The following is a 115343-nucleotide window of genomic DNA, read 5'->3' as shown; positions in this document are numbered from 1 at the left end:
GCGCGGCGAGGTCGTCCGGGTCGGGACGGTAGCCCGAGCCGAGTGCCTCCTCCAGGAGGACGAGATAGCCCGCGGCGGTGCCGGGCAGGGCGGCCCGGTAGCGGGCGAGGTCGGCCAGCAGGAAGGCCCTGAGCCTGGCTCCCTCGCGGGCCGCCTCGTCGACGGACTCGGCGAGACGGAGGCAGTCCTGGACGTCTTCGGCCGAGGCGGGGGTGGGGTGGAGGGCGAGGGCGAGAGCGCGACGGAGCACACGCAGCTCCTGTGCTCCGAACGCCATGCCGCCGCGGGATCCGTAGGGCGTGGGCATGCGGCGACGATACGCGCTAATCAGACAAAATCCGCATAGCGTCTGCGCGTGTCCCTCCGGGGGTCGGCGGGTGGTTGGGCCGCAGGTGAGTGTCCTCCCTCCCCGACGACGCCCCCACCGGGGCTCCGCCCCGAACCCCCGTCCGCCCGATCCCTTCTCCTGCGGCACGGTGGGGGTTGCTCGCGCAGTTCCCCGCGCCCCCAGGGCCGAGGCTCCGCCCCGGATACCCCGTCCGCGCGAGTTCGTTCGACTGCGGGACGGTGGGGGTTGCCCGCGCAGTTCCTCGCGCCCCCAGGGCGGGGGCTTCGCCCCGCGTACCCCGCCCGCGCGAGTTCGTTCGACTGACGGCCGGTGGGGGTTGCTCGCGCAGTTCCTCGCGCCCCTGACGGGGCGCCGTCTACGCGGGCTTTGCGGCTGTGGGACGGTGGGCGCGCAGTTTCTCGCGCTCGTGGGAGCCTCGACTCGGCCGGTGTTTGAGGATCAGGCCGGAGGCCGATGCCCCACCGACCCCCTCAACCCACCCACCCCGGCCCGCACCATCCAGCCCGTCCGGCGATTGAGGACGAGGCCGTTCAGGCCGATGCGGGGGTCCAGGGGGTGCAGCGCCCCTGGCGGGGGCTGGGGCGGAGCCCCAGAGGGATGGGACGGGTAGGGGCGGCGGGGGCGAGGGACTCAGGTGCGGGACACGTTGCGTTCGTAGACCAGGCGCAGACCGATCAGCGTGAGCCACGGCTCGTGCTCGTCGATGACGGAGGACTCGCCGAGAACCATCGGCGCCAGCCCACCCGTGGCGATGACGGTGACGTCGTCAGGATCCTCCGCCAGCTCGCGCACCATCCGGTTGACGACCCCGTCGACCTGCCCCGCGAACCCGTAGATGATCCCTGACTGCATCGCCTCGACGGTGTTCTTGCCGATGACCGCCCGCGGCCGAGCCACCTCGATCTTGCGCAGCTGAGCCCCCTTGACCCCGAGCGCGTCCACGGAGATCTCGATACCGGGCGCGATGACACCGCCGACGTACTCGCCCCGCGCACTCACCGCGTCGAAAGTGGTCGCCGTACCGAAGTCGACGACGATCGCCGGCCCCCCGTAGAGCTCGACGGCGGCCACCGAGTTGATGATGCGGTCCGCGCCGACCTCCTTGGGGTTGTCCGTGAGGATCGGCACGCCGGTCTTGACGCCGGGCTCGACCAGCACGGCGGGCACGTCGCCGTAGTAGCGGCGGGTCACCTCGCGCAGTTCGTGCAGCACGGACGGGACGGTGGCGCAGATCGCGATGCCGTCGATGCCGTCGCCCAGTTCCTCGCCGAGCAGCGGATGCATGCCCATCAGGCCCTGGAGGAGCACGGCGAGCTCGTCGGCGGTGCGGCGGGCGTCCGTGGAGATGCGCCAGTGCTCGACGATCTCCTCGCCGTCGAAGAGACCGAGGACGGTGTGCGTGTTGCCGACATCGATGGTGAGCAGCATGGGTCCTACTCCGCCTCGTCCGTCGAGGCCTGGTCCGTCGAGGCCTGGTCCGTCGACGCCTCGCGCAGGTCGAGGCCGATGTCCAGGATCGGCGAGGAGTGGGTCAGCGCGCCCACGGCCAGGAAGTCGACGCCGGTCTTCGCGTACACCCCGGCGTTGGCGAGGGTGAGCCGCCCCGAGGCTTCGAGGAGCGCCCGGCCCTCCACGATGGCCACCGCCTCCTCGCACTCGACGGGCGTGAAGTTGTCGAGAAGGATCAGGTCGGCGCCCGCGTCCACGACCTCGCGCAGCTGGTGCAGCGTGTCGACCTCGACCTCGATCGGCACCTCCGGGAAGGCCTCGCGGACGGCCTCGAAGGCCTGGGCGACGCCGCCGGCGGCGACCACGTGGTTGTCCTTGACCAGCGCCGCGTCCGACAACGACATGCGGTGGTTGACGCCGCCGCCCATGCGCACCGCGAACTTCTCCAGGGCGCGCAGGCCCGGCGTCGTCTTGCGGGTGTCGCGCACACGGGTGCTGGTGCCCTCCAGGGCGTCCGCCCACGCGCGTGTGGCGGTCGCGATGCCGGACAGCCGGCACAGCAGGTTCAGCGCGCTGCGCTCGGCGGTGAGGAGGTCGCGGGTGCGGGTGGTGACGCTGAGGAGCTTTTGGCCCTCCTCGACCCGGTCGCCGTCCTCGACGTGCCGCTCCACCTCGAACTCGTCGGTGCAGACCACGGAGATGACCGCCTCGGCCACCCGCAGGCCCGCGACGACGCCCGCGTCACGGGCGACGAAGTCGGCGGTGGAGACGGCGTCCTCGGGGATGGTGGCGACGGTCGTCACGTCCACGCCGTGGTCGAGGTCCTCCTGGATGGCGACGTTCGCGATGTCCTCGACCTCCAGGGGGTCGAGCCCGGCGTCGGCGAGGAGCTGGGCGAGCGCGGGGTCGAGGCCGCACTCCATGTACGTGTCGTCGTCCGCTTCGGCGCCGCAGCCGCAGCCGTCGCCGCAGCCGCCGCTCTGGGCGAGGGGAAGGTCGGGGGTGCTCACTGCTGTCACTGCTCCTGAAGGCGCTGGGGCACGGGGGTCCCCCCTGGTCGGGGGGAGCCGGAGGTTTGCGGGAGGGTCGGGGGGAAGTCTGCGGTGTCCGTGGTGTGTACGGCCAGCGAGCGGTCGGGATTCAGCCGTACGACGATGTGGCGGCGCCAGTCTGCGTCGTCGCGGTCGGCGTGGTCCTCGCGCCAGTGGCAGCCACGAGTCTCCTCGCGCAGGCGCGCGGCCGCGACCAGGACCCTGGCCACGCACAGGAGGTTGGTGGCCTCCCAGGTGTCGACGCCGGGCTCGGAGGTCTTGCCGTTCTCGTCGAGGGCGTCGCGGGCGTCGGTGTGGAGCTGCTGGAGCCGTCCGGTGGCGGTCGCGAGGGACTCGGCGGAGCGCAGCACACCGGCGCCCTCCGTCATGATCCGCTGGATCGTGAACCGGGCCTCGGGGGCGAGCAGGGGGTGGGCGGGCTTCTCGGGGTGCGGGACCGGTACGGGCACGCGCGCGTGGAGGCCGTCTTCCGAGCGGCTCCGCACGATGTCCGCGGCGATGCGCTCGGCGTAGACGAGGCCTTCCAGGAGGGAGTTGGAGGCGAGCCGGTTGGCGCCGTGGACGCCGGTGCAGGCGACCTCGCCGCACGCGTAGAGGCCGGGCACCGTGGTGCGGCCGCGAGCGTCCGTGCGGACGCCTCCGGAGGCGTAGTGGGCGGCCGGGGCGACCGGGACGGGCTCGGTGACCGGGTCGATGCCATGGGCGCGGCAGGCGGCCAGGATGGTCGGGAAGCGGTGCTCCCACATGTCGGTGCCGAAGTGCCGGGCGTCGAGGTACATGTGCTCGGCGTCCTGCTCCTGCATGCGCCGCATGATGCCCTTGGCGACGATGTCCCGGGGCGCCAGTTCGGCCAGCTCGTGCTGGCCGACCATGAAGCGCACGCCGTCCGCGTCGACCAGGTGGGCGCCCTCGCCGCGTACCGCCTCCGACACCAGCGGCTGCTGGCCCTCGGCGTCCGGGCCGAGGAAGAGCACGGTCGGGTGGAACTGGACGAATTCGAGGTCGGAGACCTCGGCGCCCGCGCGCAGGGCGAGCGCTACGCCGTCGCCCGTGGAGACCGACGGGTTCGTCGTCGCGGAGAAGACCTGGCCCATGCCGCCGGTGGCGAGGACCACGGTGGGGGCGTGGACGGCTCCCACGCCGTCGTGCTGGCCCTCTCCCATGACGTGGAGGGTCACACCCGCGGTGCGGCCGCCGAAGTCCGTGAGGAGGTCCAGGACGAGCGCGTTCTCGACCGTGCGCAGACCACGCGCGCGTACCGCCTCGACGAGTGCCCGGGAGATCTCGGCGCCCGTCGCGTCGCCGCCCGCGTGCGCGATGCGGCGGCGGTGGTGGCCGCCCTCACGGGTGAGTGCCAGCTCGCCTTCGGTGGACTCGTCGAAGTGGGCGCCGGTCTCGATCAGGCGGCGTACGGCGTCGGGGCCCTCGGTGACGAGGATGCGCACGGCGTCCTCGTCGCACAGGCCCGCGCCCGCGACGAGGGTGTCGTCGAGGTGCTGTTCGGGGGTGTCGCCATCGCCTAGGGCCGCGGCGATGCCGCCCTGCGCCCAGCGCGTGGAGCCGTCGTCGAGGCGGGCCTTGGTGACGACGACGGTCCTCAGGCCCGCGGCCTCGCAGCGCAGTGCCGCGGTGAGGCCCGCGACGCCGGAGCCGACGACCACCACGTCCGCGGTGAGGGCCCAGCCGGGGGCGGGTGCGTGCAGTCGTATGCCAGTACCCGTAGGTGTACCTGTGCCTGTGGCGGTCACGAGGCGGCTCCGAAGGTGAGGGGGAGGTTGTCGATCAGGCGGGTCGTGCCGACCCGGGCGGCGACGGCGAGGACCGCCTCGCCGGTGAAGTCGTCCTTGATGTCGGTGAAGTCGGACGGGTCGACCAGCGCCAGGTAGTCCAGGACCAGCGGCGGCTGGAGGCGGGCGGCCTCGTCCAGGACGAGGCGGGCGGCGGCGCGGACGGCGGCGGGGCCGCCGGGTACGGCCTTGGCGACCGCGTGCGCGTCGGCGGCGGCGCGGGATTCGCCGATCGCGCTGAGCGCCTCGGCACGCGCGCGTGTGGCGGGCACTTCGCGGGCCCGGGCGCGCAGGGCCTCCTGGGCGGCGTGCCGGTCACGGCCCGCGAAGAGTGCCTGGGAGAGGGCGAGCGCCGTGCGCCGCTCCTCGGGCGAGAGGTACCGGTTACGGCTGGAGAGGGCGAGCCCGTCCTCCTCGCGCACGGTGGGCACGCCGACGATCTCCACGCCGAAGTTCAGGTCGCGCACCATGCGGCGGACCAGGGCGAGCTGCTGGGCGTCCTTCTGCCCGAACAGCGCCGTGTCGGGCCGGGTGAGGTGCAGCAGCTTGGCGACGACGGTGAGCATGCCGTCGAAGTGACCGGGGCGCACGGCACCCTCCAGGCGCTCGCCCATGGGGCCCGCGGAGAGGCGGACCTGGGGATCGCCGCCGGGGTAGACCTCGTCCACGAAGGGGGCGAACACGGCGTCCGCGCCCGCCTCCTCGGCGATCTTGAGGTCGGCGTCGAGGGTGCGCGGGTAGCGGTCGAGGTCCTCGCCCGCGCCGAACTGGAGCGGGTTCACGAAGACCGTGACGACGACTTCGCCCTCGGGCCCGGCGATCTCGCGGGCGGCGCGGATCAGCGTGGCGTGGCCCTCGTGCAGGGCGCCCATGGTCATCACGACGGCCCGGCTGCCGCGGCGTACGCGCGCGTGCAGCTCGTCGGCGGTGCGCAGCAGGGTGGTGGTCATCGGTCGCTCCCGTCGTCGGGCAGGGTCGCGCCGTCGGCGAGTACCCCGAGGAGGTCCTCGGCGAGTTCCGGCTTCAGCAGTCCGTGGGCCAGCGCCCGGTCGGCGGTCGCGCGGGCCATCGCGAGATAGCCGGCGACGGTCCCCGGGGCGTGCTTGCGCAGTTCGGCGACGTGCGCGGCGACCGTGCCGGCGTCCCCGCGCGCGACGGGCCCGGTGAGGGCGGCGTCGCCCGACCTGAGGGCGTTGTCGAGGGCGGCGCCGAGCAGCGGGCCGAGCATCCGGTCCGGGGCCTCCACGCCGGCGGTGCGCAGCAGTTCCATGGACTCGGCGACCAGGGTCACCAGGTGGTTGGCGCCGAGCGCGAGGGCCGCGTGGTAGAGCGGGCGGGACTCCTCGGCGATCCACTCGGGCTCGCCGCCCATCTCGATCACCAGGGCCTCGGCGGCCAGGCGCAGCTGTTCGGGCGCGGTGACTCCGAAGGAGCATCCGGCAAGCCGCTGCACGTCCACGGGGGTGCCGGTGAACGTCATGGCGGGGTGCAGCGCGAGCGGCAGGGCGCCCGCCCTGAGCGCCGGGTCGAGCACCCGCGCGCCGTACCGCCCGGAGGTGTGCACGAGCAGCTGTCCGGGCCGGATGGCGCCCGTCTCGGCGAGCCCCTCGACGAGCCCGGGCAGAGCGTCGTCCGGAACCGTCAGCAGGACCAGGTCGGAGCGCTCCAGGACCTGCGCCGGGGAGAGCAGCGGCACGTCGGGCAGGAGCAGCGCGGCGCGCCGCCTGGAGGCGTCGGAGACCCCGGAGACGGCCACCGGGCGGTGCCCGGCGAGCTGGAGCGCCGCGGCGAGGGCGGGGCCGACCCGGCCCGCGCCGACAACGCCGACGGTGAGCCGCGCGGGGCGGTCCTTGGGGTCTGGCTGGGGGAATGTACTCACTCGACGGCGGCCTTCCGTTCCAGTCCGCTCGGGGTACCGGACGATTTCTCGTCATGTTAACGCGATTGGTTCGAGCGTCGTTTTCGTTGTCCACAGGCTGTGGGTTTCCGCAGGTCGCGGGGGTGCGGAAAACGAGGATGCCGAGGCGGGGCCGCGCGCGACATCATCCGGGGATGAGCGATACGGCGGAAGCGACGGCGGGACAGGACCCGATGACGGTGGGACAGGACCCGGAGAGTGCGGGCCAGGATCCGGAAGAGGCGGCCGAGCGGCTGCGGGAGCGGCGGGGTGCCGCGCTGCGGGCGGCCCGGCGCGTGCTGTGGCGGCCCAGCCACCAGCACACGGTCCGGGAGCGGTTGGCCTGGCTGAACGAGGGCGCCGAGGGCGTGTACGACCTCGACCGGCCCGTCGACGTGTACGGCGGCCAGATCGTCGAGACCCTGGAGGAGCGGGTCGCGGGCCTGCTCGGCAAGGAGGCGGCCGCCTTCTTCCCCACCGGCACCATGGCCCAGCAGGTCGCCCTGCGCTGCTGGGCGGGCCGCACCGGGAACCCGACCGTCGCCCTCCATGCGCTCGGCCACCCCGAGGTCCATGAACGGCACGCGTTCAGCCAGGTCAGCGGCTTGCGCCCGGTGCGGGTGACCGACGAGCCCCGGCTGCCCACGGCCCAGGAGATACGGGACTTCGAGGAGCCCTTCGGGGCGCTGCTGCTCGAACTGCCGCTCAGGGACGCCGGTTTTGTGCTGCCCTCCTGGGAGGAACTCTCCGAGGTCGTGGAAGCCGCCCGGGATCGTGACGCGGTGGTCCACTTCGACGGAGCCCGCCTGTGGGAGTGCACCTCGCACTTCGGCCGCCCGCTGGACGAGATCGCGGGCCTCGCGGACAGCGTCTACGTGTCGTTCTACAAGTCGCTCGAAGGCTTCGGCGGGGCGGCGATCGCGGGCCCGAAGACGCTGATCGACGAGGCGAAGACCTGGCGGCACCGGTACGGCGGCATGATCCTCCAGCAGTTCCCCACGGTGCTCGCCGCGCTCATCGGCCTGGACCGGGAACTGCCCCGGCTGCCGGAGTACGTGGCCCACGCGCGCGTGGTCGCCTCCGCCCTGCGCGAGGGTTTCACGGAGGCCAAGGTCCCCTGGGCGCGCGTCCACCCGGAAGAGCCGCACACCCACCAGTTCCAGGTCTGGCTGCCGTACGACCCCGACGTCCTCACGGACGCGGCGCTGCGGCAGACCGAGGAGACGAAGACCTCGCTCTTCTCTCAGAGCTGGATGCGGGGCGGTCCGGGGCTCGCGCTCACCGAGGTCACGGTGGCGGCGCCCGGTCTGGAGTGGACGGCGCAGGACGTACGGGCGGCCGTCCGGGAGTTCGTCGAGCGACTGCCCGGCTGACCGCACACTGAGTCCGGCGCCCGGCCGACCCCGCACGGACGCCGGCGGTCGGCCACCCCGCACGGAGGTCAGCGGCCCGGGTGCGGCCGCCGTCCGCGCAGCCACCGGCCCCGAGCCTGGCGTATCCGCCCGTGGGCCGGGCGGCCCGCCACGACCGCCCGGAACCGCCGGAGGTCGCGCAGCTCGCGGGCGACCTGCCAGTCGTGCGCGCCGGGCGCCGGAGGGGCCGGCTCGCCGTGCCGGCGGGCCCGGTAGCTGTCGAGCAGGTACTGCTGGGTGATGCTCATGGCTCATCGCCTCTCGGGAACGCAAACGCACGACGGGAGGGGGATCCGAAGGCCCGCGGTTGCCCCGGTCGTCCCAGACTGCGCCCGTCCTCGGTGGCTGTCGCCTCGATTGACGGTCGCCGTCAATCGAGGACGGCGTTGTCAGTGGCGGGGTGCACCATGAGGTCATGAGCGTGCACATCGACGTCACCGGGCTGCGGCAGGAGCGGATCTCCGTCGTGCCGTCACCCCTGGCCGAGCTCTGCATGGCGCTGCACGCGCTGTCCGAGCCGGGTCACCACCCCGGGCTGCAGGGCTGGGCGACCGGTGTGACCGCCCGGCTCGACTCGCATCTCGCGGACCGGATGTGCGAGGCCGACTTCCTGTGGCGGACGACGTTCTCGGACCTGTTCCTGCCGTACGCGGGGATTCCCGGCAGGACCGCGCTCCCGGGCGCCACGCTCGCCGAGGAGCTGGACCTGCTGGACAAGCTGACCGACGAGCAGTTCGTGGACGCCGCCCTGGAGTTCACCTGCGCGCTTCCGTACGCGGCGCCGGGCCGGGACACGCTCGCCGACCCGGAGTTGCAGCAGCGCGCGCTGGAGCTGGCCGCCGCGCGCGGACCCCAGCAGGTGCGGTTCAGCAAGCGGCTGCTGGACGATCCGCCGCAGATCCGGGCATGGCTGCGGCAGTTCCTGGAGGACTGCGACGAGGCCTTCTTCGCCGAGACCTGGTCCCGGCTGCGCCACCAGCTCGCGGCGGACGCCCGCCACAAGACGGACCTCCTGCGGCACAAGGGCCTGGCCGAGGCCATGGCCTCGGTGTCCCCGGCGGTGACGCTCGACGAGACCGGCCGGACGATCACGGTCGACAAGCTGGGCCAGGGCCAGACGGCCACCGGGGAGGGCGGACTCCTCCTCGTGCCGACCAGTCTCGGCTGGCCGCACCTGATGGTGCTGCACCGCTACGGCTGGCAACCGGTGCTGCACTACCCGGTCGGTTCCCCGGAGCTCGCGGCACCGTTCTCGCTGGAGCAGTTGACCCTGCGGATGACCGCCCTGTCCCATCCGGTCCGGATGCGGATCTGCCGCAGCCTGGCCCGCAGCGCGTTCACCACGGGCGAGCTGGCGCAGGTGAACGGGATGACGGCCCCGGAGATATCCCGGCACCTGGGCGTGCTGAAGAAGGCGGGCCTGATCACCACGAGGCGCCGCGGGCGGTACGTGCTGCACCAGCTCGACGTCAGCGTCGTGGCCCGGCTGGGCAGCGACTTCCTTGAGGGCATCCTGCGCTGAGCCCTGCGGCCCCACGTCGAGCCCGCTGGCCCACGTCGAGCCCGGTGGCCCCACGTCGAGCCCGGTGGCCCGCGTCGAGGCCCGCGTCGAGGTCGGCAGGCCCGTGTCCGACGCTCCGAAGGCTCAGTCGAACCGGATGTGCTTGGCGCCGGCCCACGCCCGCCGCAGCCGCCCCCGCACCACCCCGTCCTTGTTCGGCGTCAGCGTCAGTCCCGCGAGCACGGCGATCCGGTCGGCCGTCTTGGCGACCGTCGTGTGATCGGTCCACAGGTGCTCCGCGAACTCAGGCTCGCGCAGCCGCTCCAGGCAGTCGTCGAGCTGCCGCACGGCCCAGCTCTCGTGCCGCAGCGGGGCGTCCTTCCCGGCGACGTACTGCAGGAGGTGTCCGAAGCCGCGTTCCCGTAGCCGCTTCAGTACGGTCTCGCGCTCGGCGAGGAGCGCGAAGTGCCGTACGTCGTGGCCCAGTTCGGTAAGCCGCCCGACCGTCTCCTCGAAATAGCGGGCGTTGGTGACCGTCATGGGGGCGATGACCACGCCGTCGTGTTTGCCGAGGGCGAGGTCGAGCACCTCGACCACACCCTGTCGCCAGGACGCCAAGTCCTGGAAGTCCCCACGCAGTTCGGGCGGCAGCATGCGGCGCAGACCGAAGCCGGCGTGTTCCGGGTCGCAGACGACGCTGCCGGGCAGCCGCCGCTGGATCTCGTGTGCGGTCTGTGTCTTGCCGCCCCCGAAGGGGCCGTTGATCCACAGGAGCATGCGCAGACCCTAGTGGGCCCCGGTTACGCCCCGGTCACGCACCCACCATCACCCCGCCGGCCCGTCGCCCCGGATCAGCGGTGCCCGTCCCGGATCAACGCTGCCCGCCCGCCCGTACGAGCCCCGTCTCGTAGGCGAGGACCACCACCTGCACCCGGTCCCGCAGCCCCAGCTTGGTCAGGATGCGCCCCACATGCGTCTTCACGGTGGCCTCGGACAGCACGAGACGGGCCGCGATCTCGCCGTTCGACAGACCCTGCGCGACCAGCACCATCACCTCGCGCTCACGGTCGGTGAGCCGCTCCAGCTCCTTGTGCTGGGGCTCCTTGCCGACGTGGGGCAGCATCGGCGCGAACCGGTCGAGCAGGCGCCGGGTGGTGGAGGGCGCGACCACGGCGTCACCGCTGTGCACGGAGCGGATGGCGGTGAGCAGTTCGCCGGGCGGCACGTCCTTGAGCATGAAGCCGGAGGCGCCCGCCTTCAGCCCGGAGAAGGCGTACTCGTCGAGGTCGAAGGTGGTGAGGATCAGCACCTTCGGCGGGTTGGGATCCGAGCAGATGCGGCGGGTGGTCTCCACACCGTCCAGCTTCGGCATGCGTACGTCCATCAGCACCACGTCGACCGCGGTCGACCGCAGGACCTGGAGGGCCTCGACGCCGTCGCCCGCCTCGGCCACGACCTCCATGTCCGGCTGGGCATCGAGCACCATCCGGAAGCCGGTGCGCAGCAGCACCTGGTCGTCGACGAGCATCACGCGGATCGCCATCGGGGTCTCTTCCCTCTCCATCAACGGTCAAAAAGCTTTGGAACCGGCCAAAAGGTGTCGTTACAGGTGTCAGTGAGCCGACTTGAGCGGCAGCAGGGCGCTGATGCGGAAGCCTCCACCGGGGCGCGGCCCCGCGTCCAGAGTGCCGCCGACCATACCGACACGCTCGCGCATCCCGATCAGGCCGTGCCCCTGGCCGTCGGCGCCGCCCTCCTCGTACAGCTCGTGGGGCGCGCCCTTGCCGTCGTCCTCGACGAGCAGTCCGAGCCCGTCGTCGAAGTAGACCAGGCGCACGCTCGCACCCGCGTTCGGGCCACCGTGCTTGCGCGTGTTGGTGAGCGCCTCCTGGACGATCCGGTACGCCGTGAGCTCCACCCCGCTGGGCAGCGGGCGCGGGGTGCCCTCGACCTTGAAGTCGACGGGCAGGCCCGAGGTGCGGCACTGCTCGATGAGGTCGTCGAGCTGCTCGACGTCGGGCTGCGGCACGTACTCACCGCTCTCCTGGTGCTCGCCGGTGCGCAGCACGCCGAGCAGGCGGCGCATCTCGGCGAGGGCCTGGCGGCCGGTCCCGGAGATGGTCTCGAGGGCCTTCCTGGCCTGCTCGGGGGCGGCGTCCATGACATACGCGGCACCGTCCGCCTGGACCACCATCACCGAGACGTTGTGCGCGACCACGTCGTGCAGTTCTCGGGCGATCCGGGCGCGCTCGGCGGCGACGGCCACCTTGGCCTGCGCCTCGCGCTCCTTCTCCAGGCGGGCGGCGCGCTCCTCCAGCTGGGCGAGGTAGGCGCGGCGGGTGCGGATGGAGTCACCGAGGACCCAGGCGAGCGCGAACGGAACCGTCTGGAAGATCACTATCAGGACGGCGCCCAGCGGCCCCTGATCCCTCAGGGGCCAGCGGAGCTGCCCGACGGTCGCCGCGCACAGGCCGCCGATCAGCCCGAGGCGCGAAGCCCAGCGGGCACCGTCCGCGGCGACGGTATAGATGATCACCAGCATCGCGAAGTCCCCGGGCGCCGGCGGGACGTCCAGGACCACCTGTGCGACACCTACCACTGCGGCCAGGACCAGCATCTTCTCGGGCATGAGGCGGCGCAGCGCGACGACCGCACTCAGTACGACGGCGATCGGGAGCGCCGCGGCGAGCGACCCGCGCTGGTCGGCGGCGCCGTTGACGTTGGTCAGGCTCACGCCGGAGATCCCGAGCAGGACGACGGCCCAGAAGCTGTCGACCCACGTCGGGTGCCTGCGGAGGAAGTCATAGAGGCGCTGCACGTAACCCAGCGTAGGGAAGCATGCAGTGTGCAGGGGTCAACCGGAGGGTCGATCCGCAAGAGGCGCTCGTACTCCCCAAGGTGGATGCTCCCCCGCCCGAGACGGCTAGGGCCTGTCTTTCGGTAGGGCCTAGCCTGGCTCGGTGAGGCGTGTGGGGACAGGTGAGTGGCGAGGTTGGCGCGAGGCGACGGAGGAGGCCCTGTACGGGCCCTCCGGCTTCTATCGCGGGCCCGAGGGGCCGGCCGGGCACTTCCGTACGTCGGTGCACGCGTCCCCGCTGTTCGCCGGGGCCGTCGCCCGGCTGCTGTGCCGGGTCGACGAGGCCCTCGGCCGCCCTGCCGAGCTCGCCTTCGTGGACATGGCGGCGGGCCGCGGTGAGCTGGTGACCGGTGTCCTGGCCGCGCTCCCCGCCGAAGTGGCCTCCCGCGCGCGGGGCTACGCCGTCGAACGTGCCGACCGCCCCGCCGGTCTCGATCACCGGATCGAGTGGCTCACCCAGCCCCCGAAGGGGATCACCGGGCTGCTGTTCGCCAACGAGTGGCTGGACAACGTGCCGGTGGACGTGGCGGAGGTGGACGCGACGGGCGTAACCCGGCTGGTTCTCGTACGGGATGACGACGGGGCCGAGCGCCTGGGTGAGCCCGTGGATGGGGCGGCGGCGGAGTGGCTGCGGAGGTGGTGGCCACTGGCCCCTGAAGAGGCGCCTTTCCCGGGGACGCCCTCCGAAGAGGTGCCTTTCCCGGGGACGCCCTCCGAAGAGGTGCCCTTCGAGGGGGCCCGCGCCGAGATCGGCCTCCCTAGAGATACCGCTTGGGCCAGTGCGGTCGCCTCCCTGGACCGGGGGCTCGCCGTCGCCGTCGACTACGCGCACTTCGCCGCCGCGCGACCGCCTTTCGGGACACTCACCGGCTTCCGCGAGGGCCGGGAGACGGTGCCCGTGCCGGACGGCTCGTGCGACATCACGGCACATGTGGCGCTGGACGCGTGCGCGCTGCCCGGAGGACGCGTGGTGACCCAGCGGGCGGCCCTGCGCGCGCTCGGCGTGAGCGGCGCCCGGCCCGCGCTCTCGCTCGCCGCCACGGACCCCACCGCCTACGTACGCGCTCTGGCGGGCGCAGGGGAAGCCGCCGAACTCACCGCGACCGGCGGCCTGGGTGACTTCGGCTGGCTGCTCCAGCCGGTTGGAATTCCAAACCCGATGATCCCCGGCCTGCTTGCCGACGATCCACTGGCCGACGGCCCGCTTGTCGACGCCCTACTTGTCGATGTCCCCGACCACGAAGAACAGTGACCCCAGGATCGCCACCATGTCCGCGACCAGCGTCCCGGGCAGCAGCTCCACCAGCGCCTGGATGTTGTTGAACGAGGCCGAGCGCAGCTTCAGCCGGTACGGGGTCTTCTCGCCCTTGCTGACCAGGTAGTAGCCGTTGATCCCGAGGGGGTTCTCGGTCCAGGCGTAGGTGTGTCCCTCGGGCGCCTTCAGGACCTTCGGGAGGCGCTGGTTGATCGGCCCGGGCGGAAGGTCCGCGAGCCGGTCGAGGCAGGCGTCCGCGAGGTCGAGCGCGTTGTGCGTCTGCCCGAGGAGGCACTCGAAGCGGGCCAGGCAGTCGCCCTCCTGTCGGGTGACGACCTTCAGGGTGTCCTGGAGCTCCCCGTAGGCGAGGTACGGCTCGTCCCGGCGCAGATCGAAGTCGACGCCCGAGGCGCGCGCGATCGGCCCGCTCACTCCGTAGGCGTGCACGGTCTCCGGCGCGAGGGCGCCCACGCCCCGCGTACGTCCCCGGAAGATCTCGTTGCCGAGCACCAGGTCGTCGTACACGCCCATCCGCGAGCGCAGAGCCGTGACGGCGCCGCGCGCGCGGGTGGTCCAGCCGGCCGGAAGGTCCTCCTTGAGACCGCCGACGCGGTTGAACATGTAGTGCATGCGCCCGCCGGAGATCTCCTCCATGACGTGCTGGAGTTCCTCGCGCTCCGTGAAGGCGTAGAAGATCGGGGTGATCCCGCCCAGCTCCAAGGGGTACGAGCCCAGGAACATCAGGTGGTTCAGGACCCGGTTGAGCTCCGCCAGGAGTGTGCGCATCCACACAGCGCGCTCGGGGACCTCCATGCCGAGCATCCGCTCCACGGCGAGGACCACGCCCAGCTCGTTCGAGAAGGCCGAAAGCCAGTCGTGGCGGTTGGCGAGCATGACGATCTGGCGGTAGTCGCGCGCCTCGAAGAGCTTCTCCGCGCCGCGGTGCATATAGCCGATCACCGGCTCCGCGTGCTGGATCCGCTCACCGTCCAGGACCAGCTTCAGCCGCAGCACACCGTGCGTGGACGGGTGCTGGGGTCCGATGTTGAGCACCATGTCGGTGCTCTCCGCGGCGCCGCCGATACCGACCATGGTCTCCGTCGTAGGAGTCATGGGGACAGTCTGTCGTACGTACCCTTGCGGCATGGATACGGGGAGCGCGGAGACCGCGGGAAACACCGCGGGAAGCACGGCGACGGAGCCGGTCTGGACCGGGCTGCCGCCTGGGCTGCTGCGGATGCGCCGGCTGCTGCTGGTGGTGTGGCTGGGACTGCTGACGATCGTCCTTGGGCTGCTTCTCGCGGTGTTCGCGGGCGACGTCTGGGCGGCCTTCGCACTGCTGCCGTTGGCCCTGCTGGTGTGGGGCTGGGGAATGCTGGGGCGCAACTGGCGCTCCTGGCGGTACGCCGAGCGCGCGGACGACCTGCTGATCAGCCGGGGTGTGCTGTTCCGCGAGGAGACCGTGGTGCCGTACGGGCGGATGCAGCTGGTCGAGGTGACCTCCGGGCCCGTGGAGCGGCACTTCGGACTGGCGAGCGTGCAGCTGCACACGGCGGCCGCCGCGACCGACGCCTGCATCCCGGGCCTGGACCCGGCCGAGGCCGAGCGGCTGCGTGACCGGCTGACCGAGCTGGGCGAGGCCCGATCGGCGGGGCTGTGAGCACGCCGGCGCCCGGCGCGGAGGACGCCATACCGGAGGAGAAGCCGCTGATGGAGCGGCGGCTGCACCCCGTGACACCGTTCCGGCGCGCCTGGGCGCCGGTCGCCGTGGTCGCCGGATGGGCCGTGCACGACCCCAACCAGGCGCAGGAGCAGCTGACCAGGCTGACGACGACCGCGCTGCTCATCGGGCTCGCCGTCGTCGTCCCGGCGGCGGCCCTCTACGGCTTTCTGAGCTGGTGGTTCACGCACTTCGCGGTGACCGAGACCGAACTGCGCATCCGTACCGGTCTGTTGTTCCGGCGCACCGCGCACATCCGGCTCGACCGGCTGCAGGCCGTCGACGTCACCCAGCCGCTGCTGGCCCGCGTGGCGGGCGTCACCAAGCTCAAACTCGACGTCATAGGAACGGACAAGAAGGACGAACTCGCCTTCCTCGGCGAGGACGAGGCCCGCGCCCTGCGCGCCGAGCTCCTGGCCCGCGCCGCCGGTTTCGCCCCCGAGACGGCTCACGAGGTCGGCGAGGCGCCGGTGCGGCAGCTGCTGCACGTGCCTGCGGGCTTCCTCGCCGTCTCCCTCGTCCTCACCGGCGCCACCTGGGGTTCCCTGGCCGCCGCGCTCGTCGTACCCCCGTTCCTGTGGTTCACCACCCACAGCGTGTGGACGGTCCTCGCCACCGGGGTGCCACTGCTCGGCGCCGCGGGCGCGAGCAGCGTGGGGCGGTTCGTCGGCGAGTACGACTGGACGGTGGGCGAGTCGCCGGACGGGCTGCGCATCGACCACGGCCTCCTCGACCGTACGCACGAGACGGTGCCGCCCGGACGTGTGCAGACCGTACGGATCGTCGAGCCGCTGCTGTGGCGGCGACGCGGCTGGGTACGGGTGGAACTCGACGTGGCGGGGTCCTCGAACTCCGTCCTCGTACCCGTCGCTCCGCGCGAGGTCGCCGAGTCGGTGATCGCGGGGGTGCTGCCAGGGGTGACGGTGCCGTCCGGCCTGTCCCGGCCGCCGCGCCGGGCCTGGTGGTGCGCGCCGCTGTGGTGGCGGGGGTACGGGCTCGCCGTCACCGACACCGTCTTCGCGGCGCGTCACGGGCTGCTGCGCCGCCGCCTCTCGCTCGTACCGCACGCGAAGGTGCAGAGCGTACGGCTGACACAGGGGCCCTGGGAGCGCTTCAGGGGCGTCGCCGACGTCCATGTGGACACGGGGGCCAACCACACGGTGACGGCGCGGCTGCGGGACGCCTCGGAGGCCGCGGAGCTTCTTCAGGCGCAGGCCGACCGGTCACGGACGGGTCGGCGCGAGGCCCGGCCGGACCGGTGGATGGCGTGAGGCGGCGGGAGACCGCGTGACATGACGTAAGCCGATGTGAATCGGCGTGACTCGGCGTGACCCGGCGTGACCCGGCGTGACTCGGCGTGCGGCCTGAGACGACGCGAGGGCAGTGGCCCGAGCCACTGCCCTCATGTGCGTGAGTCACGTACGGGCGGCCTCAGGAAGCCGCGGTCCGCAGCTCCGTCAGGTCGATGTGCTCGGTCTCGTCGTGCGCGGTCAGGTCGATGACCTGGCCGACACCGCGGGCCCCCTCGTCGACGGGCTTGAAACCGGACTCGGCCTCGGCCTTGTGCAGGGCGAGCGCCTCCTGTCCGACCACGTCCGCGAGGTCCTCGTTCTGCATGGCCTCCATGGCGGCCGAGGACGTCCCCTTCTGCGTACCGAAGAAGTCGAACCCTCCCTCGACCGAGGGGCGCCGCACGGGCGCGGCCGGGGCGACGGCCACCGCGGTCGGAACGGTGAAGTGCCCGGAGGCACGGGCGGGCTTCGTAGGCTTCACCGGGTGGGCCGCCGGGGCGGCGGGCTCCGCCTCGATGGACGCCGCGCGCGCGGCGGGGACGGGCAGCGCCGCCGTCTTGGCGTCGGTCAGGGGGCGGTTGCCCTTCGGAGGACCGTCCGTCGGGGGTTCTCCGTCTTCGGACCCTCCTTCGGCGGACTCTCCCTTGGCGAACTCTCCTTTGGCGGACTCACGCTCGTCTGAGGCGGGGGCATCGGCATCAGCCTCGGAATCCGAGGCGGCTGCGGTTTCGACCTCGGCTTCGGAGTCGGCCTCAGTGTCGCCTTCGGCTTCGGCGCCGGGCTTCGCATCGTCATCCGGATCGGTGTCCGGGTCGGTGTCCGGTCCAGTGTCCGCGTCGGAGACGTCGGTCGCCGCGTCGCCCGTCGTGATCCGGCTCAGCGCGGCGTCGGCACGCAGGAAGAGCGACGACCCGGCCGGGGAGAAGACCTGGGGAGAGGGAGACGCGGGCGCGTCCGTCGACTCCTCGTCGGCGTCCTGCGCCTCCACGGTGGTCACGTCTTCGCCGGTGACACCGTCGTCGGTGTCCTCGCCCGTGCCTTCGCCCGCGCCCTCGTTCATGTCCTCGTCCGTGGCAGCCACGCCTTCGGGAGCCTCCGGCCCCGCCGAGTCCACGGCGTCCACGGATTCCGCGGACTCGACGGTCTCCGTCGCGGCGGGCAGCGCGCGAGCGGGGGCCACCGTCTCTATCGCGAGCAGCCGGCGACCCTCCAGGGCGCTCGCCCGCTCCGTCTCCGCCGTGGCGTACCGCCGCAGCAGCGCCGCGTGTTCGTTGCGCAGGCCCGCCAGCTCCGCCCGCTTCGCGCGCAGCTTGTGCTCGAGCTTGGTGCGCAGCTCGCGCGACTCGTCGAGGTCGGTCTCGAGCTCGGCGACGCGCTCCTCGTGACGCCACTCGTCACTCGCACGCGCGCGCGTGAGGTCCGCGACGCGCTTGCCCGCCGCCGTGTCCCAGCGGCGCATGACGACGCCGCCCACGACGGCGGTCACCGCGGCGGCCGCGGCCAAGGCACGGAGCACCGTTGGTTCCGTGAACAGCCAGGGCCCCACGGCGCAGACGAGCGAGACGCCTGCGATCGCCGAAGGAGGCAGCAGCCGGTGCAGAGGTGGGGAATGGCGGTGACGTCCACGTGGCATGGCCAGAAACTTACCGCGCGTAGGCGAATCGTGGAGCCCCGCCCGGTAAAAACACGGCTACCCCAGGGGCTTCACACCGTCTCAGCCGCCTATAGGGGCAACTCCTTGTCCCACAAGGGCTCCCGCTTGCCCCGCAATGCGGCTACTTGTTGATCAATTCCCTTGAGTTCGCGTGATGCGAGAGATTCGAGGGACTCCAGGAATTCCAGGAGGCTCGGGCGTATCACGAGGGCCCCCACGTATTCGGGGACGCCGGTCATCGGTCGCTCAGCCGCCCGCTGAGCCACTCGAGCGTCGCCGGGATCTCCCGCCGCCACGTGTTGAAGTTGTGGCCGCCGCTGTCGAGGATTATCGACGCGATCCGGGTGCGCTGCTTGGACTGCACGAGGCTGATGAACTTGAGGGTCTCCTTGTAGTTGTGCTCGCCCACCTTGCTGCTGGTGACCAGCAGCGATGTGTCGGGGGCGGGCTTGTGCTGCATGAACCAGCGCAGGTCCGCGCTGTTGCGCAGCTCCTTGTTCCCATGGAAGAGGTCGCCCGTCGTGGGGTCGATCGGTGCCTTGTAGTACGGCGACAGACCCGCCGCGGCGGCGTACGCCTCGGGGTGGTGCAGCGCCAGCTTCAGCGCGCAGTAGCCGCCCGTGGAGTCACCGACGATGCCCCAGCTTCCGGGCTTTTTGCCCACCCTGTAGTGAGCCGACACGGCATCGGGGAGGTCCTTGGCGAAGAACTTCTCGGTCTGCGGACCGCCCGGGATGTCCACGCACTCCGTGTCCCGCGGGGGCGCGACCGTCGGCCTCATCATGACGAGGATCATCGGCTGCATCTGCCCGTTCTTGGACAACTCGTGGGCCGTCTGTGGATAGTGCAGGCCCTTGATGAGCGCCGCGGCGGTACCCGGGTAGCCGGTGAGGATCGTGACCGCCGGGAAAGTACGGGTGCGGTAACGCGACTGGAAGTACTCGGGGGGAAGGTAGACGAAGGCGGGCGTGGCGATGTGCGTCGTACGGCCGACGATGTCGACCTTCTGGATCTGGCCGCCGATCTGTGGCCGGGTCCCGCCCGACACATTCACCGGCTGGGTGTCGACCACTTGGAGAGGCCCGCCATCGGAACCGCCCCGGCCGCCGTGGTAGACGACCACGCCCTGGCCGCTCTCCTGACCGAAGAGGTCCGCCCAGCTCGCGTAGAACCCGAACGTCTGGTTGGCGAACAGGCCGATCGAAGCGAAGATCGCCACCTGGGTGACCAGAAGCAGTCCGATCCGTCCACTGACGGCCCGCCAGCTGCGTCGCGCCAGCCGCGGCCACCACCACACCGTGCCGACGAACAGCAGTACGGCGAACAGAACCGCCAGCACCAGCACCTTGTTGCTCGTGAGACCCATGAGCTGTCCTGCCTGCGCTTTCCGCCCCGGGCCGCCCCGCTCCTTCGCGGGGGCTTGCCCAGGACTTTCCTTGCCTTTTGAACCGGCTTTCCGCTGGGGAGTGAACCTGACCCCCCAAGACACCGTCCTAGAGGGCGCAATGTCGCCGGATGCCGGAATGGCGCCGGATTCAAGGTCTCTCGCAGAACTACGGGATGCGATGTCTGTCAGGATAGATGGGGAAATGTCGAGCGAGGTTCCAGACCGCACGGGCAGGGCGCGACGCATACTCCGTGGTCCGCGCCCAGAGGCCGTTCCCGCCCTCGTCGCCAGGGCCTGCACACTCGTAGGGCTCCTGGACATCGCCGCGGGGGTCTTCCCGCGCTTCCGGCGCAGCCGTATGCACACCATGGCCGAGGTGCTGCCCGGATCGTTCGGCCCCTTCGCCGCGGCGCTGTCGCTCAGCGCGGGCGTACTCCTGCTGCTGCTCGCACACGGGCTGCGGCGCCGCAAGCGCCGGGCGTGGCGGGCCGCCGTGGTCCTGCTGCCGGCGGGTGCCGTCGCCCAGTTCGCGTACCGCCATTCGATCATCGGCGTCGTCATCTCCCTCGCGCTGCTCGCGCCGCTGCTGCGCCACCGGAGCGAGTTCGCCGCCCTGCCCGATCCGCGCAGCCGCTGGCGCGCGCTCGCCAACTTCGTCCTCATGGGTGCCGGTTCCCTCGTCCTCGGACTGGTCATCGTCAGTGCCCACCAGAACCGGATGGTCGGCGACCCGAGCCTGGCCGACCGCATCACGCACGTCCTGTACGGCCTGGTCGGCTTCGAAGGCCCCGTCGACTACGCCGGGTCCACGTCCTGGACGGTCGCCTTCTCGCTCGGCGCGCTCGGCTGGCTGACCGCCGTCACGACGATCTACCTGGCCTTCCGGCCCGAGCACCCCGCCGCCCGCCTCACGGAGGACGACGAGACCCGGCTGCGGGCCCTGCTGGACAAGCACGGCGGCCGCGACTCGCTCGGCCACTTCGCGCTCCGCCGCGACAAGGCCGTCGTCTTCTCCCCCAGCGGCAAGGCGGCCGTCACCTACCGCGTCGTCTCCGGCGTGATGCTCGCCAGCGGCGACCCCATCGGTGACGTCGAGGCCTGGCCCGGCGCCATCGAACGCTTCATGGACGAGGCCAAGGCCCACTCCTGGACCCCCGCCGTCGTGGGCTGTTCGGAGACGGGCGGCGAGGTGTGGACCCGCGAGACCGGCCTCGACGCCCTCGAACTCGGCGACGAGGCGGTGGTGGACGTCGCGGATTTCTCCCTGTCCGGACGCGCGATGCGCAACGTGCGTCAAATGGTGAAGCGCATCGAACGGGCTGGCTACGAGACCCGGGTGCGGCGCATCCGTGACCTCAGCGAGGGCGAGCTGGAGCGGATACGACGTGCGGCCGAGGCCTGGCGCGGCACGGACACCGAGCGCGGCTTCTCCATGGCGCTCGGCCGCATCGGCGACCCGTCCGACGGCGACTGCCTGATCGCCACCGCCCACAAGGCGGACGACGCGCTCGGCCCGTACGGCGACCTGAAGGCCGTCCTGCACTTCGTCCCCTGGGGCACGGACGGGGCCTCCCTCGACCTCATGCGCCGCGACCGCTCGGCCGACCCCGGCATGAACGAGCTCCTCATCGTGGCGGCGCTCGAGGCGTCCCCGCGTCTGGACATCAAGCGGATCTCGCTCAACTTCGCGATGTTCCGCTCGGCGCTGGCACGCGGCGAGAAGATCGGCGCGGGGCCGGTACTGCGAGCCTGGCGGGGCCTGCTCGTCTTCCTCTCGCGCTGGTTCCAGATCGAGTCCCTGTACAAGTTCAACGCGAAGTTCCGCCCCCGCTGGGAGCCCCGCTTCGTCGTCTACCGCTCCTCCCGCGACCTTCCGCGCATCGGCATCGCCGCCATGCAGGCCGAGGGCTTCGTGAACCTGGCTCTCCCGAGCCTGCTGCGCCGCCGCACACCGGCTCCGCGCCCGTGCGCCCACGGCGTGGCGGAACGCGGGGTCAGGGCGGCGTAGCCCCCTTGAACAGGCCCGAGCGAGGGCCCCTACCCCAGCCCTGGGGCCCCTCGCTCGGGCCGTGGTCTCCCCTGGGGCCCGACATCAACACGTCCGCCCTTTTCGAGGCGACTGCTCACCCGACTTTCAAGGCGACTGCTCACCCGACCGAGACCGCACCCCGAGGGCGCTCCTCACCCTCCCGAGACCACACCCGGACGGGACTGCCTGGCCGACCGAGTCGGGTGGGTGTGCGGGAAACAGGACGCGACGCGGCCAAAAGACCCCCGCCGGAGCGAACCCGCAGACGATTCGGCCCCCCGCCGGAGGCCTAGGCTGGACGTATGAACTCCGAGCGCCGCCGCGGCCATGTCGCGGGACTGCCGACCTGGGACCGCTGCGCGGTCATGGGGGTCGTCAACGTGACCCCCGATTCCTTCTCCGACGGCGGCCGCTGGTTCGACACGACGGCCGCCGTCAAACACGGCCTCGACCTGGTCACCGAGGGCGCCGACCTGGTGGACGTCGGCGGTGAGTCCACCCGCCCCGGCGCGACCCGCGTCGACGAGGCGGAGGAGCTCAAGCGCGTCATCCCGGTCGTCCGCGGCCTCGCCTCCGAGGGCGTCACCGTCTCCGTCGACACCATGCGCGCATCCGTCGCCGAGCAGTCGCTCGCCGCGGGCGCCGCCCTGGTCAACGACGTGAGCGGCGGTCTCGCCGACCCCGCGATGATCCCCGCCGTCGCCGCGGCCGGCGCACCCTTCGTGGTCATGCACTGGCGCGGCTTCCTCGAGGGCGGCAACGTGAGGGGGACGTACGCGGACGTCGTCTCCGAAGTCGCCGACGAGCTGCACGCACGTGTGGAGGCCGTTCTGGCGGGCGGCATCGCCCCCGACCGCATCGTCGTCGACCCGGGCCTCGGCTTCTCCAAGGACTCCGAGCACGACCTGTCGCTGCTCGCCCACCTCGACCGGCTGAGCGAACTCGGCCACCCCCTGCTCGTCGCCGCCTCCCGCAAGCGGTTCCTGGGCCGCGTACTGGCGGGCCCTGAGGGCGCCCCGCCGCCGGCCCGCGAACGGGACGCCGCCACCGCCGCCGTCTCCGCGCTCGCCGCCCACCAGGGTGCCTGGGCGGTCCGCGTCCACGAGGTACGGGCCACCGCCGACGCCGTACGAGTCGCCCGGGCCGTCGAGGGAGCCCAGTGAGCGCACCCCGCACCGACATCGAGCAGGTCGAACTCGCCAACACCGCCTTCTACGAGGCACTCGAGCGGGGTGACTTCGAAGGACTGTCGTCGCTGTGGCTGGCCCCGCTGGACACCGCCGACGACGACATCGAGGGCGACGGCGCGGTGATCTCCTGCGTCCACCCGGGCTGGCCGGTCCTCAACGGCCGTGGCGAGGTCCTGCGCTCGTACGCGTTGATCATGGCGAACACGGAGTACATCCAGTTCTTCCTGACGGACGTGCACGTCTCCGTCACGGACGACACCGCGCTGGTGACCTGCACCGAGAACATCCTCAGCGGCGGCCCCGCCCCCGAGGACAGCGACGAGCTCGGCCCGCTCGTCGGCCAGCTGGTCGTCGCCACGAACGTGTTCCGCCGCACGGCCGACGGCTGGAAGCTCTGGTCTCACCACGCCTCACCCGTACTCGCCGAATCGGGCGAGGAGGAGGACGAGGACACCCCCGGCTGAGGACGAGAACACCCCCGCTGAGCCCCCGGACACCCCCGGTCGGGTGGGCGGGCGGCCCACGGGCACCAAGGAGTGGTTGGAATCACGAACCGCTGGGTAGGGGCGGCTACCAACCCGTGAGCCGCCGTGTTCCCCAGGGGAAACGCCCGATGAAGCCTCATGACCATCATGTGGGCGCGTGTCCCCGCGGGCGAGCTCTGTCAGTGCCCGCAGGTAGATTCGTTTGAGGCCGGTGCGCCGACCGCACTCGGTGGACATCGGCCGCTACCGACGATTGCAGGAGTGATTCGCGTGGATCGTGTCGCGCTGCGCGGCCTCAAGGCCCGCGGGCACCACGGTGTCTTCCAGAAGGAACGCGAGGAAGGCCAGACCTTCATCGTGGACCTGGCGCTGGGCCTGGACACCCGACCGGCCGCGGCCGAGGACGACCTGTCGAAGACCGTGCACTACGGCATCGTGGCGGAGGAGGTCGTGGCCGTCGTCGAGGGCGAGCCCGTCGACCTCATCGAGACCCTCGCCGAGCGCATCGCCCAGACCTGTCTGAAGCACGACGGGGTCCAGGAGGTCGAGGTCTGCGTGCACAAACCGGACGCGCCGATCACGGTCCCCTTCGACGACGTGACCGTCACGATCACCCGGAGCCGAGTATGACCGCCTACTTCACCGAGGGTCAGAGCGACCCGACCGTACAGCCGGTGCCCGCCTCCGTGGTCGAGCGGGTGGACGCCGCCGACACGACCCTGCAGAACCCGAAACGGGCGGTGCTCTCCCTCGGCTCGAACCTGGGCAACCGCCTGGAGACCCTTCAGGGCGCCATCGACGCCCTGGAGGACACCCCCGGCCTCCGCGTCAAGGCGGTCTCGCCCGTCTACGAAACGGAGCCCTGGGGCGTCGAACCGGGCAGCCAGCCGACGTACTTCAACGCGGTAGTGGTCCTCAAGACCACCCTCCCGCCGTCCTCGCTCCTGGAGCGGGCACACGCGATCGAGGAGGCCTTCCACCGCGTACGGGACGAGCGCTGGGGCCCGCGCACGATCGACGTGGACATCGTGGCGTACGCCGATGTCGTCTCCGGTGACCCGGTCCTGACCCTCCCTCACCCGCACGCCCACGAACGGGCCTTCGTACTGGCCCCCTGGCACGACGTGGAGCCCGAGGCCCAGCTGCCCGACCGCGGCCCCGTGGCCCACCTGCTCACCGCCGTCACCCGGGAAGGTGTCCTGCCCCGGCCCGACCTGGAACTCCGGCTGCCCGAGTAGTCGTTAAGGTCAGGACGACCAAGACGGGCTTACAAGAGGGGCAAAGGGACAACAACGTGAAACAGCTGCGCATCAGGACGCTGGCAGCCGTGTTCGTCGTGGCCGGTGTGCTGTCCTGGGCGGGCGCACGCCTGTGGAGCGCGGTGGGGACCCTCCCGCGGGTCCCGCTGGCCGCCCCCGTCGTCCTGGCCCTGATCGCCGTCGTCCTGCTGTCCACGGCGCTCTCGCTGCGCGCCCGCCTCAAGGCCCAGCGTGAACGCCGCCCCGGCGCCAAGGGCATCGACCCCCTGATGGCGGCCCGCGCGGTCGTCTTCGGCCAGGCGAGCGCCCTGGTCGCGGCCCTGGTGTCGGGCATGTACGGCGGTACGGGCGCGTTCCTGCTCGAGTCCCTGGACATCCCCGCCCGTCGCGACCAGGCCATCTACGCCGGTTTCTCGGTCCTCGCCGGCATCGCCGTGATAGCGGCCGCCTTCTTCCTGGAGCGCGTCTGCAAGCTCCCGGAGGACGACGACAACGAACACGGGGGCGCGGCCCCCGTCGCCTGACGGACGGGGCACGCGGCGGGCGTACGGGCCGGGGCGCTAACGCGCCATGATCAGGCTCATCGCCTCGTTGCGGGTGGCGGAATCGCGCAGCTGGCCACGCACGGCCGAGGTGATGGTCTTCGCGCCGGGCTTGCGCACCCCGCGCATCGACATGCACATGTGCTCGCACTCCACGACGACGATCACACCACGCGGCTCCAGGATCTTCATCAGGGAGTCGGCGATCTGCGTGGTGAGCCGTTCCTGCACCTGTGGCCGCCGGGCGTAGACGTCCACGAGCCGGGCCAGCTTCGACAGACCCGTGATCTTGCCGTCCGTGGACGGGATGTAGCCGACATGGGCCACGCCGACGAACGGCACCAGGTGGTGCTCACAGCTGCTGAGGACCTCGATGTCCTTCACGAGCACCATCTCGTCGTGCCCGAGGTCGAAGGTGGTCGTCAGCACGTCCTCGGGCTTCTGCCACAGCCCCGCGAATATCTCCCTGTACGCCCTGGCGACCCGCCCGGGCGTCTCGCGCAGTCCCTCGCGGTCCGGGTCCTCGCCGACCGCGATGAGAAGCTCCCGTACGGCGTTCTCAGCGCGCTTCTCGTCGAACTCGCCGATCACACCTTCGCCGTCCAGCGTCACGGGGTCGGTCATGTGGTCCTCGTTCCTGTGGATCTTGCGCGTGCTGGTCGACGCGTCCAAAACATGCGGTCGTGCGAAAATGCCGCGCCCCCCAGGCTAGAACCTGGGGGGCGCGGCATCCATTCCGGGCCTGGTGGGGCCGCCGGGAGCCGGGTCAGCCCTCGGAGCGGTCCTCCGGAGCCACTTCCTTCGCCGGGACGGACTCCGTCACATTGGCGATGGCCGACGTCGATCCGTTCGCCCCGTTCGTCAGTGACAGCTCCTTGGGGGAGAGCACCGGCGGGCGGGTGGACGGGGTGCGCCGGGAGGAGCCGGTCCACGCGGGGCGGGCCGGGCGCTTGTGGATCGGAGCGAAGATCTCGGCGATCTGCTCCTTGCTCAGCGTCTCCTTCTCCAGCAGCTGGAGCACCAGCGCGTCGAGGACGTCGCGGTTCTCGACCAGGATTTCCCAGGCCTCGTTGTGCGCGTTCTCGATGAGCTTCTTGACCTCTTCGTCGACGAGCGCGGCGACCTCTTCCGAGTAGTCACGCGGGTGCGACATCTCCCGGCCCAGGAAGGGCTCGGTGTTGTCGCCGCCGAACTTGATCGCGCCCAGACGCTCGGTCATGCCGTACTGCGTGACCATCGCGCGGGCCGTTGCGGTGGCCTTCTCGATGTCGTTCGCAGCGCCCGTGGTGGGGTCGTGGAAGACGAGCTCCTCGGCCGCGCGGCCGCCCAGCATGTAAGCCAGCTGGTCCAGCATCTCGTTGCGCGTCGTGGAGTACTTGTCCTCGTCCGGCAGGACCATCGTGTAGCCGAGGGCACGGCCACGCGACAGGATCGTGATCTTGTGGACCGGGTCGGAGTTCGGAGACGCCGCCGCGACCAGGGCGTGGCCGCCCTCGTGGTACGCGGTGATCTTCTTCTCCTTGTCCGACATGATCCGGGTCCGCTTCTGCGGGCCCGCGACCACGCGGTCGATCGCCTCGTCCAGCATGGAGTTGTCGATCAGCTTCATGTCGCTGCGGGCCGTCAGAAGCGCGGCCTCGTTCAACACGTTGGCGAGATCGGCACCCGTGAAGCCGGGGGTGCGGCGGGCGACGGCCGAGAGGTCGACGTCCTGCGCGACCGGCTTGCCCTTCTGGTGAACCTTGAGGATCTCCAGACGGCCCTGCATGTCCGGGCGGTCGACCGCGATCTGCCGGTCGAAGCGGCCGGGCCGCAGCAGCGCCGGGTCGAGGATGTCGGGCCGGTTCGTGGCGGCGATGAGGATCACACCGCCCTTCACGTCGAAGCCGTCCATCTCGACGAGCAGCTGGTTCAGCGTCTGCTCGCGCTCGTCGTGACCACCGCCGAGGCCGGCGCCGCGATGGCGGCCGACCGCGTCGATCTCGTCGACGAAGACGATCGCCGGAGCGTTCGCCTTGGCCTGCTCGAACAGGTCACGGACTCGGGAGGCACCGACACCGACGAACATCTCGACGAAGTCGGAACCCGAGATCGAGTAGAAGGGGACGCCTGCCTCGCCCGCGACAGCGCGTGCGAGCAGCGTCTTACCGGTTCCAGGAGGCCCGTACAGGAGCACGCCCTTGGGGATCTTCGCCCCGACGGCCTGGAACTTCGCCGGCTCCTGGAGGAACTCCTTGATCTCCTGGAGCTCCTCGACCGCCTCGTCCGAACCCGCGACGTCCGAGAACGTCGTCTTCGGGGTGTCCTTGGTGATGAGCTTCGCCTTGGACTTCCCGAAGTTCATGACCCGGGAGCCGCCGCCCTGCATCTGGTTCATCAGGAACAGGAAGACGACGACGATGAGGACGAAGGGAAGCAGAGACAGCAGGATGCCGAGGAACGGGTTCTGCTTGGACGGCGAGACCGTGTAGCCGTCCGGCATCTGCTTGTTCTGGAACTTGTCCTGGAGTGTGTTGGCGAGGTTGACGCCCTGGTCACCGATGTAGCTCGCCTGGATCTTGGAGCTGCCGGAGACCTTCTGGCCATCCTTGAGCTGCACCTTGATGACTTGCTCGTCACCGGTGGTCAGCTTGGCCTCTTGGACCTTGTTGTCATTGATCGCCTGGACGACCTGGCCGGTGTCCACTGTCTTGTAGCCGCCGGACGAGCCGACGACCTGCATCAACACGACCACGGCAAGGACGGCCAGCACGATCCACATGACCGGCCCACGGAAGTATCGCTTCACGTCCATCCATACGGAGCGGTGCCGCCCCGTCCCTCCTGCCATAGTGAGTTTGATAAAGACTTATAAAGACTGTTCTTCGGACGGTACCCCAGCATTGTCACCCGAAGCTGCAGGGGACGACTGGCAATCCCGCCCACGCATGCTCCAACGGCGCGAAACCCGCTGGGGTTCCCGATCGTCTTACGAGGACTGGGACCCGGAGGTTCAGCCGCCGTAGACGTGAGGCGCGAGCGTACCGACGAACGGGAGGTTGCGGTACTTCTCCGCGTAGTCGAGGCCGTAGCCGATCACGAACTCGTTGGGGATGTCGAAGCCGACCCACTCCACGTCGATCGCGACCTTGGCCGCCTCCGGCTTGCGCAGCAGCGTGCACACCTTGAGGGAGGCCGGCTCGCGGGAACCGAGGTTGGAGATGAGCCAGGACAGGGTCAGCCCCGAGTCGATGATGTCCTCGACGATCACGACGTGCTTGCCCTTGATGTCGGTGTCGAGGTCCTTGAGGATCCGCACCACACCCGAGGACTGGGTGCCCGCGCCGTACGACGACACCGCCATCCAGTCCATGGTGACGGGGGTGGACAGCGCACGCGCGAGGTCCGCCATGACCATGACGGCGCCCTTGAGGACACCGACGATCAGCAGGTCCTTGCCCGCGTACTCCGCGTCGATCTTCGCGGCCAGCTCAGCCAGCTTGGCGTCGATCTCTTCCTTGGTGATGAGCACCGACTTGAGGTCGGTGCTCATGTCTTTCGCGTCCACCCGCATCACTTTCGGTCGTCCGGTCCCACTTTTCCTGGGCGGCCACCCGGACCGCCCGTGACCCGAGTGAGGGGTCCCGGAGAGCCGCGCGAGCGGTCCCGATGGAGGGTCCGGTTTCAGCCTTGCCGAATCACCAGTCTGCCACCCTGCCGCTGAGCGACGACTTTGCCCGGGAGATTGATGGCTCCCTGACCGCGCCAGCCGGTGATCAGCCGGTCGACTTCTTCGATGTGGCGGGCGAACAGCGAACCGGCCGGGGCGCCCGCCTCGATGGCGGCGCGGCGCAGGATGCGGCGGCGTACGGCGGGCGGCAGGGCGTAGAGCTTCGCGCACTCCAGGAGGCCCGCCGTGTCGCGTACGGAGGCCTCGGCCTGGCGGGCCCAGGCGTCGAGGGCGTCGGCGTCGTCACGGGACAGCTGTGCCGTCCTGGCGAGGGCCTCGACGACTCCCTTGCCGAGCGCCTTCTCCAGGGCGGGCAGGCCCTCGTGGCGCAGCCGGGAGCGGGTGTAGGCCGGGTCGGCGTTGTGCGGGTCGTCCCAGACGGGCAGCGACTGGACCATGCAGGCCTTGCGGGCGGTCTGCCGGTCCAGGTGCAGGAACGGTCGGCGGTAACGGCCGCCGGCCCCCGAGACCGCGGCCATGCCGGACAGGGAGCGGATGCCGGAGCCGCGGGCGAGGCCCAGCAGCACCGTCTCGGCCTGGTCGTCACGGGTGTGGCCCAGCAGGACGGCGGAGGCGCCGTGGCGCACGGCGGCGGCATCCAGGGCGGCGTACCGGGCGTCGCGGGCGGCGGCCTCGGGGCCGCCGTCGCGGCCCACGGTGACGGCGAGGGACTCGACGGGGGTCATGCCGAGCTCGACGAGGCGGGAGACGACGTCGTCGGCGCGCAGATCGGAGCCGGGCTGCAGACCGTGGTCCACGGTGATGCCACCGGCGCGGATGCCGAGTTTGGGGGCTTCGAAGGCGAGCGCGGAGGCGAGCGCCATGGAGTCGGCGCCGCCGGAGCAGGCGACGAGGACGAGCGGGGAGGACTCGCCTGGGGGACGGGTGTGGTCGGTGAGGATGTCGTGGAGTACGCGGCGGACCGCCAGGCGTATCGCCGCGACCGCAGGATGGGGACCCATGTCCGGTTCCCTTCATGAAGTTTTCGGGGGGTGAGCCCGAGTCTGGTCACACAGAGTGTGTAGATGGTGACAGAAACGGGCCGTTCCCCGAGCATTGCACGCCTACCGTTGGCTCACGGTCCCTCGGACGGGTGATTGGAGGGGCGTTCACCTGCCGTCGGCCGAATTCGTTTCACGACCTTGCCGTAGGGTTCACGACTCCGCCTTGCGGTGCACCCGCGCGACCCAGTCCGCCGGTTTGGCGATCTCCGTCTTGGTCGGGAGGGTGTTCGGGGAAGTCCACACACGGTTGAAGCCGTCCATGCCCACCTGGTCGACGACCGCGCGCACGAACCGCTCACCGTCCCTGTACTGCTTCAGTTTGGCGTCCAAACCGAGCAGCTTGCGCAGGGCGAGGTCCAGTCGCGAGGCCCCCTTGGCCCGGCGCTGCTGGAACTTCTCGCGGATCTCGCCCACGGACGGGACCACGTCCGGGCCCACACCGTCCATCACGAAGTCCGCGTGGCCCTCCAGGAGGGACATCACGGCGGTGAGGCGGCCGAGGATCTCCCGCTGGGCAGGCGTCTGCACGATCTCGACCAAAGACCGGCCCCCGTCGTCCTCCTCACCCTCGGGACGGCCGCCCGCGAGCGACTGGGCGGCCTCCCTGATGCGCTCCAGGACCGTCATGGGGTCGACCTCGGTCTCGCCCAAGAAAGACTGGATTTCGCCCTCCAGGTGGTCGCGCAGCCAGGGCACGGCCGTGAACTGCGTACGGTGCGTCTCCTCGTGCAGACACACCCACAGGCGGAAGTCGTGGGGCTCCACGTCGAGTTCGCGCTCCACGTGGACGATGTTCGGCGCGACGAGGAGGAGCCTGCCGCCGCCGTTCTCACCCGCCGGGAGTTCCCTGGTCGCCGGGGCGAAGGTCTCGTACTGCCCGAGGACGCGCGACGACAGGAACGACAGCAGCATGCCCAGCTCCACGCCGGTGACCTTGCCGCCGACGGCGCCGAGGACTGCTCCGCCCGGGGTGGTCCCCCGCCGCTCCTGCATCTTGTCCAGCAGGGGTTTCAGGAGCTCCCGGAACCCCGCGACGTTCGCCCGGACCCAGCCCGGGCGGTCCACCACGAGGATGGGGGTGTCGTGGATGTCCTCCGTGCCCATACGAGTGAAGCCCCGGACGTGCTCCTCCGAGGCTTTCGCATGCCGGCGCAGCTCCGCGACGACCTCTCGGGCCTCGTCGCGGCTCACCTCGGGGCCAGGCCGCACAAGCCGTGTCGCGGTCGCCACCGCGAGATTCCAGTCGACCATCTCGGCACCACCGATGCTCGTCATGCGTCAACCGTACGTGAGCGGGCCCAAGTGCGGTGAGGGGTACGGCGCCGGATACGCCCGTGCTCCGGGGCGTACGGGGCTCGTGGTACGGGCGTTGCCCGGGATCCGGCCGGGCCGGTCCTAACGGCAGCCGCAGCCCGCCAGTGCCGAGGCCGTGCGGTCCAGGGCCGACTGCGCCGCCGACGGATCGGTCGTGTCGGAGGCCAGGAAGGCGAAGGCCAGCAGGCGGCCGTCGGCGTCGACGACCGTGCCCGCCAGGGTGTTCACCCCGGTCAGCGTGCCGGTCTTGGCGCGTACGAGGCCGGTGCCGGACGCGTCGTCGGCGTAGCGGTCGCTGAGGGTGCCCGTGAAGCCCGCGACCGGCAGACCGGTCAGGATGGGCCGGAGTTCGGGGCGGGCGGGGTCACCGGCCTTGACCAGGAGGGCCGTGAGCAGGTCCGCCGTCAGCCTGTCGTCCCGGTTCAGACCGCTGCCGTCCGTGAAGTGCGCGCCGGACAGCGGGAGTCCGAGCTTCTTCAGCTCGGCGTCGATCGCCGCCGCGCCGCCATCGAAGTCGGCCGGTCGGCCGGTGGCGAGGGCGACTTGGCGGGCCATGGCCTCCGCGATGTCGTTGTCGCTGTTCGTCAGCATCCGCTCGATGAGGGCGGACAGGGGCGGCGAGGAGACCGAGGCGAGGGACTGCGAGCGGTTCGTCGCCTTGGAGGGGCCGGGAGTCGCCGTCTTGATGCCCTTGGCCTCCAGCAGCTGCGCGAACTTCCCGGCCGCGTCCGCCGCCGGGTCCGCGGCGCGGGTGACCGGGCCGCTGGCCGAGTCGTCGGTGCGGGCCTCGTCGACCATCAGGGCGCTGACCGGCGCGAGGTTGGGGTTGGTGCCGATGGGGTGCAGGGCGGGACCGGTGTAGAGCGAGGTGTCGTACGAGAGCGTCACCTCGGTCAGATGACGGGCCTTCAGGGCGGTCGCCGTCTCGTCGGCCAGGGTGCGCAGGCTCGCCCAGCCCGCCGCCTCCTTGCGGGCGGTCAGCGTGGGGTCGCCACCGCCGACGAGCACGACCTCCTTGGTGCCGGGCTCCAGGACCGCGCGGGTCTCGATACGGTGGTCGGCGCCCGCCGCGGAGAGCGCGGCGACCGCGGTGGCGATCTTCGTGGTGGAGGCCGGGGTCTGCGCGTCGTCGGCGCCCTTGCCGTACAGCCTCTTGCCGGTCGCCACGTCGACGACCACGGCCGTACGTCGCCCGCCGAGCGCGGGGTCGCCCAGAAGCCGGTCGAGGGTGTTCGTGAGGGCCTTCTGAGCGGGTGCGGGCACCGAGACGGTGGAGCCGCCGAGACCGATCAGTACGGAGGCGGCGCTGGGCGCGGGCTTCGGCGCCGCGGGGGACGTATCGGAACTACGTCCGTGATCTGTGCCACCCTCCCCTTCTCGCGATGCGGCCCAGTCACGCTCGGCCGTACGCTGACCGGAGGAGTCCCAGGGGCCGACCAAGGCCACCGCCCCGGCCGCGAGTGCCAGGCCCGCGGTGGCGGCGACGGCTGTGAGCTGCGGGGTCGTGAACTTCACGGAACGCGGCCGCACGGCTTGAGCGGCCCGCGCCACATGCGGTCGCACGGACTGCGCAGCCCTCGTCACACGCGGCTGCACGGCCTGCGCGACCCGCGTCACGTGCGGCTGCACGGTCCGCTTGATCCGCACCACATGCGGTCTCGCGGCCCGCCAAGCCTTCAGCTCTGGCACGACCACCAGCCCCTTTCGCGATCACACACCTGCGTGAGGGACACTTAATCACCAGAACTATGTGTTGATCATGGAGGAGCCACCGGTGGAGTTCGACGTCACGATCGAGATTCCGAAGGGTTCGCGGAACAAGTACGAGGTGGACCACGAGACCGGTCGGATCCGCTTGGACCGTCGACTCTTCACCTCGACCAGCTACCCGGCCGACTACGGCTTCGTCGAGAACACCCTCGGCGAGGACGGCGACCCGCTGGACGCGCTGGTCATCCTGGACGAGCCGACCTTCCCGGGCTGCCTCATCCAGTGCCGCGCGATCGGCATGTTCCGTATGACGGACGAGGCCGGCGGCGACGACAAGCTGCTGTGCGTCCCGGCGCACGACCCGCGCGTGGAGCACCTGCGGGACATCCACCACGTGTCGGAGTTCGACCGCCTGGAGATCCAGCACTTCTTCGAGGTCTACAAGGACCTCGAGCCCGGCAAGTCCGTCGAGGGCGCCAACTGGGTCGGCCGCGCGGAGGCCGAGGCCGAGATCGAGCGTTCCTACAAGCGCTTGAAGGAGCAGGGCGGTCACTGATCCCCCCTGAGCCCCGCGGGCCGCGTGACCCCTCCTGGGGTGGCGCGGCCCGTTCGCGTATCCGTGCGCATACTGGGGCGTACGGGAGGTGCACGGTCGGCAACAGCGGGAGTGGTGGGTGACGGAGGCGGAGGACCGCAAACCGCAGTCGGACGAGGCGAGGAGTGCCTTCGCACAGCCGGACGGCGTGGCACCGGCGGTCGAGGACGAATCGGGGACCACGTCGGAGTTCGCGGTCCCCAAGGGGCTCGTGCCGCCCGAGACGGCCGGCGCCGAGTCCGAGGGGTCGGCGTTCAGCACCCCGCGCACCTACAGCGCGAAGCACGCCCCGCCCGCCTTCACACCGGCGACCGGCGTCCCCGTGGTCAGCCTGACCAAGGACGTGCCCTGGCAGGACCGGATGCGCACGATGCTGCGCATGCCGGTGGCCGAGCGTCCGGCACCCGAACTGCTGCACAAGGAGGACGAGGCCGGCCCGGCCGTCCCCCGCGTGCTCGACCTGACGCTGCGCATCGGCGAGTTGCTGCTCGCGGGCGGTGAGGGCGCCGAGGACGTGGAGACGGCGATGTTCGCCGTCTGCCGCTCGTTCGGCCTGGACCGCTGCGAACCGAACGTCACCTTCACGCTGCTGTCGATCTCGCACCAGCCGTCCCTGGTGGACGATCCCGTGACGGCCTCCCGGACCGTACGCCGCCGGGGCACCGACTACACGCGGCTCGCGGCCGTCTACCGGCTCGTCGACGACCTCAGCGACCCGGAGACCACGTTCTCCCTGGAGGAGGCCTACCGGCGCCTCGCGGAGATGCGGCGCAACCGGCACCCGTATCCCGGCTGGGTGCTGACCGGCTGCACCGGGCTGCTGGCGGGTGCGGCCTCGGTGCTCGTGGGCGGTGACGCGATCGTGTTCGTCGCCGCGGCGCTCGGCGCGATGCTGGGCGACCGGCTGGCCTGGCTCTGCGCGGGCCGCGGGCTGCCGGAGTTCTACCAGTTCACGGTGGCCGCGATGCCGCCGGCCGCGATAGGGGTCGCACTCCAGCTCGCGCACGTCGACACGAACTCCTCCGCGGTGATCACCGGTGGACTGTTCGCGCTGCTGCCCGGGCGGGCGCTCGTCGCGGGCGTCCAGGACGGACTGACCGGCTTCTACATCACCGCGTCCGCGCGCCTCCTGGAGGTCATGTACCTCTTCGTGGGCATCATCGTCGGCGTCCTCATCGTGCTCTATTTCGGCGTGAAGTTCGGCGCCGCGCTCAATCCGGACCAGGCTCTCAGCATCTCCGAGCGGCCCCTGGTGCAGATCGCCGCCGCCATGCTGCTGTCGCTGACCTTCGCGGTCCTGCTCCAGCAGGAACGATCCACGGTGCTCGCGGTGACCCTCAACGGAGGCGTCGCCTGGTCGGTGTACGGGGCGATGCACTACCCGGGCGGTATCTCACCGGTCGCCTCCACCGCCGTCGCGGCGGGCCTGGTGGGCCTCTTCGGGCAGCTGCTGTCCCGCTACCGGTTCGCGTCCGCGCTGCCGTACACGACCGCCGCGATAGGGCCCCTGCTCCCAGGGTCGGCCACTTACTTCGGGCTGCTGTCGATCGCCCAGAGCAACGTCGACAAGGGGCTGGTCTCGCTCTCCAAGGCCGCGGCGCTCGCCATGGCCATCGCCATCGGTGTGAACCTGGGGTCGGAGATCTCGCGGCTGTTCCTGCGGGTGCCGGGGGGCTCCACCGGGGGACGAAGGGCTGCCAAGCGGACGCGGGGGTTCTGAGCGCCGGGTGCCTACGAACTCGGACGCTGCTGTCGGGCGGCGGCTACGGGCTTGTTGTGGCTGATCGCGCCCACGCGGCGGAGCCGCATATGTCACAGCCCGCGGCCCTTTCGGGGCGCTCAGTTGCCGTACGGGTTTTGTTGGTAGCTCTGGTCCTGGTTGCCGTAAGGCTGCTGCTGCGGGTAACCCTGCTGGGGCGGGTAGCCCTGGCCCTGATCGTAGTTGGGGTCGTAGTTCGGGTCGTAGCTCTGACCGTAATTCTGGTCGTAGCCCTGGCCCTGGTAGTAACCCTGGTCCTGGTTGCCGTACGGCTGCTGCTGCGGGTAGCCCTGGGCGTACTGGTCCTGCTGGTGCCGGTCCTGCTGGTACGGGTCCTGCTGGTACGGGTCCTGGCTCTGCTGGGGCTGGTGCATGCGCAGCGGGCGGGTCGCGTCGTCCATGACGGGGGCCGTGGGCTGCTGCTGGTAGGCGGCCGGGCCCTGCGGGGCCTCCGGCGCCGGCGGGTTCTTCTTGGCCTTGGAGCGCGCCCGCAGGAACTCGATGGCGATCGGGATCACCGAGACGAGGACGATCAGGATCAGGATCGCCTCGATGTTGTTCTTGACGAAGTCGATCTTGCCGAGCCAGGAGCCGAGCAACGTGACGCCGGCGCCCCACAGGACACCACCGATGATGTTGAAGGTGAGGAAGGAGCGGTACTTCATGCCGCTGACGCCCGCGATGATCGGCGTGAAGGTGCGCACGATGGGCACGAAGCGGGCGAGGACCAGGGACTTGGGCCCGTACTTCTCGAAGAACTCGTGGGCCTTGACCACGTTCTCCTGCTTGAAGAGGCGGGAGTCCGGGCGGGTGAAGAGCGAGGGGCCGACCTTCTTGCCGAACAGGTAACCCGCCTGGTCGCCGAGGACCGCGGCGACGCAGATCAGGGCGACGGCCGCCCACAGCGGGAAGTCGAGCTGGTTCGACGTGATCAGCAGACCGCAGGTGAACAGCAGCGAGTCACCCGGCAGGAAGAATCCGATCAGCAGGCCGGACTCGGCGAAGACGATGAGCAGCAGGCCCCAGATGCCGAAGTTGTCCAGGAGCGTGTTCGGATCCAGCCAGCTTGGACCAAGGGCAAGCGTCGTCACGGTTCCGGGCTCCTGAGGGGTGAAGGAAGAGTACGGCGGTCCTGGGACGGCAGTACGGCAGTACATCAGTACTGTCGGCCAAAGCTATCAACGCACAGTGTCCGTGCCAGGTTCCACCAGTGCCCCCAGGATGCACTGTGTGCCCCCTGGGACAAAGCTGTGGACCATGGGCATCGAGGAATACGGAGGCGGCCAGGGACCTCAGTCGGACGTCCTGGTCGTGACGACGAACGACGCACCCGGATACCGCGTCCAGCAGGTCATCGGCGAGGTCTTCGGTCTCACCGTGCGCTCCCGGCATCTGGGCAGCCAGATCGGCGCGGGTCTGAAGTCGATGATCGGCGGTGAACTCAAGGGGCTCACCAAGACCCTCGTGGAGACCCGCAACCAGGCCATGGAACGGCTCGTCGAGCAGGCACGCGCGAGGGGGGCGAACGGCGTGCTGATGATGCGGTTCGACGTGACCGAGGCGGCGGACGTGGGCACGGAGGTGTGCGCCTACGGCACCGCGGTGGTCCTGGTGAAGGAGTAGGGCGCGACCGGCCGCAGATCCGGAATCCAGTAAGGGGCACCCGCCACGGCGGGTGCCCCTTACCGCCCCACCGTCAGGCTTCCTGGGAGTGCCGGGCCGCGTTCGCCGTGATCGCGTCCCTGAGGTGCTCGGCGAGACCCGGGCGCATGGAGTCGTAGTACGCCTTGAAGCGTTCGTCCGACACGTACATCGCGCCGAGGCAGCCGTGGAGCTCGTACGAGCAGTCGTAGTACCACTTGACGATGTGCTGCCGGTGTTCCTCGGCCATGTCCATGGCCCGCTCGCCGGTCGCGGGTTCGCCCGCTTCCATGAGGGCGTCGTAGCGCTCGCTCCAGGAGGCGACCTCGGCCTGGACGCGCTGCCAGTCCTCCTTGGTGTAGCGGGCGGCGCGGCGCTGTGACTCGGCGTACTCCGCCGTGCCGCCCCACCGCTGTTCGGCCTCCTGCGCGTGCTCTTCGGGATCCTTGTCCCCGAAGACCTCGAACTTCTCCTCGGGCGTGAGGTTGATGCCCATCGTGCGTGCCTCCATGGCGTGCTCCACGGCCGCGGCCATCTTCTGCAGCTTCTCGATCCGGGCGGTCAGCAGCTCGTGCTGGCGGCGCAGATGCGCGCGCGGGTCCGCCTCCGGGTCGTCGAGCAGGGCCGCGACCTCGTCGAGCGGGAAGCCCAGCTCCCGGTAGAACAGGATCTGTTGCAGCCGGTCGAGGTCGTCGTCGCTGTAACGCCGGTGCCCCGCGTGGCTGCGCTCGCTCGGCACGAGCAGGCCGATCTCGTCGTAGTGGTGCAGGGTGCGCACCGTGACCCCGGCGAAACCGGCGACCTGGCCCACTGAGTAGCCCACTTCCGCTCCTTCCTCGGTACGCGTCCCACCATCAGCCCTCACGCCACGTGAGGTGCAAGCCGGAATTCCCGGGGTACCGAAGCGCACACCTCGGGATGTTGTGCCGCTTTTGCCCGCTTAGGGTGTGGCCGTGAGCACCGATGCGTCCACGGCGACCCCCTTACGGCGTCTGCTGCCGTTGATCGTCCCCTCCGTGGTGGTCGGTGTGGCCACGGCGCTCGTCCTGCTGGGCGTCAGCCTGCTCGCCGACCGGTTCAAGGACGTCCTGTGGGAGACCCTTCCGGACGCACTGGGCGTGGGCCGCTACTCCGTGCTGTGGATGGTCGTGATGCTCACGGCGACCGGCGTCGCGGTGGGTCTGGTGGTGTGGAAGGTGCCGGGGCACGCGGGCCCGGATCCGGCGACCACGGGCCTGGTCGACGCTCCCCTGCCGCCCCGCGTTCTGCCCGGGCTGCTCGTCGCCACCGTCCTGACGCTGGCGGGCGGGGTGAGCCTGGGCCCCGAGAACCCGATCACGGCCGTCAACGTGGCCCTCGCCTACTGGCTCGGCACCCGGGTGATCCCGGGCTCCGCCGTGGGGCTGTGGGTGGGCCTGGCGGTCGCGGGCACGATCGGCGCCCTGTTCGGCACGCCGGTGGCCGCCGCGCTGATCTTCTCCGAGGTGCTGGCCGGGCAGCCGGGGCCCGGCGCCCTGTGGGACCGGCTGCTGCCACCGCTGCTCGCGGGTGGCACGGGCGCGCTGACCATGGTGCTGCTGGAGCACCCGAGCTTCGACCTCGCGCTGCCCGCCTACGCGGGCCCCCACTGGGGCGACCTGCTGAGCGCCCTGGTGGTCGCCTCGGCGGCCGCGGCGATCGGGATGACCGCGGTGTGCGCCCTTCCGTACGTCCACGGCGTCTTCTCCCGGCTCGGACACCCCATGGTGGCGATTCCCGTGGGCGGTCTCGTCCTGGGGCTGCTGGGGGCGCTGGGCGGGCCTCTGACGCTCTTCAAGGGCCTGGACGAGGTGAAGACCCTCGCCGCGAACCCGGAGGGCTGGTCGGCGGGACGGTTCGCGTCGATGTTCGTGGTGAAGCTGGCCGCGCTGTTGGTAGCCACCTCGTGCGGCTTCCGCGGCGGCCGGATCTTTCCCTCCGTGTTCGCCGGGGTAGCTCTCGGGCTGTGCGCGCACGCTTTGGTACCGCAGGTGGATCCCACGCTCGCCGTGGTGTGCGCGGTCCTGGGTGTGCTCCTGGCCGTCACCCGGCAGGGCTGGATCAGTCTGTTCACGGCGGCCGTCCTGGTGGCCCAGCCGGCCGTGCTGCCCCTGCTGGTGCTGGCCTCGGTACCGGCCTGGCTGATCGTCACCGGACGCCCGCAGATGCAGCTGCGCGCCGACGGGAGCCCCATCCGGTGAACCGGCACGCCCCTCCGATCCGATGAACCAGTAGGACCCCCGATCCGCTCAACCAGTAGGACCCTCCGATCAACCAGTAGGGCCCTCCGACCGCCGACTCGACAGGAGATCCCATGCCGCTCCACCAAGGTCCCGAGAAGCCCGACGAGCGACCGGTGTCCGTCAACCCCTTCTTCGGGGAGGCGAATCCGGTCGGGGGCATGACGGAGGCCCCGCCCAAGCACCGGCTTCCCGACGGCCCGCTGCCGCCCAACACGGCGTATCAGGTCGTCCACGACGACCTGATGCTGGACGGGAACGCGCGGCTGAATCTCGCCACCTTCGTCACCACCTGGATGGAACCGCAGGCCGGGGTGCTGATGGCCGAGTGCCAGGACAAGAACATGATCGACAAGGACGAGTACCCGCGCACCGCCGAGCTGGAGCGGCGCTGCGTGGCGATGCTCGCGGATCTGTGGAACGCGCCGGATCCGACGTCCACCGTCGGCTGTTCGACGACCGGATCGAGCGAGGCGTGCATGCTCGCCGGCATGGCGCTGAAGCGCCGCTGGATGCGGCGGAACGCGGACCGCTACCCCGGAGCACGCCCCAATCTCGTGATGGGGGTGAACGTCCAGGTGTGCTGGGAGAAGTTCTGCAACTTCTGGGAGGTCGAGGCACGCCAGGTGCCCATGGAGGGCGACCGGTTCCACCTCGACCCTCAGGCGGCGGCCGAGCTGTGCGACGAGAACACCATCGGGGTCGTCGGCATCCTCGGCTCCACCTTCGACGGGTCGTACGAGCCGATCGCCGAGCTGTGCGCGGCCCTCGACCAGCTCCAGGAGCGTACGGGCCTGGACATTCCCGTCCATGTCGACGGCGCGTCCGGCGCGATGATCGCCCCCTTCCTCGACCCGGACCTGGTCTGGGACTTCAGGTTGCCGCGCGTGTCCTCGATCAACACCTCGGGCCACAAGTACGGGCTGGTCTACCCGGGCGTCGGCTGGGCGCTGTGGCGGACCGAGGCGGAGCTGCCCGAGGAACTCGTCTTCCGGGTCAACTACTTGGGCGGCAACATGCCGACCTTCGCCCTCAACTTCTCCCGCCCGGGCGCGCAGGTCGTGGCGCAGTACTACACGTTCCTACGGCTGGGCCGGGACGGCTTCCGGGCCGTTCAGCAGACGACCAGAGACCTGGCTCGCGGGCTCGCCGAGCGGATCGAGGCGCTGGAGGACTTCCGACTCCTCACCCGGGGCGACGAGTTGCCCGTCTTCGCCTTCACCACGGCACCGCATGTGACCGCGTACGACGTCTTCGACGTGTCCCGGCGCATGCGGGAGAGCGGCTGGCTGGTGCCCGCGTACACCTTCCCGGCCAACCGGGAGGACCTGTCCGTCCTGCGTGTGGTGTGCCGCAACGGCTTCTCGGTGGATCTCGCCGACCTGTTCATCGAGGACCTGAGCCGGTTGGTGCCCCAACTGCGCAAGCTGCCGCATCCGCTGACCCAGGACAAGGAGGCGGCGACCGGCTTCCACCACTAGGCCCTGTCCGGCGGAGGGCGTGGCTACTCCTGGTCGCCGGGGTGCGGGGTTCCCGTCGCGTACGGGTTGTCCTCGCCGTCCACCAGGACGCCGACGAAGGGCCGGCCCTCCCCGGCGAAGGTGTACGCGCCGCCCCGGATGCGCTCGATCAGGCCCCGGGTCCACTGTGCGCCGGAGTCGGCGGAGTGGACCCAGAAGTTCATGATCTCGCCGATGTGGCCGAGCTGTCCGGGGCCGTCCTCGGGGGTGTAGTACCCGGTGACGGACTTGCGCCACTCCTCGATGGCGCGCACCCGCTTCTGGAGGAGTTCGAGGGCCTCCGCACGGCCGAGGTCGACCATGAAGCCGAGCGCGGCCGAGAGGATGTCCGGTTTCTGGTCGTACGCGGTCAGCGACCGGCGCAGCAGCGTGAAGTACTCCTCGGTGCCCTTGTCCGTGATCTCGTACTCGGTGCGCGGCGGGCCGCCCGCCGTGGACGGGGCGATCTCGTGGGCGCGCAGCAGTCCCTGTTTCGCCATCTGCTTGAGCGCGTGGTAGATCGAGCCGGGCTTGGCGTTGGACCACTCGTGCGCGCCCCAGTACTCGAGGTCGTTGCGCACCTGGTAGCCGTGGGCCCGCCCGTGCTGGCGGACGGCACCCAGCACCAGGAGACGGATCGCTGACATGGGGTCCAGGTTATGGGGCAGATGAGGGCGCGTACGTCAACCCTCCTCCGCGCGGGCGACCAGCTCGAAGGCGGTGGCGCCGTCCAGGGACTCGCGGATGATGTCGGCGTGGCCGGCGTGCCGGGCCGTCTCGCGGATCAGGTGGAGCGCCACCCAGCGCATCGAGACCCGTTCCCGGGGGAACCAGGGCGCTTCGGGCAGTGCAAAGGTCTCGTCGAGGCTGGGCGACGAGCGGATGAACGCCTCCGTCTCGGCGGCGACCTTCTCCCAGTACGCGAGCTGCGACTCGACGGTCTCGTCGCCGACGAGCGCGAAGCACTCGTGCCAGGTCGACTCGTCCCGCTCGACGGCGGGCGGCTCGCCCTTGGCGCGGGCGATCCAGGCCTGCTCGGTCTCGGCGACGTGCTTGAGCAGTCCGGCCAGGGACAGTTCGCTCGCGCTCGGCCTGCTCGTGGCCTGTTCCGGCGTCAGGCCGATCAGGGCCCGGCGGATCCCGCCGCGCTCGGCCTCCAGAAAGGAGAGCAGTGCTCCGCGCTCGTCGCCGGGAGTCTCCGCCGAAACGTGAGTAACCATGATCGCCGCCTTTCATCGGTCTGCCTGCCTGGCATCCTCTGCCTGACACCGACGAACGTACGGGCCCTTGCGGTCAGCTTCTGTCCGCAAGGGCCCGATGGCGACGAAGAGTCTCCGAACGGAAGAACCCCTAGAACGGGAAGAAACTGCGCCCGTGCTGGACCGAGATCCACTTCTGGGTGGTGAAGGCGTCGACGGTCGTCTCGCCGTTGAGGCGGCCGATGCCGGAGTGCTTCTCGCCGCCGAAGGGGACCAGCGGCTCGTCGTGGACGGTGCCGTCGTTGACGTGGAACATGCCGGTGTCGATCTGCTTGGCGAAGGCGACACCGCGCTCGACGTCGGCGGTGTGCACGGCGCCGCTGAGCCCGTACGGGGTGTCGTTGACGATGCGTACCGCCTCCTCCTCGCCGTCGAAGGTGACGAGGAGCGCGACCGGGCCGAAGATCTCCTGCCGGAGGATGGAGGAATCGGCGGGCAGGTCCGTCAGGACGGTCGGCTCGACGAGGTTGTCGGTGGTGGCGCCGCGCACCAGGGCCGTGGCGCCCTCGGCGATCGCCTGGTCGACCGTGCCCGTGAGCGAGTCCGCCTGGGAGGAGTTGATGACCGGGCCGATGATCGTCTGGGGGTCGCTCGGGTCGCCGACCTTCAGCGTCTTCACCTTGGCGACGAACTTCTCGGTGAACTCGTCCGCGATCGAGCGGTCCACGAGAACGCGGTTGGCGGCCATGCAGACCTGGCCCTGGTGGACGTACCGGCTGAAGACCGCCGCGTCGACGGCGTAGTCGATGTCCGCGTCGTCGAGGACCACCAGGGCGCTGTTGCCGCCGAGCTCCAGCACCGCGGTCTTGAAGTGCGAGGCGCAGACGGTGGCGACGTGGCGGCCGACCTTGTCGGAGCCGGTGAAGGAGATGACCTTCGGGACGGGGTGTTCGATGAAGGCGTCGCCGATCTCGGCGATGTCGGTGATGACGACGTTGAGCAGACCGCCGGGCAGGCCCGCGTCCTCGAAGATCTTCGCCACCAGGGAGCCGCCGACGATCGGGGTGTTCTGGTGCGGCTTGAGGACCACGCCGTTGCCGAGCGCCAGGGCCGGCGCGACGGACTTCAGGGAGAGCAGGAAGGGGAAGTTGAAGGGGCTGATCACGCCCACGACGCCGACGGGGACGCGGTAGAGGCGGTTCTCCTTGCCGTCGATCGGCGACGGGAGGATCTTGCCCTCGGGACGCAGCGCCAGCTGGATCGACTCGCGCAGGAACTCCTTGGCGAGGTGGAGCTCGAAGCCCGCCTTGAGGTGGGTGCCGCCGAGCTCGGCGATGATCACCTCGGTGATCTCGGCCTCGCGCTCCTCGATGATGCGCAGGGCCTTCTCGAAGACGGCGCGACGGGCGTACGGGTTGGTCGCGGCCCATTCCTTCTGGGTGCGCCGGGCGGCGAGGTAGGCCTCGTCGACCTCGTCGACCGTGGCTATGGTGATCGACGCCAGCTTCTCGCCGTTGTACGGGTTGAAATCGATGATGTCCCAGGAGCCGGTGCCGTGGCGCCACTCGCCGTCGATGTACTGCTGGGCCAAGTCGGTGAAGTAGGACGACATGTGCTCCCTCAATCCCCTTGCTGCCGAGGCAGACATCCGAGTCTGAGGCAGCAGACACATCCGATTAACGTCTGATCAGACGTCATCGTACTTGTGTCCAAAGGGAGTTGGAGAGCACCTCCGAAGAGTCCACGAAGACTCACAGGCGAACAGACTGTGAAGACTCGCCGGAGGCGGTGAGGAGAAGATCAGGAGAGCTGGAGCAGTCCCCGCAGCAGATCGCGGCTCTCGGAGGGCCCGGGGCTGTCCTGCTGCAACTGCTTGAGCGCGCCCTCGTACTGGGTGACGTCCTCGCGTTTGTCCAGGTAGAGCGCGCTGGTGAGCTGCTCCAGATAGACGACGTCCGACAGGTCGGACTCCGGGAAGCTCAGAATGGTGAAGGAACCGCTCTCGCCCGAGTGGCCGCCGAAGCTGAACGGCATGACCTGAAGTCGTACGTTGGGACGCTCCGACACCTCGATCAGATGCTGGAGTTGCCCCCGCATCACCTCGCGGTCGCCGTACGGGCGGCGCAGCGCGGCCTCGTCGAGGACGATGTGGAACTCCGGGGCCTTCTCGGAGACGAGGTACTTCTGCCGCTCCAGGCGCAGCGCGACGCGCCGCTCGATGTCGGCGGGCGAGGCGCCCCGCATGCCGCGCGCGACGACCGCGTGGGCGTAGGCCTCCGTCTGCAACAGACCGTGCACGAACTGGACTTCGTACGACCGGATCAGATGGGCCGCACCCTCCAGGCCGACGTAGGTCGGGAACCAGCTGGGCAGCACGTCCGAGTAACTGTGCCACCAGCCCGCGACGTTGGCCTCCTTGGCGAGGGAGACGAGCGACGTGCGCTCGGCCTCGTCGGTGATGCCGTACAGCGTCAGCAGGTCCTCGACGTCGCGCGTCTTGAAGCTCACCCGTCCCAACTCCATGCGGCTGATCTTCGATTCGGAGGCACGGATCGAGTAACCGGCCGCTTCTCTGGTGATTCCGCGCGACTCCCGCAGGCGCCGCAGATGTGACCCCAGCAGCATGCGCCGCACCACCGAGCCGCTCGACTCACCAGCGCTCACGTTCGTCCGCCTCCCCAACCGTCTTCAAGGGCCGAAGTCTGCCACTAAAACACTTCAAGCAGTACTCGTTCAGTTACAGAAACGGAAAGACTCCAAAGGGGCCACGCAGGAAAAGATCAGTAGAGGGTCAACAAGCGGGAAGAAGGTGACAGAAGAAATGACCAAGAAAGGGTGGAGGAAGGTCTAATTCGGGCGCGTGCACGTGCATCTGCCCTTGCATCTGCTGTACGCATTCGGAACCATGGTCCTCGCGCCACCGCTGCATCGCAACGACCGCGAACACCCGGGAGTGCCTCGCATGGGGACGAATGGATCGACCATGCTCGAGCCCTTACGGCAGGGACTTCCGCCGCTCGACCCCGCGGCCGTGTCCAACGCCGCTTCCTGCGCCCTGCCGGCGCGCTACGAAGCGGTGCGCGAAGCTCGGCAGTTCACCCGCAGAACGCTGGACCAGTGGGACATCGGCGAGCGCTTCGACGACGTCTGCCTGGTGGTCTCCGAGCTCGTGACCAACGCGCTGCGGCACGCCCTGCCCTCGGACACACCCCGTTCGGACGACCAAGGCCCGCCCGTGCGGCTGCACTTGATGCGGTGGACCTCACGTCTGGTGTGCGCGGTGCGCGACCCCAGTCACGACAGCCCGGTCGCGGGCGACTCGGAGGACTTCTCGGCGGAGTCGGGCCGCGGCCTGTTCCTGGTCGACTCGTTCGCCGACAGCTGGGGCTGGCACCCGCTCGCGGGCACGCTCAGCGGCAAGGTCGTATGGGCGCTGTTCCGGCTTCCGCAGCCGGCCGTCGGCGGGGTTTCGACCGAATAGAGAACCGCGGCGCTTTTTGGCGCCGCGGTTCTACGCGCGTTACGCGCCGCGAGAAGGCAGTTGCGGTCAGTTATGCCGGTTACCCCACTCGAATGCGCGTCCAGGCGTGTGACGCCGACTCACGTCAGCCGGCGATCAGGTGGTCGAACTCGCCGTCCTTGATGCCCAGGAGCATGGCTTCGATCTCGGCGCGGGTGTAGACGAGCGCGGGCCCTTCCGGGAACCGCGAGTTCCGCACCGCCACGTCGCCACCGGGCAGCCTCGCGAACTCCACGCAGGAGCCCTGCGAGTTGCTGTGCCTGCTCTTCTGCCAGGCCACCCCGGTCAGCTCGGTCGCAGCCATGCCGTTGTACACGTCATCCAGGTCATCCACGTCGTACACGTCGTGGTCCACAGGTCGCTCCCCGGTCGTGCAGTGGCCGATGTGGCCATTGATGCAGTGGCCAACTGCCCCGGATCATAGCTCTGTTCATGTGCAGATGCATGGGCAGATGCACGTGCACGGGGGGTGGTCCCACGGTTACAGCTTTTACCGCCATTTGACTACGGCGTGTTGACCGCCCGACTACTGCCTGGTACTCGCCGGGCTGCGTCTGGTCCAGCGTCTGCCCCGGAGAACGCATGACATGCGATCTCCAGCCCCCGTGCATGATCTTCCGCCCCATCATCCGTGCAGGGTCGTCCGGGTCGAATCCCTCATGCACTAAGAAGAGACGCGTACCGGGCCCTTCGAGTTTCAACGTTCACGTAATGGCCCAATCCGGAGGGGTCACCGGATCGGCGTCGGCCCACCGGACGCACGACATCCGTTCCGGCTCGTACGCGAGAATCCGCACGTCAACGGTGCCAGAGAGGCGGATCGCCCTCCGGAACGGGGGGGGCAGGTCCCTGCCCGCGACAGGGTTCATGACTTGCCGCCGCCGGGTTCAGTCTCGGCCTCGGCTTCGGTGTCCATGTGGTCGGCCGGGGCCTGGACGGGCTGAGGTTCCCTCCTACGTATGAAGCGTGTCGGCCGGCTGGGATCAGCGGCCGGTGCCGGAGTACGGCAACAGCGCCATCTCACGCGCGTTCTTGATCGCGCGGGCGAGCATCCGCTGCTGCTGCGCGGTCACCCGGGTGACCCGACGACTGCGGATCTTGCCGCGGTCGGAGATGAACTTCCGCAGCAGGTCGGTGTCCTTGTAGTCGATGTACGTGATCCCGTCGCGGTCCAGCGGGTTGGGGCGGGACTTGGCGGCGGGCTTGCGTTCCGGCTTGCGGGCCATGGGTCAGACCTCCAGGAGGGAGTCGAAGGCGGGCGGGAGTCGCTTCCAGGCGGCGGGGCCCGCGGCGTACTCGGCGTCGGTCAACAGGCAGGACTCCAGGAGCAGTTCGAGCCCCTCGCGGTCGAGCCCCGGCGAGGTGAAGACGAGGTGCTGGCAGCAGTCGCCGTGCTCCGGGTGCCAGTCGAGCGCGGCGGCGGCGCGACGGACGGGCGGGACCATGTCCCACGCGGCGTCCGGGAGCGAGGCGAGCCAGGGGCCCGCGCTCTCCACGCAGAGCGCGCCTCCGGCCGCGTCCCAGTGCAGCAGGGTGTCGGGCCGGTCGGCGAGCCAGAACCGCCCCCGGCTGCGCGCGGCCGCGCAGGTCAGGTCTTCCAGCGCCGCGTACAGCCGCTCGGGGTGGAACGGTCGTCGCCGATGCCATACGAGCGTGCCGACACCGGCCTCGTCGGCCTCGGCCGGCAGCAGCGCACAGGCCGGGTGCTGGGCCGCGGCCGCGGCTTCGACGTCGAACCCGGCGAACGCGGCGTCGACGAGTGCGGAGCCGGTTCCCTCGGACCGGGGTCCGGCACGGCCCGCAGCGGGGCCGGCCCCCAGACCACGGGCGCCGGTGCCGGCACCCGTATCGGCAGCCGTGTCGGCGCCGTCGGTTCCGTTCGCACCGGGGGCGCTGTCCGGCCCGGCGGCCACGCCCGGGCTCCCGCCCCCGCTCGGTGCGTCAGTCGCACTCGGGCCGAGCGGGTCGGCCGGAGCGGTGTCCTTCGTGTCGACGGGGTCCGCGTCCCATCCCGGTGGGGTCCAGCCCGCGGCCGGGGTCCGGGCCGGCGCGAACCAGTTGGTTTCCCGGGCCTCACCACCCGTCACGTCGAGTTCGTCGATCGGGACCTGGCGGGCCGTGGGATGGAGTTGGACCAGCAGCGCGCGGTCCTCGTCGTCGGCCTGTTCCGAGGCGGCGACGGCGAGGACGGGGGCGTACTCCAGTTGGCGGGCGAAGGTGTCGGCGACCGTGCGCCGATCGGTGGCGGCCGCGGCGAGGCCGACCTCGGCGAGGTCGTCGCCGTTGGCGAGGTAGGGCAGGAGCAGGGCCGGGTCGACGGCCGTGATCACAGAGGTCAGCCGGAGCCCGCCCGCCACGACGACCTCGGCCATGGCCTTGGGCTCGACCGAGTCCCACAGTTCGACGACGGCGAGGCTCGTCAGGCCCGCATCCGCGAGGCGCCACAGCTCCGGCACCAGATCCTCGCGCAGCGCGCAGCACGCGCAGTCGTTGACGAGCGGGGTCTCGCCCGCCGACACGATGCCGTTGGCGTCCCGGATCGTACGGACGACCGTGCCCGCCGCGGCCGTCTCCAGGTCGTGGTGGAGGGCGACGCTGCCGGGAACGTCGGCGAGCAGCCGTGCGACGGCGGCCCGCCGCGCATCCGCGTGCAGGCCGCCGACGATCACGACGGAGAGGTGCGAGGACGGCATCAGCCGGCACCGCCGCGCTTGCCGCCCGCCTGGGCGCCCGCCTCGCCAAGCGCGTTACCGACCGCTCCGTACCGGCGCTCGAAACGCTCCACCCGGCCCGCGGTGTCCAGCACCCGCGCGTTGCCCGTGTAGAAGGGGTGGCTCACGTTCGAGATCTCGACGTCCACCACCGGATAGGTGTGGCCGTCCTCCCATTCGATCGTCTTCTCCCCCGCCGTGGCGGCGAGCGTCGAGCCGGTGAGAAAGGCGTGGTTCGCGGCGCGGTCGCGGAAGACGACGGGGCCGTACTCCGGGTGGGTTCCCTCGCGCATGACGGTCAGCGCTCCTCTCGGAAGTCGACGTGCCGACCGACGACCGGGTCGAACTTGCGCAGGGTCATCCGGTCCGGGTCGTTGCGCCGGTTCTTGCGGGTGACGTACGTGAAGCCGGTCCCGGCCGTGGACCGGAGCTTGATGACGGGACGGAGTTCGTTGCGTGCCATGGCTGGTATCTTAATGAAAACGACTCCCATTTCCAAGACGTCTCAGAGAGAGGTGCGTCACCCTTGTCCGCGCATTGCATGCTGACCGGCGCCACGCCGGGCTTCGGCAACTCCATCTCCCACTCCCACCGGCGCACGTCCCGCCGCTTCGACCCGAACGTCCAGCGCAAGCGCTACTGGCTGCCGAGCGAGGGCCGTCACGTACGGCTGCGGCTGAGCGCGAAGGGCATCAAGACCATCGACGCGATCGGCGTCGAGGCGGCCGTGGCCAGGATCCGGGCCCGCGGGGTGAGGGTCTGATGGCGAAGAAGAGCAAGATCGCGAAGAACGAGCGACGCCGGGAGGTCGTCGCCCGGTACGCGGCGCGGCGGGCCGAGCTGAAGGAGATCCTCCGCCGACCGTCCTCGACCGAGGCCGAACGGGCCGCCGCGCGGGAGGAACTGCGCCGCCAGCCGCGCGACGCGAGCGCCACCCGCGTCCGCAACCGCGACAGCGTGGACGGCCGCCCCCGCGGCTACCTGCGCACCTTCGGGCTGTCCCGGGTGAATCTGCGGGAGCAGGCGCATGCGGGATTCCTGCCGGGTGTTCGCAAGTCATCCTGGTAGCGCGTCAGTCATCCTGGTAGCGCGTCGCGCCCGACGGTGCCGGCGAGGCACTCCCGATGCCTCGCCAACTCCCTCGGAACGGTGACTCGACACCCCCTCGGAACCATGACCCGACGCCCGCTCGGAGCCATGACCCGACGACTCCCTCAGAAGATTCGTAAGTTCTCCCGATGTCACGCTCAGGGTGTTCGCGAGTGCGGCTGATAGCTTGCTGCGGTCGTTCCGGCGACCCCAGCGACACCATCACCCTTGGGGGCTTCAGTGACATCGGCGACTTCGGCGACCCTTCCGCGTCGGCGGACCCGGGGCGCGGCCATGGCCTTGGCCGCGGGTCTGGCGGGCACCCTCGCTCTGACCGGGTGCAGCAGCGACTCGGGGTCGGGCTCCGGGAACGGGTCCGCGAGTCCCGGCGCGTCCGCCTCGGGGACGGTCGGCACGGGCAGCGGCTCGGGCACTCCGTCGACCGCCGCCGGCAAGCTGGAGGGCAGCTGGGTGGCCACGACCGGCGGCAAGGCCGTGGCGCTGGTGATCACCGGCAAGCAGGCCGGGCTCTTCACGACGGGCGGCACCGTGTGCACCGGGACCGCCGGTGACGAGGCGGGCATGCAGATGATCCACCTCAAGTGCACGGACGGGAACAAGGACCGCGCGACGGGCATGGTCGACTCCGTGAACAGCACGACACTGAAGGTCACCTGGTCGGGGAAGCTCGGCAAGGAGTCGTACACGAAGGCCGAGGGCGGTCAGCTCCCGTCGGGACTGCCGACGGCGAGCCTGGGCTCCTGACCGGCCCGACCCCTCCCTGACCTGCTCCGACCTGCTCGCGGCAGCGGGCCGCGGAATCCCTGGGACTCCGCGGCCCGTTCGCGTGTCCGTAGCTCATTCCGTCGACGTAGGGCGGTCTTTCGGGCCGCATTCGGGACATATACGGCACGGGAGAGGTGTGCGACAGGGGGGCCGCGCAACGCGTGCCCACCGGTCTGCGTGATGATCCATGAGCACCTTCACGAACCCAGGGGGAAACCCATGCGCGCCCTTCCGATCGCCGTCGTCGCCACCGCGGCGGCACTCACCCTGACCGCCTGCGACAGCGGCGGCAGCAGCAGCGACAGTGCCGGCGGCAAGAAGAAGGCCTCGACAGCCTCCTCCGCCGCCGCCTCCACGGCCTGCAAGATCGACCAGATCGGCATCCAGGTCGGCCCCGCCAACGCCGCCCCGGCCGCCGGCGACACCGGCAACGTGCCCGTCACGCTCACCAACAAGGGCGCCGAGTGCACCCTCCAGGGCTTCCCCACCGTCAAGGTGCAGGACGGGGGCACGAGTACGGACGTACCCGAGGAGAAGTCCGCGACTCCGCCGAAGCAGACGCTGGCGGCGAGCGGCACCGCCTCCTTCACGATCACCTACGTACGGGGCACGGCGGGCGACGGGAAGAGCCTCGCCGCGACCACGCTGAAGATCGGTCTGCCCGGTGCCGCCACCACCCAGAGCTTCAAGTGGTCGTACGGCCCCCTCGCGGGCAAGACCGGCCCGAACGACCCGAACGCCTCCGTGAGCTCGTTCCAGCCCGCGGGCGACTGAGCGCCTCCCGGCGCGAGCCGGGAGTCGCTCGGCCGTCCGGCGGAATCCGGGAGCCGCTCGGCCGTGCAACGGAAGCCAGAAGGCGCTCGGCCGACCGGCCGAAGCCGGAAAGCGCGCAGCCGAGCCGACCGGCCGAAGCCGACAGACGCTCAGCCGACCGGCCGACCGGCCGAAGCCAGGCGTCAGCGAAGCGGCGGGCGCGCCCTGACCTGGGCGCGGTCCGCCGCCGCGGCCCCTTCCTGCCACCCGGCCGCGTCGTTGACCCCGCGCAGCCGGGTGGTGACGGTGTCCGGGAACATCCGCTCCATGTGGTCGTTGACCGCCACGTCACGGGCGGCCAGGACGGGCAGCAACTCCCCCGCCGGGGCCTCCGACGCGACCTCTCCCTCGGCCCCCTCGGCGGCGGCCGCCAGCCGGTCGCCGATCCGGTGCGCGTACGCGGCCAGGAACGACTGCCGGAAGCTCTTCGTACGCTTCCTTCCCCCGGCCCGCTGGGCCGCCTCCGCCTTCGTCATCGCGGCCGTGGCCTGCACGAGCAGCGAGGTGTAGAGGAGTTCGACGGCCTCCAGGTCGGGTTCGAAGCCGACGACGGTCGAGAATCCGAGCGACTCGTTCCACACGGCGCGGCAGCGGTTCGTGTCCGCCACCGCGTCCAGCAGTACCGCCTTGGCCGTCTCGTACGGCGGCTCGACACCGATGCGGCAGGCGCCGGGCGCGTCCTTGGCGTGCGTACGGGCCGCGAGCAGCGCCTCGTCGATGCTGTGCCGGGCCATCAGCTCCTGGGCCTTGGCGCTCAGCGCCTCAGCCTCCTCCGGGAATCCGGTCGCCTCGGCCTTGGCGAGCAGCGCCCGGATACGGGTGAGCATGCGGGAGTCCTGCGGGGCGGCCGGGTGCCGTGTCGTGCCGTGCGCCCCCTGCGCGTCGAGGGGCTCGAGGTTGGGGAGGCGGAGCAGCAGCCGGTACAGCTCCAGCGCGGCGGTCGCGAGCGAGAAGCGGTCGGTGCGCGGGGCGCGGGCGTCGAGCTCTTCGAGCTGCGCCGCCCAGCGCGGGCCCCGAGGCCGCCGGTCCCGGTCGGCCTCCGCGCGCACCAGCTCCGACACCAGCTGCAGGTGTACGTCGTCCAGTTCGCGCCGCACGACCCGTACGACGTCGGCGGGCTGCCAGCCGCGGCGCCAGGCCGCGGCGACGAACTCCTCGCCGCGGCGGGCGAGTTCGGCGTCGGAGGCGGGGTCGGCGGCGAGCAGCGAGGCGCCCGTGTCGAGGGCCGCGTCGCTGTCGGCGTAGAGCGCGGCCTCGAAGGCGCGCTCCACGGTGCTGGGCGTACTGCTCATGCGTCGATCGTGTCACGCCCGCCGAACCGGGCCGTCCACACCCTGTGGACAAGGAAGCGTGGACGCGGACACAGAGGGTGTCAACTCCGGGTTGACACCCTCTGCCTGTCAACCTACGGTTGACACATGACGACGAACCCACCCGGCAAGGCATCCGTACGTCTCGACGACCTCATCGAGGCCATCAAGAAGGCCCACACCGACGCCCTCGACCAGCTCCAGGACGCGGTGATCGCGGCGGACCACCTCGGTGACGTGGCCGACCACCTGATCGGCCACTTCGTGGACCAGGCCCGGCGTTCGGGCGCGTCCTGGACGGACATCGGCAAGAGCATGGGGGTCACCCGGCAGGCGGCGCAGAAGCGCTTCGTCCCCAAGGCCGAGTCGGACCTCGACCCCAGCCAGGGCTTCGGCCGCTACACCCCCCGCGCCCGGAACACGGTCATGGCCGCGCACAACGAGGCGAAGGCCGCGGGCAACGCGGAGGGACTCACCGAGCACCTCGTCCTCGGCCTCCTCTCCGAGCCCGAGGGGCTCGCCGCGAAGGCGATCACCGCGCAGGGCGTGACCCTGGACGCCGTCCGCGAGGCCGCGACCGCGGCGCTCCCGCCGGCGGCCGACGAGGTCCCGGAGCTCATCCCGTACGGCCCCGCCGCGAAGAAGGCCCTGGAACTCACCTTCCGCGAGGCCCTCCGCCTCGGCCACAACTACATCGGCACCGAACACATCCTCCTGGCCCTCCTGGAGTACGAGAACGGCAACGGCGTCCTCAGCGACCTCGGCATCGACAAGACAGCGGCGGAGGCCTACCTCGCGCGCGTGCTGGAGCTCATCACGGTGGCGGGACAGCAGAAGGACCAGTCGGATCAGACGGACGAGCCGGATCAGAAGGACCAGAAGGACCAGAAGGATCAGTAGGACGCCGCGTCCGCGGCCGTTGTCAGACCCTCCTGCGAGACTCGGAACCATGAGCGACCGGTGGGCTCTCGGGCCGGCCGAGGACGGTGGTGCGGAGATCGCCCCCCTCGGCCCCGACGGGCTGCCCGCGGGACCGGTGCACAGGGAGGCGGACCTGGTCGAGGCCGTGCGGGGGCGCCCCGACGTGGTCCGGTGGGTCTGGCGGTCCACGGCCGAGGTCTATCCGCGTCTGCTCGCCGCGGGGGTGCGAGTGGAGCGGTGTTACGACATCGAGGCCGCCGAGACACTGCTGCTCGGCCACGAGGGCCGGCTCGGCGAACCCCGGTCGGCGGCCGCCGCGCTGGCAAGGCTGCGCGGCGGCCCCGTGCCGCCGGATCCCCCGCAGCGCTCCGCCGAGCCCGGCTCGCAGTCGTCCCTCTTCGAGCCGCGCCCGGTCCGCGTACCCCTGGAAGACCTCCTGTCGGTGTACGCCGATCAGCGCCGCCGGCACGGCACGACCGCGCACCCGGAGCGCATGCACCTGCTGACGACGGCCGAGTCCGCGGGCATGCTGGTGGCGGCCGAGATGAACCGCACCGGGCTGCCGTGGCGCGCGGACGTCCACCGCGAGGTGCTGCACGAACTGCTCGGCGAGCGGTACGTGGGCGGCGGCGAGCCCAGACGCCTCGCCGAGCTCACGGACGAGGTGTCGGCCGCCTTCGGCAGACGCGTCCGCCCCGACCTCCCCGCCGACGTCATCAAGGCCTTCGCCCAGGCCGGGATCAAGATCAAGTCCACCCGGCGGTGGGAGATCGAGACCATCGAGCATCCTGCCGTGAAACCGCTGCTCGAGTACAAGAAGCTGTACCGGATCTGGGTGGCGCACGGCTGGTCCTGGCTCCAGGACTGGGTGCGCGACGGACGCTTCCGGCCCGAGTACCTGCCCGGCGGGACCGTCACCGGCCGCTGGGTGACCAACGGCGGGGGCGCCCTGCAGATCCCCAAGGTGATCCGACGTGCCGTCGTCGCCGACCCGGGCTGGCGGCTCGTGGTGGCCGACGCCGACCAGATGGAGCCGCGGGTGCTGGCCGCGATCTCGCGCGACCCCGGCCTGATGGAGGTCGCGGGCCGGGAGAGCGACCTGTACCAGTCGGTGTCGGACCGGGCGTTCGCCGGCGACCGGGCACAGGCCAAACTCGCCGTGCTCGGCGCGGTGTACGGACAGACGTCCGGCGACGGCCTGAAGAACCTGGCCGCGCTGAGAAGACGCTTCCCCCGGGCCGTCGCCTACGTGGACGACGCGGCGCAGGCCGGCGAAGAGGGCCGGCTCGTACGGACGTGGCTGGGGCGGACGAGTCCCCCGGCGGCCGGCGCCTCCGACGCCGCGTCGGAGGAGGCAGGCCTCCCTCAGGACGAACCCGCCGAGGCCCTCGGAGACCAGGGCTGGGTGCCGGGTTACGCCTCCTCCAACTCCCGCGCCCGCGGCCGCTTCGCACGCAACTTCGTCGTCCAGGGCAGCGCCGCCGACTGGGCGCTGCTGCTGCTCGCCGCCCTCCGGCGCACCTGCGCGGACCTCGCCGCCGAGCTGGTCTTCTTCCAGCACGACGAGGTGATCGTGCACTGTCCGGCCGAGGAGGCGGACGCGGTCGTGGCCGCGATCCGGGAGGCCGCGGAGCTGGCGGGACGGCTGACGTTCGGCGAGACCCCGGTCCGCTTCCCGTTCACGACGGCGGTGGTGGAGTGCTACGCGGACGCGAAGTGACCAGGACGTGGCCCGCTCCTCGGCCAGGCGACCCGACTCCTGCGCCAGGCGACCTCCCCGGCCGGGCGACCGGCTCCTCCGGCCGGCCTACTCCTCCTCCAGGAGTTCCTTCAGCGCTCCCACCACCGAGCTGTCCGTCCCGTCCAGCGCCGCGAGCGCCGACTTCCACAGCTCGTACGCCCCTCCGGCGTCCCCCTGCGCGTGCAGCAGCAGCCCCAGCTGATGCCGGGCGAGCCCGCCGGTGTACCGGTCGGCGCGCTGGTCGGCGCGGCACAGCAGCAGATCGCACTCGCGCGCGGCCCGTTCGACATGCCCCACCCCGCGCAGGGCGCGCACCAGCCCTAGCCGCGTCTGCGACTCCCCGTGCCAGTCGCCGTGACCGCCGAGGATGCGCAGGCTCTCCTCGAAGTGCGGTACGGCGGCGGCCGGTTCGCCGAGCGTCAGGTGGGCGTAGCCGATGTTGCAGTGCGCGGAGTGCCGGATGATCACGTCATCCATCGCGTCGCCGATGGCCAGGCTGCGCTTGTGGTGCTCGATGGCAGCACGGGCGTCCGTGTGCTCGTACAGATTGCCGAGGTGGCTGTAGGTGATGGCCTCGGTGTGCGGGTCGCCCAGCTCCCGGGAGAGTTCGAGGCTCTGCAGCAGCGCCTCGCTGGACTCGGCGTGGCGGCCCAGCCCCTCGAGGAGCATGCCGCGGTTGTTCAGACCGCGCCGGATCCACGACAGCACCCCGAGCCGCCGCCAGATCGCCAGCGCCTCGTCGTTCAACGTGAGCGCCTCGCTCGCGCGGCCGGTCATGAAGTGCAGCCCCGCGAGGTCCCCGAGCGCGTACGCCTGCGCGGCCTCGTCCCCGAGCCGCCGCGCCGCGCCCAGCGCGGCCCGCAGGAGCACCTCCGACTCCGGGACCCGGCCGCTGCGCTGGAGGTAGGGGTTGAGCAGTCGCACCAGCACGGGAACGTACGCGGATGCGTCCGCGTACCGCTCCACCAGCGCCACCACGTTCTCCAGTTCCAGGTCGCCCCAGGCGAAGGCGTCCCTGGCGGTGCAGAACGGCGGCGTGGCCGCGGCGTCCACCGTGTGCGCGGCCGGCTGCGCGGCGGTCGGCCGGCTGCGGTCCTCGCGGTCGAGGCCCGGCTCGACGATCGCTTCGAGGGAGCGGGCGGCGACACCGGCGTACCAGCGCAACGCCCGCTCGGACACGCAGATGCCCGCGCCCCCGTCTCCGGACTCCCCGTCCGTCGCGCCCGCGATCTCCCGGGCGAAGTCGCGGACGAGGTCGTGGGGTGCGTAGCGGCCGTACGCCGTCTCCTCCAGGAGCGCGACGTCGACGAGGCGGTCGAGGGCGGCCTCGGCACGGAACTCGGCGATGCCGGAGAGCCGGGCGAGCAGAGGCGCCCCGTACACGGGGAGGTCGAGCGCGCCGATGCCGCTCAGCACGAGCGCCGCGTCCTGGTCGGCCTCCCGCTCCGAGGCACGCAGCGCGTCGAGCGCGACGGCCAGGGATCTGCGGACGCTCAGATCGTCGTACTCCAGATGATGCAACCGCCCCTCGGTGGCGGTCAGTTGACCGGCGAGGACGTCCGGCGTGAGCGCGCGGCGCGCGGCGAGACGGGCCGCGACCACGCGCAGGGCGAGCGGGAGCCGGCCGGTGAGTTCGACGAGGGGGTGCGCGCTGTCGAGGCCGTCCACCCGCCCGGACACCGCGCGCAGCAGCGCCGCGCTGTCCTCGACCGAGAGCGGCGCGAGCGGGAAGCGCCGCACGCCGTCCAGCGCGGTGAGCGGCGAACGGCTCGTCACGATCACCGCGCACCCCGCGCCCGCGGGCAGCAGCGGCCGCACCTGCGCGGCGTGCGCGGCGTCGTCGAGCACCATCAGGGTGCGCGTCGGAGCCAGCATCGAGCGGAGCAACGCGGCGGCGGCGTCCGGGTGTTCGGGGATACGGCGCGGCTCGGCACCGAGGTCGCGCAGCAGCGCGGCGAGCGCCTGGCCGGGGGTGAGGGGGGTCATTCCGGGCGTGGCCCCGTGCAGGTTGACGTACAGCTGACCGTCGGGGAAACGTTCCCGCAGGCCGTGTGCCACATGCAGCGCCAGGGCGCTCTTGCCGACTCCGGCCATCCCGCTGATGACGGCGACGGCCGGAGCGGGAGGCCTGGGATGCCGGGCCGTGTCGAGGGCCACGTTCAGTTCCCGGCGTACGTCGGTGCGGCCGGTGAAGTGTCCGGGCGGGGGCGGGAGTTGGGCGGGCCGGGGCGGGGCCGATTCGGCCGGGGCGGCCCGCTCCGTACGGCCTCCGTCCTCGAACCCGTTCCCGTTCGGGTCGTGTGCGGACTCGTCGCCCTCCCCCGCCCGCTCACGCAGGATCTCCAGATGCGCCGCGCGCACCGCGGGCCCGGGCTCGACACCGAGTTCCTCGACGAGGCGGGTCCGTAGATCGCGGTGGACGGCCAGGGCCTCGGCCTGACGTCCGGTGCGGTGCAGTACGAGCATCAGCAGCCGGTGGAAGGCCTCGCGCAGGGGATACTCGGCGACAAGCGCGGACAACTCGGGTGCGAGGGCGGCGAGTCGGGTGGTGCCGGGGGCGCCGGAGATATTGGGGGCGCTGAAGGTGTGGGGGGCACCGGTGACTTCCGTTGCTTTTGCGTCGGCGGAGACCCCGGCGTCCCCGATGTCCCCGATGTCTCCGAAAACCCAGCCGACCCCGGCACCCTCGGCTCGCCCGACTCCACCGGTACCCGCGCCCGCACCGCCGGTACCGGCACCCCCGGCACCCGGCCCCGCAAGCCGCAACTCGGCCTCGTACCGCCACTCCAGGACGAGCAGTCGTGCCTCCTCCAGGCGCTGGACGAGCGCGTGTCCGCCGAGTTCGGGCGGGACCCCGCCGAGCGGTGTGCCCCGCCACAACGCGAGCGCCGCCAGGGCCTCGCGCAGCGCCCGCTCCCAGTCGCGCCCGGCGTGCGCGGCGCGGGCGGCCGTGACGTGGGACTCGAAGACGCGCACGTCCAACTCGCCCTCGCCGACCCGCAGGAGATACCCGGGCGGCATGGCCCGCAGCCGCTCCGGATCGTCCAGGAGCCGCCGCAGCCGAGTGACGTGGTTCTGCAACGAGGCCTGCGCCGACGCGGGCGGCGCCCCGCCCCACAGCGCGTCCTTGAGCGCGTCCACCGAGACGACCCGGCCCGGCTCCAGGAGCAATGCGACCAGCAGGGCGCGCATCTTGCCGCCGCCGATCGAACGGACCTCGCCGTCGGCGTCGTACAACACCGGTGGCCCCAGCAGCCCGAACCGCAGCCCGTACCGCATAGCCCGCCCCACTGCCTTCCCGTGCGACCGACCCGACCGGTTCAGACCGGTACCGACCACACCCATGGCGACTTCGCGCCTTCTTGCGACGACTTCACGCCGACCGACTTCCGGTTTCCGGGTTTCCGGATGGAAACCCGTTGGCGACATGTTAGCGATCCGTTGGCGCGGGCTGATGAGATCACTGCATCGGATCTGGCCCGACGGTGCGCGCGTACAACGCGTAACTCGGGGGAGTGTCGCCGCCGTGGCCGGATCCGGGGACAGAGAGGGCCCCGGTCGTCGGAGGTGAGCGACCGGGGCCCTCGTCCGCTTCTGCCGTCCCGCACACGGGCGGAGGCGTGCGACCCGTACATGGGCAGAGGCGTGCGACCGGCACACGGGCAGAGGCGTGCGACCGGCCCGCGTTCATCAGATGACGGGCGGGCGTCCCAGCCGCGTGAGCCGCCACACCGTCCGCCACCGCATCGGCCGCCGCTCGCCGCCCGACTGCCGCAGCCCTTCCGCGAAGCCGCCGAACCAGGCCCGCAATCCGCCGAGCGACCGCGTCCGTGCGAGCGTCAGCAGCATCCAGATTCCCAGGTGCACGGGGATGAGCGGGAGAGGCAGCCTGCGACGGGTGAGCCAGACCCGGTTGCGGGCGGTGACCCGGTAGTAGATGGCGTGCCGGGCGGGCGAGGTCTTGGGGTGCTGGAGCAGCAGTTCGGGCTCGTAGAGCACGGTCCACCCGTCGTCGATGGCCCGCCAGGCCATGTCCGTCTCCTCGTGCGCGAAGAAGAACTCGGCGGGCCAGTCCCCGATCCGGTCGAGCATCGGCATGGACAACGCGTGTCCGCCGCCGAGGAACCCGGTGACCGGACCGCCCCGCATCGGGTCCTTGGCCCCGACCCTGGGCACGTGCCGGCGCTGGGTCTCCCCGTTCTCGTCGGCGATACGGAAGCCGACGATGCCCAGGTGCGGATCGGCGGCGTACAGGTCCCGCACCTTGCGCAGCACATCCGCGTCGACCAGGAGTCCGTCGTCGTCCAGTTCGACGACGACGTCCACGTCCGCGAACTCCCTGAGCCGGGCGAGGCCCACGTTGCGGCCGCCCGGGCAGCCGAGGTTCTCGTCGACCTCGATGCCGGTCACCTCACCGGGCAGTCCCAGCCGCTCGGCGAACTCGGGCAGGGGACACCCGTTCCCCACGATCACGATCCGCGCGGGCGCGACGTCCTGCTTGGCCACCGAGGTGAGCAGCGCGTCGACCTCGTCGGGCCGGTTCCCCATGGTCACGACGGCAACGGCGATCCGAGGCCCTTCCGACACGACACCACTCCATCCCAGGCCGACAACTCTGCCCGCGATGCTAGCTGTTAACCCTGGGGCTCCCTCAGGTACGCCGCGTTTCCTCGCGCTCTCCGCATTTACTCACGTCATACGAAGCATTTTGCGCCGTACGAAGCTCTTTGCGCCGTACGAACTTCAGTCCCGACCAGTCCTCCCCCAGCGCGGCCACCTTCACGTCGACCACCCCGAGCGGCAGGAAGATCTCACGCAGGGCGTTCTCGGTGATGTCGCTGCGGTGCCCGGCCGCCTTGCGGGGCCAGGCGATCCAGAGCATCGCGTGATCGGCGAGTCCGTCCACCAGCGCCGGAGCCTCGGCGACCAGTTCCCCCAACGACCGATGGAAGACGACGGCGACATCGGCACCCGCGGCCCCGTCGCCCACGGACACGGCACACCCATCCGGCAGCCCGGGGATCTCCCACCCCTCGGGCCGGTGCACCAGCCGTACCCGCTGCCCGGCCTTGACGCCGATCTTCTTGGCGAGCGGCGTACCGGAGTACCCGCCGCCGGCCGTACGGGACGTACGCACCCCCGGCCCCCTTCCCGCCCCTGCCTTCCGCCCCGTCAGGGGCGAACCTGCTCGGGACCCTACTCGCGCGGGGGCCACGGCACGGGGTGCGCGCCCGGAGTCTCGTCAACTCTCACCGACTCTTACCGACTCGTGTCGGCCCTCACCGACCCCCGTCGGCTCTTACCGGACGCACACCCGCGCGGCCTCAGGCGGCGTACGTGCCCCGCACCTCGAAACGCTCGGCGGACGGCGGGGCGGCCGGCCAGTCCTTCAGGCCCGCCTGGAACTCACGGAACTCCTGGATCGCGGAAAGCGGATTCTCGATCCCGTCCGCGATCTCCAGTTCCGCGAGGTAGGTGACTCCGCCGGGGAGCCGGTACGAGGCGTAGCGCACGCCCTGGGGCCGCGCGGCCTCGATCGCGGTGAACATCTTCCGCAGCGCCGCTTCGAGCTCGTCGACGCACTCGGGCCTCACCGTGGCACGCACCCCGATCGGTCAGGCGTTGGGGTCGAACGAGATGCCCGCCGGCATGGCCTTCGTGAGATGGGCGGCGAAGTTGGCGTCCTTGAGGCCGAAGTTGGCGCTGCCGAAGTCATAGGCGCTCAGCTTGTCGCGCAGACCCGCCGGGTAGCCGTTCCAGCCGACCAGGGCCGGGTACTGCCAGGTGTGGTAGCCGTTCTCCGGCGGCTCGTCGCCCGAGTTCGCGAGCCGGAAGTCGTGGGTGCTCAGACCGTCCTTGTGGTAGATGATCTTGGGGTGGGTGCCGTCCCACAGGACCTGGTCGGCGCTGTAGACGTTGAAGTCGCCGTGCGCGGACGTGGAGACGTACTTGGCCTGGTTGTTCTGCACCCAGACCGCCACGTGCTCCCAGTCCTTGCGGTGCCCGCCGATCGTGGCCTGGTCCTTCTCGAAGTAGAGGCCGTAGAGGATCACGCACCAGCCGTTGTTGCACTTCTCGCGCGAGTAGCCGTTGGTGTTGTCGAGATCCGAGGTGTCGTGGCACTCGCCGCTGGGTGAACCCGACGGCTTGAGGCCGCCGTTGATCGTCCCGTCGGGGCCGATGGCGGGCGTGGGATAACAGCCGTCCGTGTCGTAGTCGTACGCCGGCTGCCAGGTCTTCTCCAAGTCGTCCGCGTTGGCGGGCAGGGCCTTGGGCGGGGCGGCGAGCGCGCTGCTGGGGAAGGCGACGACCAGCGCGACGGCGCTGCCGAGGATGAGAGAGGCCCTGCGTACGCGCGAGCTCTTCTGCACTGCGTCCTCCTGAGGGACCGCGAGAGGGGTGGGGCAAGCGGTTTCATTGGCATGCCCAGATCACCCTCACGTGACTCGTTGAGCGCTCAAGCGGTGCCGGGTGTCCCCGGGGTGAAAGATCAACCAACAAAGGGGACGGGGGAGTTGGCGCCGAGCGGAAGGCGGGGGCTCGGCGGGGGCTCCTTCCCTAAGGGAACGCAAGAACCGGCAAAGCGACTGACAATGCGACTGGCAACGCGACTTGGCAAAGCGACTGACGCGTGACCAGCGACGCGACTTGGCAAAGCGACTGACGCGTGACCAGCAACGCGCACACCACCTGGGTCGACGCCTCAGCCGACGTCCAGGGGGAGTCGCTCGGATCGCCTCGGATCAGGCCGCGGCGCGTGGTGTGGGGCGTGGTGCGGCGCGTGGTGCGGCGCGTGGTGCAGGTCATGGTGCGGCGCGCCGCAAGGCGGAGCACTACCCGCGTACTGGGCGTACTCGGGTGATACGACAACGCGGCAAGGTGCCGTGCCTGGCATCACGGACCGGGGTGATCCGAACAACACCTCCAGGCAGGCACCCGGGTCGGCGCCTCGACCTCCGGCGCGCCCAGCCGCCGAACCTTCGGGACGGTGCTCGCCGCCGCGGCTCTCATCGCGCTGTTCCGAACCACACCGGAGTGGGCCGGAGAACCGGCCCGCCCGACTCCCCCGCCCTCCCCTTCACCTGCTCAACTGCGCGGCCAGGGACGCCCGTCGAGGCGCTCGATGTCACGGTTGAAACGGCTGAGATAGGCGGCGAACTCGGCCACCTCCTCGGGATCCCAGTCGGTCATGATCTTCTCCAGACCGTCCAGGTTCTCGGCGCGGTGGGCGTCCAGTCGGCGCCTGCCCTCCGCGGTGATGGCGAACTTGCGGGCGATGCCCCCCTCGGGGTCGGGCATGCGCTCGACGACCCCGGCCCGCAGCATCGCGGCGGTCTGCCGGTTGAGGGTGGACGCGTCCAGGCCGAAGGCCTCTCGGAGCTCACCGATGGACATAGGGCCTTGCACCTGAATCCGGCTGAGCAGAACGTACGCGCTGCGGTCCAGCCGCTCCTCACTCATCCCGCGCCCCCGCGGGTTGATCATGTGCATGTGGCGCCCGAGCAGCATGGTCTCGAATTCCAGCAGGTCAAGTGGCTTGTCCACGCGAGGCATCCTTCGGCTCCCGGCTCGCTTCCCCTACAGGAAAGCTACCTCCCGCCAGGTATACCACCGCGATATGTATGATGCATCAGACGTGCATGATGCACATCACGTGCAGCATGCAACTCGTGGGCGCCTTGCCCGCGACTCACCGTGATCCGGCGACACAGCAGGCCCGGAGAAGCAGCCGGCCCGGAGACCCAGCCGGCCCGGACGCGCAGCACAGCAACAAGCCCGGAAGAGCAACAGGGAGTACCCGTGGACAGTTCCCAGCCCGCAGCCCGCTCCGGCGGTGTTGTCGGCATCCTCGCCTTCGGCGGCATCGTGGCCGCGATCACCCAGACACTGGTGGTGCCACTGATCGGGGAACTCCCGGCCCTCTTCGACACCACCGCCTCGAACGCCTCCTGGGTCGTCACCGCCACGCTGCTCGCGGCGGCCGTGATCACCCCCGTCGCCGGCCGCCTCGGTGACATGTACGGCAAGAAGCGCATGCTTCTGGCCTCCCTGGTCCCGCTCATCCTGGGCTCTGTGGTCTGCGCCCTGTCCTCCTCGGTCGTCCCGATGATCGCCGGACGCGGTCTGCAGGGCCTCGGCATGGGCGTGGTGCCCCTCGGCATCAGCCTGCTGCGTGACGTCGTACCGGCGGAGAAGCTCGGCTCGTCCATCGCGATGATGAGCGCGTCCATGGGTGTGGGCGGCGCGCTCGGCCTGCCGTTCTCCGCGGCGATCGCCGAGAACGCCAGCTGGCGCGTGCTGTTCTGGGTCGTCGCCGCGCTGACCCTCGCGGTCGCCACGCTGATCTGGTTCTTCGTGCCCGCGGGCCGTGAGAGCACCGCCTCGGGCAGCTTCGACCTGCTCGGCGCGATCGGCCTGGGCATCGCGTTGGTCTGCCTGCTTCTCGGCGTCTCCAAGGGTGCGGACTGGGGTTGGGGCAGCGGCACCACGCTCGGCCTGCTCGCCGCCGCGATCGTCCTGCTGCTGGCCTGGGGCTGGTGGGAGCTGCGAAGCGCCGAGCCGCTGGTCGACCTGCGGGTGACCGCCCGTCCGCAGGTGCTGATGACGAACGCCGCCTCGATCCTGGTCGGCTTCGCGATGTACTCCCAGTCCCTCGTGATCCCCCAGCTGTTGCAGCTGCCCAAGGAGACCGGCTACGGCCTGGGCGAGTCGATGCTGGCCATGGGTCTGTGGATGGCCCCGGCCGGCCTCATGATGATGATCATGTCCCCGATCGGCGCCAAGCTCTCCGCCGCCAAGGGCCCGCGCATCACCCTGTCCGTCGGCGCCCTGACCATCGCCCTCGGCTACGGCCTGTCGCTGCCGCTCATCGGCAACGGCTCCCCCTGGGGCCTGCTCGCGGTGACCATCGTCTGCAACACGGGCGTCGGTTTCGCCTACGGCGCGATGCCCGCGCTCATCATGGGCGCGGTGCCCCAGTCCGAGACCGCCTCGGCCAACAGCTTCAACACGCTGATGCGTTCGATCGGCAGCTCCGTCTCGGCCGCCGTGATGGCCGTGGTCCTGGCCCAGATGACCACGAAGTTCGGCCCGGTCTCCCTGCCGTCCGAGAGCGGCTTCCGTGTCGCCATGCTGATCGGCTCCTGTGTCGGCATCGCCGCCGCGATCGTCGCCTTCCTCATCCCGGTCCGCCCCACCGCCGCCCGCCCGCAGGCCGAACCCACCCAGGACTCGACCCCCGAGACGGTCGAGGCAAAGGCCTGATCCCACCCGCGCGCCCGGTCACCCGCGCGCCCGGTCACCCGGGTGGCAGTCACCATCCCAGAACCAGAGAAACCGCAGGTCAGATTCCTGACCTGCGGTTCTTCGTTTGATGCCCCTGGATAGGCACGGGGTTGAACGGTGACCGCCAGAACGACATCCTCGTCCGGTTCGCCGACTTGTGCCGCACGGTGCTGTTTCCACAGATCAGCGCCGCGCGGCACGTTGCCGCATCCGGCCCGGGATGGCTTGTGCCGCGCCATCCGCTCACGCATCGCTCACGCAGACTGACCCGCGCACCACAGCCGTTCGGTTGCAGCACCGTGGAAGCCGCTGCTTCATCCGCTTTCCTGGGCAAATGCGCGAAGTTCGCCTACTCCCGCCGCATCCGTGTCCTTGATGGATCCGGAGAGGCGGTGAACGACCACCCAGCGGCCGTCGGGCAACGCTCCAGCGAAGACCCTGGATTTTCGGGTGGCACCGTTGTGGTAGGTCAGCGGCAAATCCCCGACCCGGCGCCAGGTGAGCGCTGGCTCACCGAGGGTCTTGTCGACGAGCAGTCCGGTGAGCAGGCGGGCGGCTGTACGCGTGCTGGCCCACATGCCACCCGCGGGCAGGATGGCTCCGGTCAAGTCCCATGGCTTCACGGGGCGGCCGAACCAGCTCGACGCCAACAGACGCTGGTCCGCGGGTGGTCTGGCGGTCACCGCCGCCGCGGGCAAGCCGAGAGGCACGAGCACGTGATCGCCGACCAGTTCCTCGTAGTCCTGGCCGGCAGCCGACATGAGTGCAGCGCCAAGCACGGCGTACCCGAAGTTGGAATACTCCTCGCGCTCGCCCGGGCTTGCGGTGACCAAGCTGTCGAGACGACCCACGAACTGTTCGAGCTGAGTCTGCGTGAAGTCCCTGTACGGGTTGAACAGGCCCGTGTCAGGAGGCAGCCGCGGAAGGCCGGAGGTGTGGTCGGCGAGGTGTCGAAGGGTGACACCGGTACCTGCCGGCGCGCTCAGCCACCGTTCGACCGGGTCGTCGAGGGAAACAACGCGCTTCTCGGCAAGCACGGCAAGCACGGTTCCGGTCAGGACCTTGGTGAACGAGCCCAGCTCCACGTACGCGTCGGGATCATGCCCGCCGGTCACACGAGGAGCATCGAGGTGACTGCCGATGACGCAGGTGGGAGGGCGTCGCACGGAGAGCCTTTCAGTCGGCGGAAGCGGCCGCTACCGGTTCGCGATTATGTGCCGCACTGCTTCCAGTCCCGTCCGCCGCTGCTTTCTTCTTGCGGCGTGCGCTCAGCTTTTGGGCTGCCTGCAGTGCGCGGGACAGTTCCGGCGACAGGAAGACGAGGTCACACGCGATCATCGTCAGTGCGAATCCAGTGAGCCCCATGAAGAAGCCGATGGAGATGTGGAAACCGATGGATGCGGCGGCCGCCCATGGGCGCAGGGCCCGTACCAGGACTCCCACGGGAAAGTAGACGAGAAAGATGACAGTTGCGTAGGTGCCGAGGTACACCAACAGGTCGTTGTTGTACACGAACTCCGAAATGCCGGGGAGTTCGAATTCTGGTACCCGCATGATGTAGAAGAGCGCGGTTCCGTCCTGCCACGCTTGTCCCTGCACTTTGTAAAGCCCGCTGACCATGTAGACCAGGCACATCTGCACCGCGATCGCGGTGACGCCCAGGTTGTGCAGTGGGACACCGACAGCTCGAAGGGCCTTGGGTATGCGCTGTATCACCCGTTGCCCCAGAGGAGAGCGCAAGGAGAAATGATCATAGCAGCGCGTGAAAAGCAGCATCGGGACGACGAGCTGCATGAGGTTGTCGCCGCCGTCCATCAGCGCGGACTGCCGCTGGTAGAGCGACCACAGAAATACGGCGTGCACCGCCAGGACGGGACGGCCCCCGATACCCAGCGTGACAGCCAAAGCAGCGATCAGTCCGAGGTGGAACAACACTTCGAACGCGACCGGCGAGTTGCTCCACGCGTAGACACTAAAACTTCCTGAGTCCTTCAACTCGTCGAGGAAGAGGTGGTAGGGCAGCAGTGCGTCGTTTCCGGGGCCGAAGAGGTAGCGCCGGTCCCCGTACTGGCTGACATAAAACATGAGGCCGACGAACCCCAGTAACGCACGGGTTCCCGACACACCCAGGACCGCGACAGGACGGCTGGCCCAGGTGTCGATCTTGTCTAATAGTTTCACTGCAGATCAGCAGCTTTCTTCCATGGAAATTCGTAGGCGTCGACCTTGTCGCGTGCGTGGGGGTTGTCCCTCTGCGACCAAGGCGGGAGAGACCGGACGTACATCCGGACCTGCACTGCTTGGAGACTACGACCGTCCGTGCACGCCTGAGTCATCTGAGTCAGCGCATACCTTGAGAGGTAGTTCACCGCTTGATTGCGCGTGCGCTTCTCGTACGGCAGCAGCGGAATGGGATTCTTTCCCGACTTCTTCGCCTTCCCTTTTTCTTTCTGCTCGCGGAGGCGCCTCAGGAGGTCGTCGGTCGAGTTGTACTGTTGGATGCCGTTGCTGACCACCCGGGACATTCGCGAGGGAAAGAACCTGTCGTTCTGGACCCTCTGGATGGATGGGCCCGTCACGTCGTAGTACTTCGTGACATCACCGTCGCTGCAGCGGCCCCGCGCGATGATTCCCTGGTCGACCATCACCGGATCCGGGGCGAAAAGCATCCAGTTCTGCGAGAAGTACGGCTGGAGATAGGCGTTCAGGAGTGGCGCCAATTGCACCTTGGCAGGACTCAGCGGCGTCTGAGAGAAGGCCGCAATGGAGAAGTGGGCACCCAGGAGGGCGGCACCGGCAAGCAGTACCGCCCTCTGGACGCGACGAGTCGCCGTCACCTATCGAACGCGGTCGCGCCGGAGACCTCGCCGGAGATTTTGGCCGGCGCGCTGAACACACCGCCGAGGCTCAGGTTGTCCGTCAGCGCTCCCACGGCGTGGGCCACGGAAGGCGCGGCGGCCCTGGCGTGCACGGCCGCCCGGGCGGCCGCCCGGCCGACCGCGCTTGCGGCAGCCTTGGGCGCAACGGCCTCACCCTTGCTGACGGCCGCCTTCTCGGCCACCGGCGCCACAGGCGTGGCCTGGGCCGAGCCCTGCATGGTCAGTGCAAGGCACGTACCCGCGACAGCGGCACCGATGACGGCACCGACAGTTCGCTTCTGCATTGTTCCCCATTTCGTTCTATCGGTCATTGCCCACAGCCCCCACGGTTCCCGGATCCCGTCGGCGCCTCTGGATGAGAGCGCCACTGATCACCGGGGATGTCCCCCGCGTCCAGGGCTGGAGTCAGCTGCATAGCAACCGTTCGGAGCAAACAAAGCCCAACATCTAGAAAGTCAGAGCCTTTGGTCGTGTTCGCTCCTGACAGTCAACTTAGCGTGCTCATGATCGCGAAACAAGTGACATTTATGAGGTCCCTGTGATTCACCAACCGAGTGTTTCCGGGCGACCAAGACAAAACGAACGAAGGTGTTCGGCACCGCATCTTGCTGAGCTGTGACGTTTCATGTTTGCTTGTGTCGCCTATTGGGCGAACCGTCGGGTAGGGTCGGTCGACCCTGGAGGCGGCACTTGCCAACGAAAGGGAACAGCCGGTGATGAAGGCGGACGTCGCGATCGTGGGGACGGGTCCGAACGGGCTGGCGGCTGCAGTCGTCATGGCACGCGCCGGATTGCAAGTGGAACTCTTCGAAAGCCACCACGAGATCGGCGGGGGTCTGCGCAGCACGTCACTGTTCGACGCTGACATCACGCACGACGTATGCGCGGCCGTTCACCCCATGGCAGCCGCGTCGCGGTTCTTCCGGGAGTTCGATCTGGCCTCGCGTGGAGTGCGCTTATGTCTGCCCGAGATCAGCTACGCCCACCCACTACCCGACGGCGCGGCTGCCCTGGCTTACCACGACCTGGAGACAACCTGTGCTCAGCTGGGGGCAGACGGCGAACCCTGGCGGCGCTTGATGACTCCACTGTTGGAGCGCAGCCGCGACGTGGTCGACCTCGCCCTTTCCCCCCACCGCGCCATTCCGCAGGACCTGCTCGTCGCAGTCAAGTTCGCTACGCGGACTCTCACGCTCGGCACTCAGTTGGGAAGGCGCACTCTGACAACCGAAGCCGGCAAGGCCCTGCTGACCGGTGTCGCGGCCCACGCCGTGGGACGACTGCCAAGTCTTGCCTCGGGCGCGATCGCACTCCTGCTGGGGCACCTTGCCCACGGTAGCGGCTGGCCCCTTCCAGAAGGCGGCAGCACCCGCATCGCCGAGGTGGCCGCAGATATCGCCGCGCACGGCGGCACGTTCCACACCGGATGCAAGATCGATGATCTGAGGCAACTACAGGGAACGAAGGTGGTGCTGTTCGACACCGCCCCGAAAGGTCTTCTGCAAGCCGCCGGCGAGTTGCTCCCTGCCCGTTACGCTCGCCGCCTCTCCCGCTTCCGCCACAGCCCGGGAGCCGCCAAGGTGGACTTCCTCGTCAACGCTCCCATCCGTTGGAAGGATCCTGACGTAGGTCTGGCAGGCACCGTACACCTCGGCGGGACGCAGGCACAGATACGTCACCAAGAACGCCTCACCGCCGCAGGTGCCGCCGCACCAGAGCCCTTCGTCCTGGTCGTCGACCCTGCCGTGGCCGACCCCACTCGGGCTCGAGACGGAAAGCGGCCGGTGTGGGCCTACGCCCACGTACCGAACGGGAGCTCCCAGGACCCCGTGCCCATGGTGCAGGCACGTATCGAGCACTACGCGCCCGGCTTCGGAGACACCGTCATTGCCAGCCGCGGTATCAGCGCCCGCGACTACGAGACCTACAACCCCAACTACATCGGCGGGGACATCAACGGCGGTGCTGTGACCCTGAAGCAGAGCGTGCTCGGCCCAGCCCTCCGTGTGAATCCCTACCGCACGCCGCTCCGCGGCGTGTACCTGTGCTCCGCATCCACACCGCCAGGACCTGGCGTGCACGGAATGTCCGGTTACCTGGCTGCCCGTTCCGCGCTGAGGCACGAATTCGGCATTCACACAACACCAAGCCTCGCCCCTAACCAGATCGCCCGCACCGGTCCATGAGGTGGCGGGCACGACAGGCCGCCGAGGTCCCTCGTGCACAGCCTGCGCGTCCTGGCCCGCGCCCCAAACGACCGCGGACCGGAAACTTGTTAATGTGCGAGCCATGACAGCTGATGAACATGAAAAACCTGGCACGGAGCACGAGTTAGCGGCGTCTCCTGGGAGCTGGGCGGGCCCGGTCGGCGGCTTCCTCTTGATGCTCTCTGGACTCGGTCTGCTCCTGTGGGGGTTCCTGGGCCGGTCCAGCTCTAGCCCTTCACTGATCTACCAGGCCGCGAAGGTCGTGGCGATCGGCCTGGTGGTCACCGGTACCACTCTGGTGGCGCGCCGACGCGACTCGTCACGGCGCCCCGACGCAGAGGCAGAGCCTGCTCCACGGTCGTGACACGTACGGCCCGAGCCGGAGATCTGGCTCGCGCCGGTAGCCGGAGGCTGTTCCTGGTGGAGACGTACGTGGTTCTGCTACCAGTCGCTGTTCCGGCACTCGGCAGGCTCAGCCCTTTGCTCGTCACCTTCCATGGGCCGCGTCTCTGCGCGGGGAGAGGCTGTCGCGGAGGTGTAGCAGTTCCTGGCCCCGTCCATATTGCCAGGAAGAACCGGTCATCCGGCCACGAGGCCGACTTCGTGCGCGGGAAGCGCCGAACACGGTCGTACAGCGCTTACTGACTTCGGCGTTTTAGGGTCAGTTCGGTCTGTCGAGAGTGAGGCCCGTCCCGGCGAGAAATCCGCCGAGGATGCTGTGCCGGTACTGCACAGCCTTGAGCCGCCTGCGGAGCAGAGTCTCCAGCTCGCTGAGGGCGCGGGCGGTGCGGCCCTTGGGCGGCCGGCCGGTCACGCCCGCTTCGTCCTCGAAGCAGATGAACGCGCCGGCCGGACGCTCGTGGCCATGGCCGGCCGGGACTGGCTGACGGTGGTCCTGCTGCCCGGGTATGCGCCCGAGCTCAACCCGGTAGAGGGCCTGTGGGCGCATATCAAGCGGAGCCCGGCCAACCTGGCTACCGGCCCGGCCTGCCCGCCCGCCTGTGCTACCGGCTGCGTCGGCATACCGGCCCAGCTACTGAAGGCCCCGCTGATCGTGGTGTGGGACCGGCTGAGCACCCACATCTCCAAGACGATGAACCGCAGCGCTTTCCGCCCGCCCGACGCCCAGGCACGGCGCCACGGGTAGACCGACTTCTCACTCACCCGTAACTCCCGGGCGACGAACGGTACTTTCGCCGAGCGCACCATCACCGCGACCAAGGTCTACAGCGAGGACGGAGGAACCGAGGCTCCGGAGACAACTGTGCTGACTTCCCGCTGGAACGGGCGGGGGACGAAGTTGTCCGTGTACTGCATCTGCTGCCCCTTCTCCAGGTTGCAGACCTCGCACAGGGCCTGCCCGTTCTCGATGGTGGTCGGGCCGCCCTCGGCCCAGGGAATCCGGTGATCGGCATGCCAGCTCGCGCCCAGCTGTATGCCGCAGCGCTGGCACAGACCCTCGGCCTGCTCGTAGATCAACTGGCGCTGCCGTGAGTCAAAGAACCGCTGCATGCCGGATTCGGACACAGGCCGCCCCTCTGCCATCCCTGGACATACCAAGACCAACAGAAGGAACGGCAGCCCCCGCCACTGACAACGCGTGGCGACATGGGAGGATTTGTCTGGGACTGTTCTGAAATTTGCATGTCTGGCCTGGCGTGATCAGAGTTGGCATGAGATGGGTTCTCTGCCAGGAAGGATCACAGATAGGCAGCAAGGACGAACCGGGCCCCGTTGAGAGCGAGCACCAGGTGCGGACGGGGCGGAGTTGGCGCGGATCGCTGAGAAGAACCGGGATTTGGCCGAGGAGTTGGTGGAACCCGTTCCGCTCACGCATCGCTCACGCAAGCCCCTCCATGGCGTCCCAGCGGTGCGCCTCGCCATGCCCTAACCGGCCCCGAAAAAAGCAAAAGCCCCAGGTCACGGCGAGTGAGAATCCTGGGGCTTCTACAGAGCCGCCTTCGGGATTCGAACCCGAGACCTACGCATTACGAGACCGTGAGCATTCGTGTTGCGTGGTGCCTGGTCGTGCTGCTGAGTGACGTTCTGCCTGATCAGAGCACGTGCGGCTGGTTGGACTGTGATACCTCGTATTACATCGTCCAAAGGCGTCCGGCCACCGGCCGGCCACCGGAGGGGCACCGCTGACGACAAGAAGCGAGGCTATCCGGGCTGTGGACCTCCCACAACGCTTCCTGCAGCCATGTCAGTCAGGAACATCCCCGCACCCGCGGGGATGTTTCCCTTGTGCTTCGTCTGATCCCGGGTCCTCGACTTCTGCTCCCCGCACCCGCACCCGCAGTCACGGTCAGCGAACCTTCCCCGGTGATGCCGAGTTCCGTGACGGTGCTGTCGCCAGCTCCACCACTCGCCGCGCATGATCCGTGAGGTAGAAATGCCCTCCGGAGAAGACGCGCCACTCGAAGGCACCCGTGGTGACCGAAGCCCAGGCCTTCACCTGCCTCTCATCGACCTGCGGATCCCTGTCGCCGATCAAGGCGAGGACATCCGCTCCGATCGGTACAGCGTCCCTCGGCGGACGATATCGATCGATGAGGAGGTAGTCGTTGCGGATGATGGGCAGCAGCATCTCTCGCAGGTCCGGCTCGTCAAGCACCTCGGCCTGTGTTCCGCCGAGTTCTGCCATGTCGGACAGAATCTGTGTGTCCGTGCGGGGCACGGCGTCGGCCGGATCGGGGAATTCGGAGATGCGCCTTCCGGACACACAGAGGCGTGTGAAGTGGGCGGCGCCTGCCACTTCGAGCAGGCGCATGGTCTCGTAAGCGATCGCCGCGCCCATGCTGTGGCCGAAGAGCACCGTCTCACGGGCGGGTTCGGCGAGCAGCGCCTCCGCGGACTCGGCCGCGCATTCGGCGACCGTGCCGACCAACGGTTCGGCGTACCTGTTCTCACGTCCGGGATACTGCACGGCCAGCAACTCGACGGTGGGGGGCAGGTGTTTCACCCACGGCCGGAAGAAGCTGGCGCTACCACCCGCGTGCGGGAAGCAGACGATGCGCCGAACTGCGGAGGAATCTGAGCTGTGCCGGGCCAGCCAAGTTGATTTCTTCGACATCTGCGTGATCCTCGTCTCGCGTTATCGCCAGTTCACGGAAACGGAAAGACTGCCGTACCCCTGAACGAGGTTGGAGCGCATCCACTGCGGATCGCCCTCCAGCCGCACAGCCCGTACGTCGCGAGAGAGCTGCCCGAGGAGTGCGCGCAGCTCGATCCGGGCGAGCGCCGCTCCGAGACAGTGGTGCGGCCCGTTTCCGAACCCGAGGTGGCGGTTGGGGTGTCGATCAGGTCGAAAGGTGTGCGGTTCGGGGAAGCGCCGCGGGTCGCGGTTGGCCGCCGACAGCCAGGCGACCACAGGAGCCCCTTTGCCGAACGCGCGGTCTCCGATGGTGCAGTCCTCGGTCGCCACGCGCAGAACATGCATCGCCGGTGACGTCCACCGGACCACCTCCTCGACCGCCTGGTCGATCAGGCCGGGGTCCTCCCGAAGTGCCCCCAGGACTTGCGGAAACGCCTGAAGGATGTGGAACGCGCCGGTGATCGCGTGCCGGGTGGTCTCGTTGCCTCCGATCAGGACGTTGTCACAGTTGATCAGGACGTCCTCTGTCGTCAGACGGCCATCGGCGAGCAGCGCACTGACCAGGTCGTCGCCCGGATTACTCTCCCGCTCCGCGATCAGTTCGTGGAAGTAGAACAGGATCTCCGAATGGGCCTCGGCCGGAGTCATCTTGTCGAAGAGGGCTTCCTGGCCGCCGAAGGCGTGGTTCGTCAGCTCGATCAGCCGTTCACGGTCGGCGAGCGGAACGCCGATGACCTCGCACACGACGGCTGCGGGGATGCGCGGTCCCACCTCCTCCGCCACATCTGTGACATGTTGGGACCGCATACGTCCGATGATCGCCTCGGTTTCCCTGCCGAGGACCGTCTCAAGTTCCGGCGCGCGCAGCCGGGAGAGGAATGGGCCGACCAGTCGCTTGAGAGCGGAGTGCCAGTCACCTTCGCTCACCACCATCATCCGGCCGCCGGACTGGTCGGCATGCTCGGCGTCGAAGCCGATCATCATGCCGTACTCGGAGGTGAAGGGCGCTTTCGGGGACAACAACGCCGCGCAGTCCTCGTACGAGAAGACCGACCAGAAGCCGTTCGGCGAGACGCCGGGTTCACTCCACAACCTCGTGTTCGAAGAGGCGTACTCCTCCCACATCGTGAACCGGTCTTCAGTGGTGTAGAGATCCGGATTTGCCAGGTCCATGAGGAGCCGTCTTTCCTGAGGGGTCGTAAGACGAGGGTGAGTGCCCCGGTACGTCTGCGGCTGGGCCCTCCCGCATGACGCGGCTCGCCACCGCGGACAGCGCGGCAAGGAGCATGAGTCCCGCGCAGGTCATCAGGCCCGCGAACCGGCCGACAAGGTCGAGCAGGACGCCGCCGACAAGGGGGGCGATCGCGCCGCCGCCGCCGCTGAGGACGTTGGCGACGCTCACCACCCGCCCACGATGTGAGTCCGGGGTGAGCATCAACTGCTGCGTGCTGAAGAAGGCGTTCGCGGTCGGCGCCGCGAAGGCGATGACGCCCAACACGACGCCCGGGGTGTAGCTGCCGGGTAGCACGGCCATCGCGCCTGTGAGCACGGCGAACAGCCACTGGACGACGAAAATGGGACGTGAGCCGGTGAGCAGTCGCTGGAGCAGCGGCGCGGCCAGCGCACCCAGCAGGCCCCCGACGCCAAGCAGCGCCGCCATCGCCCCGATGAGACCGGGGTTCATACCGCTGGTCTGCGCCGACGCGATGACGATGAAGTAGACGGTGCCGAAGAAAAGGTTCGTCACCGTCGCGTGGACGAGCCCCAGCCGCAGGAACGGGTGCTTCGCGATCCAGCGGACGCCGTCAAGGAGTTCGGTGACCGGGCCGTCTCTCGCCGGCTTCCGTGCCGCCGGCGCGCCGGTGCGCAGGAACAGCAGCAGCACGAGGCCGATCCCGTGCGCGAGGCATCCGGCTAGAAACGGAAACGCGTTCCTCAGGGCCAGCAGAAACCCGCCCGCGGACGTGCCCGCGAGCTGTCCGGCATAGGTGCGGGCCGAGTTCAGCGCGACGGCACCGGCCAGCTGTTCCGGCGGTACCAGGGCGGGGATCAGCGCCTCGCCGGAGGCCAGGGCCACCGCGGTCGCCACACCGTTGACCAACGCCATCAAGAGCAGCGCGGTGAAGGAGGCCGTACCGGTCCACAGGGACAGCGCCAGACATCCGAAGGCCATCACCTGGGCGGACTCACACCACAGCATCACCACCCTGCGGTCGTAACGGTCCGCGACGGCACCGGCCGGAAGTCCCGCCAGCAGTAGGGCCAGCGCGTCGACGAAACCGATCACACCGGCCTGGGACGGAGACCCCGTGATCGCCAGGGCGAGCAGCGGCAGCACGATCACCGCGGTGCTGTAGGCGAACTCGGCGAACGTCTGACTCGTCCACAGCAGGGTGAACCCGGCCCTGCCGGCCGGTGGAGAGGCCATGGATGCTCCTTGGTGTGCTCCGGAAATCGGGGACGGAAAGAGGCTCAGGCGAGCACGCGCGACCGCTTCCTGGTCTCCACGTAGGTGCGACGGAGGTCACGGACGACGCTGGTGCGCTTCAGCCACCGGTCCGTGCCGTCGTACCGGGGGGTGAACACGTCCCGGCCGTGCACCACCCGGTAGTTGTCGAGGAAGGCGACCGTCCCGGGGCGCAACACCAACCGCTCGGCAGTCGCGTTGAGCTGCTCCCCGCACTCGGCCATGGCCTTCTCGGCCTCGGTGTCGCCGGGCAGCGGGCTGGTGAAGTCGGCGTCCATACGCAGGTACGGGAACTCCGCGGGCCCGAACAGTACGGCCCCCTGCTCGTGAGGGCGCTCGTCGAGTCCTCCGGTTCCGCCCTCGACGGGACCGTACTCGTGCGAGTCGTCCGGGTAGAACCGGAAGCGGTTCCGGTGCAGCACGTCCCGCACGGAATCGCTCAGGGAAACGGAGTCCACGCGGGCGACCGTCGTACCCACACCGTCTGGGTTGCGCAGGCACATGAGCGCCACGTAGTCGCCCCGGCACGCATGGAAGACGTCCTCGGTGTGCAGAGTCAGCTGCGTCTGGCTGCTGGCGCTCGTCAGGGAGGTCTCCTGCCCCTTGGAGGGACACACATCATGGACCAGACGGCCGTTCTGCTGGTTCGACCAGGCGAACGGGTCGCCGAGCACGGAAGCCGCCAGCAGCAGTACGAGTTCCTCGCGTATCGCGGCGCCCTCCTTCGCGGCGATGTGCCAACTGGGCGGAGTGGCCACGAGGTTCTCATCGACGGGCAGGTTCGACACCGTGATGACAGCGTCCTCCGCCGCCCGGGCGACCACCAGGAACTGCCTTAATCCAAGCGGGAGTTTCTCGGCCTCCGCCTGGATCCAATCCGTGTACTGAAACGGCTCCCACACCTGGTGCCGGGCAAGGAAGTCGTCGGTAATCTTCATGATTGTGTACTTTTCATCCTCACTGAGGACATAGTTCGCCATTGCAAGGCCTTCCTTTCGTACGAGGGGTTATCGGCCGGAGCGTGCGTGCTCAACGACTTCGCGTAGGGCGGTGATGAACTCGCCGGCCAGGCGAGTGATGGTGGCGGTGGTGTGGTTGGCGGTGGAGTGGATCCAGTCGATGTGGAGTCGGCCCTCGTTGACTGCGGCCACGATGTCGATCAGGTGGGGGCGTGGCTGTTCGGGTGACTGGTCCCGGCCCAGGCTCTTCAGCCGGGCCTGTACCAGGCCGTCCTGACTGCTGCTGTTGTCCCACTGGCCCAGGTAGTTGAAGCTGACCTGCGGCTGAGCCGGTCCGGCGAGGGCCTCGGCGGCCGTGGCCGACAGATGGCGCAGGGCGCCGTAGCCGAGGCCACGGCCCGGGATCCCGCGCAGCCGGCGCTTCACGCTCTTGAGCGCGTTGCCCCATTCGCCGTCCGGGACGTCGAGCAGCACCGGGTAGATGGTGGTGAACCAGCCGACCGTGCGGGACAGATCGATGTCGTCGAAGAGTTCCTCGCGGCCGTGGCCCTCCAGGTTCACCGCGACCGGCGCGCCGGCCCAGCGTTCCAGCACCCGGCCCAACGCGGCCAGCAGCACATCGTTGATCTGGGTGCGGTACACCGACGGCACCCGCTGCAACAGGGCATCGGTCTCTTCCCGATCCAGGGCGACCGACACGGCAGAGGTGGTACCGGAGACGTTCGGGCCGATGGCGTCGCGCGGCACGTGGCGTAGACCGCCGACGTTCTGCCAGTGCTCGATCTCGTCGTCGAGGGCGCCGGAGCGGACGTACTCGGTGAGGCGGTCGGCCCAACGCTGGTAACTGCTGGTCTTCGCACCCAGGTCCACCGGACGGCCGGCGGCCAACTGCTCGTAGGCGGTGGCCAGGTCCTCCAGCACGATCCGCCAGGAGACACCGTCCATCACCAAGTGGTGCACAGCAAGAAACAGACGCGGCGCCCGATCACCCCGATCGAAGAACACCCCACGCAGCAGGCGGCCCGAGGACAGATCCAGCGACTCCTGCGCCGCGAGCGCCGACGCGTCCGCGTCCGCGTAATCGCCGATCGTCACAAGGCCGTCGACGGCCGGTGCGCCATACTCCTGCACCCAGCCCTCAGCGGTCCGGATGTACCGCATCCGCAGCACGTCGTGGTGAGCCACCAGGGCAGCAAGCACTCGCTCCAGCAGGCCGACTTCCGTGCCAGGTGCCAGCTCCACCAGCACCGACATCGCATAGTGGTCCGGGTTGACGGTGTGCTCCGCGAAGAACCACCGCTGGATCGGCGTCAACGCCACACTGCCGGAGAGGGTCTCCTCCACCGCCACCGGCGCCTCCGCGACCTCCACCGCCTCGGCCAGCGCGGCGACCGTCTGGTGGACGAACATCAGCTTCGACGTCACCCGCAGACCCGCGTCCCGGGCCCGGGAGACGACCTGGATGGAGAGAATCGAGTCGCCGCCCAGCTCGAAGAAGTTGTCATGGACCCCAACCCGGCCCACTCCCAGGACCTCGGCCCACACCCGGGCCAGGATCTCCTCCGCCTCGGTACGCGGGGCCGCATACCGGCTGCCCAACTGCTCTGTGTCCACAAGCGGCTCGGGCAGGCTCCGCCGGTCCACCTTGCCGCTCGGCGTCAGGGGAAGCCGCTTCAGCCGTACGAAGACCGCCGGGACCATGTACTCCGGCAGCGAACCCGACAGGTGCCCCCGGAGTTCGGCCGTCGACAGGTCGATGCCTGCCACGACGTAGGCGATCAGGCGACGGTGACCGTCGGCACCTTGGTGAGCCACGATCACGGCGTCCTGCACGTCCGGATGCCCCACGAGCACGGTCTCGATCTCGCCGAGTTCGATACGGAAGCCGCGGATCTTCACCTGGTCGTCCGCGCGGCCCAGGTAGTCCAGAGTGCCGTCCTCCCGCCAGCGGGCGACATCGCCGGAGCGGTACATCCGCTCGCCCGCGGTTCCGAACGGGTTCAGCGGGAATCGCTCCGCCGTCAGCCCCGGACGATGCAGATACCCACGCGCCAGACCCGGCCCGGCCACATGGATCTCGCCGGGGACACCGACAGGCACGGCGGCTCCCTGCTCATCCAGCAGGTAGACCCGGTAACTCGGGAGGGGCCGTCCGGCCGGGATACGGCCGCCACTCACGTGCTCGGCGAGAACCTCCTGGTAGGTGACGTGCACGGTCGTCTCGGTGATGCCGTACATGTTCACCAGCCGAGTAACCGAGCCGTCGAACCGCTCGAACCACCCCGAGACGTGCTTCGGCTCCAGCGCCTCACCACCGAAGATCACATAACGCAGCGCCTCCAAAGGAGCCGCGTCCGACGCGAGAGCGTGCTCGATCAGTTCACGGAACATGGACGGCGTCTGGTTGAAGACGGTCACCCGTTCCTCAGCCAGCAGCTGCCACATCAGTTCCGGGTTACGGGCAACGTCCTGCGGCACCACCAGCGCCCGGCCGCCCGCCACCAGACAGCCCCACAACTCCCACACCGAGAAGTCGAACGCGTAGGAGTGGAAAACCGTCCACACGTCCTCAGGCCCGAACTCGTACAGCGGCCGGCAGTTCGCCAGCAGGTTCAGCACCGAACGATGCTCGACCGCCACACCCTTCGGACGACCCGTCGAACCCGACGTATAGATCACATACGCCACATCGTGGGCGGTCACGCCGGTCTCCGGTGCCGTAGAGGGCCAAGCCTCGATCACCGGTCGGTCCCGGTCTAGGTCCACCACTGTCATGTTCGTCGTCGGAAGAGACTCCGGCGTGGATCGCTGTGTCACCAGGACGGTGGCCCCGGAGTCCGTCAGCATGTACGCCAGCCGGTCCGCCGGATAAGCCGGGTCCAGCGGCACATACCCCGCACCCGACTTCAAGATCCCGAGCAGACCCACCACCATCTGCACACCACGCTCGACGGACAACGCGACCAACTGCCCAGGCCCCGAACCCAACGACACCAAATGACGCGCCAGCCGATTCGCCCGCTCCTCCAACTCCCCGTACGACAACGACTCACCGTCGCACGACACCGCCACCGCACCCGGCGACACCACCGCCCGCCGCGCGACCCACTCATGCACACACCCCACCGGAGCGGTAGCACCAGCAGTCCCGCTCATCTCGTCCACCACACGCTCCGCCTCGTCGGTGGACATCATCGGAAGGGCGGACAGGGGACGCCTCGGGTCGGCCACGGCTCCGGCGAGGAGTTCGGTGAGGTGTTCGCCGAACCGAGCGATCGTCGGCTCGTCGAAGAGGTCGGTGCTGTACTCGGCGAGGGCTCGCAGGCCGCCGTCATGTTCCTCGAACTCGACGGTGAGGTCGGACAGGGCGGTGTCGCGGTCCAGTTGGTAGCGGTCGACGTGCAGGTCGCCGAGTTCCGGGGTGGCGCCGGGCGTGTTCTGGAGTACGACCATGGCCTGGACGAGGGGCGTACGGCTGGTGTCGCGTTCCGGCTGGACCGCCTCCACGAGCCGCTCAAAAGGCACGTCCTCGTGGGCGAACGCCTCCAGGACAGTCTCCCTGACCTGGCCCAGCAGGTCGTCGAAGGTCATCGAGGGCTCGACACGGGAGCGCAGGACCACGGTGTTCACCAGGAATCCGACCAGGTGTTCCATGGCACCCTGCCCCCGGCCCGAGGTGGCCGTGCCGACCGCGATGTCCTCCTGGCCTGTGTACCGGGCGAAGACCGCCTTGACCGCGGCCGTGAGCGCCATGAACAGCGTCGCGCCCCGCTCCCGCGCCAGTTCCTTGAGGCCGACGACGATCTCGCCCGGCACCTCGAATTCCAGCACCGCGCCCGCCGGCGTCCGCACCGCGGGACGCGGCCGGTCGGTGGGCAGCTCCAGCGGCGAGATGCCGTTCAGCCGCTCCTTCCACCAGGCCAACTGCTCTTCCAGCAGCCCGCCGTCGGCCAGCCGGGCACGCTGCCAGGCGGCGAAGTCCGGGTACTGGAGCGGGACTTCGGCGAGGTCGGGGATGCGTCCCTCGACCTGGGCCGCGTACAGCTCCCCCAGCTCACGCGCCACGACGCCCATGGACCAGCCGTCGGTCACGATGTGGTGCATCCCGAGCACACACACATGCTCGTCCACGCCGACCTCGGCCAGCAGCACGCGCACGAGCGGCCCCGCCTTGAGGTCGTACGACCGCACCAGGTCGTCCCGCACGACCGACCGCAGGTGCTTCTCACGGTCCGCCTCGGGGATGCCGGTGAGGTCGACGGTCCGCCACTCCGGCTCCAGTGTGGCGTGCACCTTCTGCACACCTCGGTCCCCGACCACCTCGAACGTCGTGCGCAACGCCTCGTGGCGGGCGCCCAGGTCGTTCACGGCGGTACGGAGAGCGGCCGCGTCCAGCGCGCCGGTGAGGCGCAGGCCGACGGCCGAGTGGTACTCGCTGCCGCCCTGGTTGAAGTCCTCCAGGAACAGCAGCCGCTGCTGGCCGTAGGACATCGGGAGCTCGCCGTCGCGCGACACCGCCGGGATGGCGGGGCTGGACGCGGCCTCCTCCGCCCCGACGGCGGCCGCGAGACCGGCCACCGTCGGGGCGTCGAACAGCAGGCGCGGCGAGAGGTGGACCCCCAGCACCTGACGGGCGCGGGAGACGACCTGGATGGAGAGAATCGAGTCGCCGCCGAGCTCGAAGAAGTTGTCGTGGACGCCAACCCGGCCCACGCCCAGGACCTCGGCCCACACCCGGGCCAGGATCTCCTCCGCCTCGGTACGCGGCGCCGCGTAGCCGCCGGCCAGCTGGCTGGTGTCGACCTCCGGCTCCGGGAGGGAACGGCGGTCGACCTTGCCGCTGGGCGTCAGCGGCAACCGGCCCAGGCCGACGAACACCGCCGGCACCATGTAGTCCGGCAGCGAGCCTGAGAGGTGCCCGCGCAGTTCGACCGTCGGCAGGTCGGTTTCCGCGACCACGTACGCGACCAGGCGACGGTGGCCGTCGGCACCCTGGTGGGCCACGACCACGGCGTCCTGCACGTCCGGATGCCCCACGAGCACGGTCTCGATCTCGCCGAGTTCGATACGGAACCCGCGGATCTTCACCTGATCGTCCGCGCGGCCCAGGTAGTCCAGAGTGCCGTCCTCCCGCCAGCGGGCGACATCGCCGGAGCGGTACATCCGCTCGCCCGCGGTTCCGAACGGGTTCAGCGGGAATCGCTCCGCCGTCAGCCCCGGACGATGCAGATACCCACGCGCCAGACCCGGCCCGGCCACGTAGATCTCACCCGGCACGCCCACCGGTACGGGCATCCCAGCGCCGTCGAGGAGCAGCACCCGGTAACTCGGGAGGGGCCGTCCGGCCGGGATACGGCCGCCACTCACGTGCTCGGCGAGAACCTCCTGGTAGGTGACGTGCACGGTCGTCTCGGTGATGCCGTACATGTTCACCAGCCGAGTAACCGAGCCATCGAACCGCTCGAACCACCCCGAGACGTGCTTCGGCTCCAGCGCCTCACCACCGAAGATCACATAACGCAGCGCTTCCAAGGGAGCCGCGTCCGACGCGAGAGCGTGCTCGATCAGTTCACGGAACATGGACGGCGTCTGGTTGAAGACGGTCACCCGTTCCTCAGCCAGCAACTGCCACATCAGTTCCGGGTTACGGGCAACGTCCTGCGGCACCACCAGCGCCCGGCCGCCCGCCACCAGACAGCCCCACAACTCCCACACCGAGAAGTCGAACGCGTAGGAGTGGAAAACCGTCCACACGTCCTCAGGCCCGAACTCGTACAGCGGCCGGCAGTTCGCCAGCAGGTTCAGCACCGAACGATGCTCGACCGCCACACCCTTCGGACGACCCGTCGAACCCGACGTATAGATCACATACGCCACGTCATCGCCGCACACCTCGACCTCGGGCGCCGTACCGGGCAGCTCCGCGATCACCGGCCAGTCACTGTCCAGGTCGACGACCGTGGCCTCCGTACCAGGGAACCGCTCCTGCAGCCCCCGGTGAGTGACCAGCAGCCCGACTCCGGAATCGGACAGCATGTACGCCAGCCGGTCCGCCGGATAAGCCGGATCCAGCGGCACATACCCCGCACCCGACTTCAAGATCCCGAGCAGACCCACCACCATCTGCACACCACGCTCGACGGACAACGCGACCAACTGCCCAGGCCTCGAACCCAACGACACCAAATGACGCGCCAGCCGATTCGCCCGCTCCTCCAACTCCCCGTACGACAACGACTCACCGTCGCACGACACCGCCACCGCACCCGGCGACACCACCGCCCGCCGCGCGACCCACTCATGCACACACCCCGCCGGAACCTCGACCCCAGCAGCCCCCGACCACTCCCCCACCATCCGCCGAGCCTCTTCTGCGTCGGACACCAACGACAGCCCGGACAACGGCTGTTGGGGATCAGCCGTCATGCCGGTCAACAGACTCTCCAGGTGCCGCCCGATCCGCTCCACGCTCGACGCCTCGAAGAAGCCGGCGTCGTAGACGAGCGCGTAGGCGAGTTCGTCTCCGGCGTAGGCGACGAGGTTGAGGGGGTAGTTGGTGTCCTCGGCGCCCTCCAGGCCGTGCAGGCGCAGGCCCTGTTCGGCGGCCGCGCGGTCGTCCATCGGGAAGTTCTCGAAGACGACGAGGCTGTCGAAGAGGTTGGCGCCACGTTCGATGCCACTCCAGGCGTGGATGCGGGGCAGCGGGACGTACTCGTACTGCCGGGCCTCCACCTGCGCCCGCTGTACCGCCGCCAGCCATTCGGCGACCGGGGCGTCCACGTCCACGTCGATGCGGACCGGCAGCGTGTTGATCAGCATGCCGACGATCGCGTCGGCGCCAGGAAGGTCGGCGGGACGGCCCGCGACGGTCGCGCCAAAGACGACGTCCTGGTCGCCGGTGTACCGGGAGAGCAGCAGTGCCCAGGCGCCCTGCATCACGGCGTTCACGGTCAGCCGGTGGCGCCGGGCGAACGCGTAGATCTCGGCCGACACCTCCGGCGACAGCCGGTTCACCAGGCGCTCACGGGCCTGGGCACGGTGGCTGGCGGCGGGGCGGCGGTCGTAGGGCAGGGCGGTGGGGGTGGCGAACCCGGTGAGCAGGTCGCGCCAGTACGTCTCCGCCTGGGCGAGGTCCTGGCCCTCCAGCCATTCGACGTACGACCGGAAGGGCCGCCGTACCGGCAGCACCGGCTCCTCGCCCGCCAGCAACGCGCTGTAGGCCGCGGAGAGTTCGTCGAGCATCTGGAAGGTGCTCCAGCCGTCCAGCAACACGTGGTGCGAGGTGCGGATGACGCGGACGCCGGTGTCGGAGACGCGGATCAGGGCGAGCCGCAGCAGCGGTGCCTCGGACAGGTCCAGGCCCCGGGCACGGTCCTCCGCCAGGTACCGGTCGAGTTCCACGCGCTGCTCGGGTTCCGGGAGCGCGCGCCAGTCGAGGTGGGTGACGGGTGTGTCGACGTGCCGGTGGACGACCATCAGGGGCCGTTCGACGTCATGCCAGACGAGGGAGCCGCGCAGGATCTCCAGGTGTTCGGTCACGTGCTGCCAGGCGCGTTCGAGGAGGGCCGGGTCGGTCACGCCGTCGAGCACGAACGTCATCTGCTCGAAGTAGGCGCCCGTGTCCGGCTCGGCAAGGCTGTGGAACAGCATCCCGCTCTGCATCGGCGTCAGCGGGTACACGTCCTCCACCTGCCGGCCGTCCCCGACGACCCGGTCCACGCCCGCCTGATCCAGCCCGGCCAGCGGGAAGTCGGACGGCGTCGCGCCACCGCTCGACTGCAGCAGGCAGTGCCGTACCACCTCGCGCAGCGCGGTGACGAACTCGCCCGCGAGGCGGCTGATGGTGGCGGGATCGAAGACGGTGTCGGAGTAGATCCAGGTGAAGCCGAGGCGGCCGTCCTCGACCATGCCGACGACGTCGAGGAGGTAGGGGCGCTCCTCGTCAGCGGCGTGGTCATCGCCGAGGGCGGGGAGTCGGTCGCGGATCAGGCCGTCGGCGTGGGTGGTGCCGTCGAACTGGCCGAGGTAGTTGAAGCTGATCTCGGGCAGCCGGTCGGCGCACAAGGCCTGACCTGCGGCGTCCGGGAGGGAGAGGAAGCGCAGGGCGTCGTAGCCGAGGCCCTTGCCCGGGACAGCCCGCAGCTGTTCCTTCACGGACTTGAGGGTCGTGTCCCAGCGGCGGCCGGCCGGCAGGGTCAGGGCGACCGGGAAGTGGGTGGTGAACCAGCCGACGGTACGGGACAGGTCGATGTCGGCGAACAGTTCCTCGCGGCCGTGGCCCTCCAGTCCGACGACCACGCGCTGCTGCCCGGTCCAGTCGGCGAGCGTGCGCACGAGGGCGCTGACGAGGAGGTCGTTGATGCGGGTGCGGTAGACGGCGGGCACGCGGTGCAGCAGCGCCTCGGTCTCCTCCCTGCCGAGGCGGACGTCGACGGTCCGCTCGTGTGCGGTGAGGTTCTGTCCGTCGTGGTCCTTGGGGAGCCGGGGGGCGTGGTTCGGGTCGACGTTCTGCCAGTGCTCGATCTCGTCGTCGAGGGCGCCGGAGCGGACGTGCTCGGTGAGGCGGTCGGCCCAACGCTGGTAACTGCTGGTCTTCGCACCCAGGTCCACCGGACGGCCGGCGGCCAACTGCTCGTAGGCGGTGGCCAGGTCCTCCAGCACAATCCGCCAGGAGACACCGTCCATCACCAAGTGGTGCACAGCAAGAAACAGACGCGGCGCCCGATCACCCCGATCGAAGAACACCCCACGCACGACACGCCCCGCCGCCAGGTCCAGCGACTCCTGCGCCGCGAGCGCCGACACGTCCGCCTGCGCGTAGTCGCCGATCGTCACAAGGCCGTCGACTGCCGGAGCGCCGTACTCCTGCACCCAGCCCTCAGCCGTACGCGTATACCGCATCCGCAACACGTCATGATGGACCACGACCGCCGCCAACGCCCGCTCCAGCAGGCCGACTTCCGTGCCAGGTGCCAGCTCCACCAGCACCGACATCGCATAGTGGTCCGGGTTGACGGTGTGCTCCGCGAAGAACCACCGCTGGATCGGCGTCAACTCTGCGCGTCCGCCAACGAATTCCTCCACCGCCACCGGCGCGTGAGCGATGTCGGCGGCCTCGGCGAGGGCGGCGACCGTCTGGTGCAGGAACATCAGCTTCGACGTCACCCGCAGACCCGCGTCCCGGGCCCGGGAGACGACCTGGATCGACAGGATCGAGTCGCCGCCCAGCTCGAAGAAGTTGTCATGGACCCCAACCCGGCCCACTCCCAGGACCTCGGCCCACACCCGGGCCAGGATCTCCTCCGCCTCGGTACGCGGGGCCGCGTAGCCGCCGGCCAGCTGGCTGGTGTCGACCTCCGGCTTTGGCAGGGAGCGGCGGTCGACCTTGCCGCTCGGTGTCAGCGGAAGCCGGTCCAGGCGGACGAACAGCGCCGGGACCATGTACTCCGGCAGCGAACCCGACAGGTACCCGCGCAGTTCGGCCGTCAGCAGGTCCGTACCGGTCACGACGTAGGCGACCAGGCGACGCCGGCCGTTGTCCTCCTGCCAGGCGACGACCACGGCGTCCTCGACGTCCGGGTGGGTCAGCAGGGCGCTCTCGACCTCGCCCAGTTCGATGCGGAAGCCGCGGATCTTCACCTGGTCGTCCGCGCGGCCCAGGAACTCGAGGTCGCCGCCGGGGAGCCGGCGGGCCCGGTCGCCGGTGCGGTACAACCGCTCGCCGTCGCGGAAGGGGCTGCGCACGAACCGTTCGGCGGTCAGGTCGGGGCGTCCGTGGTAACCGCGGCCCACGCCGTCGCCGCCGATCCAGATCTCGCCGGGTACGCCGACGGGGACGACCTGCATCTCGGCGTCGAGCACGTACACCCGTGTGTTGGGCAGGGGCCGGCCGACGGGGACGTACACGCTGTCGCGCAGGGTCTCCTCGGTGGGCGTGAAGACGGTCGAGTCGACGGTTGCCTCGGTGCCGCCGTAGGCGTTGACGATCACGGTGTCGTCGCGGACCTGGCGGAGGAGAGTACGGCAGTCCTCGACGCGCCAGCCTTCGGAGCCGACAGAGATCAGCCTGAGGCCCGGGAAGCCGTCGCCGCGCCGCTCCACCTCCTGGAGTACGGCGTTCAGCAGGGACGGCACGATCTCGATGGCTGTGGCCCGGGTCTCCTCGATGAGGTCGAGGAGGTCGGACGGCTCGGTGGCGACCTCCTTGGGCGCGATGACCAGGACACCGCCGAAGAGGACGGAGCGGATGAAGTCCGCGAAGAACAGGTCGACGGAGAGGCTGGAGACGGACAGGAAGCGCGGGCGCAGGTCCCCGAGGCCGTACCGCTCGTCCCAGGCCTCGCAGATGTGCCGGACATTGGCGTGCTCGATGGCGACGCCCTTCGGATTGCCGGTGGAGCCTGAGGTGTAGATCACGTAGGCCAGGTCGCCCGGCGCGACGGTGACGTCCGGGGCGTCGGACGGCCACCCCGCCAGGGCGTCCAGGTCGACGAGGACGGTGTCCGTCGCCTCCGTCGCGGTGAAACGGTCGTGGGTGGCGGCATGGGTGACGATCAGGCGCACGTCGGCGTCCTGCCGCATGTACGCCAGCCGGTCGGCGGGGAACGCCGGGTCGAGCGGTACGTAGGCGGCGCCGGCCTTGAGGATGCCCAGCAGGCCCACGGCCATGCCGACGCCGCGCTCGGTGCACAGGCCGACCAGGGTGTCCACGCCGGCGCCCTGGTCGCGCAGGGCGTGGGCGAGGCGGTTGGCGGACTCGTCCAGTTCGCGGAAGGTGAGGGTCCGGTCGCCGCCGATGACCGCGACGGCGTCCGGGGTGCGGGCGGCCTGTGCGGCGAACCGCTCGTGCGCGAGGGCGTCGGAGGAGTGCGCCGAGTCTGTCGCGTTCCAGCCCTGTACGGCCTGCGTCCACTCCTCGTCGGTGAGCATGGGGAGCGTGGCCAGGCGCTGCTCCGGGTCGCGCACGGCGCCATCGACGAGTACGCGCAGGTGGCCGGCCATGCGGGCGATCGTCGCCGCGTCGAACAGGTCGGTGCTGTACTCGACCAGGCCGAAGAGGGCGCCGTCGCGCTCCTCGAAGTCGAAGGTGAGGTCGAGCAGGGAGGCGTCACGCTCCAGCGGGTAGGGCGCGGTGTCGACGCCGGGCAGGGCGAGGGCCGCCGCCGGAGTGTTCTGCAGGACGACGGAGGCCTGGACGAGGGGCGTCCGGCTGGTATCGCGCTCGGGCTGGACGGCCTCGACGATCCGGTCGAACGGAGCCTCCTGGCGGGCGAACGCCTCCAGGACGGTCTCCTTGACCTGGCCCAGCAACTCGTCGAAGGTGAGCTGCTGCCCGACCCGGGTACGCAGTACGACGGTGTTCACGAGGAAGCCGACGAGCTGGTCCAGTTCGGGCAGGCCGCGCCCGGCGGACGAGGTGCCGACGGCGATGTCCTCCTGGCCCGAGTAGCGGGCGAGGAGGGCCTTGACGGCGGCGGTGAGGGCCATGAAGAGGGTGGCGCCCCGGTCGCGGGCCAGTGCCCTGAGGCCGTCGGCGGTGGCCTTGGGGACTTCGAAGGTGTGGATGGCGCCGGCGGAGGTGCGGACGGCGGGGCGCGGCCGGTCGGTGGGCAGTTCCAGCGGCTCCAGTCCCTTGAGCCGGTCCTTCCACCAGGTGACCTGCTCGTCGAGCGGCCCTCCGGCGGTCAGCCGTTCGCGCTGCCAGACGGCATAGTCCGGGTACTGGACGCGGAACTCCGGAAGCTCGGCGTCCCGCCGCTCGACGCGTGCCGCGTACAGCTCGCCGAGGTCGCGAGCGGCGATGCCCATCGACCAGCCGTCGGTGACGATGTGGTGCATGCCGAGGACGAGGACGTGCTCTTCGGCGGGCTCAGCGGCGACCCGGACGAGCAGGACCCGTACGAGCGGCCCGTTGCGCAGGTCGTACGGCCTGCTCATCTCCTCCCGGACCAGCGCGCGGGCCCGCTCCTCGCGCTCGTCCGCCGTCGTCTCCGACACGTCCGCCGACCGCCACTCGGGAGCGGCCTCCGCGTGCACCACCTGGATGCCCCGGCCGTCGTGCGCGGCGAAGGTGGTGCGCAGGGCCGCGTGCCGTGCCGTCAGATCCGACACCGCCCCGCGCAGTGCCTCCGTGTCGAGCGGGCCGGTGAGGCGCAGGGCGAGCGCGGAGTTGTAGTCGGTGTTGTCCGGCTCGAAGTCCGCCAGGAACCACAGGCGTTGCTGACCGGCTGACATGGGCGGGGCCTCGTCGCGCGGGGCCTGGGGGATGACGGACTCGGCCGCCACGCCGGCCCGCCCGGCCAGACGCCTGGCGAGCTTCTCGCGCAGTTGGGCGGGCAGCGCGGCTATGCGGTCTTCACGGGAAGCAGGCGTGTTCATCGGGATTCCCCCAGGAGACGTGGGCGTGGGTCAGCGGCGGGCGAGGCTCTTGGGCCGCATGTCGGTCCAGTTGGCCTCGACGTAGGCCAGGCACTCCTCGCGGGGCTTGTCGGCGAGGACGACCGTCCAGCCGGCGGGGGTCTCGTTGGTCGCGGGCCACAGCGAGTGCTGGCCCTCGTCGTTGACAAGCACGTGGTAGGAACGGTCGTTGTGCTCGAAGGGGTTGGGCATGGCTGTGCCTTTCCGTAGGGGTGGGACGGTCAGGAGGTCAGGGCGCCGTGGCGGCGTCCGCCTCCAGTTCGGCGAGGATCCGGTCTTCGATGTCGGTCGCGAGCCGGGCCACGGTGGGCCGGTCGAAGACCGTCCTGGGGGACAGGTCGACACCGAAGGCCGCGTTGACCCGGGAGGTCATCCGCAGGGCAAGCAGCGAGTCGCCGCCGAGTTCGAAGAAGTCGTCGTGGATCCCGACGCGTTCGGCGTTCAGCAGCTCCCGCCAGGTGTCCGCCAGGAACTCCTCGGTGGGGGTACCGGCCGGGCGGTGCTCACGGGCCGGCTCCGCGTGGTCCTGCGGGGCGGGCAGCGCCCGGCGGTCCACCTTGCCGTTGGTGTTCAGCGGCAGGGCGGGCAGCAGCACGTAGTGCGTGGGCAGCATGTGGGGAGGCAGGGTCGCCGCGAGATGCGTACGCAGTTCTGCCGTACCGGACTCGTCCCGGCCGGGGGCGACGACGTAGGCGGCCAGGACGGTGCGGTTCCCGTCGCCCCGGGCCACGACCACGGCGTCGGCGACCTCGGGGTGGGCCACCAGCACGGCCTCGATCTCGCCGGTCTCGATCCGAAAGCCGCGTACCTTGACCTGTCCGTCGCCCCGGCCGAGGAACGCCAAGGTGCCGTCCGGGTTCCAGCGGGCCAGGTCGCCCGAGCGGTACATCCGGCTGCCCGGCGCGCCGAACGGGTCCGCGACGAACCGCTCGGCGGTCAGCGCACCGCGCCCCAGGTAGCCGCGGGCCAGTCCCGCACCGGCGAGGTACAGCTCGCCGGGGGCGCCGACCGGTGCGGGCCGCAGGTCCTCGGTGAGGACGTAGGCGCGGGTGTTGCCGATCGGTGTGCCGAGCGGGACTGGAGCGTCCTCGGGGTGTTCGGGACGCAGGTCGTGGGTCGCGGCGAACGTCGTGGTCTCGGTGGGGCCGTAGCCGTTGGTCAGGCGCAGGCCGGGGTGGGCGCGCAGGACGCGGGCGCAGTGCTCGGGGGACAGCTTGTCGCCGCCCGCGATGAGCTGGCGCAGCCCGCCGAACGCCCCGATCTCGTCGTCGACCAGTTGGTGGAACAGTCCGGCCGTCAGCCACAGGTGCGTGACCTGCTCCTCCTTGAGGAACCGCCCCAGTTCGGCGCCGCTGGGCAGGGCCGGCGGATGCACGGCCAGCCGGGCCCCGCCGAGCAGGGCGGCCCAGATCTCGTAGGTGGCCGCGTCGAAGGCGAGTGACGCGAACTGCGCGACGACATCTCCCTCGCCGACGTCGGTGAAGTCGGCGCCGTGCACCAGGCGTACGACGGCCCGGTGCGGCGTCAGCACCCCCTTGGGCGTGCCCGTCGAGCCCGAGGTGTACATGACGTAGGCCAGGTGGTCGGGCGTGGCCTCGGTGACCGGGGCCGTGACCGGCTGCCGGGCCGCCTCCGGGGCGTCCGCTTCCAGGTCGACGAGGTGGGCGTCACCGAGCGGCAGCCGCTCCCGGAACGCCTCGCGGGTGACGACCAGTTCCACTCCGGCGTCCTTCAGCAGGTAGCCGAGCCGGTCCGCCGGATAGTCGGGGTCGAGCGGGAGGTAGGCCGCGCCGGCCTTGAGGATCGCGAGCAGCGCCACGATGGTGTCCGCGCCGCGCTCCAGGCACAGGCCGACGGCCGTGTCGGGCCGCGCTCCGCGGGCGAGCAGCAGGTGGGCCAGCTGGTTGGCGCGCTCGTCCAGTTCGCGGTAGGTGAGGTGTGTGCCGTCGTACGACAGGGCCGGTGCGTCGGGGTGTCGGGCGGCGCGGGCCGCGAAGAGCTCGGGCAGGGTGGCGTCCGGCAGTTCCCTCGCGGTGTCGTTCCACTCCTCGACAACCTGCCGGACCTCGTTGTCCGGCAGCATCGGCACGGCCGCCACGAGCCGTTCGGCGTCGGCGGCGATCCCGTCCAGCAGGGCGTCCAGGTGTCCGGCGAGCCGTTCGACGGTGGCCGTGTCGAAGAGGTCGGCGTCGTAGGCGAGGGTGTACTCGAGCCGGTCGGCGGCGTACACGATCAGGTTGAGCGGGTAGTTGGTGGCCTCGCCGCCCACCAGGTCGTGCAGGCGCAGGCCGTGTTCGGCGGCCGACCGGTCATCCCTCGGATAGTTCTCGAACACCAGCAGGCTGTCGAAGAGGTTGGCGCCGCCCTCGACCTCGCTCCAGGACTGGATGCCCGGCAGCGGCACGTAGTCGTACTGGCGGGCCTCCACCTGCGCCCGCTGCACTCCGCCCAGCCACTCGGCCACCGGCGTCGTGCCGTCCACCTCGACGCGCACGGGCAGCGTGTTGATCAGCATGCCGACGATCGAGTCCGCGCCGGCCAGTTCCGCCGGGCGGCCCGCGACGGTCGCGCCGAACACCACGTCCCGCTCACCGGCGTACCGCGACAGCAGCAGCGCCCAGGCGCCCTGCATCACGGCGTTCACGGTCAGCCGGTGGCGGCGGGCGAACGCGTGGAGTTCGGCCGACGCCTCCGGTGACAGCCCGAACTGCAGGCGTGCGGTGGTGTGCGCCTTGTGGTGGGCGGCGGGGCGGCGGTCGTAGGGCAGGGCGGTGGGGGTGGCGAACCCGGTGAGCAGGTCGCGCCAGTACGTCTCCGCCTGGGCGAGGTCCTGGCCCTCCAGCCATTCGACGTACGACCGGAAGGGCCGCCGTACCGGCAGCACCGGCTCCTCGCCCGCCAGCAACGCGCCGTACGCGGCGTGGGTCTGGGCCAGGACGTCGAAGGTGCTCCAGCCGTCCAGCAGGACGTGGTGGAAGGAGCAGACCACGCGGACGGCTGTGTCACAGACGCGGATCAGGGCGAGCCGCAGCAGCGGTGCCACGGACAGGTCCAGGCCCGTGGCGCGCTCTTCGGCCAGCAGCCGGTCGAGTTCCGCGCGCTGTTCGGGCTCGGGCAGGCCGCGCCAGTCCAGGTGGGCGGTCGGGATCGCGGACCTGCGGTGCACGACCAGCAGCGGCCGGTCGACGTCCTCCCACACGGCCGACGCGCGCAGCACGTCGATCCGGCCGGCGACGTGCTGCCAGGCGCGTTCGAGGAGGGCCGGGTCGGTCACGCCGTCGAGCACGAACGTCATCTGCTCGAAGTAGGCGCCCGCGTCCGGCTCGGCAAGGCTGTGGAACAGCATCCCGCTCTGCATCGGCGTCAGCGGGTACACGTCCTCCACCTGCCGGCCGTCCCCGACGACCCGGTCCACGCCCGCCTGATCCAGCCCGGCCAGCGGGAAGTCGGACGGCGTCGCGCCACCGCTCGACTGCAGCAGGCAGTGCCGTACCACCTCGCGCAGCGCGGTGACGAACTGCTCAGCCAGCTGTTCGACCGTGGCGGTGTGGTGGTTGGCGGTGGAGTGGATCCAGTCGATGCAGAGGCGTCCTTCGTTGACTGCGGCCACGATGTCGATCAGGTGGGGGCGTGGCTGTTCGGGTGACTGGTCCCGGCCCAGGCTCTCCAGCCGGGCCTGTACCAGGCCGTCCTGACTGCTGCTGTTGTCCCACTGGCCCAGGTAGTTGAAGCTGACCTGCGGCTGAGCCGGTCCGGCGAGGGCCTCGGCGGCCGTGGCCGACAGATGGCGCAGGGCGCCGTAGCCGAGGCCACGGCCCGGGATCCCGCGCAGCCGGTTCTTCATGCCCTTGAGGGCGGTGCCCCAGTCGCCGTCCGGGACGTCGAGCAGCACCGGGTAGATGGTGGTGAACCAGCCGACCGTGCGGGACAGATCGATGTCGTCGAAGAGTTCCTCGCGGCCGTGGCCCTCCAGGTTCACCGCGACCGGCGCGCCGGCCCACTGCTCCAGCACCCGGCCCAACGCGGCCAGCAGCACATCGTTGATCTGCGTGCGGTACACCGACGGCACCCGCTGGAGGAGGTCCTCGGTCTCGTCGCCGTCCAGCCGCACGGACACCACGGAGGTGTCGCCGAACAGGTTGGGCGCGATGGTGTCCTGGGGGACTTCCCGTATGCCGCCGACGTTCTGCCAGTGCTCGATCTCGTCGTCGAGGGCGCCGGAGCGGACGTACTCGGTGAGGCGGTCGGCCCAACGCTGGTAACTGCTGGTCTTCGCACCCAGGTCCACCGGGCGGCCGGCGGCCAACTGCTCGTAGGCGGTGGCCAGGTCCTCCAGCACGATCCGCCAGGAGACACCGTCCATCACCAAGTGGTGCACAGCAAGAAACAGACGCGGCGCCTCAGAGCCCCGGTCGAAGAACACCCCACGCACGACACGCCCCGCCGCCAGGTCCAGCGACTCCTGCGCCGCGAGCGCCGACACGTCCGCCTGCGCGTAGTCGCCGATCGTCACAAGGCCGTCGACTGCCGAGGCGCCGTACTCCTGCACCCAGCCCTCAGCCGTAGGCGTATACCGCATCCGCAACACGTCATGATGGACCACGACCGCCGCCAACGCCCGCTCCAGCAGGCCGACTTCCGTGCCAGGTGCCAGCTCCACCTGCACCGACATCGCATAGTGGTCCGGGTTGACGGTGTGCTCCGCGAAGAACCACCGCTGGATCGGCGTCAACGCCACACTGCCGGAGAGGGTCTCCTCCACCGCCACCGGCGCCTCCGCGACCTCCACCGCCTCGGCCAGCGCGGCGACCGTCTGGTGGACGAACATCAGCTTCGACGTCACCCGCAGACCCGCGTCCCGGGCCCGGGAGACGACCTGGATCGACAGGATCGAGTCGCCGCCCAGCTCGAAGAAGTTGTCATGGACCCCAACCCGGCCCACTCCAAGGACCTCGGCCCACACCCGGGCCAGGATCTCCTCCGCCTCGGTACGCGGGGCCGCATACCGGCTGCCCAACTGCTCGGTGTCCACAAGCGGCTCGGGCAGGCTCCGCCGGTCCACCTTGCCGCTCGGCGTCAGGGGAAGCCGCTTCAGCCGTACGAAGACCGCCGGGACCATGTACTCCGGCAGCGAACCCGACAGGAACTCCCGCAGTACGCCCGCGTCCACGTCGTCCCGACCGCCGACGACGTAGGCGACGAGCCGACGCCGGGAGCCTTCTTGGTGGACGGCCACCACAGCGTCCCGCACGTCCGGGTGCTGGGCCAACGCCGTCTCGATCTCGCCGAGTTCGATACGGAAACCGCGGATCTTCACCTGATCGTCCGCGCGCCCCAGGTACTCCAGGGTGCCGTCGGCCCGCCAGCGGGCCACGTCACCGGAGCGGTACATCCGCTCCCCCGCCGCCCCGAACGGGTTCGCCACGAAGCGCTCCGCGGTGAGGCCGGGCCTGCCGTGGTAGCCGCGGGCCAGGTGGACGCCCGCGATGTACAGGTCACCGGCGACGCCGACGGGGACCGGCTGGAGGGTGCCGTCCAGGACGTACACCTGGGTATTGGGCAGCGGTGTACCGATCGGCGGCGTCTGGGCTCCCGTCAGCGGAGCGCTCATGGTCGCCACGACGGTGCTCTCCGTGGGCCCGTACGCATTGATCATCCGGCGGTCCCGGGCCCAGCGCTCCACGAGGTCGCCGGTGCATGCCTCGCCGCCGACCACCAGGGTGCGCAGTCCGTCGAGACCCCGCGGATCGAGGGTGGCCACTGCCGAGGGAGCGAGCAGCGTGTGGGTGATGCGCCGTTCGGTCAGGAACCGCTGCAGGGGTTCGCCGACGATCGGGCCGTGTGGGGGCAGCACGAGGGTGGCGCCGGCTGGGAGGGCCATGAGGACTTCCATGACGGCGCCGTCGAAGCTGGCGGAGGCGAACTGCAGGACACGGCTGTCCGGGGTGACGGCCAGCCGGTCGATCTCGGCTGAGGCCAGGTTGCCGATGCCGGCGTGCGGCACCAGGACACCCTTGGGGATGCCGGTGGAGCCGGAGGTGTAGATGACGTAGGCCAGGTCGGCGGGGGTCAGGTCCACCTGGGGGGTGGTCGCCGAGTGGGCGGCCAGCAGGTCGCGGTCCCGTACGACGTCGACGACGACGGCGTCCGTGGCAGGGAGCCTGTCGCGGACCTGCTCCTGGGTGACGACCAGGGCACAGCCGGAGTCGGACAGCATGAACGCGAGCCGGTCGGCCGGGTACTCGGGGTCCAGGGGCAGGTAGGCGGCGCCGGCCTTCATGATGCCGAGGAGCCCGACGAGCAGGTCGGCGCCGCGCTCGACGCACAGGCCGACCACGCGGCCGGGACCTGCCCCGAGGTCGCGCAGGTGGTGGGCGAGTCGGTTGGCGCGCTCGTCCACCTCTCGGTAGCTGAGGCGAGTGGTGTCGTCCTCGATGGCCGGTGCGTCGGGGCGGGCGGCCACCTGGGCCTCGAAGAGTGCGGGGAACGTGCCCTGGAGGGTGTCCTGGCGGGCGCCGCGCCTGCCGTGCACGGCCTGCTGGAACTCGGCGTCCGTGAGGAGGGGGAGCGCGGCGAGGGCTCGCTCGGGGTCCTGGGTGGCGGCGTCGAGCAGCACAGCCAGGTGGTCGCCGAAACGGGCGACGGTGGCCTCGTCGAACAGGGCGGTGCTGTAGCCGACGCGGGCGGCGACACCGTCGTCCGTCTCGAAGAACTCGACAGTGAGGTCGAAGGGCGCGGCCTCGCGCTGTACGGGGTGGTCGTGCACCTCGACGCCTGGGAAACGGGGCGGGGAGACGGGGGCGTTCTGCAGGACGACCATGGCCTGGATCAGGGGCGTCCGGCTGGCGTCGCGTTCCGGCTGGACGGCCTCCACGACGCGCTCGAACGGCACCTCTTCGTGCGCGAACGCCTCCAGCGCGGTCTCCTTGACCCGCTCCAGCAGCTCGGCGAACGACCGCTCCGGGTCGACGTGCGAGCGCAGGACCAGGGTGTTGGCCAGGAATCCGACGAGCGGCTCCAGTTCGGCGCGGCTGCGCCCGGAGGACACGGTGCCGACGGCGATGTCCTCCTGCCCCGAGTAGCGGGCGAAGACGGCCTTGACGGCGGCCGTCAGCGCCATGAACAGGGTGGCGCCGTGCCGACCGGCCAGGCTCCGCAGCCGCTCGACGACGTCGGCGGGCAGCTCGAAGCCGTAGTTCTCGCCGGCCGAGGAGCGGATCGCGGGGCGCGGCCGGTCGGTGGGCAGTTCCAGCGGGGCCACCCCGGTCAGACGCTCGCGCCACCAGTCGACCTCGTGCTCCAGGAGCCCCCGGTCGGTGAGTCGGCCACGCTGCCAGACCGCGAAGTCGGCGTACTGGCACGCGAGTTCGGGCAGGTAGGCGGTCCGTCCCTGGACGCGGGCCGCGTACAGCTCGCCGAGTTCGGAGGTGATGACGCCGATGGACCAGCCGTCGGTGACGATGTGGTGCATGCCGAGCACCAGCACGTGCTCCGCGGCGGCAAGCCGCACCAGCCGCACCCGCAGGAGCGGGCCGTGCTCCAGGTCGTACGGTCGGGAGGCCTCTTCGCGCACCCTTTCGTGCAGCCGCTCCTCACGCAGTTCGTCCGGTACATCGGCGAGGTCGACGACGCTCCACCCCGGGGCGAGCGCGGGGTGGATCGCTTGGACGCCTCTGCCGCCGAGGAACCCGAACGTCGTGCGCAGTGACTCGTGTCGCTTCACCAGGTCGCCGAGCGCGGCGCGCAGCGCCTCGGTGTCCAGCTCACCGGTCAGCCGGAGTCCGAACGCGGTGTGGTACTCGGCGCTGCCCGGGTCGAAGTCCTCCAGGAACCAGAGCCGTTGCTGCCCGAACGACATGGCCAGTTCCCCGTCACGGGAGACGAGGGGGATCTCGGCTTCGCCGCTCTCCTCGTCGGGAGTGATCCGGTCGGCGAGGGCCGCGACAGTGGGCGCGTCGAAAAGAACGCGGGGCGAGAGCCGGAGTCCGAGGGCCTGGCGCAGGCGGGAGACCGCGCGCACGGAGAGGATCGAGTTGCCGCCCAGTTCGAAGAAGTCGTCGTGGATTCCGAACGCGTCGGTGTCGAGGACCTCGGCCCAGACCCGGGCGATCGCCGCCTCGACTGCGTTGCGCGGGGCCTCGTGCGCGTGGATCCGCGATGGCTCGCGTACGGTGCCCGGCTCAGGAAGGGCCCGGCGGTCCACCTTGCCGTTGGGTGTCAGTGGGAGGGCGTCGAGCACGGTGATCGCCGTGGGGATCATGTACTCGGGAAGGACGGCGGCAAGGTGATCGCGCAGTTCGGCGTCCCCGGGGCGCCGGGGCCCGGCCGCCGCGACGTAGGCGAACAGGTTGGTGTTGTGGGTGACCACCACAGCCTGGGCCACGTCGGGGTGGCGGGCCAGCGAGCTCTCGATCTCGCCGAGTTCGATCCGGAAACCGCGGACCTTGACCTGGTCGTCGGCGCGCCCCAGGTACTCCAGGTCGCCGTCGGCCCGCCACCGGGCCACGTCGCCCGCTCGGTACATCCGCTCGCCCGGCGCCCCGAACGGGTTCGCGACGAAACGTTTCGCCGTCAGGCTCGGCCGACCGTGGTAGCCGCGTGCCAGGCCGATGCCGGCGATGTAGATCTCGCCGCGGACGCCGACGGGGACCGGCTGGAGCGCATCGTCGAGGACGTAGATCCGGGTGTTGGCGATGGGGGTGCCGATAGGCGGTACCGCGGAGCCTGCGAGTGGGGCGCTCATGGTGGCGCAGACGGTGCTCTCCGTCGGCCCGTACGCGTTGATCATCCGTCGTCCCGCGGACCAGCGCGCCACGAGGTCACCGGTACTCGCCTCGCCCGCGACGATCAGCGTGGCGTCGGCGGGCAGGCCGTGCCCGTCCGGCAGGACGGCCACGGTGGCGGGGGTCAGCGTGGCATGGGTAACGCCGTGCTGTGCGACATACGCGGCAAGGGGCTCGCCGGGGAGCATGGCCTCCTTGGACCCCATGACGAGAGCGGCACCCGTCAGGAGCCCCATGCACACCTCCCAGAACGCCGCGTCAAAGCTGGCCGAGGCGAACTGCAGGACGCGGCTGTCGGGGGTGACGTCGAAGTGCTCCACCTGCACGGCCGCGAGGTTGCCGATGCCGGCGTGGGAAACGAGCACCCCCTTGGGCCGGCCGGTGGAACCCGACGTGTAGATGGCGTAGGCGAGGTCCTCCGGCCGCAGGTCCACGTCCGGGGCGGTCACGGGCCGGCGCTCCAGTTCGGCCCGGTCTCGGTCCAGGTCGACGAGGATCGCGTCGGTTTCCGGGAGCCGCTCACGCAGGCTTTCCTGGGTGACGATGAGAAGGGCGCCGGAGTCACTGAGCATGTAGGCGAGACGGTCTCGCGGATAGCCTGGGTCCAGAGGCAGATACGCGGCGCCGGCCTTCATGATGCCGAGCAGCCCCGCCGCCATCCCGGCATCGCGCTCCACGCACAGCCCCACGAGCGAGTCGCGCTCCGCGCCCAGCGCGCGAAGCTGGTGGGCCAGACGATTGGCGTGCTCGTCGAGCTGACGGTAGGTCACCGAGCCGTACTCGTCGATGACGGCGACCGCGTCGGGGCGGGCGGCAACCTGGGCGGCGAAGAGTTCGGGAAAGGTACCGGTGGGAACGGGCCGTCCGGTGGCGTTCCAATCCCGTACGACCTGACCGGACTCCGCGTCCGTGAGCATCGGCAGGGCGGAGAGACTACGGCGAGGGTCGGCCACGGCTCCCGCCAGCAGCGCGTTCACATGACCCATCAGTCGGGCGACGGTCGATTCGTCGAACAGGGTTGTGCTGTACCGGACGTGCGCGGACGGCTCCGGGCCGGCGAGGTCGAACTCCACCGAGAGGTCCAGCGGGTCGAACTCCGGTTCATCCTTCGGCAGTTCACTCCGCACCACCACCATGGCCTGGACGAGCGGGGTGATGCTGGTGTCGGTGTCCGGCGCCAACGCCTCGATCAGCCCGGCGAGTGGTATGCCGTCGTGACCGAGAGCTTCGCGCGTCGCGCGGATGGTCTCCTCCACGTGCACGGCGAACGGAATCGTGGCATCCGCGAGGAGGCGCACGACGACGGTGTGCCCGGTGCGGGTGGAGATGGTGCCGAGGGCGATGTCGTCCTGCCCCGAGTACCGGGCGAAGACGGCACTCACGACGGCGAGCAGAACCTCGGCCGGCGTGGCGTCGAGGCGTTCGACCAGCTGGGACAGGGCCGTGGCCGTGGTGGGCGGCACGTCGACGTCATAGGTCGAGGTGTCCGTGGAACGGATGACCGGGCGCGGGCGGTCGGTGGGCAGTTCCAGAGGACTGAGGCCCTCCAGCCGGCGTCGCCAGAATTCCACCTGGCGCGGAAGATCCCGGTCGACCGACACGTCGGCGCGAGCCACGTTGTACCTCCAGGAATGGGCGGCTTCACGGCGCGCGCTGCCGACAGGCAGGCCACAGCAGCCGGGAAGCCGAGGCTGAGGAATCAGGAATGCTGAGAGCGCGGAATCGCGGAACGCGGCTCAGGCCGCGGTGGTCAAGCGCTGCGCGGAACGTCCGCCGAGCTGCATGAGGGCGACGTCGCCGGTGGCGCCGTCAAGCACGAACCGCCCCGTGTACGGGGCCTCGCTGGCGTCGACACGCCGTGCGGTGAAGATCATCCGGTCGTGCAGCGTCACGTCGGCGACGAGGCCCGTGCGGTCACTCAGACGTATGCCGTCGCAGTGAGGTCGGAGGGAGAAGCGAGTGTCTCCGTTGAGGTAGTCGCCCAGGAGTCGGCCGGGGTCCGGTGAGGTGGCGGTCCCGGGCACATCGGGGTGGTAGTCCGCCACGGATATGCCGAGCGCGCGGAGTTCCTCGACGATGTCGCTCCACAGGAGTGTGCCGGTGGTGGCATTGGCGGTGAAGGCGACGGCCGTGCCCGTCTCGGGCTGGAAACGCAGGTGGCAGGTTCCTCCGTCGACGGTGCCGTCGTGGCCGAACCAATCGAAGGGCGACGCGCCCGGACGGCTGTCCGCGTCTGTGTAGCAGGCGAGTCCCAGGCCCCATCCGTCGGCCATGCCGAAGGCGTCGGCCCCCGGAACCGGGGTGTGCATGTCCCGCCGGTGGTCGTCGCCGAGGACTGCGTTCGCCGCCGGGTGCAGGCCCATGTGCAGCCGCGCGAACCCGGCGAGGTCCTCGGCGCTCCCCGCGAGTCCGCTGGCCGGAGCCCAGGTCTGGGGCAGGAACAGCCCGACCGGACGGGCCCGGTCGTCGTCCGGCCGTACCGTGTGATTGATCGCTCGGGACCGGGCAGGAGAGCCGGCCGGCCCATGGAGGAACACCGGCCCGATGTCCAGTGGGCGCAGCAGGAAGTCCTCCACCGCCGTCCGCCACGTCATTCCGGTGACGGCTTCGACGGCCCGGCCGAGCAGGTTGTATCCGGTGTTCGCGTACGAGAAGCACTGCCCGGGTCGGTGCAGTAGTCGCGTGGCCGCCACACTCGACGCGTAGCGCAGCAGGGACCGCTCCTCGATGTCGTCGAGTTCATGGTCGGCGACAAGTCCGCTGGTATGACTGAGAAGGTGCCGGAGTGTGATGGAAGACATCGACTCGTCCACCGGTTCCCGTAACTCCGGAACGTATTCGCATATGGGTAAGTCGAGTTCCAGATCGCCGTCCGATACGAGCTGTAATACCGCTGTCGCCGTGAACGCCTTACTCACCGACCCGAAGGCGAAAGCCGTACCGGTGGTCACCGGTTCGCCGCCTCCCGAGCGGGTCGCTCCGACAGCGACGGAAAGCGTTTCGCCACCCCGGTGCACTGCGAGCTGCGCGCCTGGAACCATGTGCTTCCGAGCGAGTTCACTGAGCCTTCCCGCCATGAACCGCGTTTCCACGTACTCCCCCTCGCCGCAGGACCATCCTCTGTCCGAGCCATGGGTGCGGCTAGCCGAACCCCGGGGTGCGGCTAGCCGTACCTCTTCATCCTTGATCGCTCGGACCACACACGGCAAGATGTTTCGTTGACGAGAAAACCAGCAGGTCAGATCAGGCTTGCCGACCAGGGAAGAACCGCTTGGACCATGGTGGGCCCGCCATCCGGACTGGTCAGCTCCACGGTGCCGCCGAGCGCTGCGGCGCGATCGACGAGGCCGCGCAGGCCGGTTCCGGCTCGTACCGAGGCGCCGCCCACGCCGTCGTCCGTGACCGTGACCACCAACTGGTCGGCCACTTCCGCCAAAGAGACGCGAATTCTGTCCGCCCTCGCGTGTTTGGCGGCGTTCGCGAGGCATTCCGCGACGATGTAATAAGCAGTCGACTCGACTCTTACATCCGGACGCCGCTCCAGTTCACTCGATACGGCGACGGGAACATGGAATCGCTCTGTCAATGCCGTGACCGCCGCGTCGAGTCCCCGGTCACTTAATATCGGTGGCTGGATTCCGTGGACCAGGTCACGGATCTCGTCCAGCGCCTTTCCTATCTCCTGATGGGCCTCATCGACGAGTTCGGACAGTTCCGCCACGGTCTTGTCCGCGCTCCTCCTTACCTGGGTGAGACGCATCAGCAGTACGGACAACCTGGCCTGGGCGCCATCGTGCAGATCGCGTTCCAGACGGCGGTAGTCGGCGTCATGGACGCGCAGGGCGGCAATACGCTGCCGCTCGGCGGCCTCCGCCTGCCTCTGCCGTTCCGTATCGTCGATCCGACCGAGAATCCGTCGGACCATCCGTGCCCGGATCTTTCCCATCCAGAAGATCAGGCACATGAGCGCGACGAAGAGCGCCAGAGAAGACGCCGCGATCAGCAGCCTGACGCCGATCCCCTCAACGAGAACCGTGTTGCCCGGTCCGAAGGCCAACTGCTCCGGCGGGCCCATGGGCAGGCTCACCGCGAAGGCGATGACGGGCAGCGACAAGGCGCACAGAGGGATCAGCCAGATGGTGCCGAGCAGAAGCAGGCCGAGGTATCCGAGGTCGTCCCAGCTTGTCCTTGGTTCCCGGTCCCGCCGGGAAGGCCGGCCCGGCTCCCGCGACCGCCTGGCCCCGTCCATCCCTCCGTCGCCCATGAAAGCCGCCAACAGCCGTTCCAGATCGGCGACCGCACGCAACAGGGTCAGGCTCGGAGCCAGCCCCGGGCGCAGCGCGGCGATCCGGCTGCTCGCCTCGCGTGCGACCGCGCTCGCCGGCGTGTCCCCTCGCGGTAGCCGATCGATGTCGTGACCGAGGGCAAGGCCGACCCACCGGACGAATGCGGTGACCGTCCGCACGATCAGAGTCAAAACCAGGGGTGGGCCGATCAACAGCAGCAGGAAGACCGCCCGGAGGACCATCGAGACAAGAATGAGCGGCACCAGCAGCAGACCGGCGAGACTACCGATGGAGAGATAGATCAGGCCGGCCACGACGCGGTAGGGGGTCGGCACCCGGCCGCGCCGCGCCCTCTCCTCACGCGGTTCCGGCCGAATTCTCACGACAGTCCGTCCGCTCCTCACCGGTCAACACCCGGCTCGCGGCCACCTGGTTCACGGTCTCATGCCGCCGTGCCGCCCGAACCCGCGCAGATAGCCGAGCACCGCCAGCACGCGCCGGTGGTCGTCCCCCGAATTCGGTATCCGGAGCTTGCCGAGGATGGATGTCACATGTTTTTCCACAGCGCGCTCCGAAATGCCGAGCCGCCTTACTATCCCGCCGTTGGTGAGGCCTGTCGCCATGAGTTCGAGAACCTGGAGTTCACGCGGCGTCAGCAGACCTGCCGCATGCCGCTCCCAAGGGCTACCAGCGAACTTCCGGTAAATCTCGGAGTCCAACACCGTTTCTCCGCGGCGAACTCGTTGAAGGGCGGAGAGAAACTCATCGAAGTCCCCGACTCGCTGCTTCAGCAGGTACCCCACGCCGCTCCGCGCATTGCGCACCAGTTCCTCGGCATAGGAATGTTCCACGTACTGCGAGAGTAGCAGGACCCCGACCTCCGGAAAATAATTCTGGATGTCCAGAGCAGCCCGGAACCCCTCGTCGATGAATGTTGGCGGCATTCTGACGTCGAGGATCACCGCGTCGGGGCTTTCTCGCTCGACGACTTCCCTTATGTTCTCGGTGTCGCCGAGTTCGGCCGCCACCTCGATGTCCTCGTCGGTCAACAGCCTGACGACACCGGCCCGTAACAGTGCGGAGTCCTCCGCGATCACAACGCGCATGGCGAACTCCCGCCTGTCAGGAACGATCAAGAAAGCGCGCCGGGCCGCCGGTGGACAACACGGGGCACGGGGTCACGTGCCGGAGGTGGCCCAGCATAGACACGCCATGCCTGCGGATGCCACATCCACCATTACGGAATGGGGCACGGCGGAACGCCGGCCCGTTCCTTCCCGGCGTTCCACCGCGTCACCGTGTGCGCGGTGTGCTCATTCGCGGGCCGCGAGCGCCGCGACTTCCCGTTGCTTGAGCAACTGCCGGGTGGCGATCTGCCCGACGGCGACCGCTACGACCACGCAGGCGGCGACGAGTGCGAGCAGAAGGCCCCACGGAACACTGAGCGGGACCGTGCCGCCGAAGACGTCCAGGGCCCGCCGGTAGGCGGACAGGCCCACCGCGACCATGGCCGCAGCTACGCCCACGCCCGTGAGGGTGGTGGTGAGGGTCTCCCACAGCGCCATGCGGCGCAGCTGCGCTCGGCTGACGCCGACGACGCGCATCCCGGCGATCTCACGCGTACGTCGGCTGTACGACATCACCAGAGTGCTTGCCACCGCGATCAGCGCGTAAGCGCACGCCGGTCCGGTCAGTACCAGGAGCACCAGGCGATTGAGCCGTTCCTGTTCCGTGGCGGAGCCGTCGAACCACCGCGCGGTCGGTGTCACCCGAACCCGGTCGGTGCCCAGTTCCGCTGCCAGGCGCGCCGCCGCGGCGGGTGCGGAAGCCGCGTCGTCGTCGAGCAGTACCGTCGCGTGGTCGGGCGGTGAGGCGACGGCGGAATCGGTCGCCGGCAGTAGCAGGTGCGGGACGACGGTCCCGCCGTCCAGCACCGCGGCGACCCTCACGGTGACGGGCTCGCCGTCGAACAGGCCGTAGGTGAGGCGGCTGCCCTCGTGGTAGCCGTACCAGTCGGCGAACTCCTTCGAGACCGCGACCGTGCCTGGGCGAAGAGTTCTCGCGGTGCCCTCGACCACGGTGATGTGCAGTGTCCGGGTCAGCGCCGGCAGGTCGGTGGCCGCGCCCTGTTCCTTCCAGACCGAATACGGCCCGGCCACCGCGAGTTCGACGGGCGCGAGCGCCGATACCGCCTGTACGCCGGGTGCTGTGCGGAGTCGGCCGAGTTCGGCACGGGTCAGCCCCTCGCCCGAGATCGGTTCGACCACGAGCTGTCCCACCGTCCGGTGGCGCTCGTCCGCCTCGGTGGCGGCACCGGTGGTCGCCATGACGGAGGTGAAGATGCCGACGATCGCCACGATGGCGAGTACCGGCCCCACCAGCGAGGCCGTCCTGCGCCGCGACGTGGTCACCGCATCCACCGCCAGGCGTCCGGAGACCGACGAGGTCCACCTCACCGGTGCCAGGACCACCTTGACCAGCCGGGGAAGGTACACAGGGCCGAGCAGCGCGGCGGCCAGCGTCAGGCTCATCGTGCCGAAGAGCGCCAACGGAGTTGCCGCTTCCGCTCCGGCGCCCGGAGCGATCGCGACCATCACCGCGCCGGCGACGAGAAGGAGCAGGCCGAAGGTGGTGCGGCCCGCGGTCATCAGCCGGGAGTCCAGGTCGGCCTCCCGCAGCGCTTCGGTGGGTCCCACCCGCGCGGCTCGTCCCGATGCGGCCAGCGCGCCCAGTACGGCGATGACGAGCCCGGCGCCGGCCGCGAAGAGCAGTGGACCGCCGAGCGGTCCCGGACGGAGCTCCACCGGTGACAGGCCTGTCCCGTTGATGCCACGGACCGCCCACGGCGTGGCCACGGCGGCGGCCGCGCAACCCGCCACGGACGCCGGTACCGCGACCGCGACGGACTCCCCGATCACGAGCCGGCGCACCTGGTGGCCCGCGGCGCCGACGAGCCTCAGCAGCCCCATGTCCCTGCGACGCAGCGCGACACTGAACGCGCAGGTCCCGGCGATGACGAAGACGGTGACGAACGCGGAGACCACCCCGGCCATCGCGAGTACGCTCTGCACTCCGCCCATGTCCACGGTTCCGCCGACCAGTGTGTGCCGGGTTCCCGACCCGTCCGTGAGGGTCACCGTCGGGGCGTCGGCGGTGGACGGCTGGTGTACGGCCCAGGTGGCAGCCAGTGTCGTGGCGCAGACTCCGACGAGGGCGACGCCCAGGGTCAGTGCGACGAGCGTGCCCAGGTACAGCGCCCAGTAGTGACGTACCGACCGCAGTGCGAGACGCCACATCACAGCTCCCAGCGGCTGAGCTCGACAGCCACCTCGTCAGCCGTGGGATGGTCGATCTTGCCGGTGATCCGGCCGTCGACGAGGAAGATCACACGATCCGCGTACGCGGCTGCCAGCGGATCGTGCGTGACCATGACGACGGTGCGGCCTGCCTTGTCCACAGCCCGCCGGAGCAGATCCATCACCTGCCGTCCGGTGGACCGGTCCAGGGAACCGGTCGGTTCGTCGGCGAAGACGATCTCGGGCTCCGCCGCCAGGGTCCTGGCGATCGCGACACGCTGCTGCTGGCCCCCTGAGAGCTGCGCGGGCCGCCGCCCGGCCTTGTCCTCAAGGCCCACCTGGCGCAAGGCTTCCATGACGACCTGACGCTTGACCCGGCGGCCGTCGAGGCGCAGTGGCAGCCCGACGTTCTCGTACACCGTGAGCATCGGCAGGAGGTTGAACTGCTGGAAGACGAAGCCGATGCGGCTGCGTCGGATCGTCGTCAGCTCGCGTTCATCGCTGTCGGCCAGCTCCGTGCTTCCCAGGAACACCTTGCCGCCGACGGGCCGTTCCAGGCCGGCGGCGCAGTGCAGCAGTGTGGTCTTCCCCGAGCCCGACGGTCCCATGACCGCGGTCATGGCCCGCTCCGGAAAGCCAACGCTGACCTCGTGCAGCACCGGGACGACTCCGGCGGCACCGCGGTATCCCATGGAGACATTGACCAGTTGGAGGGCGGGAAGGTGGATGTCGGATGCCAAAGACATGTCGGCGGTGTCCTCGCGGGAGGTCGGGGAAAGGTAATGCCAGTCCAGCACGGCGTTCCGCGCGGGACAGTGGGCCTGCGGGGAGTCTTGGGGGGAGGGTTTTCCCTACCGCCTGGGCCCACGGCACGGAGATAGAGTGCTGAGAAGACCGTGAAGTCCCGGGCCCATGGGAGGGATGTACGTGCCGGACCGACCCGGTCCCTTATCGGAACCCCGCGTTGTCGTACAGGCCTCTTCCCCAGTGCTTGCCGACGGTGCCGACGATCTGGACGTGGCGGTCTGGGGCGCGATCAGACGGCGGCCGTTGCGCTTCCTCTTCTCCTGGTGGCCGTGGCGCTGCTGGGCCTATCTGATCAGCGGCACCCTGTTCGGTTTCACGGTTCTGCTCACTCTCGCTGTCCTGCTCTTCGTCGGTCTCGGCCTCTCGGTCGTGGGCGTGGGTCTGCTTCTCCTGGCGGCCGCCGCCGTCCTGGGCATCCCCGTCGGCGCGGTGGAGCGGCGGCGCCTGAAGTGGATCGATCCGACGCCATTGCCCGATCCGCACGCTTCCCTCGCCGGGGCAGGCGTGCCGGCGTGGCTGCGTTCGCGGCTGCGGGAACGTGCGACGTGGCGGGAGCTGGGCTACGCGGCGGTGCTGGCGACCGTCTGCACCGCCGTCGGCATCGGATTCGTCGCCCTGCTCGGTCTGTCCCTCCTGCTCACGGCGGTGCCGCTGGTCGTGTGGGCCGTCGCCCCGGACCGCGTGATGCTCGGCCCGGGACGGGCGGTCTCGGACCCGGTGGCCGCGTTGCCCGCGACGGCCCTCGGTCTGCTGGGGCTGATCGTCTGCGCGTACGGGGGAGCGTTGCTCGTCGGCACCCAGGTGCGCACGGCCTGGTTCCTGCTGGCGGCCCGCGACGAGGACCTCCGAAGCCGGGTCGTCGAGCTCACGCGGTCCAGGGCCCGGCTGGTCGACGCCTTCGAGGCCGAACGCCGTCGTATCGAACGCGACCTGCACGACGGCGCACAGCAGCAGTTGGTCGCGCTGACCATGACGTTGGGGCTCGCGGAGCTGGAGCTGCGCGGCGGGCACACACCGGCGGCCGAACTGGTCTCCCGGGCCCGTGGTGAGGCGCGCCGCGCGCTCGACCAGTTGCGCGACCTCGTGCGCGGAATCCATCCGCAGGTTCTGACCGACCACGGCCTGACCGCCGCGGTGGCAGAGGTCGCGCTGCGCAACCCCGTACCGGTCACGGTCGACATCGATCTGCCGCACCGGCTGGCCGCCGCGGTGGAGTCGATGGCCTACTTCACGGTCACCGAGGCACTGACCAACGCCGCCAAGCACAGCGGCGCTTCGCAGATCGCCGTCGTCGGCAGGATCGAGGCGGACCGGTTCGTCCTGCTGATCACCGACGACGGGCGGGGCGGTGCGGACGCTACGGCCGGAGCGGGCCTGCGGGGTCTGGCGGACCGGCTCGCGATTCAGAGAGGCAGGCTCATCGTGAGCAGTCCCGTAGGCGGCCCGACACAGTTGCGGGTGGAGGTGCCGTGCTCCGCGTAGTGCTGGCAGAGGATGCCGTGCTGCTGCGCGCCGGTCTCGTGGAACTCCTGACCAGGAGCGGCAACCAGGTGGTCGCCGCCGTGGGGGACGCCGAGGCACTGGCCCGGGCGGTGGACGAAGACCGACCCGACGTCGTCATCACGGACGTGCGTATGCCACCCGGATTCCACGACGAGGGACTCAAGGCGGCGTTGGCACTTCGTACGCGTCACGACCGCCTGCCCGTCCTCGTGCTGTCGCAGTACGTGGCCACGGCGTACGCGACGCAGCTGCTCAGCGGTGAGGGTGCCGGCGGGCTCGGCTACCTGCTGAAGGACCGGGTCGGCGAGGTCTCGGAGTTCCTGGACGCGCTGACCCGAGTCGCCGCGGGCCAGACCGTCATCGACCCCGAGGTGATCCGCGTCCTGCTCCAGCAGCAGTCCGCGAACCGGCCGTTGGCACGGCTGACCCCCCGGGAACGGGAGGTGCTGGCGCTCATGGCGGAGGGACTCAACAACCAGGCGATCGCCCAGCGGCTGGTCATCACCGAGGCGTCCGTGGTCAAGCACTCCAGCAACATCTTCATGAAGCTGGACCTGGACCCGACCGAGGGCAACCGCAGAGTGCTCGCGGTCCTCGCGCACCTGCGCGAGCACGCCTGGCACTGACCGTCATCCCGGTCAGCGCTCCCGGCGTACCTCCACCGGCGCCTGGATCCGATCGGGCCCAGGTGCGAGCAGGGCCGTCAGCCGACGAGCGGAAGCGTCCCAGGACCACTCCTTCTCGACCCACCGTCGCCCGGCCGCCCCCATCGCGGCACGGTCCGGCGACAGCAGGGTCAGGGCGACGGCTTGGGCGACGGCCTTCACATCCCGACCGGGGACGACGTGTCCGGTCTCACCGTCGCGCACCGTGTCGGGCGCGCCCCCGGAATCGCCCACGATGACCGGCAGGCCGCTCGCCTGGGCCTCCAGGAAAACGATGCCGAGTCCCTCCGCTTCCAGGCCCGCCTTGCGCGTACGGCAGGGCATGGCGAAGACATCGGCTGCCGCGTAGTGGACGGCCGTACCGACGTGGTCCACGCCGCCCGCGAAGACGACGGCCCCGTCGGCGTAGCGGCCCGCGAGGGCTCGCAGCCGTTTCTCCTCCGGTCCCTTGCCGACCAGTACGAGTACGGCATCGGGGACGACCCGTCTCACGAGGGGCAGGGCTCGGATGAGGACATCCTGCCCTTTGCGCGCCACGAGACGGGACACGCACAGGACGACTTTCCTGTCCTGCGTGCCGAGTCGCCTTCGGAGTTCCTGCGCGGCCTCGGTTCGCCCGTCCCGCTGGAACAGCCCGACATCCACTCCGGGCACGAGGCGACTGAGTTGTGCCCCGGGGCCCAAAGCAGGCGCGATGCGGTCCCGGGTGTAGTCGCCCAGATAGGTGACCACGTCCACACCGCTGCCCACTCTCCGAAGCACCTGCCGTGCTGCGGGCGTGTACGCCCACCAGATCTCGTGGCCGTGGGTAGTGGCCACGATGCGCCGGGCACCGGCCTGCCGCAGCCGGGGCGCCATGGCCGCGAGCGGCGCGGCGGCGCCGAACCAGACCCGGTCACAGCCGTACCCTCGCAGGATCTCGACGGCGGCCCTGCCGACCCTCGGAGTCGGGAGCAGGATGCGGCTACGGTCCCGTATCACGGGAAAGGGCAGCGTGGCATCGAACTCCTTGTCGCCCGGCTCGCTCGACGTGTAGACGACGACGTCGTCGCCCGGCACACGGGTCGCCATCGCGTGCACGAACGTCTCGATGCCTCCCTGCCGAGGCGGGAAGTCGTTGGTGATGACCAGAGTGGTTCCCATGTCTGTCGGCACAGCCTTCGTTCGTGGGCGGTCGAGGGAGAGGGCGGAGGTGACGGGCGGTCAAGAGGTGAAGAGGTAGTTACGGCAGTCGTCGCTGACGTGCGGTACCTCCGCCCAGCGCGTGCCCTGCCAGCGGTGCGGCCGGTAGCCGTAGCCCTGGAGCCGTCGTACGACGTCACGGGAGCGAGCCCCGTACTTGCGCAGATGTCTGTCCTCGACCTCCAGCAGCAGTGGGGGCCGGTGCGTGAGCAGGGTCTCGTGGGCGCCTTCGAGCACTCCGAGTTCGGCTCCTTCGACATCCGCCTTCACGAAGCCGACCTTTTCGATCCCTTCGCTGCGCACGAGTTCGTCCAGCGTGCGGACCGGTGTGGAGACGGGGCGCGAGATACGGAACTCCGCGTTCGGGCCCGGGCCGGTGGCCCCTTCGGTCAGGTAGGCGCGCCCGTGGACCGGAAGCCCTCGTCTGCGGGGCAGGCTCAGGGTCCCGTGCCCCGCCCGTCCGCCCAGAGCACTGCGGTGGACCGTCACGTTGGCGCAGCCCAGCATCCGCGAGGCCACGCCGAGCCAGCGAGCCGGTCCGTGCAGCGGTTCGACGCTGTGCACCCGGCCGGACGGGCCGACGAGCGCGGACAGGACCCAGGTGTACAGCCCGTACTCGGCACCCACGTCCAGACAGACGTCCCCAGGACGGACGAGCATCCCCACCCCGGCGATCTCGTCCTCGACGGAGTCCAGGCGGCGTGCCGCCCAGGTGAGTGCGGCAGCGACCCCGGTGGCGCGTCGAACGGTGCTCCTCGGGAATGCGCGCCTCGTCATCGACCGCCTCCCGCACGCAGCGAGGGCACGGCAGCCCGTACGCCCGCTGTGTTCCTCCGATTCACCGTGTCCTCGTCAACGGCGGTCGGGGCGGACCTTTCACCCGACGGCGTAGGCCCGCTCTGCCTCGACTCACCTGCCCGGGACATACCTGAGCCCACCACCCTGGTGCGGCGCTCCGGTGCGGCGCACCGAGCCCACACAAAGAGGACGACCGGCAGCGCGAGGTAGCCGAACCGACCGGCGGGGGCCAGCAGGAAGCCGACACACAGGCCGATCGCGAGACGCTGAGCGGCGGACGTCGCGTCGGCCGGCGGTCGCACGATCAGCGAGGCGATGACGACGAGTGCGCCGATGAGCAGCAGTCCCACGGCCACGCACCAGCCGGCCGACCCCAGTTCGGTGAGCAGACGCCCCGGTAGCGGACTGTCCGCCGGCGTCTCGACCCCACCACGGCCGGTGGGGAAAGCCACCACCTGCTGGACCATGGCGGCCGACGACAGCAGCGCGCTCGGCAACACCACGACCAGCGTCCCGGCGACCGCCACACCCGCGCAGCGCCAGGCCGCCCGGCTGCCGCAGACGCATCCCAAAAGGGCCACGGCGACCGCGATCGCGGGCCACGCGGTCCACTTCAGCGAGCATGCCGCCGCCAGTGCCAGCCCGGCGGCCACGTACCGTCCCCGGGCGGCGAGGGCCAGTGCTAGACAGCAAAGTCCGGCCAGCGGGAGGTCCACACCGCTCACGCACAACGCCAACGCGACCGGAGGAGAAGCGGTCAGCACCGCCATCGCCGTCCCGTACGGCAGGCGTTCAGAACGTACGGGACGGGCCGCGGCCGCCGACGGCCTCAGGACCCGGCGTCCGGCCCACAGGCACGAAAGGAAGGTCAGGGCGCACCATATCCGAGCGTCTCCCAGCAGGCGCAGGGGCCAGGAGTCCTCGCCGAGCAGGGCCCGGGGCATACCGAACAGCGACATGCCGGGCAAGTACGGCGTGTAATCGACAACATGGTGCGGATGCGCCAGGTAGGGGGTGGCTTGATGGAGCATCAGGACCCCGGACCGCTCGATCACGCCGACTTCACTCTGCTGTTCCCCCGTCAGCACCAGGTACGTCAGAGGCAGTACGACGGCTCCTGCCAGCGCGATCGCCAAGGCGGCCGTGCGGGCGCGTGGCCCCCGCTGCCAGCACGTGGCTATCGCCGCGCACGCATACCCGATGCCGGCGCTCAACCCCCAGACGCGGTGCGTCTCAAGGTGCGACACCAGCGGAAATCCCAGCGCCCAGAGCGCGGCGAGCGCCCACCCGAGGGCCCAGGACAACCGGGTGCCCCAGTGGCGGGTGGTCTCGCGCGCCAGTCCTGCGACCGTCTTCTCGACCCGATGAACCATCACCCCGTCATTGCAGCCCCGACACCGTGTCGAGGTCATGACGGCTAGGTCGAGACCCGCCCTTCCGGTTCTCCCTACCTACAGCCTTCCCTCGGGCCGATTCCCGGCCGTGCCTACGGGACCGTGTCAGTCCTGTCTGCCGAGGACGGCCTCGCCGAGGTACGTGAGGCGATGCACAGTCAGGTTGTTGCGGCGCTCCGTCGCGACCAGCCCGGATCTGCGCAGTACGCCCAGGTGCTTGCTGGCCGAGGGGTTGGAGATGCGGAGTCGGCGCGATATCTCACCGGTCGAGCTGGGCGATCGCACCGACTCCAGCACGCTCGCCCTGGTGTTTCCCAGCAGGTCGCGCAGTGAAGCAGCCCTGTCTTCGTCCTCCTCCCAGAGCGCGGACACGGATTCGGGTGCCGGTCTGACGTTGTAGACGAGGACGGGGGCTCCTTTTCCCCCGGTCTCCGCATCGAGCACCAGTGGGCCGGGCGCAAAGAGCGACGGGGCAAGCACCAGGCCGTCCCCCACGAACTGCATGCCGGGCACGTCCTGCCCGTTGTCCACGTCAAGGTAGGGGGCGTCCCATCTGATGGCCGGGTGCAGGTCGTTGAGGACCCCGTCCACGCCGTCCGAGAGAAGATTTCTGCCGCGCATCTCACGTTCCGACTCCAGGCAGTCGCGTATACGCCCCCAGAACGGCTCGATCGCCGCGGCATGAAAGCGATGAGCGTCAAGACCGGGTGTGCTCATCGATCTCCGACGTTGGGAGGGCACCTGGGCCGCTGACACGGACAACGAGCTACGCAGCCTTCTCCGCACTCTTCTGCGCCACTCCGCGAACTCGTCCGGTCGCGCGTCCGTGAATCTTGCTTCGGCGAACCGGGCTTCGAGTTCCGGCCCCAGCGTGCCGACGAAGCGGACACGAGCGAGATCCTCGACCGTGAGGCACAGGGAAACCAACGCGCTTACTCCTCAGCTCCGGGGAACCACGCTCACACCGCCCGCGGCCGTGGGTCGCGCGGATGGGGTATCCGGCGGCAGCGCCTGCGGAGGCCACACGCCTCCGCGACGGACCACTCATCGGCGACACGACGCGCGGTTCCCGCCTCCACGTCGTTCACCTGAGTCGCGCCCCTCGCACTCCCGCACCATCGCCCATCTGTTGGCGAAGCGTCCAATATATTTGCGCTATGCCGCACTTGACGTCAACCAGGTGCACAACTGGTCCAATAGATGGCGCAGTATGGCCGATTTTCCGTGCCGTGAACGCGGCCGCGAACTTTACGCTGGGAGCGTGATCATGGAGTCGGTGGGCAACCAGGAGCAACGGCGGTCACTGGCCGAACGGTTGAACGCCTTGTTCGCGGCGACGCGATCGATCGATGACCACGGTCGACAAAGGGAGTACTCGACCGCAGAAGTGGCCAGGGCGGTCACCGCCGACACATCGCATCCGGCAACCCTGTCCCGGAGCTACCTGGCGATGCTGCGCAACGGTTCGCACACCAACCCGACGTTGGGCGTACTGGAAGGGCTCGCCAAGTTCTTCGACGACCACCGCCCCCCGGGGACGGCCCCGATCACGGTGCAGTCACTGGTCGGCCAGGACGATCCCGAGGATGACCTGTTGCGGCAGCGGCTCGCCGATCACCAGGTGCGGGCGATCGCGATGAGGGCGGGCGCCATGACCCCGGCCATGCGCAGGCAACTGCTCAAGATGATCGCGGTCTTCGACCAGGACGACGCTCCTGATCCGGGCAGTGGACTACAAGAAGGAACATAGTGGCCGTACGTGAACGTGAGCTGCGCCGACAGTGCAAACGGCTGTTACGGAAACTCGACATCCAACCCCCGCTGCAAGTGGACGACCTGTGCCGCAAGCTCGGTGAACATCTGGGCCGACCCATCCGGCTGATTCCCTGGGCTCTGCCCGTCCCAGGACCGTTCGGCTTATGGATGTCCCGGCCGAACGAAGAGGTCATCTTCTACCAGGAGGAAACCACCCGCGTTCACCAGGATCACATCATCTTGCACGAGGTCGGCCATATTCTCGCCGATCATCAGGACGACGGTGACCCGGGCGGGGAATTCCCCGATCTCGGCCCGGACTTTCCTCGTGACCTGATCACCCGGGGCTTCCGGCGCACCTGCTACACCGAGGACTACGAACGCGAAGCCGAGCTGGTGGCGACGATCATCCAGGAATGGGCGATAGTCATCGACTATGTCACTGCCCGTACGCCCCAGGACCCGGCCCTGGATCCGCTGGGTTCAGCGCTGAACCCCCCATGGGGGTGGGCCTGATGTTCCAGGTACCGCTGATCATCCTGCTGGGTGGCGGGGTGCTGTGGAAGGGCCTGGACCTGGCGCGTGCCCGGCACGACCGGGTGTTGCGCTTCCTCGTCGCCTCACTACTCCTCCTGATGACCGGGGAGATCCTCAGCTTCCCCGAGATCAACGAGGCGATCGACGAGGCCACGGCCGTCGGCCTCGGCAAGGTGGTCTTCAACGGGCTCTACATGTCCGGCCTTTTCGCCCTCGTCATGGTCTTCGTCTCGGCCATGCGCGGTACGCGGGCCGAATACCGTCGACACCTACGGATCAACACCGTCCTGCTCGCCGGTACCCTGACCGCCCTGATCCTCGCCATGATCACCACACCTGCGGGAATGCGTGACCACTCGTTGAGCACACCGGACATGGCGCGTCCGGCCATCGCCTCGTTCTACCTGATCGGCAACGCCTATTTCGTCTACGGCTACCTGGCATCCGGCCTGTGGGCCCTGGGCTACGCGCGCAGGGCCTCCCGGAACCTCGGGCTCGGCCTACTGACCATGGCCCTGGGACTCATGGGACTGACGATCACGTCGGTCAACCGAATGATCCTGGTGGCTCTGCGCATCGAAGAACCCGGTTCGCACGAGGCGTTCAACACCGTGAATTGGTCGCTGTCCAACTGGGCCATGGGCGTCGTCCTCGCCGGAATCTGCTACTCGGCCGCCGTGCAACTGGTCACCCGCATACGGTCCGTCGTACACCACCGCCGCATGTATCACGAGCTTGCCGCACTGTGGAAGGCGCTGACGGCCGCCTATCCCGAACTCGTGCTGAACCGTCCACCGGACGCCTCCAGATGGCATCGTCTCCGCCGACGCCGTACCTACGAGCGGCGGTTCTACCGTCGGCTCATCGAATGCCGGGACGGACTGGTGCGCTTGAGCCCCTACCTGACACGCGTCGCCCCCTACACCGATCTTGCCCAAAGCCCGGCCGATCAACTCGCGCGGCACATCAGCGAGGCACTGACACTCAAGCCGACGGCCGAGTCCCCACACACCGAACTGCCCGCCACTCTTGTCGCGTCGCCCACCACCAACGACCTGGGTGCCGACGCCCATGAACTCATCGCCCTATCCCACGCCCTGCGCGAAAGGACACCATGAACGAGGTGCTGATCACCGCGGACCGCGTGATCGTCGGGCCCGCGGACGAAGTGACCGCCGACGGCGCCGTATTCATCGAGTCAGGCAAGATCGCCGCGGTCGGCGCCGCCGCCGCCCTGGACGAGGCGGTCGATGCGCGGGTGCCCCGGTTGCGGTGTCCCGGGGCCACGGTGCTGCCGGGAATGATCGACTGCCACGTCCACCTTGCCTTCGACGCCGGTCCGGATCCGATCACCGCGGTGGCCGAGGCGGACCCGGGCAAGCTGTCCGCCTCCATCGCGGACCGCGCCGAACAGATGCTGGCCGCCGGAGTGACGACCGTACGGGATCTCGGTGACCGTGACGCACTCACCGTGGCGTTGCGTGCGTCCATCGACTCCGGCGCCAGGGTCGGGCCACGCATCGTCGCCGCGACCGCGCCGCTGACCTCACTCGGGGGCCACTGCGGCTTTCTCGGAGGTGAAGTGAGCACGGACGACGACATCCGGGCGCAGATCGCCCGCAACGCGGCGGCGGGAGCCGATCTGATCAAGGTGATGGCCTCAGGCGGCGCGCTCACTCCGAGCGGCCCGCGTATGTGGGAGGCGCAGTTCACGCCCGGCCAGCTGCGCCTGATAGTCGAGGAAGCCGAGCGCCATGGCCTGGGAGTGGCCGCGCACGCACACGGCTCGGAGACCATCGCCCATTGTGTGGCCGCCGGCGTCCGAACCATCGAGCACTGTTCCTGGCGCACCGCGGAGGGCATCGTCCACGATCCGGCGGTCATCCGCCGCATGGTCGAGAACGACGTGGCCGTCTGCCGCTGCGTCTCCGGGGACTGGCGGCTCTTCCTCGATCAAATGGGGCCCGAGCGGGCGAAGGCGATGGTCGAGGTCATCCTGGAGATGCGGGAGGCCGGTGTCCGGTTCATCGCCGGCACCGACGCCGGCGTGCCAGGAGCACGGTTCGACGACTACGTCGGCATGCTCGAGTTCTTCGCCTCGCTCGGTTTCGCACATACCGAGATCCTCGACATGGCCACCGTCAACGCAGCCCATGCCCTCGGACTGTCCGACACCGGCGCCCTCACTCCCGGCATGCGCGCCGACCTCATCGTCGTCGACGGCAACCCGCTCACCGAACTGGGCACCCTCCGCGAGATCCGACACATCTTCACGGCAGGCCGCTCGGTCACCGGATGAGTGGCGCAGAACCCTCGCGGACACGCGCACC

Annotated in this window: 91 protein-coding genes (1 of these 91 cut by a window edge); 33 read left to right on the top strand and 58 right to left on the bottom strand. The window is 70.0% G+C overall.

What is annotated here, in order from left to right:
* From ACFZDJ_RS10990 to ACFZDJ_RS10965, 6 genes are all read right to left on the bottom strand, one after another.
* Positions 1-277, bottom strand: partial view of a hypothetical protein gene (locus tag ACFZDJ_RS10990; protein ID WP_390934359.1) — the 5' portion only. It extends 347 nt beyond the left edge of the window; only the first 277 of its 624 coding nucleotides appear in the window; its start codon is at positions 275-277; the stop codon falls past the left edge of the window.
* Between the two features lie 702 nt (positions 278-979).
* The gene (locus ACFZDJ_RS10985) at positions 980-1777 is read right to left on the bottom strand and encodes a type III pantothenate kinase (protein WP_054237503.1); all 798 of its coding nucleotides are present in this window, start codon (positions 1775-1777) and stop codon (positions 980-982) included.
* Between the two features lie 5 nt (positions 1778-1782).
* Positions 1783-2808, bottom strand: coding sequence for a carboxylating nicotinate-nucleotide diphosphorylase (gene nadC, locus ACFZDJ_RS10980; RefSeq protein ID WP_389601829.1), 1026 nt, complete (start codon positions 2806-2808; stop codon positions 1783-1785).
* 5 nt (positions 2809-2813) lie between these two features.
* Positions 2814-4598 carry an L-aspartate oxidase gene (locus ACFZDJ_RS10975; RefSeq protein WP_391057804.1) on the bottom strand — a complete coding sequence of 595 codons (1785 nt, stop codon included), beginning with the start codon at positions 4596-4598 and terminating at the stop codon, positions 2814-2816.
* Positions 4595-5587: a pantoate--beta-alanine ligase gene (gene panC / locus ACFZDJ_RS10970; protein WP_391057801.1), complete on the bottom strand. Its 993-nt coding sequence runs from the start codon at positions 5585-5587 to the stop codon at positions 4595-4597. The genes ACFZDJ_RS10975 and panC overlap by 4 nt, the downstream gene beginning before the upstream one ends.
* Positions 5584-6516, bottom strand: coding sequence for a Rossmann-like and DUF2520 domain-containing protein (locus ACFZDJ_RS10965; RefSeq protein ID WP_075032433.1), 933 nt, complete (start codon positions 6514-6516; stop codon positions 5584-5586). Before ACFZDJ_RS10965 ends, panC begins: the two co-directional genes overlap by 4 nt.
* Positions 6517-6689: 173 nt before the next feature.
* On the opposite strand from ACFZDJ_RS10965, the gene ACFZDJ_RS10960 reads away from it, so the two are divergent.
* Entirely contained in the window at positions 6690-7907 is a 1218-nt protein-coding gene (locus tag ACFZDJ_RS10960; protein ID WP_390934329.1) for a beta-eliminating lyase-related protein, read from the top strand.
* A gap of 68 nt (positions 7908-7975) precedes the next feature.
* On the opposite strand, the gene ACFZDJ_RS10955 is transcribed toward ACFZDJ_RS10960, so the two are convergent.
* Positions 7976-8194: a hypothetical protein gene (locus ACFZDJ_RS10955; RefSeq protein WP_391057799.1), complete on the bottom strand. Its 219-nt coding sequence runs from the start codon at positions 8192-8194 to the stop codon at positions 7976-7978.
* Positions 8195-8361: 167 nt separating this feature from the next.
* Between ACFZDJ_RS10955 and ACFZDJ_RS10950 the strand changes: the two genes are divergently transcribed.
* Entirely contained in the window at positions 8362-9468 is a 1107-nt protein-coding gene (locus tag ACFZDJ_RS10950; protein WP_390934328.1) for a DUF5937 family protein, read from the top strand.
* Between the two features lie 123 nt (positions 9469-9591).
* On the opposite strand, the gene ACFZDJ_RS10945 is transcribed toward ACFZDJ_RS10950, so the two are convergent.
* The 3 genes from ACFZDJ_RS10945 to ACFZDJ_RS10935 all read right to left on the bottom strand — a co-directional run bounded on the left by ACFZDJ_RS10945 (position 9592) and on the right by ACFZDJ_RS10935 (position 12265).
* Positions 9592-10224, bottom strand: coding sequence for an AAA family ATPase (locus tag ACFZDJ_RS10945; RefSeq protein WP_390934327.1), 633 nt, complete (start codon positions 10222-10224; stop codon positions 9592-9594).
* Between the two features lie 94 nt (positions 10225-10318).
* Positions 10319-10990 (bottom strand): response regulator transcription factor, encoded by a 672-nt coding sequence (locus tag ACFZDJ_RS10940; RefSeq protein ID WP_101399904.1) that lies wholly within the window; start codon positions 10988-10990, stop codon positions 10319-10321.
* Between the two features lie 69 nt (positions 10991-11059).
* A complete protein-coding gene (locus ACFZDJ_RS10935; protein ID WP_390934326.1) occupies positions 11060-12265 on the bottom strand; it encodes a histidine kinase in 1206 nt (401 codons plus the stop codon).
* 142 nt (positions 12266-12407) lie between these two features.
* Here ACFZDJ_RS10935 and ACFZDJ_RS10930 point away from each other — a divergent pair, with 142 nt between their 5' ends.
* The gene (locus ACFZDJ_RS10930; RefSeq protein ID WP_390934325.1) at positions 12408-13556 is read left to right on the top strand and encodes an SAM-dependent methyltransferase; all 1149 of its coding nucleotides are present in this window, start codon (positions 12408-12410) and stop codon (positions 13554-13556) included.
* Here ACFZDJ_RS10930 and ACFZDJ_RS10925 read toward each other — a convergent pair.
* Positions 13521-14672, bottom strand: a complete 1152-nt coding sequence (locus ACFZDJ_RS10925; protein ID WP_351700266.1) for an NADH-quinone oxidoreductase subunit D — start codon at positions 14670-14672, stop codon at positions 13521-13523. The genes ACFZDJ_RS10930 and ACFZDJ_RS10925 overlap by 36 nt on opposite strands.
* Positions 14673-14703: 31 nt before the next feature.
* Between ACFZDJ_RS10925 and ACFZDJ_RS10920 the strand changes: the two genes are divergently transcribed.
* On the top strand, positions 14704-15219 hold the full coding sequence (locus ACFZDJ_RS10920) for a PH domain-containing protein (protein WP_391057796.1): 516 nt from the start codon (positions 14704-14706) through the stop codon (positions 15217-15219).
* A gap of 50 nt (positions 15220-15269) precedes the next feature.
* Positions 15270-16550 carry a PH domain-containing protein gene (locus tag ACFZDJ_RS10915; protein ID WP_168517643.1) on the top strand — a complete coding sequence of 427 codons (1281 nt, stop codon included), beginning with the start codon at positions 15270-15272 and terminating at the stop codon, positions 16548-16550.
* Positions 16551-16710: 160 nt separating this feature from the next.
* Here ACFZDJ_RS10915 and ACFZDJ_RS10910 read toward each other — a convergent pair whose 3' ends face one another.
* A complete protein-coding gene (locus tag ACFZDJ_RS10910; protein ID WP_391057793.1) occupies positions 16711-18204 on the bottom strand; it encodes a hypothetical protein in 1494 nt (497 codons plus the stop codon).
* Positions 18205-18460: 256 nt separating this feature from the next.
* Positions 18461-19591: an alpha/beta hydrolase-fold protein gene (locus ACFZDJ_RS10905; protein ID WP_168509981.1), complete on the bottom strand. Its 1131-nt coding sequence runs from the start codon at positions 19589-19591 to the stop codon at positions 18461-18463.
* Between the two features lie 223 nt (positions 19592-19814).
* Between ACFZDJ_RS10905 and ACFZDJ_RS10900 the strand changes: the two genes are divergently transcribed.
* The 6 genes from ACFZDJ_RS10900 (at position 19815) to ACFZDJ_RS10875 (ending at position 25099) form a co-directional block, all read left to right on the top strand.
* Positions 19815-21620, top strand: a complete 1806-nt coding sequence (locus ACFZDJ_RS10900) for a phosphatidylglycerol lysyltransferase domain-containing protein (RefSeq protein WP_168509980.1) — start codon at positions 19815-19817, stop codon at positions 21618-21620.
* A 323-nt stretch (positions 21621-21943) separates the two neighbouring features.
* Positions 21944-22804: a dihydropteroate synthase gene (gene folP, locus ACFZDJ_RS10895; RefSeq protein ID WP_101399895.1), complete on the top strand. Its 861-nt coding sequence runs from the start codon at positions 21944-21946 to the stop codon at positions 22802-22804.
* Positions 22801-23295 carry a nuclear transport factor 2 family protein gene (locus ACFZDJ_RS10890; RefSeq protein WP_168509979.1) on the top strand — a complete coding sequence of 165 codons (495 nt, stop codon included), beginning with the start codon at positions 22801-22803 and terminating at the stop codon, positions 23293-23295. The genes folP and ACFZDJ_RS10890 overlap by 4 nt, the downstream gene beginning before the upstream one ends.
* Before the next feature lie 291 nt (positions 23296-23586).
* The gene (folB, locus tag ACFZDJ_RS10885; RefSeq protein WP_384919075.1) at positions 23587-23946 is read left to right on the top strand and encodes a dihydroneopterin aldolase; all 360 of its coding nucleotides are present in this window, start codon (positions 23587-23589) and stop codon (positions 23944-23946) included.
* Complete coding sequence (gene folK, locus ACFZDJ_RS10880) at positions 23943-24554, top strand: 2-amino-4-hydroxy-6-hydroxymethyldihydropteridine diphosphokinase (RefSeq protein ID WP_168494229.1); 612 nt, start codon at positions 23943-23945, stop codon at positions 24552-24554. The genes folB and folK overlap by 4 nt, the downstream gene beginning before the upstream one ends.
* A gap of 56 nt (positions 24555-24610) precedes the next feature.
* Complete coding sequence (locus ACFZDJ_RS10875) at positions 24611-25099, top strand: DUF3180 family protein (RefSeq protein WP_391057790.1); 489 nt, start codon at positions 24611-24613, stop codon at positions 25097-25099.
* Positions 25100-25135: 36 nt separating this feature from the next.
* On the opposite strand, the gene folE is transcribed toward ACFZDJ_RS10875, so the two are convergent.
* The 6 genes from folE to dacB all read right to left on the bottom strand — a co-directional run bounded on the left by folE (position 25136) and on the right by dacB (position 32839).
* Positions 25136-25741, bottom strand: coding sequence for a GTP cyclohydrolase I FolE (gene folE, locus ACFZDJ_RS10870; protein WP_168509977.1), 606 nt, complete (start codon positions 25739-25741; stop codon positions 25136-25138).
* A gap of 142 nt (positions 25742-25883) precedes the next feature.
* Positions 25884-27911 carry an ATP-dependent zinc metalloprotease FtsH gene (gene ftsH / locus ACFZDJ_RS10865; protein ID WP_391057879.1) on the bottom strand — a complete coding sequence of 676 codons (2028 nt, stop codon included), beginning with the start codon at positions 27909-27911 and terminating at the stop codon, positions 25884-25886.
* 198 nt (positions 27912-28109) lie between these two features.
* Positions 28110-28670, bottom strand: coding sequence for a hypoxanthine phosphoribosyltransferase (gene hpt / locus ACFZDJ_RS10860; protein WP_168509975.1), 561 nt, complete (start codon positions 28668-28670; stop codon positions 28110-28112).
* Between the two features lie 110 nt (positions 28671-28780).
* On the bottom strand, positions 28781-29788 hold the full coding sequence (gene tilS / locus ACFZDJ_RS10855; protein ID WP_384919070.1) for a tRNA lysidine(34) synthetase TilS: 1008 nt from the start codon (positions 29786-29788) through the stop codon (positions 28781-28783).
* A gap of 192 nt (positions 29789-29980) precedes the next feature.
* Complete coding sequence (locus ACFZDJ_RS10850; protein ID WP_168509973.1) at positions 29981-31105, bottom strand: zinc-dependent metalloprotease; 1125 nt, start codon at positions 31103-31105, stop codon at positions 29981-29983.
* A 120-nt stretch (positions 31106-31225) separates the two neighbouring features.
* Positions 31226-32839, bottom strand: a complete 1614-nt coding sequence (gene dacB, locus ACFZDJ_RS10845; RefSeq protein WP_391057787.1) for a D-alanyl-D-alanine carboxypeptidase/D-alanyl-D-alanine-endopeptidase — start codon at positions 32837-32839, stop codon at positions 31226-31228.
* Between the two features lie 79 nt (positions 32840-32918).
* Between dacB and ACFZDJ_RS10840 the strand changes: the two genes are divergently transcribed.
* Both ACFZDJ_RS10840 and ACFZDJ_RS10835 read left to right on the top strand, forming a co-directional pair.
* Entirely contained in the window at positions 32919-33410 is a 492-nt protein-coding gene (locus ACFZDJ_RS10840) for an inorganic diphosphatase (RefSeq protein WP_054237475.1), read from the top strand.
* A 118-nt stretch (positions 33411-33528) separates the two neighbouring features.
* Entirely contained in the window at positions 33529-35169 is a 1641-nt protein-coding gene (locus ACFZDJ_RS10835; protein WP_390934318.1) for a threonine/serine exporter family protein, read from the top strand.
* 119 nt (positions 35170-35288) lie between these two features.
* On the opposite strand, the gene ACFZDJ_RS10830 is transcribed toward ACFZDJ_RS10835, so the two are convergent.
* Positions 35289-36299 carry a VTT domain-containing protein gene (locus ACFZDJ_RS10830; protein ID WP_391057784.1) on the bottom strand — a complete coding sequence of 337 codons (1011 nt, stop codon included), beginning with the start codon at positions 36297-36299 and terminating at the stop codon, positions 35289-35291.
* A 166-nt stretch (positions 36300-36465) separates the two neighbouring features.
* Here ACFZDJ_RS10830 and ACFZDJ_RS10825 point away from each other — a divergent pair, with 166 nt between their 5' ends.
* Positions 36466-36831, top strand: a complete 366-nt coding sequence (locus tag ACFZDJ_RS10825; protein ID WP_384919056.1) for a YbjQ family protein — start codon at positions 36466-36468, stop codon at positions 36829-36831.
* 73 nt (positions 36832-36904) lie between these two features.
* Here the strand turns inward: ACFZDJ_RS10825 and ACFZDJ_RS10820 are convergent, their stop codons facing one another.
* On the bottom strand, positions 36905-37672 hold the full coding sequence (locus ACFZDJ_RS10820; protein ID WP_391057781.1) for a TipAS antibiotic-recognition domain-containing protein: 768 nt from the start codon (positions 37670-37672) through the stop codon (positions 36905-36907).
* A 130-nt stretch (positions 37673-37802) separates the two neighbouring features.
* Between ACFZDJ_RS10820 and ACFZDJ_RS10815 the strand changes: the two genes are divergently transcribed.
* Entirely contained in the window at positions 37803-39068 is a 1266-nt protein-coding gene (locus ACFZDJ_RS10815) for an ion channel protein (RefSeq protein WP_391057778.1), read from the top strand.
* A 113-nt stretch (positions 39069-39181) separates the two neighbouring features.
* Complete coding sequence (locus ACFZDJ_RS10810) at positions 39182-40588, top strand: glutamate decarboxylase (RefSeq protein WP_391057775.1); 1407 nt, start codon at positions 39182-39184, stop codon at positions 40586-40588.
* Positions 40589-40611: 23 nt separating this feature from the next.
* On the opposite strand, the gene ACFZDJ_RS10805 is transcribed toward ACFZDJ_RS10810, so the two are convergent.
* From ACFZDJ_RS10805 to ACFZDJ_RS10790, 4 genes are all read right to left on the bottom strand, one after another.
* Positions 40612-41253 carry a helix-turn-helix transcriptional regulator gene (locus ACFZDJ_RS10805; RefSeq protein WP_391057772.1) on the bottom strand — a complete coding sequence of 214 codons (642 nt, stop codon included), beginning with the start codon at positions 41251-41253 and terminating at the stop codon, positions 40612-40614.
* 36 nt (positions 41254-41289) lie between these two features.
* Positions 41290-41826, bottom strand: coding sequence for a DinB family protein (locus tag ACFZDJ_RS10800; protein ID WP_391057769.1), 537 nt, complete (start codon positions 41824-41826; stop codon positions 41290-41292).
* A gap of 130 nt (positions 41827-41956) precedes the next feature.
* Complete coding sequence (locus tag ACFZDJ_RS10795; protein WP_391057767.1) at positions 41957-43417, bottom strand: aldehyde dehydrogenase family protein; 1461 nt, start codon at positions 43415-43417, stop codon at positions 41957-41959.
* Between the two features lie 188 nt (positions 43418-43605).
* Complete coding sequence (locus ACFZDJ_RS10790; RefSeq protein ID WP_054237466.1) at positions 43606-44430, bottom strand: helix-turn-helix transcriptional regulator; 825 nt, start codon at positions 44428-44430, stop codon at positions 43606-43608.
* Between the two features lie 358 nt (positions 44431-44788).
* On the opposite strand from ACFZDJ_RS10790, the gene ACFZDJ_RS10785 reads away from it, so the two are divergent.
* Complete coding sequence (locus tag ACFZDJ_RS10785; protein ID WP_101399875.1) at positions 44789-45286, top strand: ATP-binding protein; 498 nt, start codon at positions 44789-44791, stop codon at positions 45284-45286.
* 124 nt (positions 45287-45410) lie between these two features.
* Here ACFZDJ_RS10785 and ACFZDJ_RS10780 read toward each other — a convergent pair whose 3' ends face one another.
* From ACFZDJ_RS10780 to rpmG, 5 genes are all read right to left on the bottom strand, one after another.
* Positions 45411-45680 carry a DUF397 domain-containing protein gene (locus ACFZDJ_RS10780; RefSeq protein ID WP_060896084.1) on the bottom strand — a complete coding sequence of 90 codons (270 nt, stop codon included), beginning with the start codon at positions 45678-45680 and terminating at the stop codon, positions 45411-45413.
* Between the two features lie 628 nt (positions 45681-46308).
* Positions 46309-46551 (bottom strand): 30S ribosomal protein S18, encoded by a 243-nt coding sequence (rpsR, locus tag ACFZDJ_RS10775; RefSeq protein WP_190171232.1) that lies wholly within the window; start codon positions 46549-46551, stop codon positions 46309-46311.
* 3 nt (positions 46552-46554) lie between these two features.
* Positions 46555-48018: a GTP-binding protein gene (locus ACFZDJ_RS10770; RefSeq protein ID WP_391057764.1), complete on the bottom strand. Its 1464-nt coding sequence runs from the start codon at positions 48016-48018 to the stop codon at positions 46555-46557.
* Positions 48018-48329 carry a type B 50S ribosomal protein L31 gene (locus tag ACFZDJ_RS10765; RefSeq protein ID WP_390934309.1) on the bottom strand — a complete coding sequence of 104 codons (312 nt, stop codon included), beginning with the start codon at positions 48327-48329 and terminating at the stop codon, positions 48018-48020. Before ACFZDJ_RS10765 ends, ACFZDJ_RS10770 begins: the two co-directional genes overlap by 1 nt.
* Positions 48330-48334: 5 nt before the next feature.
* Positions 48335-48499 carry a 50S ribosomal protein L33 gene (gene rpmG, locus ACFZDJ_RS10760; RefSeq protein ID WP_053669727.1) on the bottom strand — a complete coding sequence of 55 codons (165 nt, stop codon included), beginning with the start codon at positions 48497-48499 and terminating at the stop codon, positions 48335-48337.
* A gap of 63 nt (positions 48500-48562) precedes the next feature.
* Between rpmG and rpmB the strand changes: the two genes are divergently transcribed.
* The 4 genes from rpmB (at position 48563) to ACFZDJ_RS10740 (ending at position 50685) form a co-directional block, all read left to right on the top strand.
* Positions 48563-48799 carry a 50S ribosomal protein L28 gene (gene rpmB, locus ACFZDJ_RS10755; RefSeq protein WP_391057760.1) on the top strand — a complete coding sequence of 79 codons (237 nt, stop codon included), beginning with the start codon at positions 48563-48565 and terminating at the stop codon, positions 48797-48799.
* Positions 48799-49104: a 30S ribosomal protein S14 gene (rpsN, locus tag ACFZDJ_RS10750; protein ID WP_060899625.1), complete on the top strand. Its 306-nt coding sequence runs from the start codon at positions 48799-48801 to the stop codon at positions 49102-49104. Before rpmB ends, rpsN begins: the two co-directional genes overlap by 1 nt.
* Positions 49105-49419: 315 nt before the next feature.
* Entirely contained in the window at positions 49420-49890 is a 471-nt protein-coding gene (locus ACFZDJ_RS10745; protein WP_390934307.1) for a hypothetical protein, read from the top strand.
* Positions 49891-50130: 240 nt separating this feature from the next.
* Positions 50131-50685 (top strand): DUF4232 domain-containing protein, encoded by a 555-nt coding sequence (locus tag ACFZDJ_RS10740; RefSeq protein WP_391057758.1) that lies wholly within the window; start codon positions 50131-50133, stop codon positions 50683-50685.
* 182 nt (positions 50686-50867) lie between these two features.
* Here the strand turns inward: ACFZDJ_RS10740 and ACFZDJ_RS10735 are convergent, their stop codons facing one another.
* Entirely contained in the window at positions 50868-52016 is a 1149-nt protein-coding gene (locus tag ACFZDJ_RS10735; protein ID WP_391057756.1) for a DUF2786 domain-containing protein, read from the bottom strand.
* Positions 52017-52142: 126 nt separating this feature from the next.
* On the opposite strand from ACFZDJ_RS10735, the gene ACFZDJ_RS10730 reads away from it, so the two are divergent.
* Both ACFZDJ_RS10730 and ACFZDJ_RS10725 read left to right on the top strand, forming a co-directional pair.
* The gene (locus ACFZDJ_RS10730) at positions 52143-52934 is read left to right on the top strand and encodes a Clp protease N-terminal domain-containing protein (protein ID WP_391057754.1); all 792 of its coding nucleotides are present in this window, start codon (positions 52143-52145) and stop codon (positions 52932-52934) included.
* 49 nt (positions 52935-52983) lie between these two features.
* Positions 52984-54675, top strand: coding sequence for a bifunctional 3'-5' exonuclease/DNA polymerase (locus ACFZDJ_RS10725; RefSeq protein WP_391057751.1), 1692 nt, complete (start codon positions 52984-52986; stop codon positions 54673-54675).
* Positions 54676-54762: 87 nt separating this feature from the next.
* Here the strand turns inward: ACFZDJ_RS10725 and ACFZDJ_RS10720 are convergent, their stop codons facing one another.
* From ACFZDJ_RS10720 to ACFZDJ_RS10700, 5 genes are all read right to left on the bottom strand, one after another.
* Positions 54763-57975 carry a BTAD domain-containing putative transcriptional regulator gene (locus ACFZDJ_RS10720; RefSeq protein WP_391057748.1) on the bottom strand — a complete coding sequence of 1071 codons (3213 nt, stop codon included), beginning with the start codon at positions 57973-57975 and terminating at the stop codon, positions 54763-54765.
* Positions 57976-58386: 411 nt separating this feature from the next.
* Positions 58387-59283, bottom strand: coding sequence for a glycosyltransferase (locus ACFZDJ_RS10715; RefSeq protein ID WP_391057744.1), 897 nt, complete (start codon positions 59281-59283; stop codon positions 58387-58389).
* Positions 59284-59347: 64 nt separating this feature from the next.
* Positions 59348-59833, bottom strand: coding sequence for a DUF3052 domain-containing protein (locus tag ACFZDJ_RS10710; RefSeq protein ID WP_390934300.1), 486 nt, complete (start codon positions 59831-59833; stop codon positions 59348-59350).
* A 187-nt stretch (positions 59834-60020) separates the two neighbouring features.
* Positions 60021-60290, bottom strand: a complete 270-nt coding sequence (locus tag ACFZDJ_RS10705) for a hypothetical protein (RefSeq protein WP_391057741.1) — start codon at positions 60288-60290, stop codon at positions 60021-60023.
* 21 nt (positions 60291-60311) lie between these two features.
* Positions 60312-61067, bottom strand: coding sequence for an NPP1 family protein (locus tag ACFZDJ_RS10700; protein WP_391057738.1), 756 nt, complete (start codon positions 61065-61067; stop codon positions 60312-60314).
* Between the two features lie 296 nt (positions 61068-61363).
* Between ACFZDJ_RS10700 and ACFZDJ_RS10695 the strand changes: the two genes are divergently transcribed.
* Positions 61364-61558, top strand: a complete 195-nt coding sequence (locus ACFZDJ_RS10695; RefSeq protein WP_390934298.1) for a hypothetical protein — start codon at positions 61364-61366, stop codon at positions 61556-61558.
* Positions 61559-61782: 224 nt separating this feature from the next.
* Here ACFZDJ_RS10695 and ACFZDJ_RS10690 read toward each other — a convergent pair whose 3' ends face one another.
* On the bottom strand, positions 61783-62241 hold the full coding sequence (locus ACFZDJ_RS10690; RefSeq protein WP_385373595.1) for a MarR family winged helix-turn-helix transcriptional regulator: 459 nt from the start codon (positions 62239-62241) through the stop codon (positions 61783-61785).
* Between the two features lie 255 nt (positions 62242-62496).
* Here ACFZDJ_RS10690 and ACFZDJ_RS10685 point away from each other — a divergent pair, with 255 nt between their 5' ends.
* The gene (locus ACFZDJ_RS10685; protein ID WP_390934297.1) at positions 62497-63960 is read left to right on the top strand and encodes an MFS transporter; all 1464 of its coding nucleotides are present in this window, start codon (positions 62497-62499) and stop codon (positions 63958-63960) included.
* 335 nt (positions 63961-64295) lie between these two features.
* Here ACFZDJ_RS10685 and ACFZDJ_RS10680 read toward each other — a convergent pair whose 3' ends face one another.
* The 4 genes from ACFZDJ_RS10680 to ACFZDJ_RS10665 form a co-directional block, all read right to left on the bottom strand.
* Positions 64296-65096, bottom strand: a complete 801-nt coding sequence (locus ACFZDJ_RS10680; RefSeq protein WP_390934296.1) for a serine hydrolase — start codon at positions 65094-65096, stop codon at positions 64296-64298.
* A gap of 61 nt (positions 65097-65157) precedes the next feature.
* Positions 65158-66162, bottom strand: a complete 1005-nt coding sequence (locus tag ACFZDJ_RS10675; RefSeq protein ID WP_391057734.1) for an HTTM domain-containing protein — start codon at positions 66160-66162, stop codon at positions 65158-65160.
* The gene (locus ACFZDJ_RS10670; protein ID WP_391057731.1) at positions 66159-66818 is read right to left on the bottom strand and encodes a DUF5819 family protein; all 660 of its coding nucleotides are present in this window, start codon (positions 66816-66818) and stop codon (positions 66159-66161) included. Before ACFZDJ_RS10670 ends, ACFZDJ_RS10675 begins: the two co-directional genes overlap by 4 nt.
* A complete protein-coding gene (locus ACFZDJ_RS10665) occupies positions 66815-67144 on the bottom strand; it encodes a hypothetical protein (protein ID WP_390934293.1) in 330 nt (109 codons plus the stop codon). The genes ACFZDJ_RS10670 and ACFZDJ_RS10665 overlap by 4 nt, the downstream gene beginning before the upstream one ends.
* Before the next feature lie 432 nt (positions 67145-67576).
* On the opposite strand from ACFZDJ_RS10665, the gene ACFZDJ_RS10660 reads away from it, so the two are divergent.
* Positions 67577-69046 (top strand): NAD(P)-binding protein, encoded by a 1470-nt coding sequence (locus ACFZDJ_RS10660; protein WP_391057729.1) that lies wholly within the window; start codon positions 67577-67579, stop codon positions 69044-69046.
* Positions 69047-69785: 739 nt separating this feature from the next.
* Entirely contained in the window at positions 69786-70214 is a 429-nt protein-coding gene (locus tag ACFZDJ_RS10655) for a transposase (protein WP_391057727.1), read from the top strand.
* Positions 70215-70291: 77 nt separating this feature from the next.
* On the opposite strand, the gene ACFZDJ_RS10650 is transcribed toward ACFZDJ_RS10655, so the two are convergent.
* From ACFZDJ_RS10650 to ACFZDJ_RS10590, 13 genes are all read right to left on the bottom strand, one after another.
* Positions 70292-70579, bottom strand: coding sequence for an HNH endonuclease (locus ACFZDJ_RS10650; protein WP_391057724.1), 288 nt, complete (start codon positions 70577-70579; stop codon positions 70292-70294).
* A gap of 796 nt (positions 70580-71375) precedes the next feature.
* Entirely contained in the window at positions 71376-72143 is a 768-nt protein-coding gene (locus ACFZDJ_RS10645; protein WP_391057720.1) for an alpha/beta fold hydrolase, read from the bottom strand.
* Positions 72144-72164: 21 nt separating this feature from the next.
* Positions 72165-73337: a cytochrome P450 gene (locus ACFZDJ_RS10640; protein ID WP_391057717.1), complete on the bottom strand. Its 1173-nt coding sequence runs from the start codon at positions 73335-73337 to the stop codon at positions 72165-72167.
* A complete protein-coding gene (locus ACFZDJ_RS10635; RefSeq protein WP_390934287.1) occupies positions 73303-74592 on the bottom strand; it encodes an MFS transporter in 1290 nt (429 codons plus the stop codon). The genes ACFZDJ_RS10640 and ACFZDJ_RS10635 overlap by 35 nt, the downstream gene beginning before the upstream one ends.
* Positions 74593-74636: 44 nt before the next feature.
* A complete protein-coding gene (locus ACFZDJ_RS10630; protein ID WP_391057714.1) occupies positions 74637-75569 on the bottom strand; it encodes a TauD/TfdA family dioxygenase in 933 nt (310 codons plus the stop codon).
* Between the two features lie 69 nt (positions 75570-75638).
* Positions 75639-87968: an amino acid adenylation domain-containing protein gene (locus tag ACFZDJ_RS10625; protein WP_391057711.1), complete on the bottom strand. Its 12330-nt coding sequence runs from the start codon at positions 87966-87968 to the stop codon at positions 75639-75641.
* A 30-nt stretch (positions 87969-87998) separates the two neighbouring features.
* A complete protein-coding gene (locus tag ACFZDJ_RS10620) occupies positions 87999-88199 on the bottom strand; it encodes an MbtH family NRPS accessory protein (RefSeq protein WP_391057709.1) in 201 nt (66 codons plus the stop codon).
* 37 nt (positions 88200-88236) lie between these two features.
* Positions 88237-98406 carry an amino acid adenylation domain-containing protein gene (locus ACFZDJ_RS10615; protein WP_391057706.1) on the bottom strand — a complete coding sequence of 3390 codons (10170 nt, stop codon included), beginning with the start codon at positions 98404-98406 and terminating at the stop codon, positions 88237-88239.
* Between the two features lie 120 nt (positions 98407-98526).
* Positions 98527-99867 carry a serine hydrolase gene (locus ACFZDJ_RS10610; protein WP_391057876.1) on the bottom strand — a complete coding sequence of 447 codons (1341 nt, stop codon included), beginning with the start codon at positions 99865-99867 and terminating at the stop codon, positions 98527-98529.
* Positions 99868-100028: 161 nt separating this feature from the next.
* A complete protein-coding gene (locus ACFZDJ_RS10605) occupies positions 100029-101411 on the bottom strand; it encodes a histidine kinase (RefSeq protein WP_391057703.1) in 1383 nt (460 codons plus the stop codon).
* A 99-nt stretch (positions 101412-101510) separates the two neighbouring features.
* Complete coding sequence (locus tag ACFZDJ_RS10600; RefSeq protein ID WP_168509944.1) at positions 101511-102182, bottom strand: response regulator transcription factor; 672 nt, start codon at positions 102180-102182, stop codon at positions 101511-101513.
* A 207-nt stretch (positions 102183-102389) separates the two neighbouring features.
* On the bottom strand, positions 102390-104372 hold the full coding sequence (locus ACFZDJ_RS10595; RefSeq protein ID WP_391057700.1) for an FtsX-like permease family protein: 1983 nt from the start codon (positions 104370-104372) through the stop codon (positions 102390-102392).
* Positions 104372-105118: an ATP-binding cassette domain-containing protein gene (locus ACFZDJ_RS10590; RefSeq protein ID WP_391057697.1), complete on the bottom strand. Its 747-nt coding sequence runs from the start codon at positions 105116-105118 to the stop codon at positions 104372-104374. The genes ACFZDJ_RS10595 and ACFZDJ_RS10590 overlap by 1 nt, the downstream gene beginning before the upstream one ends.
* 265 nt (positions 105119-105383) lie before the next feature.
* Here ACFZDJ_RS10590 and ACFZDJ_RS10585 point away from each other — a divergent pair, with 265 nt between their 5' ends.
* Both ACFZDJ_RS10585 and ACFZDJ_RS10580 read left to right on the top strand, forming a co-directional pair.
* A complete protein-coding gene (locus tag ACFZDJ_RS10585; protein WP_390934356.1) occupies positions 105384-106661 on the top strand; it encodes a sensor domain-containing protein in 1278 nt (425 codons plus the stop codon).
* Positions 106649-107308, top strand: coding sequence for a response regulator (locus ACFZDJ_RS10580; protein ID WP_391057694.1), 660 nt, complete (start codon positions 106649-106651; stop codon positions 107306-107308). Before ACFZDJ_RS10585 ends, ACFZDJ_RS10580 begins: the two co-directional genes overlap by 13 nt.
* 12 nt (positions 107309-107320) lie before the next feature.
* Here the strand turns inward: ACFZDJ_RS10580 and ACFZDJ_RS10575 are convergent, their stop codons facing one another.
* The 4 genes from ACFZDJ_RS10575 to ACFZDJ_RS10560 all read right to left on the bottom strand — a co-directional run bounded on the left by ACFZDJ_RS10575 (position 107321) and on the right by ACFZDJ_RS10560 (position 111342).
* Positions 107321-108490 (bottom strand): glycosyltransferase, encoded by a 1170-nt coding sequence (locus tag ACFZDJ_RS10575; RefSeq protein WP_391057691.1) that lies wholly within the window; start codon positions 108488-108490, stop codon positions 107321-107323.
* A 60-nt stretch (positions 108491-108550) separates the two neighbouring features.
* A complete protein-coding gene (locus ACFZDJ_RS10570) occupies positions 108551-109306 on the bottom strand; it encodes an FkbM family methyltransferase (RefSeq protein WP_390934278.1) in 756 nt (251 codons plus the stop codon).
* Entirely contained in the window at positions 109303-110700 is a 1398-nt protein-coding gene (locus tag ACFZDJ_RS10565; RefSeq protein ID WP_391057688.1) for a glycosyltransferase 87 family protein, read from the bottom strand. The genes ACFZDJ_RS10570 and ACFZDJ_RS10565 overlap by 4 nt, the downstream gene beginning before the upstream one ends.
* A gap of 126 nt (positions 110701-110826) precedes the next feature.
* Positions 110827-111342, bottom strand: a complete 516-nt coding sequence (locus ACFZDJ_RS10560; protein ID WP_390934276.1) for a helix-turn-helix domain-containing protein — start codon at positions 111340-111342, stop codon at positions 110827-110829.
* Between the two features lie 508 nt (positions 111343-111850).
* Here ACFZDJ_RS10560 and ACFZDJ_RS10555 point away from each other — a divergent pair.
* Genes ACFZDJ_RS10555 through ACFZDJ_RS10540 form a run of 4 tightly spaced genes read left to right on the top strand, consistent with a single transcriptional unit; the run spans position 111851 to position 115312 of the window.
* Positions 111851-112471: a hypothetical protein gene (locus ACFZDJ_RS10555; RefSeq protein ID WP_390934274.1), complete on the top strand. Its 621-nt coding sequence runs from the start codon at positions 111851-111853 to the stop codon at positions 112469-112471.
* Positions 112471-112992 carry a hypothetical protein gene (locus ACFZDJ_RS10550; RefSeq protein WP_391057685.1) on the top strand — a complete coding sequence of 174 codons (522 nt, stop codon included), beginning with the start codon at positions 112471-112473 and terminating at the stop codon, positions 112990-112992. Before ACFZDJ_RS10555 ends, ACFZDJ_RS10550 begins: the two co-directional genes overlap by 1 nt.
* Positions 112992-114131 carry an MAB_1171c family putative transporter gene (locus tag ACFZDJ_RS10545; RefSeq protein ID WP_391057682.1) on the top strand — a complete coding sequence of 380 codons (1140 nt, stop codon included), beginning with the start codon at positions 112992-112994 and terminating at the stop codon, positions 114129-114131. The genes ACFZDJ_RS10550 and ACFZDJ_RS10545 overlap by 1 nt, the downstream gene beginning before the upstream one ends.
* Positions 114128-115312: an amidohydrolase family protein gene (locus tag ACFZDJ_RS10540; protein WP_168509936.1), complete on the top strand. Its 1185-nt coding sequence runs from the start codon at positions 114128-114130 to the stop codon at positions 115310-115312. Before ACFZDJ_RS10545 ends, ACFZDJ_RS10540 begins: the two co-directional genes overlap by 4 nt.
* Positions 115313-115343: the final 31 nt, after the last annotated feature.

It is taken from the genome of Streptomyces sp. NPDC007896, assembly GCF_042959425.1.
Classification (GTDB): domain Bacteria; phylum Actinomycetota; class Actinomycetes; order Streptomycetales; family Streptomycetaceae; genus Streptomyces.
The sequence above is the reverse complement of the archived record's forward strand: the minus strand, read 5'-3'. Positions and strand labels throughout refer to the sequence as shown.

What these genes read in the sequence shown, in the direction of transcription:
- ACFZDJ_RS10985 (WP_054237503.1), bottom strand. Translation starts at nt 1,777, where the DNA reads ATGCTGCTCACCATCGATGTCGGCAACACGCACACCGTCCTCGGTCTC.
- panC (WP_391057801.1), bottom strand. Translation starts at nt 5,587, where the DNA reads ATGACCACCACCCTGCTGCGCACCGCCGACGAGCTGCACGCGCGCGTA.
- ACFZDJ_RS10960 (WP_390934329.1), top strand. Translation starts at nt 6,690, where the DNA reads ATGAGCGATACGGCGGAAGCGACGGCGGGACAGGACCCGATGACGGTG.
- ACFZDJ_RS10955 (WP_391057799.1), bottom strand. Translation starts at nt 8,194, where the DNA reads ATGAGCATCACCCAGCAGTACCTGCTCGACAGCTACCGGGCCCGCCGG.
- ACFZDJ_RS10950 (WP_390934328.1), top strand. Translation starts at nt 8,362, where the DNA reads ATGAGCGTGCACATCGACGTCACCGGGCTGCGGCAGGAGCGGATCTCC.
- ACFZDJ_RS10945 (WP_390934327.1), bottom strand. Translation starts at nt 10,224, where the DNA reads ATGCTCCTGTGGATCAACGGCCCCTTCGGGGGCGGCAAGACACAGACC.
- ACFZDJ_RS10940 (WP_101399904.1), bottom strand. Translation starts at nt 10,990, where the DNA reads ATGGCGATCCGCGTGATGCTCGTCGACGACCAGGTGCTGCTGCGCACC.
- ACFZDJ_RS10925 (WP_351700266.1), bottom strand. Translation starts at nt 14,672, where the DNA reads ATGACTCCTACGACGGAGACCATGGTCGGTATCGGCGGCGCCGCGGAG.
- ACFZDJ_RS10920 (WP_391057796.1), top strand. Translation starts at nt 14,704, where the DNA reads ATGGATACGGGGAGCGCGGAGACCGCGGGAAACACCGCGGGAAGCACG.
- ACFZDJ_RS10915 (WP_168517643.1), top strand. Translation starts at nt 15,270, where the DNA reads ATGGAGCGGCGGCTGCACCCCGTGACACCGTTCCGGCGCGCCTGGGCG.
- ACFZDJ_RS10910 (WP_391057793.1), bottom strand. Translation starts at nt 18,204, where the DNA reads ATGCCACGTGGACGTCACCGCCATTCCCCACCTCTGCACCGGCTGCTG.
- ACFZDJ_RS10905 (WP_168509981.1), bottom strand. Translation starts at nt 19,591, where the DNA reads ATGGGTCTCACGAGCAACAAGGTGCTGGTGCTGGCGGTTCTGTTCGCC.
- ACFZDJ_RS10900 (WP_168509980.1), top strand. Translation starts at nt 19,815, where the DNA reads ATGTCGAGCGAGGTTCCAGACCGCACGGGCAGGGCGCGACGCATACTC.
- folP (WP_101399895.1), top strand. Translation starts at nt 21,944, where the DNA reads ATGAACTCCGAGCGCCGCCGCGGCCATGTCGCGGGACTGCCGACCTGG.
- folK (WP_168494229.1), top strand. Translation starts at nt 23,943, where the DNA reads ATGACCGCCTACTTCACCGAGGGTCAGAGCGACCCGACCGTACAGCCG.
- folE (WP_168509977.1), bottom strand. Translation starts at nt 25,741, where the DNA reads ATGACCGACCCCGTGACGCTGGACGGCGAAGGTGTGATCGGCGAGTTC.
- ftsH (WP_391057879.1), bottom strand. Translation starts at nt 27,911, where the DNA reads ATGGACGTGAAGCGATACTTCCGTGGGCCGGTCATGTGGATCGTGCTG.
- hpt (WP_168509975.1), bottom strand. Translation starts at nt 28,670, where the DNA reads ATGCGGGTGGACGCGAAAGACATGAGCACCGACCTCAAGTCGGTGCTC.
- tilS (WP_384919070.1), bottom strand. Translation starts at nt 29,788, where the DNA reads ATGGGTCCCCATCCTGCGGTCGCGGCGATACGCCTGGCGGTCCGCCGC.
- ACFZDJ_RS10850 (WP_168509973.1), bottom strand. Translation starts at nt 31,105, where the DNA reads ATGACGAGCATCGGTGGTGCCGAGATGGTCGACTGGAATCTCGCGGTG.
- ACFZDJ_RS10825 (WP_384919056.1), top strand. Translation starts at nt 36,466, where the DNA reads ATGGGCATCGAGGAATACGGAGGCGGCCAGGGACCTCAGTCGGACGTC.
- ACFZDJ_RS10810 (WP_391057775.1), top strand. Translation starts at nt 39,182, where the DNA reads ATGCCGCTCCACCAAGGTCCCGAGAAGCCCGACGAGCGACCGGTGTCC.
- ACFZDJ_RS10805 (WP_391057772.1), bottom strand. Translation starts at nt 41,253, where the DNA reads ATGTCAGCGATCCGTCTCCTGGTGCTGGGTGCCGTCCGCCAGCACGGG.
- ACFZDJ_RS10800 (WP_391057769.1), bottom strand. Translation starts at nt 41,826, where the DNA reads ATGGTTACTCACGTTTCGGCGGAGACTCCCGGCGACGAGCGCGGAGCA.
- ACFZDJ_RS10795 (WP_391057767.1), bottom strand. Translation starts at nt 43,417, where the DNA reads ATGTCGTCCTACTTCACCGACTTGGCCCAGCAGTACATCGACGGCGAG.
- ACFZDJ_RS10790 (WP_054237466.1), bottom strand. Translation starts at nt 44,430, where the DNA reads ATGCTGCTGGGGTCACATCTGCGGCGCCTGCGGGAGTCGCGCGGAATC.
- ACFZDJ_RS10785 (WP_101399875.1), top strand. Translation starts at nt 44,789, where the DNA reads ATGCTCGAGCCCTTACGGCAGGGACTTCCGCCGCTCGACCCCGCGGCC.
- rpsR (WP_190171232.1), bottom strand. Translation starts at nt 46,551, where the DNA reads ATGGCCCGCAAGCCGGAACGCAAGCCCGCCGCCAAGTCCCGCCCCAAC.
- ACFZDJ_RS10770 (WP_391057764.1), bottom strand. Translation starts at nt 48,018, where the DNA reads ATGCCGTCCTCGCACCTCTCCGTCGTGATCGTCGGCGGCCTGCACGCG.
- ACFZDJ_RS10765 (WP_390934309.1), bottom strand. Translation starts at nt 48,329, where the DNA reads ATGCGCGAGGGAACCCACCCGGAGTACGGCCCCGTCGTCTTCCGCGAC.
- rpmG (WP_053669727.1), bottom strand. Translation starts at nt 48,499, where the DNA reads ATGGCACGCAACGAACTCCGTCCCGTCATCAAGCTCCGGTCCACGGCC.
- rpsN (WP_060899625.1), top strand. Translation starts at nt 48,799, where the DNA reads ATGGCGAAGAAGAGCAAGATCGCGAAGAACGAGCGACGCCGGGAGGTC.
- ACFZDJ_RS10745 (WP_390934307.1), top strand. Translation starts at nt 49,420, where the DNA reads ATGGCCTTGGCCGCGGGTCTGGCGGGCACCCTCGCTCTGACCGGGTGC.
- ACFZDJ_RS10740 (WP_391057758.1), top strand. Translation starts at nt 50,131, where the DNA reads ATGCGCGCCCTTCCGATCGCCGTCGTCGCCACCGCGGCGGCACTCACC.
- ACFZDJ_RS10735 (WP_391057756.1), bottom strand. Translation starts at nt 52,016, where the DNA reads ATGAGCAGTACGCCCAGCACCGTGGAGCGCGCCTTCGAGGCCGCGCTC.
- ACFZDJ_RS10730 (WP_391057754.1), top strand. Translation starts at nt 52,143, where the DNA reads ATGACGACGAACCCACCCGGCAAGGCATCCGTACGTCTCGACGACCTC.
- ACFZDJ_RS10725 (WP_391057751.1), top strand. Translation starts at nt 52,984, where the DNA reads ATGAGCGACCGGTGGGCTCTCGGGCCGGCCGAGGACGGTGGTGCGGAG.
- ACFZDJ_RS10720 (WP_391057748.1), bottom strand. Translation starts at nt 57,975, where the DNA reads ATGCGGTACGGGCTGCGGTTCGGGCTGCTGGGGCCACCGGTGTTGTAC.
- ACFZDJ_RS10665 (WP_390934293.1), bottom strand. Translation starts at nt 67,144, where the DNA reads ATGCAGAAGCGAACTGTCGGTGCCGTCATCGGTGCCGCTGTCGCGGGT.
- ACFZDJ_RS10660 (WP_391057729.1), top strand. Translation starts at nt 67,577, where the DNA reads ATGAAGGCGGACGTCGCGATCGTGGGGACGGGTCCGAACGGGCTGGCG.
- ACFZDJ_RS10650 (WP_391057724.1), bottom strand. Translation starts at nt 70,579, where the DNA reads ATGCAGCGGTTCTTTGACTCACGGCAGCGCCAGTTGATCTACGAGCAG.
- ACFZDJ_RS10645 (WP_391057720.1), bottom strand. Translation starts at nt 72,143, where the DNA reads ATGTCGAAGAAATCAACTTGGCTGGCCCGGCACAGCTCAGATTCCTCC.
- ACFZDJ_RS10640 (WP_391057717.1), bottom strand. Translation starts at nt 73,337, where the DNA reads ATGGACCTGGCAAATCCGGATCTCTACACCACTGAAGACCGGTTCACG.
- ACFZDJ_RS10635 (WP_390934287.1), bottom strand. Translation starts at nt 74,592, where the DNA reads ATGGCCTCTCCACCGGCCGGCAGGGCCGGGTTCACCCTGCTGTGGACG.
- ACFZDJ_RS10630 (WP_391057714.1), bottom strand. Translation starts at nt 75,569, where the DNA reads ATGAAGATTACCGACGACTTCCTTGCCCGGCACCAGGTGTGGGAGCCG.
- ACFZDJ_RS10625 (WP_391057711.1), bottom strand. Translation starts at nt 87,968, where the DNA reads ATGAACACGCCTGCTTCCCGTGAAGACCGCATAGCCGCGCTGCCCGCC.
- ACFZDJ_RS10620 (WP_391057709.1), bottom strand. Translation starts at nt 88,199, where the DNA reads ATGCCCAACCCCTTCGAGCACAACGACCGTTCCTACCACGTGCTTGTC.
- ACFZDJ_RS10610 (WP_391057876.1), bottom strand. Translation starts at nt 99,867, where the DNA reads ATGGCGGGAAGGCTCAGTGAACTCGCTCGGAAGCACATGGTTCCAGGC.
- ACFZDJ_RS10600 (WP_168509944.1), bottom strand. Translation starts at nt 102,182, where the DNA reads ATGCGCGTTGTGATCGCGGAGGACTCCGCACTGTTACGGGCCGGTGTC.
- ACFZDJ_RS10595 (WP_391057700.1), bottom strand. Translation starts at nt 104,372, where the DNA reads ATGTGGCGTCTCGCACTGCGGTCGGTACGTCACTACTGGGCGCTGTAC.
- ACFZDJ_RS10590 (WP_391057697.1), bottom strand. Translation starts at nt 105,118, where the DNA reads ATGTCTTTGGCATCCGACATCCACCTTCCCGCCCTCCAACTGGTCAAT.
- ACFZDJ_RS10575 (WP_391057691.1), bottom strand. Translation starts at nt 108,490, where the DNA reads ATGGGAACCACTCTGGTCATCACCAACGACTTCCCGCCTCGGCAGGGA.
- ACFZDJ_RS10570 (WP_390934278.1), bottom strand. Translation starts at nt 109,306, where the DNA reads ATGACGAGGCGCGCATTCCCGAGGAGCACCGTTCGACGCGCCACCGGG.
- ACFZDJ_RS10565 (WP_391057688.1), bottom strand. Translation starts at nt 110,700, where the DNA reads ATGGTTCATCGGGTCGAGAAGACGGTCGCAGGACTGGCGCGCGAGACC.
- ACFZDJ_RS10560 (WP_390934276.1), bottom strand. Translation starts at nt 111,342, where the DNA reads ATGCGCGGCAGAAATCTTCTCTCGGACGGCGTGGACGGGGTCCTCAAC.
- ACFZDJ_RS10545 (WP_391057682.1), top strand. Translation starts at nt 112,992, where the DNA reads ATGTTCCAGGTACCGCTGATCATCCTGCTGGGTGGCGGGGTGCTGTGG.
- ACFZDJ_RS10540 (WP_168509936.1), top strand. Translation starts at nt 114,128, where the DNA reads ATGAACGAGGTGCTGATCACCGCGGACCGCGTGATCGTCGGGCCCGCG.